Annotated in this window: 103 protein-coding genes and 7 pseudogenes (2 of these 110 running past the window's edge); 48 read left to right on the plus strand and 62 right to left on the minus strand. The window is 62.9% G+C overall.

Annotated elements, in window-relative coordinates; all coding sequences use genetic code 11:
* The 6 genes in view from mdcB to mdcA are tightly spaced (at most 10 nt apart) and all read right to left on the minus strand, a layout consistent with a single transcriptional unit that may run on beyond the window.
* On the minus strand, positions 1–242 hold the 5' end (the start) of the coding sequence (gene mdcB / locus AB7Z56_RS11490; protein WP_283017303.1) for a triphosphoribosyl-dephospho-CoA synthase MdcB. It extends 622 nt beyond the left edge of the window; only the first 242 of its 864 coding nucleotides appear in the window; it begins with the start codon at positions 240–242; the stop codon falls past the left edge of the window.
* Positions 239–886 (minus strand): malonate decarboxylase holo-[acyl-carrier-protein] synthase, encoded by a 648-nt coding sequence (gene mdcG, locus AB7Z56_RS11495; RefSeq protein WP_283017302.1) that lies wholly within the window; start codon positions 884–886, stop codon positions 239–241. Before mdcG ends, mdcB begins: the two co-directional genes overlap by 4 nt.
* Positions 879–1,619: a biotin-independent malonate decarboxylase subunit gamma gene (gene mdcE, locus AB7Z56_RS11500; RefSeq protein ID WP_283017301.1), complete on the minus strand. Its 741-nt coding sequence runs from the start codon at positions 1,617–1,619 to the stop codon at positions 879–881. The genes mdcG and mdcE overlap by 8 nt, the downstream gene beginning before the upstream one ends.
* Complete coding sequence (locus AB7Z56_RS11505) at positions 1,606–2,520, minus strand: biotin-independent malonate decarboxylase subunit beta (protein ID WP_283017300.1); 915 nt, start codon at positions 2,518–2,520, stop codon at positions 1,606–1,608. Before AB7Z56_RS11505 ends, mdcE begins: the two co-directional genes overlap by 14 nt.
* Positions 2,517–2,834: a malonate decarboxylase acyl carrier protein gene (gene mdcC / locus AB7Z56_RS11510; protein WP_071911406.1), complete on the minus strand. Its 318-nt coding sequence runs from the start codon at positions 2,832–2,834 to the stop codon at positions 2,517–2,519. Before mdcC ends, AB7Z56_RS11505 begins: the two co-directional genes overlap by 4 nt.
* 10 nt (positions 2,835–2,844) lie before the next feature.
* Positions 2,845–4,491, minus strand: a complete 1,647-nt coding sequence (gene mdcA, locus AB7Z56_RS11515; RefSeq protein ID WP_283017299.1) for a malonate decarboxylase subunit alpha — start codon at positions 4,489–4,491, stop codon at positions 2,845–2,847.
* A gap of 193 nt (positions 4,492–4,684) precedes the next feature.
* Between mdcA and madL the strand changes: the two genes are divergently transcribed.
* From madL to AB7Z56_RS11535, 4 genes are all read left to right on the plus strand, one after another.
* Complete coding sequence (gene madL / locus AB7Z56_RS11520) at positions 4,685–5,125, plus strand: malonate transporter subunit MadL (RefSeq protein WP_028149209.1); 441 nt, start codon at positions 4,685–4,687, stop codon at positions 5,123–5,125.
* Entirely contained in the window at positions 5,122–5,886 is a 765-nt protein-coding gene (gene madM / locus AB7Z56_RS11525; protein WP_063981840.1) for a malonate transporter subunit MadM, read from the plus strand. The genes madL and madM overlap by 4 nt, the downstream gene beginning before the upstream one ends.
* Positions 5,887–6,573, plus strand: coding sequence for a GntR family transcriptional regulator (locus AB7Z56_RS11530; RefSeq protein ID WP_085402438.1), 687 nt, complete (start codon positions 5,887–5,889; stop codon positions 6,571–6,573).
* 466 nt (positions 6,574–7,039) lie between these two features.
* Positions 7,040–8,188 (plus strand): ABC transporter substrate-binding protein, encoded by a 1,149-nt coding sequence (locus AB7Z56_RS11535; RefSeq protein WP_283017298.1) that lies wholly within the window; start codon positions 7,040–7,042, stop codon positions 8,186–8,188.
* A 92-nt stretch (positions 8,189–8,280) separates the two neighbouring features.
* On the opposite strand, the gene AB7Z56_RS11540 is transcribed toward AB7Z56_RS11535, so the two are convergent.
* Genes AB7Z56_RS11540 through AB7Z56_RS11560 form a run of 5 tightly spaced genes read right to left on the minus strand, consistent with a single transcriptional unit; the run spans position 8,281 to position 14,728 of the window.
* Positions 8,281–9,510 (minus strand): Gfo/Idh/MocA family protein, encoded by a 1,230-nt coding sequence (locus AB7Z56_RS11540; protein WP_028149204.1) that lies wholly within the window; start codon positions 9,508–9,510, stop codon positions 8,281–8,283.
* 33 nt (positions 9,511–9,543) lie between these two features.
* Positions 9,544–11,169, minus strand: coding sequence for a dipeptide ABC transporter ATP-binding protein (locus tag AB7Z56_RS11545; RefSeq protein ID WP_231142813.1), 1,626 nt, complete (start codon positions 11,167–11,169; stop codon positions 9,544–9,546).
* Positions 11,170–11,205: 36 nt separating this feature from the next.
* On the minus strand, positions 11,206–12,801 hold the full coding sequence (gene ggt / locus AB7Z56_RS11550; protein WP_283017297.1) for a gamma-glutamyltransferase: 1,596 nt from the start codon (positions 12,799–12,801) through the stop codon (positions 11,206–11,208).
* Entirely contained in the window at positions 12,798–13,574 is a 777-nt protein-coding gene (gene nagB / locus AB7Z56_RS11555; RefSeq protein ID WP_231142809.1) for a glucosamine-6-phosphate deaminase, read from the minus strand. The genes ggt and nagB overlap by 4 nt, the downstream gene beginning before the upstream one ends.
* Complete coding sequence (locus AB7Z56_RS11560; protein WP_441256238.1) at positions 13,571–14,728, minus strand: ROK family protein; 1,158 nt, start codon at positions 14,726–14,728, stop codon at positions 13,571–13,573. The genes nagB and AB7Z56_RS11560 overlap by 4 nt, the downstream gene beginning before the upstream one ends.
* A gap of 282 nt (positions 14,729–15,010) precedes the next feature.
* On the opposite strand from AB7Z56_RS11560, the gene AB7Z56_RS11565 reads away from it, so the two are divergent.
* The 6 genes from AB7Z56_RS11565 to AB7Z56_RS11590 all read left to right on the plus strand — a co-directional run bounded on the left by AB7Z56_RS11565 (position 15,011) and on the right by AB7Z56_RS11590 (position 21,496).
* Entirely contained in the window at positions 15,011–16,522 is a 1,512-nt protein-coding gene (locus AB7Z56_RS11565; protein ID WP_283017296.1) for an ABC transporter substrate-binding protein, read from the plus strand.
* Positions 16,523–16,579: 57 nt separating this feature from the next.
* Positions 16,580–17,521 carry an ABC transporter permease gene (locus tag AB7Z56_RS11570; protein ID WP_028149199.1) on the plus strand — a complete coding sequence of 314 codons (942 nt, stop codon included), beginning with the start codon at positions 16,580–16,582 and terminating at the stop codon, positions 17,519–17,521.
* A complete protein-coding gene (locus tag AB7Z56_RS11575) occupies positions 17,518–18,390 on the plus strand; it encodes an ABC transporter permease (RefSeq protein ID WP_028149198.1) in 873 nt (290 codons plus the stop codon). Before AB7Z56_RS11570 ends, AB7Z56_RS11575 begins: the two co-directional genes overlap by 4 nt.
* A 250-nt stretch (positions 18,391–18,640) precedes the next feature.
* Entirely contained in the window at positions 18,641–19,729 is a 1,089-nt protein-coding gene (locus AB7Z56_RS11580; protein ID WP_283017295.1) for an AI-2E family transporter, read from the plus strand.
* Between the two features lie 170 nt (positions 19,730–19,899).
* Positions 19,900–21,012 (plus strand): acetate kinase, encoded by a 1,113-nt coding sequence (locus AB7Z56_RS11585; protein ID WP_354096559.1) that lies wholly within the window; start codon positions 19,900–19,902, stop codon positions 21,010–21,012.
* Between the two features lie 40 nt (positions 21,013–21,052).
* Complete coding sequence (locus AB7Z56_RS11590; protein ID WP_441256239.1) at positions 21,053–21,496, plus strand: potassium channel family protein; 444 nt, start codon at positions 21,053–21,055, stop codon at positions 21,494–21,496.
* A 195-nt stretch (positions 21,497–21,691) separates the two neighbouring features.
* Here AB7Z56_RS11590 and AB7Z56_RS11595 read toward each other — a convergent pair whose 3' ends face one another.
* Positions 21,692–22,375 (minus strand): helix-turn-helix domain-containing protein, encoded by a 684-nt coding sequence (locus AB7Z56_RS11595; protein WP_166100662.1) that lies wholly within the window; start codon positions 22,373–22,375, stop codon positions 21,692–21,694.
* 221 nt (positions 22,376–22,596) lie between these two features.
* Between AB7Z56_RS11595 and AB7Z56_RS11600 the strand changes: the two genes are divergently transcribed.
* Positions 22,597–23,220 carry a response regulator transcription factor gene (locus AB7Z56_RS11600; RefSeq protein WP_135216474.1) on the plus strand — a complete coding sequence of 208 codons (624 nt, stop codon included), beginning with the start codon at positions 22,597–22,599 and terminating at the stop codon, positions 23,218–23,220.
* 150 nt (positions 23,221–23,370) lie between these two features.
* A complete protein-coding gene (locus AB7Z56_RS11605; RefSeq protein ID WP_283017294.1) occupies positions 23,371–23,772 on the plus strand; it encodes a response regulator transcription factor in 402 nt (133 codons plus the stop codon).
* A gap of 14 nt (positions 23,773–23,786) precedes the next feature.
* Here the strand turns inward: AB7Z56_RS11605 and AB7Z56_RS11610 are convergent, their stop codons facing one another.
* The 3 genes from AB7Z56_RS11610 to AB7Z56_RS11620 are packed head-to-tail and all read right to left on the minus strand — an operon-like array spanning position 23,787 to position 26,981.
* Positions 23,787–24,371 (minus strand): invasion associated locus B family protein, encoded by a 585-nt coding sequence (locus tag AB7Z56_RS11610; RefSeq protein WP_231142801.1) that lies wholly within the window; start codon positions 24,369–24,371, stop codon positions 23,787–23,789.
* Positions 24,372–24,393: 22 nt separating this feature from the next.
* Complete coding sequence (locus AB7Z56_RS11615) at positions 24,394–25,281, minus strand: alpha/beta hydrolase family protein (RefSeq protein WP_428841237.1); 888 nt, start codon at positions 25,279–25,281, stop codon at positions 24,394–24,396.
* An 11-nt stretch (positions 25,282–25,292) separates the two neighbouring features.
* Positions 25,293–26,981: an aspartate:alanine exchanger family transporter gene (locus AB7Z56_RS11620; RefSeq protein WP_231142799.1), complete on the minus strand. Its 1,689-nt coding sequence runs from the start codon at positions 26,979–26,981 to the stop codon at positions 25,293–25,295.
* A gap of 135 nt (positions 26,982–27,116) precedes the next feature.
* On the opposite strand from AB7Z56_RS11620, the gene AB7Z56_RS11625 reads away from it, so the two are divergent.
* The 5 genes from AB7Z56_RS11625 to AB7Z56_RS11645 all read left to right on the plus strand — a co-directional run bounded on the left by AB7Z56_RS11625 (position 27,117) and on the right by AB7Z56_RS11645 (position 34,602).
* Positions 27,117–27,791 (plus strand): YoaK family protein, encoded by a 675-nt coding sequence (locus tag AB7Z56_RS11625; RefSeq protein ID WP_231142798.1) that lies wholly within the window; start codon positions 27,117–27,119, stop codon positions 27,789–27,791.
* Entirely contained in the window at positions 27,788–29,485 is a 1,698-nt protein-coding gene (locus AB7Z56_RS11630) for a SulP family inorganic anion transporter (RefSeq protein WP_231142797.1), read from the plus strand. Before AB7Z56_RS11625 ends, AB7Z56_RS11630 begins: the two co-directional genes overlap by 4 nt.
* A gap of 183 nt (positions 29,486–29,668) precedes the next feature.
* Positions 29,669–32,422 (plus strand): decarboxylase, encoded by a 2,754-nt coding sequence (locus AB7Z56_RS11635; protein ID WP_283017293.1) that lies wholly within the window; start codon positions 29,669–29,671, stop codon positions 32,420–32,422.
* A 12-nt stretch (positions 32,423–32,434) separates the two neighbouring features.
* A complete protein-coding gene (locus AB7Z56_RS11640; RefSeq protein ID WP_063981861.1) occupies positions 32,435–34,132 on the plus strand; it encodes an aspartate:alanine exchanger family transporter in 1,698 nt (565 codons plus the stop codon).
* A 35-nt stretch (positions 34,133–34,167) separates the two neighbouring features.
* Positions 34,168–34,602: a hypothetical protein gene (locus tag AB7Z56_RS11645; RefSeq protein WP_063981862.1), complete on the plus strand. Its 435-nt coding sequence runs from the start codon at positions 34,168–34,170 to the stop codon at positions 34,600–34,602.
* Positions 34,603–34,657: 55 nt separating this feature from the next.
* Here AB7Z56_RS11645 and ppk2 read toward each other — a convergent pair whose 3' ends face one another.
* The gene (ppk2, locus tag AB7Z56_RS11650; protein ID WP_231142794.1) at positions 34,658–35,458 is read right to left on the minus strand and encodes a polyphosphate kinase 2; all 801 of its coding nucleotides are present in this window, start codon (positions 35,456–35,458) and stop codon (positions 34,658–34,660) included.
* A 2-nt stretch (positions 35,459–35,460) separates the two neighbouring features.
* Complete coding sequence (locus tag AB7Z56_RS11655; RefSeq protein WP_028149181.1) at positions 35,461–35,913, minus strand: hypothetical protein; 453 nt, start codon at positions 35,911–35,913, stop codon at positions 35,461–35,463.
* 174 nt (positions 35,914–36,087) lie between these two features.
* Here AB7Z56_RS11655 and AB7Z56_RS11660 point away from each other — a divergent pair, with 174 nt between their 5' ends.
* The 6 genes from AB7Z56_RS11660 (at position 36,088) to AB7Z56_RS11685 (ending at position 42,982) form a co-directional block, all read left to right on the plus strand.
* The gene (locus tag AB7Z56_RS11660) at positions 36,088–36,498 is read left to right on the plus strand and encodes a hypothetical protein (RefSeq protein WP_063981864.1); all 411 of its coding nucleotides are present in this window, start codon (positions 36,088–36,090) and stop codon (positions 36,496–36,498) included.
* A complete protein-coding gene (locus AB7Z56_RS11665; protein WP_283017292.1) occupies positions 36,491–37,723 on the plus strand; it encodes an HlyD family secretion protein in 1,233 nt (410 codons plus the stop codon). The genes AB7Z56_RS11660 and AB7Z56_RS11665 overlap by 8 nt, the downstream gene beginning before the upstream one ends.
* A gap of 143 nt (positions 37,724–37,866) precedes the next feature.
* Positions 37,867–39,756 carry a sensor histidine kinase gene (locus AB7Z56_RS11670; protein WP_283017291.1) on the plus strand — a complete coding sequence of 630 codons (1,890 nt, stop codon included), beginning with the start codon at positions 37,867–37,869 and terminating at the stop codon, positions 39,754–39,756.
* 136 nt (positions 39,757–39,892) lie between these two features.
* Positions 39,893–41,617, plus strand: coding sequence for a DUF3300 domain-containing protein (locus AB7Z56_RS11675; RefSeq protein WP_283018917.1), 1,725 nt, complete (start codon positions 39,893–39,895; stop codon positions 41,615–41,617).
* A complete protein-coding gene (locus tag AB7Z56_RS11680; RefSeq protein WP_283017290.1) occupies positions 41,614–42,534 on the plus strand; it encodes a DUF2950 domain-containing protein in 921 nt (306 codons plus the stop codon). The genes AB7Z56_RS11675 and AB7Z56_RS11680 overlap by 4 nt, the downstream gene beginning before the upstream one ends.
* Entirely contained in the window at positions 42,518–42,982 is a 465-nt protein-coding gene (locus tag AB7Z56_RS11685; protein ID WP_063981868.1) for a hypothetical protein, read from the plus strand. Before AB7Z56_RS11680 ends, AB7Z56_RS11685 begins: the two co-directional genes overlap by 17 nt.
* Positions 42,983–42,999: 17 nt before the next feature.
* On the opposite strand, the gene AB7Z56_RS11690 is transcribed toward AB7Z56_RS11685, so the two are convergent.
* Complete coding sequence (locus AB7Z56_RS11690) at positions 43,000–43,347, minus strand: RidA family protein (protein WP_039157651.1); 348 nt, start codon at positions 43,345–43,347, stop codon at positions 43,000–43,002.
* A 308-nt stretch (positions 43,348–43,655) separates the two neighbouring features.
* Here AB7Z56_RS11690 and AB7Z56_RS11695 point away from each other — a divergent pair, with 308 nt between their 5' ends.
* Entirely contained in the window at positions 43,656–45,977 is a 2,322-nt protein-coding gene (locus AB7Z56_RS11695; protein WP_354096541.1) for a molybdopterin guanine dinucleotide-containing S/N-oxide reductase, read from the plus strand.
* A gap of 391 nt (positions 45,978–46,368) precedes the next feature.
* Here AB7Z56_RS11695 and AB7Z56_RS11700 read toward each other — a convergent pair whose 3' ends face one another.
* Complete coding sequence (locus AB7Z56_RS11700; RefSeq protein WP_283017288.1) at positions 46,369–47,346, minus strand: helix-turn-helix domain-containing protein; 978 nt, start codon at positions 47,344–47,346, stop codon at positions 46,369–46,371.
* Between the two features lie 348 nt (positions 47,347–47,694).
* On the opposite strand from AB7Z56_RS11700, the gene AB7Z56_RS11705 reads away from it, so the two are divergent.
* The gene (locus AB7Z56_RS11705; RefSeq protein ID WP_283017287.1) at positions 47,695–50,577 is read left to right on the plus strand and encodes an ATP-binding protein; all 2,883 of its coding nucleotides are present in this window, start codon (positions 47,695–47,697) and stop codon (positions 50,575–50,577) included.
* A gap of 6 nt (positions 50,578–50,583) precedes the next feature.
* Here the strand turns inward: AB7Z56_RS11705 and AB7Z56_RS11710 are convergent, their stop codons facing one another.
* The 7 genes from AB7Z56_RS11710 to AB7Z56_RS11740 all read right to left on the minus strand — a co-directional run bounded on the left by AB7Z56_RS11710 (position 50,584) and on the right by AB7Z56_RS11740 (position 58,250).
* Positions 50,584–51,303, minus strand: coding sequence for a hypothetical protein (locus AB7Z56_RS11710; RefSeq protein ID WP_283017286.1), 720 nt, complete (start codon positions 51,301–51,303; stop codon positions 50,584–50,586).
* A gap of 105 nt (positions 51,304–51,408) precedes the next feature.
* Positions 51,409–52,452 (minus strand): alpha/beta fold hydrolase, encoded by a 1,044-nt coding sequence (locus AB7Z56_RS11715; RefSeq protein ID WP_283017285.1) that lies wholly within the window; start codon positions 52,450–52,452, stop codon positions 51,409–51,411.
* A 38-nt stretch (positions 52,453–52,490) separates the two neighbouring features.
* Positions 52,491–53,447 (minus strand): alpha/beta fold hydrolase, encoded by a 957-nt coding sequence (locus AB7Z56_RS11720; RefSeq protein WP_283017284.1) that lies wholly within the window; start codon positions 53,445–53,447, stop codon positions 52,491–52,493.
* 46 nt (positions 53,448–53,493) lie between these two features.
* Positions 53,494–53,655: a hypothetical protein gene (locus tag AB7Z56_RS11725; RefSeq protein WP_283017283.1), complete on the minus strand. Its 162-nt coding sequence runs from the start codon at positions 53,653–53,655 to the stop codon at positions 53,494–53,496.
* 30 nt (positions 53,656–53,685) lie between these two features.
* Complete coding sequence (locus AB7Z56_RS11730; RefSeq protein ID WP_283017282.1) at positions 53,686–54,384, minus strand: type 1 glutamine amidotransferase domain-containing protein; 699 nt, start codon at positions 54,382–54,384, stop codon at positions 53,686–53,688.
* 196 nt (positions 54,385–54,580) lie between these two features.
* Positions 54,581–55,288 (minus strand): hypothetical protein, encoded by a 708-nt coding sequence (locus tag AB7Z56_RS11735; protein WP_283017281.1) that lies wholly within the window; start codon positions 55,286–55,288, stop codon positions 54,581–54,583.
* A 118-nt stretch (positions 55,289–55,406) separates the two neighbouring features.
* Entirely contained in the window at positions 55,407–58,250 is a 2,844-nt protein-coding gene (locus AB7Z56_RS11740; protein ID WP_283017280.1) for an ATP-binding protein, read from the minus strand.
* 326 nt (positions 58,251–58,576) lie between these two features.
* Here AB7Z56_RS11740 and AB7Z56_RS11745 point away from each other — a divergent pair, with 326 nt between their 5' ends.
* The 7 genes from AB7Z56_RS11745 to msrA all read left to right on the plus strand — a co-directional run bounded on the left by AB7Z56_RS11745 (position 58,577) and on the right by msrA (position 64,024).
* On the plus strand, positions 58,577–59,245 hold the full coding sequence (locus AB7Z56_RS11745; protein WP_283017279.1) for a sensor histidine kinase: 669 nt from the start codon (positions 58,577–58,579) through the stop codon (positions 59,243–59,245).
* 33 nt (positions 59,246–59,278) lie between these two features.
* Positions 59,279–59,980 (plus strand): VOC family protein, encoded by a 702-nt coding sequence (locus AB7Z56_RS11750; protein WP_283017278.1) that lies wholly within the window; start codon positions 59,279–59,281, stop codon positions 59,978–59,980.
* A gap of 260 nt (positions 59,981–60,240) precedes the next feature.
* On the plus strand, positions 60,241–61,554 hold the full coding sequence (locus AB7Z56_RS11755) for an epoxide hydrolase family protein (protein WP_283017277.1): 1,314 nt from the start codon (positions 60,241–60,243) through the stop codon (positions 61,552–61,554).
* Positions 61,555–61,619: 65 nt separating this feature from the next.
* Positions 61,620–62,468, plus strand: coding sequence for an enoyl-CoA hydratase/isomerase family protein (locus AB7Z56_RS11760; RefSeq protein WP_283017276.1), 849 nt, complete (start codon positions 61,620–61,622; stop codon positions 62,466–62,468).
* Between the two features lie 120 nt (positions 62,469–62,588).
* On the plus strand, positions 62,589–63,011 hold the full coding sequence (locus tag AB7Z56_RS11765; protein ID WP_166343305.1) for an OsmC family protein: 423 nt from the start codon (positions 62,589–62,591) through the stop codon (positions 63,009–63,011).
* 21 nt (positions 63,012–63,032) lie between these two features.
* Complete coding sequence (locus AB7Z56_RS11770) at positions 63,033–63,479, plus strand: cupin domain-containing protein (RefSeq protein WP_354234449.1); 447 nt, start codon at positions 63,033–63,035, stop codon at positions 63,477–63,479.
* Positions 63,480–63,508: 29 nt separating this feature from the next.
* On the plus strand, positions 63,509–64,024 hold the full coding sequence (gene msrA, locus AB7Z56_RS11775) for a peptide-methionine (S)-S-oxide reductase MsrA (protein ID WP_283017274.1): 516 nt from the start codon (positions 63,509–63,511) through the stop codon (positions 64,022–64,024).
* Positions 64,025–64,118: 94 nt separating this feature from the next.
* On the opposite strand, the gene AB7Z56_RS11780 is transcribed toward msrA, so the two are convergent.
* Positions 64,119–64,760, minus strand: coding sequence for a TetR/AcrR family transcriptional regulator (locus AB7Z56_RS11780; RefSeq protein WP_283017273.1), 642 nt, complete (start codon positions 64,758–64,760; stop codon positions 64,119–64,121).
* Between the two features lie 139 nt (positions 64,761–64,899).
* Between AB7Z56_RS11780 and AB7Z56_RS11785 the strand changes: the two genes are divergently transcribed.
* The 3 genes from AB7Z56_RS11785 to AB7Z56_RS11795 all read left to right on the plus strand — a co-directional run bounded on the left by AB7Z56_RS11785 (position 64,900) and on the right by AB7Z56_RS11795 (position 68,553).
* Complete coding sequence (locus AB7Z56_RS11785) at positions 64,900–66,042, plus strand: HlyD family secretion protein (protein ID WP_283017272.1); 1,143 nt, start codon at positions 64,900–64,902, stop codon at positions 66,040–66,042.
* The gene (locus tag AB7Z56_RS11790) at positions 66,039–67,532 is read left to right on the plus strand and encodes an MDR family MFS transporter (protein WP_283017271.1); all 1,494 of its coding nucleotides are present in this window, start codon (positions 66,039–66,041) and stop codon (positions 67,530–67,532) included. Before AB7Z56_RS11785 ends, AB7Z56_RS11790 begins: the two co-directional genes overlap by 4 nt.
* 82 nt (positions 67,533–67,614) lie before the next feature.
* Positions 67,615–68,553 (plus strand): aldo/keto reductase, encoded by a 939-nt coding sequence (locus AB7Z56_RS11795; protein ID WP_283017270.1) that lies wholly within the window; start codon positions 67,615–67,617, stop codon positions 68,551–68,553.
* 45 nt (positions 68,554–68,598) lie between these two features.
* On the opposite strand, the gene AB7Z56_RS11800 is transcribed toward AB7Z56_RS11795, so the two are convergent.
* On the minus strand, positions 68,599–71,439 hold the full coding sequence (locus AB7Z56_RS11800; RefSeq protein ID WP_283017269.1) for an ATP-binding protein: 2,841 nt from the start codon (positions 71,437–71,439) through the stop codon (positions 68,599–68,601).
* A 298-nt stretch (positions 71,440–71,737) separates the two neighbouring features.
* Between AB7Z56_RS11800 and AB7Z56_RS11805 the strand changes: the two genes are divergently transcribed.
* Positions 71,738–72,727: a Bug family tripartite tricarboxylate transporter substrate binding protein gene (locus AB7Z56_RS11805; protein ID WP_283017268.1), complete on the plus strand. Its 990-nt coding sequence runs from the start codon at positions 71,738–71,740 to the stop codon at positions 72,725–72,727.
* A gap of 6 nt (positions 72,728–72,733) precedes the next feature.
* On the opposite strand, the gene AB7Z56_RS11810 is transcribed toward AB7Z56_RS11805, so the two are convergent.
* The 8 genes from AB7Z56_RS11810 to AB7Z56_RS11845 form a co-directional block, all read right to left on the minus strand.
* Entirely contained in the window at positions 72,734–73,894 is a 1,161-nt protein-coding gene (locus AB7Z56_RS11810; protein ID WP_283017267.1) for an MFS transporter, read from the minus strand.
* A gap of 1,285 nt (positions 73,895–75,179) precedes the next feature.
* Entirely contained in the window at positions 75,180–75,440 is a 261-nt protein-coding gene (locus AB7Z56_RS11815) for a hypothetical protein (RefSeq protein WP_080586859.1), read from the minus strand.
* 110 nt (positions 75,441–75,550) lie between these two features.
* Positions 75,551–75,814 carry a hypothetical protein gene (locus tag AB7Z56_RS11820; RefSeq protein WP_080586857.1) on the minus strand — a complete coding sequence of 88 codons (264 nt, stop codon included), beginning with the start codon at positions 75,812–75,814 and terminating at the stop codon, positions 75,551–75,553.
* Between the two features lie 272 nt (positions 75,815–76,086).
* Positions 76,087–76,464 (minus strand): hypothetical protein, encoded by a 378-nt coding sequence (locus AB7Z56_RS11825; RefSeq protein ID WP_155258276.1) that lies wholly within the window; start codon positions 76,462–76,464, stop codon positions 76,087–76,089.
* 8 nt (positions 76,465–76,472) lie between these two features.
* Positions 76,473–76,661: a hypothetical protein gene (locus tag AB7Z56_RS11830; RefSeq protein ID WP_283018500.1), complete on the minus strand. Its 189-nt coding sequence runs from the start codon at positions 76,659–76,661 to the stop codon at positions 76,473–76,475.
* Complete coding sequence (locus AB7Z56_RS11835; protein ID WP_441256240.1) at positions 76,658–76,864, minus strand: hypothetical protein; 207 nt, start codon at positions 76,862–76,864, stop codon at positions 76,658–76,660. Before AB7Z56_RS11835 ends, AB7Z56_RS11830 begins: the two co-directional genes overlap by 4 nt.
* Before the next feature lie 533 nt (positions 76,865–77,397).
* A complete protein-coding gene (locus tag AB7Z56_RS11840; protein WP_084795025.1) occupies positions 77,398–77,691 on the minus strand; it encodes an HdeA/HdeB family chaperone in 294 nt (97 codons plus the stop codon).
* Positions 77,692–77,716: 25 nt separating this feature from the next.
* Positions 77,717–78,001, minus strand: a complete 285-nt coding sequence (locus AB7Z56_RS11845; protein ID WP_223153946.1) for an HdeA/HdeB family chaperone — start codon at positions 77,999–78,001, stop codon at positions 77,717–77,719.
* 730 nt (positions 78,002–78,731) lie between these two features.
* Between AB7Z56_RS11845 and AB7Z56_RS11850 the strand changes: the two genes are divergently transcribed.
* Complete coding sequence (locus tag AB7Z56_RS11850; protein WP_157790253.1) at positions 78,732–79,121, plus strand: nuclear transport factor 2 family protein; 390 nt, start codon at positions 78,732–78,734, stop codon at positions 79,119–79,121.
* Positions 79,122–80,065: 944 nt separating this feature from the next.
* Here AB7Z56_RS11850 and AB7Z56_RS11855 read toward each other — a convergent pair.
* Positions 80,066–80,200, minus strand: coding sequence for a hypothetical protein (locus AB7Z56_RS11855; RefSeq protein ID WP_256376473.1), 135 nt, complete (start codon positions 80,198–80,200; stop codon positions 80,066–80,068).
* Positions 80,201–80,506: 306 nt separating this feature from the next.
* Between AB7Z56_RS11855 and AB7Z56_RS11860 the strand changes: the two genes are divergently transcribed.
* Complete coding sequence (locus tag AB7Z56_RS11860) at positions 80,507–80,764, plus strand: hypothetical protein (RefSeq protein WP_028154361.1); 258 nt, start codon at positions 80,507–80,509, stop codon at positions 80,762–80,764.
* 507 nt (positions 80,765–81,271) lie between these two features.
* Here AB7Z56_RS11860 and AB7Z56_RS11865 read toward each other — a convergent pair.
* Positions 81,272–82,444: a L,D-transpeptidase gene (locus AB7Z56_RS11865; protein WP_135217228.1), complete on the minus strand. Its 1,173-nt coding sequence runs from the start codon at positions 82,442–82,444 to the stop codon at positions 81,272–81,274.
* A 465-nt stretch (positions 82,445–82,909) separates the two neighbouring features.
* On the opposite strand from AB7Z56_RS11865, the gene AB7Z56_RS11870 reads away from it, so the two are divergent.
* The gene (locus tag AB7Z56_RS11870; protein ID WP_245328642.1) at positions 82,910–84,151 is read left to right on the plus strand and encodes a transglycosylase; all 1,242 of its coding nucleotides are present in this window, start codon (positions 82,910–82,912) and stop codon (positions 84,149–84,151) included.
* Positions 84,152–84,304: 153 nt separating this feature from the next.
* On the opposite strand, the gene tnpC is transcribed toward AB7Z56_RS11870, so the two are convergent.
* From tnpC to AB7Z56_RS11920, 10 genes and pseudogenes are all read right to left on the minus strand, one after another.
* The gene (gene tnpC, locus AB7Z56_RS11875; protein ID WP_283018506.1) at positions 84,305–85,834 is read right to left on the minus strand and encodes an IS66 family transposase; all 1,530 of its coding nucleotides are present in this window, start codon (positions 85,832–85,834) and stop codon (positions 84,305–84,307) included.
* A gap of 69 nt (positions 85,835–85,903) precedes the next feature.
* Positions 85,904–86,260, minus strand: a complete 357-nt coding sequence (gene tnpB / locus AB7Z56_RS11880) for an IS66 family insertion sequence element accessory protein TnpB (RefSeq protein ID WP_007606730.1) — start codon at positions 86,258–86,260, stop codon at positions 85,904–85,906.
* Positions 86,257–86,709 carry an IS66-like element accessory protein TnpA gene (gene tnpA, locus AB7Z56_RS11885; protein WP_144030647.1) on the minus strand — a complete coding sequence of 151 codons (453 nt, stop codon included), beginning with the start codon at positions 86,707–86,709 and terminating at the stop codon, positions 86,257–86,259. Before tnpA ends, tnpB begins: the two co-directional genes overlap by 4 nt.
* Before the next feature lie 132 nt (positions 86,710–86,841).
* Positions 86,842–87,182, minus strand: a pseudogene (locus AB7Z56_RS11890) (phosphate acetyltransferase); the annotation flags it as partial.
* A 472-nt stretch (positions 87,183–87,654) separates the two neighbouring features.
* Complete coding sequence (locus AB7Z56_RS11895; protein ID WP_135217227.1) at positions 87,655–88,113, minus strand: hypothetical protein; 459 nt, start codon at positions 88,111–88,113, stop codon at positions 87,655–87,657.
* Positions 88,114–88,498: 385 nt separating this feature from the next.
* The gene (locus AB7Z56_RS11900) at positions 88,499–88,762 is read right to left on the minus strand and encodes a hypothetical protein (protein ID WP_135217226.1); all 264 of its coding nucleotides are present in this window, start codon (positions 88,760–88,762) and stop codon (positions 88,499–88,501) included.
* Between the two features lie 229 nt (positions 88,763–88,991).
* Positions 88,992–89,192: an STAS/SEC14 domain-containing protein gene (locus AB7Z56_RS11905; RefSeq protein WP_085398422.1), complete on the minus strand. Its 201-nt coding sequence runs from the start codon at positions 89,190–89,192 to the stop codon at positions 88,992–88,994.
* 321 nt (positions 89,193–89,513) lie between these two features.
* Positions 89,514–90,278 (minus strand): outer membrane protein, encoded by a 765-nt coding sequence (locus AB7Z56_RS11910; RefSeq protein WP_038953383.1) that lies wholly within the window; start codon positions 90,276–90,278, stop codon positions 89,514–89,516.
* A 1,009-nt stretch (positions 90,279–91,287) separates the two neighbouring features.
* The gene (locus AB7Z56_RS11915) at positions 91,288–92,340 is read right to left on the minus strand and encodes a SphA family protein (RefSeq protein ID WP_166086967.1); all 1,053 of its coding nucleotides are present in this window, start codon (positions 92,338–92,340) and stop codon (positions 91,288–91,290) included.
* 800 nt (positions 92,341–93,140) lie between these two features.
* Positions 93,141–93,662 (minus strand): Spy/CpxP family protein refolding chaperone, encoded by a 522-nt coding sequence (locus AB7Z56_RS11920; RefSeq protein WP_038945733.1) that lies wholly within the window; start codon positions 93,660–93,662, stop codon positions 93,141–93,143.
* 479 nt (positions 93,663–94,141) lie between these two features.
* Here AB7Z56_RS11920 and AB7Z56_RS11925 point away from each other — a divergent pair, with 479 nt between their 5' ends.
* Together AB7Z56_RS11925 and AB7Z56_RS11930 are read left to right on the plus strand one after the other, a co-directional pair.
* Positions 94,142–94,597 (plus strand): hypothetical protein, encoded by a 456-nt coding sequence (locus AB7Z56_RS11925; protein WP_354076807.1) that lies wholly within the window; start codon positions 94,142–94,144, stop codon positions 94,595–94,597.
* 469 nt (positions 94,598–95,066) lie between these two features.
* Complete coding sequence (locus tag AB7Z56_RS11930; RefSeq protein WP_038945731.1) at positions 95,067–95,750, plus strand: helix-turn-helix domain-containing protein; 684 nt, start codon at positions 95,067–95,069, stop codon at positions 95,748–95,750.
* Between the two features lie 89 nt (positions 95,751–95,839).
* Here the strand turns inward: AB7Z56_RS11930 and AB7Z56_RS11935 are convergent.
* Positions 95,840–96,594 (minus strand): annotated as a pseudogene (locus AB7Z56_RS11935) (outer membrane protein).
* A gap of 147 nt (positions 96,595–96,741) precedes the next feature.
* Positions 96,742–97,008, minus strand: coding sequence for a hypothetical protein (locus AB7Z56_RS11940; RefSeq protein ID WP_135217305.1), 267 nt, complete (start codon positions 97,006–97,008; stop codon positions 96,742–96,744).
* A gap of 260 nt (positions 97,009–97,268) precedes the next feature.
* On the opposite strand from AB7Z56_RS11940, the gene AB7Z56_RS11945 reads away from it, so the two are divergent.
* The gene (locus AB7Z56_RS11945; RefSeq protein WP_085398219.1) at positions 97,269–97,532 is read left to right on the plus strand and encodes a hypothetical protein; all 264 of its coding nucleotides are present in this window, start codon (positions 97,269–97,271) and stop codon (positions 97,530–97,532) included.
* A gap of 740 nt (positions 97,533–98,272) precedes the next feature.
* Here AB7Z56_RS11945 and AB7Z56_RS11950 read toward each other — a convergent pair.
* A pseudogene (locus tag AB7Z56_RS11950) lies at positions 98,273–98,459 on the minus strand (hypothetical protein); the annotation flags it as partial.
* Between the two features lie 263 nt (positions 98,460–98,722).
* Between AB7Z56_RS11950 and AB7Z56_RS11955 the strand changes: the two are divergent.
* Positions 98,723–98,935, plus strand: a pseudogene (locus AB7Z56_RS11955) (SOS response-associated peptidase); the annotation flags it as partial.
* A gap of 116 nt (positions 98,936–99,051) precedes the next feature.
* Here AB7Z56_RS11955 and AB7Z56_RS11960 read toward each other — a convergent pair.
* The 4 genes and pseudogenes from AB7Z56_RS11960 to AB7Z56_RS11975 all read right to left on the minus strand — a co-directional run.
* On the minus strand, positions 99,052–99,273 hold the full coding sequence (locus AB7Z56_RS11960) for a hypothetical protein (protein ID WP_038946060.1): 222 nt from the start codon (positions 99,271–99,273) through the stop codon (positions 99,052–99,054).
* A gap of 289 nt (positions 99,274–99,562) precedes the next feature.
* Positions 99,563–99,892, minus strand: a complete 330-nt coding sequence (locus AB7Z56_RS11965) for a DUF3551 domain-containing protein (protein WP_346283407.1) — start codon at positions 99,890–99,892, stop codon at positions 99,563–99,565.
* A gap of 306 nt (positions 99,893–100,198) precedes the next feature.
* On the minus strand, positions 100,199–100,678 hold the full coding sequence (locus AB7Z56_RS11970; protein ID WP_231142771.1) for a PH domain-containing protein: 480 nt from the start codon (positions 100,676–100,678) through the stop codon (positions 100,199–100,201).
* Positions 100,679–102,031: 1,353 nt separating this feature from the next.
* A pseudogene (locus tag AB7Z56_RS11975) lies at positions 102,032–102,376 on the minus strand (outer membrane protein); the annotation flags it as partial.
* Between the two features lie 135 nt (positions 102,377–102,511).
* Here AB7Z56_RS11975 and AB7Z56_RS11980 point away from each other — a divergent pair.
* Both AB7Z56_RS11980 and AB7Z56_RS11985 read left to right on the plus strand, forming a co-directional pair.
* Positions 102,512–102,703, plus strand: coding sequence for a hypothetical protein (locus AB7Z56_RS11980; protein ID WP_080586686.1), 192 nt, complete (start codon positions 102,512–102,514; stop codon positions 102,701–102,703).
* 166 nt (positions 102,704–102,869) lie between these two features.
* Positions 102,870–103,490: a hypothetical protein gene (locus tag AB7Z56_RS11985; RefSeq protein ID WP_371498122.1), complete on the plus strand. Its 621-nt coding sequence runs from the start codon at positions 102,870–102,872 to the stop codon at positions 103,488–103,490.
* A gap of 400 nt (positions 103,491–103,890) precedes the next feature.
* On the opposite strand, the gene AB7Z56_RS11990 is transcribed toward AB7Z56_RS11985, so the two are convergent.
* Positions 103,891–104,487, minus strand: coding sequence for a GNAT family N-acetyltransferase (locus AB7Z56_RS11990; protein WP_354100670.1), 597 nt, complete (start codon positions 104,485–104,487; stop codon positions 103,891–103,893).
* Between the two features lie 161 nt (positions 104,488–104,648).
* On the opposite strand from AB7Z56_RS11990, the gene AB7Z56_RS11995 reads away from it, so the two are divergent.
* Positions 104,649–105,800, plus strand: a complete 1,152-nt coding sequence (locus AB7Z56_RS11995; RefSeq protein ID WP_084795347.1) for an AI-2E family transporter — start codon at positions 104,649–104,651, stop codon at positions 105,798–105,800.
* Positions 105,801–105,882: 82 nt separating this feature from the next.
* Here AB7Z56_RS11995 and AB7Z56_RS12000 read toward each other — a convergent pair whose 3' ends face one another.
* The 3 genes and pseudogenes from AB7Z56_RS12000 to AB7Z56_RS12010 form a co-directional block, all read right to left on the minus strand.
* Entirely contained in the window at positions 105,883–106,101 is a 219-nt protein-coding gene (locus tag AB7Z56_RS12000; protein WP_187387978.1) for a hypothetical protein, read from the minus strand.
* 30 nt (positions 106,102–106,131) lie between these two features.
* A pseudogene (locus AB7Z56_RS12005) lies at positions 106,132–106,450 on the minus strand (dienelactone hydrolase); the annotation flags it as partial.
* 115 nt (positions 106,451–106,565) lie between these two features.
* Positions 106,566–108,253: pseudogene (locus tag AB7Z56_RS12010) on the minus strand (aspartate:alanine exchanger family transporter).
* 629 nt (positions 108,254–108,882) lie between these two features.
* Between AB7Z56_RS12010 and AB7Z56_RS12015 the strand changes: the two are divergent.
* On the plus strand, positions 108,883–109,104 hold the full coding sequence (locus AB7Z56_RS12015; protein WP_085405589.1) for a hypothetical protein: 222 nt from the start codon (positions 108,883–108,885) through the stop codon (positions 109,102–109,104).
* 84 nt (positions 109,105–109,188) lie between these two features.
* Here the strand turns inward: AB7Z56_RS12015 and AB7Z56_RS12020 are convergent, their stop codons facing one another.
* The 3 genes from AB7Z56_RS12020 to AB7Z56_RS12030 all read right to left on the minus strand — a co-directional run bounded on the left by AB7Z56_RS12020 (position 109,189) and on the right by AB7Z56_RS12030 (position 111,094).
* Positions 109,189–109,563: a nuclear transport factor 2 family protein gene (locus AB7Z56_RS12020; RefSeq protein ID WP_063981897.1), complete on the minus strand. Its 375-nt coding sequence runs from the start codon at positions 109,561–109,563 to the stop codon at positions 109,189–109,191.
* A gap of 131 nt (positions 109,564–109,694) precedes the next feature.
* Positions 109,695–110,501, minus strand: coding sequence for a site-specific integrase (locus AB7Z56_RS12025; RefSeq protein ID WP_354098242.1), 807 nt, complete (start codon positions 110,499–110,501; stop codon positions 109,695–109,697).
* Positions 110,441–111,094 (minus strand): Arm DNA-binding domain-containing protein, encoded by a 654-nt coding sequence (locus tag AB7Z56_RS12030; protein ID WP_354098243.1) that lies wholly within the window; start codon positions 111,092–111,094, stop codon positions 110,441–110,443. Before AB7Z56_RS12030 ends, AB7Z56_RS12025 begins: the two co-directional genes overlap by 61 nt.
* A 557-nt stretch (positions 111,095–111,651) precedes the next feature.
* Between AB7Z56_RS12030 and AB7Z56_RS12035 the strand changes: the two genes are divergently transcribed.
* Positions 111,652–113,210 carry the 5' end (the start) of a hypothetical protein gene (locus AB7Z56_RS12035; RefSeq protein WP_441256241.1) on the plus strand. 2,764 nt of this gene lie beyond the right edge of the window, so only the first 1,559 of its 4,323 coding nucleotides appear in the window; the start codon lies at positions 111,652–111,654; its stop codon lies off the right edge, out of view.

Here is a 113,210-nt window from a genome sequence, read left to right on the forward strand (position 1 = left end):
ATGCCGGCGCCCTCGGCGCCCGCGGCTGCGAGGTCGTGGAAGAACGGAGCCAGCGTGTCGGCACTTCGGCACAGGAGCCCGGCGTCCATATCGCGATGCGCGCCGTTGTCGACGTGGCTGACGAGCCCCGGCTTCGGATAGGTCTCTACTTCGAGCTTCAGGCACAGCGATGCGAGATGACCGAGCTGCTCCGCGCGGAGCGCGCGTTGCGGCGGCGCTTGCCATCTCAGCGCGACATTCATGACGCGCCACCCGCGAGAAACGCCGCACGCGTGGTGACATGAACGCCGGCCGCGCCCTTGACGAGGACTTCGTCCTCGTTAGCGCCGGTCAGCTCGCGCCATTGCACGCCGCCGGCGTGATAGACGATCTCGCCGTCGAGCCGCATCGGCGCCGTCTCTGCGATCCGCGCGATGTCGGACGGTAGGGTGTTCGCGTGCCTCGCCGACGACAGCGGCCAGAGCAGGTCGAGGTCCGATCCATCGGACAGATAGGGCAGGCCGGTGAGATGCTGCCAGGCCAGACTGCCGAATGTGCGCGTCTCCGGCAGAAGGCGGACGAGCAGGTCGATGGTCTGGCGCCACGACGCGGGCGCCGATGTTGCCGCATCCGCCAGCAATGGCGGCGGAGCATGCGTGATGAGTTCGCCGGGGGCGAGCGCGACGGCGATACGCCGCTTGCCGTGGCTCGGCGGCAGCGGCATTCCGAGCGGAATCATGCCTGCGGGATCGTTGCAGGCCGGCCTGCGAACCACGAGCGGGCGGCCGGCGCGCGCCCAGCCCTTGATAATCGGCTCGCTGGCGAGCGCGGGATTTCGGCTCATCGCGGCGGCCCAGCCGGTGGCCGAGGCCGTCACCATCGTATGGCGCTGGAGGGCTTCAGCCATGTGGCGCCTCCTGATGCGCGGCTGCCGCGAGTGTGACAACCCGGTCGGCGATCTCGGCCGCCTTCCGCCGGCCGCCACGCTCGGCGCCGAGCCGCGCGCGATCGTCCTCTCCCTGCGGCCGTTGCAGCACGGCCGCAAGCTGCGGCGCCAAAGGCGCATTTTCATCCCAGACGGCGTGAATGCCGCCGGTCTGCACCATGTTGTCGAGGCCGGGCGCGAACACCGGCGTCGCTTCCGCCTTGGCCTTCAGCACATCGATCGGCAGCTTGGTGACCCGCGCCATCGACGGCAGGTCCATCACCGCGGGATGCGCACCGGGCAGCGCCACCAGCGTAGCGGTGGCGAGCGCGGTGGCGATGAACGCACCGGCCGCGCTGCCGCCATAGAGCAGGCCGACGGTACGATGTCCTTCGGCTTCCGCCAGCAGCAGGGCCTTGGCAAGATGCGACAGGTACTCGCTGAGCCCCAGCAGCTCGTCGCGCTTGCTCATGCGCTGGCTGGCGGAATCCACCAGGACCAGGATCGGCGCGCGATCGCCGGATTTGACGATCTCGATCACGCGCCCTGCGAGCACGATCGCCTCGTCGACGCCGAGCGGCTGACCCTGCGTGATGCCGAGCACGTGGATGGGACCTCCATCGGGCAGAATCGCCTGTCCCGCGATCATCGCGCCCGTGGTTGCGATCTTGCTGCCGTTTGGAAAGAGACTGGCCAGGATGTCATCGAGCGTCATCGGCGTTCTCCCTGTTGCTTGCCGCGCGAAGAAATGCGCCGGTCGGAAGTGCGGGGATCTGGGTCGGCTGGTCGATGCTAAGCGTCTGCCAGATCTCGACGGCGTCCTCGGCCTCGCCGAAACGCTGCAATCGCCGCTCGAGGCGCGTCTGCTCGGCTTCGAGCACCGCCACGTCGCATCGCCTGTTGGCTTTGAGCGCGTCGACCGCCGCCTGACGAAACGCCTGCGCCTCGTCGTCGACGAACGCATCAGCGCCGCCGATGAGGTAGCGATGCTTGCCACCCATCGTGCGCCACACCAGCGCGCGATCGCGCGAGTCGAATTCCTCGATACCCTTGTTGGTCTCGATCACTTCGGGGCCGCTGACGCTGATCCGCCCCTGTTCGGATACGATCAGGCGCGAGCAGGTGCCGGCGATCAGGCTACCGCCGCCGTAGCATCCGGCGCGTCCGCCGATCAGCCCGACGACGTTGACGCCGGCGCGCCGTGCCTCGATGATCTCGCGCATGATCTCGGCGATGGCGAGCTCGCCCGCATTGGCTTCCTGAAGCCGCACGCCGCCGGTGTCGAACAGGATCAGTACGTCGTGATGAAGCGCACGCGCGGCGCCCAAGAGGCCCGTGAGCTTGGCGCCATGGACCTCGCCGAAGGCACCGCCCATGAAGCGTCCCTCCTGCGCCGCGACGAGCACGGGCGCGCCGTCCAGGCGGCCGCGCCCGACGACGATGCCGTCGTCGAACTGTTCCGGCAGGTCGAAGATTGCCAGATGCGGGCTCATCTCGCGCAGCTCGGGGCCAATGAGTTCGGCAAAGCTGCCGGCGTCGACGAGCGTGTCGATGCGCTGGCGGGCGCTGGCCTCGTACCAGCTCAGCGAGGCATTGTCGGCTGTGGTCGCTGTCATCGTTCCGGCTCCTCGATCTTGCGGACGCCTTGCGCAAGGCGCAGCGCCACTGTGTCAGGCCTCGCGCCGCCGTCATTGATGGAGATGCGTAAGCCCCCGGCAGAGCGGCGCGCGACGAAGTCGCGGACCACGGCGTCCCAGACCATGCCGAAGCCATGAGCGGCCGTTGCGATGTCGATGGTGCAGACATCTGCCGGCGAGACGCGTTCCAGTAGGACTTCGAGATTGCCGGAGGCGACGACGCCGACGATCGCCTGGGTGCGGGTGCCGCCGGCGCATCTCGGGGCCGTCAGTCTGAAGCTGAGCTTTTCCATGCAAAACTCCTCACCAATTGCGGAAGCGGCTGGGCGGGCGGTAGAGACCGCCGGAGGCCAGCATGAGGTCCTTGATCGAGCGGGCCGCCAGCAGGCGCCGGTCGGCGTCGAGCGGATCGATGCCGAGATCCTCGGGGCGCTGGATCACGCCGCGCTGCCTGAGCTGTTCGACCAGCTTCGCATCACGCGCGCGTCCGATGTCGGTGTAGCCGGCAACGCCGCGGATCGCCTGCTCGCGCTCGTCCTTGCTACGGCACATCAAGAGGTTGGCGATGCCTTCCTCGGTGACGATGTGGGTGACGTCGTCCGAGTAGACCATGACCGGCGCGAGATCGAGCTTGAGCTCGCGTGCCAGATCGAGCGCATCGAGCCGCTCGACGAACAGCGGCGCATTGCGCTCGCCGAAGGTCTCGCCGATCTGCACCACCAGCTTGCGGCCGCGGCGCAGCGCCGCGTTGGAGTCGGGATCGGCTTCGGCGCCGGCCTTGAGCCAGGGTTCGCTCGGGTGGCGCCGGCCGCGCGGATCGGAGCCCATGTTGGGCGCGCCGCCGAAGCCGGCGATGCGGCTGGTCGTCACCGTCGAGCTGTGGCCCTCGAGGTCGATCTGGAGCGTCGATCCGATGAACATGTCGCAGGCATAGAGGCCCGCCGTCTGGCAGAAGGCGCGGTTCGATCGCAGCGAGCCGTCGGGCCCGGTGAAGAAGACGTCGGAACGCGCCGCGACGTAATCCTCCATGCCGACTTCCGAGCCGAAACAGTGGATCTGGTCGACCCAGCCGGATTCGATCGCCGGAATGATCGTGGGATGCGGATTGAGCGCGAAATGGGTGCAGATCTTGCCCTTGAGGCCGAGCCTCTCGCCATAAGTCGGCAGCAGCAGCTCGATCGCGGCGGTGTTGAAGCCGATGCCATGGTTGAGCCGGCGCACGCCGTAGGGTGCGTAGATGCCCTTGATCGCGAGCATTGCGGTCAGGATCTGGGTCTCGGTGATCGCAGCCGGGTCGCGGGTGAAGAGCGGCTCGACATAGAAGGGGCGGCCGGCCTCGACCACGAAATGCACGAGGTCGCCGGGAATATCGACGCGCGGCACCTTGTCGACGATTTCGGTGACCTGCGCCACGACGAGACCGTTCTTGTAGCTCGTCGCCTCGACCACCGTCGGCGTGTCTTCGGTGTTCGGCCCCGTATAGAGATTGCCGTCCTTGTCGGCGCTCACCGCCGCGATGAGTGCGACGTTCGGCGTGAGATCGATGAAATACCGGGCGAACAGCTCGAGGTATGTGTGCACGGCCCCGAGCTCGATCCTGCGGCCGAACAGCATGCGCGCGATGCGGGCCGATTGCGGGCCCGAATAGGAGAAGTCGAGGCGCCGCGCGATTCCCTTGTCGAAGATGTCGAGGTGGGCGGGCAGGACCACCCCCGACTGCACCATGTGCAGGTCATGGACATCCTGGGGGTCGAGGTTCGCGAGCGCCGAGGCGAGGATGTCGGCCTGCTTCTGATTATCGCCCTCCAGGCACACCCGGTCCCCTGACCGGATCACCGCCCTCAGGAATGCAGGCAGGTTGGCAATGGGCACCATCTTGCCCTTCGCGTGCTGGCCGCCGGCCGCCAGGCGCTCCGCCAGGGCGGCCTTTTGAATACCCCAATCGCTCATTTCGGCTCCTTGGCATGCGGGGTTGGCTTTCGATTGCCCCAATGTATGCGTATTGCCTACCTTTGTCAATTAATGTATACATTAACCCATAAGTGATGGATATTCGCATACACAGGAGGGAATTTGCGATGCGAATGCATGCAGATAGTCCACGTCCTGGGGATCGTGCCTTGCTCGCCGAGGGGAGGCGCCCGTGACCATTTCCGGCGTAGCGCTGCTCGCGATCTGCACCCTCTTAGGGGGCCTGCTGGGGGACCTGCTCGGCGTCGCCCTCGGCGTGAAGGCCAATGTCGGCGGCGTGGGCATCGCCATGATGTTCTTGATCGCGGCCCGGCTCTGGCTGGTGCGGCACGGCATACTCAGCCACGGGCTCAAGACCGGCGTCGAGTTCTGGGGCAGCTTCTACATTCCGATCGTGGTCGCCATGGCCGCGCAGCAGAATGTGGTCGCCGCGGCAAAAGGCGGTCCGATCGTCGTCATTGCGGGGATCGGCGCGGTCGCGGTGTGTTTCGCGATGGTGGCCCTGATCGGCCGGTTCAGCGGTCGTGTCGAGACCATGGACGAGATCGAGGCGCGAGAGGCCGAGGCGCTCGCTGCACCTGTGCCCCACTTCAAGTCCGGGAGGATCGGATGATCATGATGTCTCACATTCTCGCCGCCAATGCGCTGATCACTGCGTTCGCGGTCGTCGGAATCCTGATGTGGATCTCCGGAGCGATCTCGAAATATCTCACCTTCGGGCGCATTCACGCCTCGGCGATTGCGATCATGCTGGGCCTTGCGCTGGCCTTTTGGGGAGGCATCTCCACCGGCGGCGAGAAGGGCGTGGCCGACCTGCCGGCCCTGGCCGGGATCGGCCTGATGGGCGGAGCGATGCTGCGCGATTTCGCCATCGTCGCCACCGCCTTCGAGGTCGATGTCGTCCATGCGCGCAAGGCCGGGGTGATCGGTGCGGTCGCACTCGGACTGGGAACGGTGGTGCCGTTCATTCTCGGCGTGTTCGTCGCCGCGGCGTTTGGCTACACTGACGCGGAATCGTTGACGACGATCGGCGCCGGTGCGGTCACCTACATCGTGGGCCCGGTCACGGGTGCGGCGATCGGCGCATCCTCACCGGTTATTGCGCTCTCGATTGCGACCGGTGTATTCAAGGCAGTGATCGTCATGATCGGCACGCCCTTTGTGGCGAAGATGATCGGCCTGAACAATCCGCGTAGCGCGATGGTGTTTGGCGGCTTGATGGGAACGGTCAGCGGCGTGTCTGGAGGGTTGGCGGCGACGGACCGACGTCTGGTGCCCTACGGTGCGCTGACGGCGACATTCCACACCGGGCTCGGATGCCTGGTCGCGCCCTCGATCCTTTACTTCGCGGTGCGCGCGATCACGGGAGGCTGAATGGCAGAAGTATTGAAGGTCGCGGTCGACGCGGAGGACGATGGCGGGCTGCTCTCCGATCGCATCCGGAATGCGCTTACGGACGAGATTGCCTCAGGTGCGCTCGTCGCCGGTTCGGCCCTGGAAGAGCAGCAGCTTGCCGATCGTTTTGGAGCTTCCCGCACGCCGGTGCGGGAGGCGCTTCGCCAGCTCGTGGTCAGCGGCCTCGTCGAGGTGCGCGGCCGCCGCGGCCTCGTCGTTGCGCGCATGACGCCGGAGCGCATCATGGACATGTTCGAGACCAGCGCCGAGGTGGAAGCCATGTGCGTCAGGCTCGCGACCTACCGCATGACGCCGCTCGAGCGCAGCCATCTGATCGAGCTTCATGACGCCTCGCTCAAGATGGTCGAGGCCAACGATGTCGATGCCTATGACGCGTTCAACCGCGAATTCCACGAATGCATCTACCGCGCAACGCACAACTCATTTCTCGCCGAGCAGGCGCAGGACGTGCGTTCGCGGCTCAGCGCCTTCCGCCGCACCCAATTGCGGCAGGGCGATCGCATTCGCAAGTCCCGCGACGAGCATGACGCCATCATGCAGGCGATCGCGGAAGGTGACGGAGAGACCGCAGCCCGCCGAATGCGTGCGCATATGCTGAATGCCGCGTCCGCGCTCAGGCGCTACATCGATGATCGCCTCGGCTGAGTAGCCCGATCGCACGATCGGGCCGATAGTTTGACCGCATCCGGCGGCCGCAGGCATGGACTATTGGTAAGGTCGCATCCCCATTCTGCCTGATCGAGGCGCGCCGCGCTCGCATCGCGCCGAGCTGGCTTGAGCGCGGCGTCAAATATTTCTACATCCACTCAGATCCGTTCCTGCGTGCCGGTTTGGCAGGTATCAGGAAGCTGTTAGGCCAATAGTCCGAAGCAAAACATACGCAATGAACCGTACTCCTGCGGCTTGGGCCAGCGCCTGGCTTGATACGCGGGTCCTTGTCCCTAGGCATAGGGACAGACACAGCCCTGCGATCCGCTTAGGGTCGCTCGCCTGGTTGCTCGTAACCCCGGGACAGGGCTCGAACATCGGACGATCTCCTCCGGGTCCTTGATGCTGCCCCGCGGGTCCGATGCAACTGGCCGAAGCACCGGGGCGGACAGGGAGGAGCTACATGACTATCGGTTTTACGCGAGTTTGTCTTGTTGTGGCCTGCGTACTTTATGGATACGCGGCGCATGCGGAAATTAAAGTCGGAATTGTGATTTCGGCCACCGGCCCGGGATCTGCGTTGGGGCAACCCCAGCTCAAGACTGTCGCAGCTCTGCCAAAAGAGATCGGCGGAGAGAAGGTGACCTACATCATCCTGGACGACGAGTCTGATTCCACCAAAGGGATCCAGAACGCGCGCCGGCTCGTGATCCAGGACAAGGTCGACGTGCTGGTCGGGTCTTCTCTGACGCCGGTGACCATGCCGATGCTCGACGTCGCGCTGGAGTCGAAGACGCCGCTGCTATCGCTTGCGGCCGCCACCGCCATCGTTCAGCCGCTGGACGACAAACGGGCCTGGGCCTTCAAGGTCGTCCCCAACGATGACCTGATGGCGAGCGCCATTCTGAAATACATCGCGAAATCCGGCGCGAAGGCGCTTGGATTTATCGGTGTTTCGGATGGGTATGGCGAAGGTTACTATAAGGAGGTGAGCCGCCTTGCGCCGACCTTGGGTCTGACGGTGACCACACATGAAGTCTACGCGCGTGCGGATACCAGCGTCACCGGCCAGGCGTTGAAGGTGATGTCGACGAATCCTGACGCCGTCTTCATTGCTTCTGCTGGTACCCCGGCGGTCCTGCCGCAACAGGCGCTCCGTGAGCGCGGATACACCGGAAAGATCTTTCAGACGCATGGCGTGGCCAGCGAGGAGTTCATCAAGCTCGGAGGCGCGACCGTCGAAGGCGCTATTTTCGCCGGTGAGGCCTTTACCATTGCGGCCGATCTTCCGGCAGGAGATCCGTTCCGTCACGCCACGGAGCAGTTCGTGACCGCCTATGAGGCGGTGAACGGTCAGAAGCCCAATATGTTCGCGGCTCACCTCTGGGATGTCGTCGCGCTGATCGGGAAAGCTGCTCCGAACGCGCTGAAGACGACGAAGCCGGGCACGCCCGAGTTTCGTGCAGCTCTGCGGGACGAACTCGAGCGCGGGGAGAACGTCTATCTCAACAACGGGCTATCGAACATGAGCAAGACCGACCACAACGGCTATGATGAACGCTCAGCCTTTTTGATCAAGGTCGAGGGTGGGAAGTTCCGCTTGGCGAAATAGCAGCGCGCCATCCTCGGGAAGACACGATGTTGAAGCCGAGCTTCTCGTCGGTGATCTCGACTCCTCGGCCTGAAGGACAAGGCTTCATGCCGTCAGCGAGCCACGAGAGGAACATAGTGTTCGAGTTCGGGATCGGGGAAATGGATCGTCCGGCCAAGCTCCGCGGAGCGATAGAGCCCCATAAGCATTTCCATGACGCCGACCCCGTCATCGAAGGTTTCTGCCGGACTCATGCCTCGCCTGAATGCCTCCACCATATGGCGGTTCTCGTCGGTGTAGCCGTAGATGCCGGCTTCGTCCTCGACCACCGGCATCAGACCTTGCTCGGAATTCTGCTTCTCGACGAGATCCTCGCCCTCTGATCCGCTGATCGCGCGGGAGAGGAAGACCTTGAGGCCAGTCGAGAGCGAGGAGAACTCCATCGAATATTCGGGACCAAGCAATTCAAGCTGGATGCGCAAGCCGGCACCGACATATGCCCATGAGGTTGTCGCCTCGATCATCAATTGATGCCCGTCGGTATCTTCCATCGTAAGTATCCCGCGCGCAAAATCTTCGACCGGACGTTTGGTGAAATCGACACCCATTCGCCTCTTGAGGTCGGCAGCGTAGTGGGGGCGCGTCCATTTGAGATTGGCCGTCGTGGCGCTGGCGCTGACCAGCCGTAAGGAGTCGCGCTTTGCGCCGGGCGCGGTCAGCATGAAGCGTGCGACCTCGACTGAATGGCACATCATGTCGGAGAGCACGCCCCCTCCTTGCTTGTCGCCTTGCCAGAACCATGGCTCGTGCGGTCCTGAATGCTCCTCGGCGGCACGCGCGAGATAGGGGCGTCCACTTCCGGGTACGGCTCGGCGCCAGATGATGTCCTTGCCGCGCATCACCGCGGTCGAGAAAAGCTGGTTCTCCAGATAACCGTGAAGCAGGCCTGCATCTTCGACGAGCCTGCGCATTTCCCGTGCTTCGGCAAGCGTGCGGGCGAGCGGCTTTTCGCAAGCAATGGCGCGCAGGGGAGCCCCGGCCTTGGTCACGCGGTGGATCTCGCGCATGATGTCGAGACGGCTGTCGTTCGGCGTCAGCAGCCAAAGCGCATCGACCTCGCCGGACATTGCCATCGCCTCGATGCTGTCAAACACATGCGCCGGCCCAAGGCCAAGATTGCGCGCCTTGTCGGCAATGCGCGTCCGCCGTTCGGCGGAACGGCTGTAGACGCCGCCGACGCTGACGTTGCGCACGCCGAGCATGGACTGCAGATGGAACGCGGCAATGAAGCCGCTGCCGACAAGGCCGATGCGCAGCATTGGAAGTTCCGTGAGCTTCTGCATGTCAGAGACCTCCTTCAATGAAAATGTGGTGGTTCAGACCGACGTGGACGTTCTGCGTTGCCTGCCCGGGATCGCGGCCAGCAGTGCCTGCGTGTAGGGATGCTCCGGCCGTTCCAGCAGATCTACCGTCGGCCTGATCTCGACGATTTCTCCGAGGCGCATCACTGCGATCCTATCGCAGACCTGGGCCGCGACGTTGAGATCGTGGGTGATGAACAGCACTGCCAGCCGCAGCCGCGCCTTCAATGTCTCGAGCAAGGTGAGCACCTGCGCCTGGACAGAGACGTCGAGCGCTGACACCGGTTCGTCGGCCACCAGCACCTCCGGGTCGAGCGCCAGCGCGCGCGCAATTCCGATCCGCTGGCGTTGCCCTCCGGAGAATTCATGCGGAAAGCGTCGCGCGGCGCTCGGGTCGAGACCCACGAGCGCCAGCAGTTCCTCGGCACGCGCGAAGGCCTGCGCCGGCGGGACGCCGTGCGCGATCGGCCCGTCGGCGATAATTCGCCCGACGCGGCGGCGTGGATTGAGCGAGGCGAAGGGATCCTGGAACACCATTTGGACATGCTTGCGGGCGGCCCGCAGGCGGGCACCGCGAGCCTTGGAGAAATCGAGTTCGCCGATACGGACCACGCCCGCATCGGCGTCGGTGAGACGCATCACCAGCCGACCGATCGTGCTCTTGCCCGAGCCGGACTCTCCGACGAGGCCGAGCGTCTCGCCGCGCCGGATTTCGAAGGTCACATTCTTTACGGCTGCGACCTCGGTCTGCGAGCTGAACCAGTCGCTGCCACGATAGATCTTCGCAAGTCCGGTCGCGGCGCAGGCGATCGGTTCGTCCTGGACCCGGGCCCGGACCGGCGGGGTCCCGCCGGGCACCGCGGCGAGCAGCCGGCGCGTATAGGGATGCTGCGGGCGTTCGAGCACGTCCTCCACGGATCCCTGTTCGACGACGCGACCCTTCTCCATGACCGCGACGCGGTCCGCGATGTCGGCGACGACGCCGAAATCATGGGTGATGAACAGCACCGCCATGCCGCGCCGCTGCTGAATGTCCCGGATCAATCGAAGGATCTGTGCCTGTGTCGTGACGTCGAGTGCCGTGGTTGGTTCGTCCGCGACCAGGATCGATGGTTCGAGCGCAAGGGCCATTGCGATCATGGCACGCTGACGCTGGCCACCCGACAACTGATGCGGGTAGCTATGGATGATCCGCTCGAGGTCGCGCATGCCTACCTCTTCGAGGAGGGCGCGCAAGTGGGTTTGCCGCTCAGTTGGCGTGAATTGTCCGTGCGCCTCGAACGCTTCCATGATCTGGTCGCCGATCCTGATCACAGGATTGAGCGCTGTCATCGGTTCCTGGAAGATCATCGCAATGCGTCGCCCGCGCAACGTCCGCCATTCTGCTGCGGGGAGGTTCAGCAAATCGCGTCCCTCAAAGTGTATGGCCCCTGCAACCGGGCGAATAGCCCTGGGCAGCAGGCCCATTACGGCAGAGGCGCAGACCGATTTACCGGAGCCGGATTCACCGACGACGCAGAGGATTTGCCGCGGATACAGGGCAAGCGAAACGTCCTCGACGGCAGAGGCGCGATCTCCGCCGGCGGGCAGCGCCAGCGTCAGCCGCTCGATCGACAGGATCGCCTCCGTTGTCTCGCTCATGCTGCCCGATCCGACATCACGTCTTTCTCATCCTGGTCACGCCGCCAGTGCAATGCCGTCCTTGCGATGGTCCGACGCGCCGAGAATGACGCCCCTGGAAAGATCGACGTGCACGGCCTGACAGCCTCCGAGCGGTTCGTCCGCCCTGATCACGCGGTGACCGCGCGCAATCAATTCGTCGGCGACGGAGCCGGGAATCGTGGGTTCGAGGCTCAGCGTACCATCAAACGCAAAGCTGCGCGGCGCATCCGAGGACTGCTGAATGTCGAGCCCACGGTCGAGCACGCCGCTCAGGATCTGCACATGTCCCGCCGCCTGGTATTGTCCACCCATCACGCCAAAGGCCATGATCGGCTTGCCATGCTTCGCCAGCAGACCCGGAATGATGGTGTGAAAGGGACGTTTTCGCGGCGCAATCGCATTGGGATGTCCTTCGAGAAGGGAGAATCCCGAACCCCTGTTCTGTAATAGCACGCCAGCGCGCGGAGCGTAGATGCCGCTGCCGAACGCGAAGAAAAGCGAATTGATGAAAGATACCATGTTGCCGTCGCGGTCGGCGACCGCAACGTAAGCCGTGTCACGATGAACAGGCATGTCAAAATCTGCTGATGCGCCGGCACGCTTCCGGTCGATGGAGGAGCGCAATGCCGCGACTGACGACTCCGAGAGCAGCGAGTCGACATCGAGCGGACGGAATTCCGGATCGGCTACCAGCGCGTCGCGCTGCCGGTAGGCCGCCTTGGTTGCCTCGGCAAGGAGGTGAATGCGATCCGCCTCGCCGAGCGCCGGATTGGCCATGTCGAAGCCGGCAAGGATGCGGGCGATCAGCAGCGCCGCGACGCCCTGTCCGTTAGGCGGACATTGCAGGATTTGATGATCGCGGTAGTCGGCGCTGATCGGCTCGACGTACTCCGATCGGGCACTTGCGAGATCTTCAAGCTGCATCATTCCGCCCAGCGCCTTCAATGTCGCGACGATTTCTTCGGCGACGGCACCTTCGTAAAACGCGGCGCGCCCCTCGCGTGCGATCCGGCGCAGCGTCGCGCCGAGTGCGGGATGATTGAGCTTGCTACCGACGGCGGGCGCAGCGCCACCGGGCAGATAGACCGGTACGCCAGTCCGATGTCGTTCGATGCGATCGGCGTAGCGTGCCCAATCCAGCGCGGCGCGGGGCGTCACCACAAAGCCGGTCTCGGCCGCGCGGATCGCCGGCGCCAGAACCTCGTCCAGGCCTTTTGAACCATAGTCGCCAGAGAGGCGGCACCAGGCATCGACCGCACCCGGAACTGTGACTGCATGGGGTGAATCGTCCGGGATCGACGCCAGCCCGCGTTGCCGAAACCAGCCGAGTTCGGCCTTCGCCGGCGCTCGGCCCGAGCCGTTGACAGCGACGGGCTTGCCGGAGGCGGGAGCATAGATCGCAAAACAGTCGCCGCCGATGCCGGTCATATGCGGATCAATGACACCCTGGAGGGCGATCGCGGCAATGGCGGCATCGACCGCATTGCCGCCACTGCGCAGGATCTCGACCGCAGCGAGCGTGACGGCCGGATGAGAGGTCGCGGCCATGCCCCGGTCGCCCACCGCCAGTGAGCGCCCCGGCACCATGAAATCGCGCTGTCCCCAGCTCATGCCCTTCTCCGATTGTTGTTGTGGGGCCGCGTGGCGAGGGCTCCGGCAGCCGGTTCATCGCAAAGGATATCGACGTTGCCGTGCAGGCGGAGTGCCGAGGCAGGACAAGCTGCTGTGATCGGACCCTCGATCGCGGCTGCGAGTGCGGCTGCTTTCTCCGGCCCCTTGGCGATCAGGAGGATGCTCCGAGCCTCCAGGATTGTTGCTATGCCCATTGTGATCGCACGTTCGGGAACCGACGCAGGATCGGGAAAATTAATGGCATTCGCGATGCGGGTTGCTTCATCGAGTCTGACCTCGCGGGTACGTGAAGCGAAATCCGAACCTGGCTCATTGAAGCCGATATGGCCGTTGGCGCCGATGCCGAGGAGCAGGAGGTCGATGCCCCCGGCAGCCGCAATCTGCGCCTCATAGCGCGCGGCCTCGGCGGCGACGTCGTCGGCCGTGCCATCGGGGATCTTTGCCCGACCGGCTTCCATATCCACATGCCCGAACAAATGCTGCTGCATGTAGGCATGGAAGCTTCCGGCCGATTGGGGGGCGACGCCCACATATTCATCGAGGTTGAAACTCGACACCGTTCGGAATGAGATGAGGCCGGCGCGGGTCGCGGCGACAAGGCGGGCATAGAGCGGCGCCATTGTCGCTCCGGTCGCAAGACCGAGGGTAACCGGCCGTCGATCGTGCAGCCGCGCGATGACAAGCGCGGCTGCTCGTTCCGCGACGGCGGCGGCATTGCCGACAATCTCGATTCTCGGCGCCTGCTCTCTCATGCCGCGACATCTGCTGCCGTGAAAGGAAGAGCCAGTGGGCCCGCATCCTTGCCGATGCCAAACAGCGAGCGATGCACGAGGTCGATCGCGCTGCCGATCGCGCCGATCAGCGTGGCGCGATTGCCGAGCGCGCTGAGCTCGATACGAACAGGCTCGCGCATGCAGCGTCCCAGATGTTCATCGATCCGGACCTTCAACTCGGGCCGCGCGCCGATACTGCCGCCCATGATGATGATTTCCGAATCGAGGATGCTGTGCACCGCCAGGATCGCGGTCGTGAGGATCCGGCTGACTTCGTCGATCGTCACTCGTGCCGCCTCCTCGACCGCGAGCCGATCGAAGACATCGCGCACGGTACTGCCGGGCGCGCCGCCGAGCCCGATGTAGCGTTCGACAATGCCGGCGCTGCCGATCGCGGTTTCCAGGGTGCCGAACCGAAGGCCACGCGCATCGTAGGGATCGCCCCCAAGCGGCAGGTAGGCAATCTCGCCGGCCGCCCCGCGTGCACCACGCACGAGATAACCGTCCGAAAAGATGCCCATGCCAATGCCGGTGCCGACTGCGATGAAGGCGAAACTGCGCGCCTTGCGGCTGTTGCCGCGCCAATGCTCCCCGATTGCGGCGAGATTGACGTCATTTTCGATGGCGACGTCGATTCCGAGCCGTTCGCGCAGCGCGGCCCTCACGTCCAGGCTATCCAGTCCGGGGATATTGGGCGCGATGGCGATGCTGCCCGACGCGGGGTCGACCATCCCCGGACTTCCCATCACGCCGCCGCGCAAGCGTTGCGCCGATACGGACGCACGCTGAAGCAGGGCATCCTTCATGCGATCGATCTGTGCGACCACGGCAGCGCCGCCGTCGCAGGATGTCGGTTCGATGCTCTCGGCGACGATCTCACCGTGCAGATCGGCAAGTGCGACGTGCAGTTTTGTGCCGCCAAGGTCGATACCCAACACGAAGGCGGCGTCCGGCCGGAGCGCATAGGTGACGGCGCTTCTCCCCACGCTGCCCTGGATTTGACCGTCCTCATGGACCCAGCCGTCGCGCTCGAGATCACGCATCACTTCGGAGATGGTCTGCTTGGACAGGCCCGTGCTGCGGGCGATTTCGGCGCGCGATACCGAGCGATCACGCAGCAGGCGCTCAATCACAAGGCGCACGGATTGCTGTCGCGCAACGGGCGATGAGGGGGCGTCTGGCATGGGCCTCAATCCAATTAGTCAATATGCCGAACTAATACCTCGCCTGATCTGCCGTCAAGGGGCGTGGTGTAAGGATTTTTCGCCTCCAAGAGCGATGTGTTGTAATTTAGTTCCATATCCTAGGGTGATTTGTTCGAGATGTTTACAAATAGGTTCAGTCGTGCTTGTCTTGACCTTCAACAGCAGAGCCTTGGAAGCTTTGGGATAGGCGTGCGACGAAAGGAATTCCGTATGAAGCGGACGGGCACGGCGTTGGCGGCAATTCTGATGATCGCATCGGGCCTTGTTTCGGCGAGTGCCGCGACATTGCGGGTTGGCATCCAGGACGATCCCGATGCGCTCGACCCGGCACTCAGCGGCACATACTCCGGCCGCTTCGTGTTTGCGGCGCTGTGCGACAAGCTTGTCGATATCTCCCCCGACCTCAAGATCGTGCCGCAGCTGGCGGAGGCTTGGGAGTGGTCCGCGGACGGCAAGTCGATCACGTTTACGCTGCGCAAGAATGTCACGTTCCACGATGGCACCGCGTTCGATGCAGCGGCAGTCAAGTTCAATATCGAGCGCATGAAGTCGATGCCGGATTCCAAGCGCAAGGCGGAGCTGGCGCCGGTCGCGAGCGTCGAAGCGCTTGCCGCGGACAAGGTGAAGTTCAACCTGTCGGAGCCGTTCGTGCCGCTGCTTGCTAATCTCAGCGATCGTGCCGGCATGATGGTCTCGCCCAAGGCCGCCACGGAGAAAGCCGGGGAATTTGCAGCCGCGCCGGTCTGTGCCGGTCCGTATCAATTTGCCGAGCGCAAGTCGCGCGACCTCATTCGGGTCAAGAAATATCCCGGCTACTGGGACGCTGCACGGGTCGGCTATGACGAGGTCGTCTACTACTACGTTCCCGACTCGACCGTGCGGTTGTCGCGTGTCCGGGCGGGCGATCTCGATCTCGCGGAGCGTATCGCGCCGACCGATCTCAAGACCGTGCGCGACGATCCCAACCTCGCCCTGCATTCCGGCCAGGGACTTGCCGTCTCGCATCTGATGTTCAATGTCGGCGCGGGCGCGAAGGCCGATACGCCACTCGGCAAGAACTCGACGCTGCGTCAGGCCTTTGAGCTGGCGATCGATCGCAATGTCATCAACCGCGTCGCCTTCAACGGCGAGTTCCTGGCGGATAACCAGATGATCCCGCCGTCATCTCCGTTCTACGATAGCGCGCGCAAGGCGCCGGCTCGCGATGTTGCCAAGGCCAAGGCAATGATTGCCGCCGCCGGAATGACTCGCGTGCCGGTCGAGATCCAGTACGAGAATACGGCCGGCGATTCCCGGGTCGCACAGATCATACAGTCGATGGCGGGCGAGGCCGGTTTCGACGTCAAGCTGCTGCCCATGGAAACGACCACGGCCATCGAGCGCTACATGAACGGCAATTTCGAAGCCTATATCGGCAACTGGAGCGGCCGCGCTGACCCGGACCCGACACTGGTCGCCTTTTTCAGTTGCGCGGGCTCCCAGAACGTCAACAAGTACTGCAACAAGGATCTCGATGCGATCCTGAACCAGGCCCGGGGCGAGGCTGACGAAGCCAAGCGCAAGGCACTCTACGCCAAAGCGACGGACATTTACCTGACGGCGCTCTCGTCGATTCCGCTCCATCACCCGAACTGGTTCTTTGCGGCCCGCAAATCGGTCGGCGGCATCGTCATGGTGCCGGACGGTCTGTTGCGTCTGGTCGGTGTCAGGCCCGTGAATTGATGCGCAACGCCTCGCGCCCGCCGATGCGCTCGCCCTGGTGAGGACCAGTCTGGCCCGATGAAGAGTTTGCTTCTGCGCCGGCTTGCCGTCCTGCTGCCGACCCTGTTGTTGGTGTCGATGATGGTGTTCGGTCTGCAGAAACTGCTGCCCGGCGATCCTGCGCTGGCGCTCGCCGGAGAAGAGCGTAATCCCGAAGTCGTTGAGTATCTTCGGCAGAAGTATCGCTTCAATGATCCGATCCCGGTGCAATACGCCGTCTGGCTGAAAGCCCTGGTGCACGGTGACTTCGGCACGTCGGTACGCACCCGATTGCCGATCGGCACCATGCTGGCGGAAAAATTGCCGGTGACCGCTGAGCTCGCGATGCTGTCGATGCTGGTCGCGCTGCTCGTCGGGTTGCCGATCGGGATCTTCGCGGCGCTGGGGCGCGGGACGCCCTTCGACTACGGCGCCAGTCTGTTCGGGCTTGCCGGACTGTCGATCCCGCATTTCTGGCTGGGGATCATGCTGATCCTTCTGTTCTCGGTGAATCTCGGCTGGCTTCCGGCCGGAGGTTTCGTTCCGCCGTCCGAGAGCGTGGGAGGCAACCTGCTTTCGATGCTGATGCCCGCTTTGGTGCTCGGCACGGGCACCGCTGCGATCATGATGCGCCATGTCCGCGGCGCGATGATCGAGGCGATGAAGCAGGACTACGTGCGCACCGCCCGCGCGAAGGGCGTCCGCGAAAGCACCATCGTGCTGCGTCATGCGCTGCCGAACGCGCTGATTCCCGTGGTCACGCTGGGCACACTGCAATTTGGCGAACTGCTGGCCGGCGCGGTGTTGACGGAGCAGGTCTTTTCCATCCCGGGGTTCGGCAAGATGGTCGTCGACGGCGTGTTCAGCCGCGATTATGCCGTGGTTCAGGCGGTCGTGCTCTGCACAGCAGCCGTATTCCTCCTGATGAGCCTGATTGCCGACGTGGCGTATGTGCTGCTCAATCCGAGGCTCAGGTCATGAGCTCGATTGAGACGGTGCCGGTCGCAAGTCAGGCACGCGCCGCCGCTCCTTCGGAAATTCGTCGCCTGTTGCGCGAACCATCCGCCGTCATCGGGGCCACGATCATCCTGTTCTTCGTCGTGCTGGCGGTGTTTGCCTCGTGGATTGCGCCGTACGATCCAAACTCGCCGGACTGGATGGCGATTCGCGCGGCACCCGGTGCGGCACATTGGTTCGGCACCGACGATCTCGGTCGGGACGTGCTGTCGCGCGTGATCTTCGGCACGCAAGCCTCGCTTGCCGCCGGCATCGTCTCCGTGACGGTCGCGGTGCTGATCGGCCTTCCGTTTGGTCTCATGGCCGGCTATTTCGGCGGCCTCACCGACATGGTGATCTCGCGCTTCGCCGATGCGCTGCTCGCTTGCCCCTTTCTGGTGCTGGCGATTGCGCTCGCCGCGTTCCTGGGCCCCAGCCTGCAAAATGCGATGATTGCCATCGGCATTTCCGCGGTACCGGTTTTCGTTCGTGTTGCGCGTGCCGAGACGCTGGTTGTTTGCACCGAGGATTACATCGCCGCGGCCCGGTCCCAGGGCCTCGGCCATCTCGCCATCCTGACCGGACAGGTGCTGCCGAACGTGCTTGCGCCGACGATTGTGCAGGCGACGCTGACCATGGCGATCGCAGTTCTCGCCGAGGCGAGCCTGGCCTTTCTGGGGCTTGGCCAGCTTCCTCCGGCCCCCTCATGGGGCGCCATGCTTGACGTTGCCAGGCAATTTCTCGGCGAGGCGCCATGGATGGCCTTCTGGCCCGGGCTCGCGATCATTGCGCTCGTCATCGGCTTCAACCTGATGGGTGACGGCCTGAATGATGCCCTCAATCCCAGGCACTAGATGGAAGACGAGCCTGTTCCGCTGAAGACTCCGCGGCGTGGCCTAGGGCTGTTTGATTTCAGGCGGCAGAGCAAAGCCTGTCTTGTCCGAGCGCTGCAGCGCGCAGATCCGATGACACAGGTCGATGACGTGCCCGTCGTAGACTAGCGTGTATTGGCGCGAGCATTTGGCGCGCCATTGATCTGTATCAAGCCCGCCGTGGGATAGGGGCCGCTAGGCTTCCAGCAGGAGCGCTGCCCGGACACAGGCCTTGAACACTCTTCGCCAGCATCGGTCTATCGACGGAGTCATCCAGCTCGTGATCCGGCTCGGATTGCTGGCGCTGCTGATCCTGTGGACTTTCCTCATCATCCGCCCCTTCGTGCCAATCCTGGCCTGGAGTGCGGTGCTCGCGGTGGCGTTCTATCCAGTCTTCGGCTGGCTTGCCAAGCGCCTCGGGGGCCGCCCGCGCACCGCCGCGTCCATTCTCACGCTGGTTACGCTGGGCATCGTCATTGGTCCTGCGGCCTGGCTCGGCATGAGCGCAGTCGACGGGATCAAGGATCTCGCGGGCCAGATCAGCAGCGGCGATCTCACGCTTACGGAGGCGCCCGAACAGATCAAGAGCTGGCCGCTGATCGGCACCCAGCTCTACGATCTCTGGACCCAGGCCAACAGCAATATTCGCGCGGCGCTGAGCGAGGTGATGCCGTATCTGAAACCGCTTGCCGGGATGATGCTGTCGCTCGCCGGTGATGCCGGTGTCGGCACGCTCCAGTTCCTGCTGTCGGTATTCGTCGCCGGCTTCCTCTTTCCCTACGGTCCGCAGCTCGTCGACGCGGTGCGCGGCTTCCTGTTCCGGGTCGTACCGGAGCAGAGCGAGCATTTTCTGGAGCTCGCCGGCGCGACCATCCGCGCGGTGTCGCAGGGCATCATCGGTGTCGCAATCGTGCAGTCGCTACTGGCCGGAATCGGCTTCAAGCTCGCAGGCGCCCCGAGTGCCGGCCTGCTGGCATTCCTCGTCCTGTTGCTGTCGATCGTGCAGATCGGCCCCTTTCTCGTTCTCTTCCCCGTGGTCGTCTGGATCTGGATGGACAAGGACGTGACCACGGCGGTGCTCCTGACCGTCTTCCTCGGCGCCGTCGGCATCCTCGACAACATCCTGAAACCCATCGTCATGGGGCGCGGCCTGACCACGCCGACGATCGTGATCCTGATCGGGGTGATCGGCGGAACGCTCGCGCACGGAATCATCGGCCTCTTCATCGGGCCGATCATCCTGTCGGTCGCCTGGGAACTCTCGGCGGCTTGGATCCGGAACGACCGCGCCGCTGCGCCGAAAAGGCCGGAAGAGACCTGAATCTTCGCGCGCATCACCTTTGACCTAAGTCAATCCTCTCGACTCCCGGTGCGCCTTGATTGGGCGTAGGCAGATCTGACCTCAGGCATGTCGATGGCCCATCAAACGTCGCAGCGGGATTGCACATTCGGGCAAACGTCGCCGGCGATGACGGCCGTCGACTGATCGCCATGGATGCGATCCTTGCCATCGATGCGAAGGCAGGAGGCGTGAACTTCCAGCTCTTCTCCGTGCGAGGCGAGGGGAGGCTGGAACGGCAAATCAAGGGACGGCTTGACGGGCTCGGCCGCCATCCGCGCCTCAGGGCGAGCAGAGCGAACGGCGATCCGTTGGCGCACCGCACCTATCAGAACGACGACGTCGATGACATCCTGGCGGCATGCGCGGTTGTCGATAGCTGGCTGCGGGACGAATTGGGAATCCAGCCGTTGGCCGTGGGACATCGCGTCGCTCAGGGAGGACCGGATGACGCCCGGCCGGCCCTGATCGATGACGCCGTGATGGCGCGTCTGGAACGGCTGATTGCACTCGCGCCGCTGCTTCAACCGTATAATCTTGCGCCAATCCGTATCATGCAGGCCAATCATCCGGCGCTACCGCAAGTCGCCTGCTTCGATACTGCGTTCCATCTTGGCAAGGTCGTGGAGAACGGCAGCTATCCTATTGCGCATCAACTCTGCGCAGGTGACGCAAGGCGATACGGGGCTCACGGTCTTTGCTACGAGTCGATCGCACGAACTCTGGCGCTTGAGGCCCCCGAGATTGCCGCGCGCCGCGTGATCGTTGCGTGCCTCGACGACACCAGCTCGATGTGCGCGCTGAAGGAAGGCTGCAGCGTCGAAAGCACGAATGGATTCTATGCTTTTGGCGCATCGCCGTCGGACTATTCCGCAGGTGAAATCGATCCCGGCGACGCATTTCTGTTCACCAATCCGGGTGACGACGGTGCGGCGGCTCGTTTTCTGCGAGCAGAACAGGCCGTCGAGCACCTCGCCTACTGCGCCGGCCTCAACGCCGGCCTGCTCGCGGCCGCGCAGGAGGGGCTTGACGCCTTTGTTTTCACCGGCGCGATCGGCCAAGGCTCGACCGCGATCCGCGCGCGCATCGCCGAAAGGCTGAGCTGGCTCGGTGCCATACTGGATGCGAAGGCCAACGCCCATAACGCACGGCTGATCTCGCGCCGCGATAGTCGTATCCCTCTCTACGTGCTCCCGTCCGACGATGAATTGACCATCGCGCGGCACACGTTGGCGCTCTTGTTGAACGGGCCGTCGCCACGTTGAGGCAGCTTCCCGGAAAGCTGAAAAGGATTGGCGGCGCTCGATGCTTCTTCAATTCCTCGTCGGTACGCTGGTCAGCGTGATCAATATCGGAATCCATGCGCTGGTGACCATCGTCGCCGTCGGGATCGCCCGCGGCGCGGGCTTGCGGCAAACCAGGAGACCAAGAGCGCACCTGATGGGTGTCATGGTCGCGACAGCCGTGGTGTTGCAGGTCGCGCATACGCTGGAGGTTCTGGTGTGGGCTCTGATGTATGAAGTCGTTCAGGCCGCCGCACCGGGCAGTGATGCGCTCTATTTCGCCTTCGTCAACTACACCACGCTTGGCTACGGCGATATCACGCCGGTGCGCGAATGGCGCCTCATCGGCCCGTTGACGGCTATGAATGGTGTCCTGCTTTTCGGCTGGTCGGCCGCCATCCTGTTCGAGGTCTTGCGCAAGACTCTCGAGCACCTCGGTGTAACCCAGACGCCTGGCCTTAAATGATCCTGATACCGATGGAGGCTTCGGTCGGAGCCGAACTCACCCCATGAAAAGGATCATGGCCGTGAACGCCACCGGCAGCGTCCCGAACAAAACGACTGCGATCCGAAATGCGGTCTCGTTCCACATCGGAAGAGGCTAGCATCGGACGGTACCGGTGTGATGTGCAGTTTGTGCCATTCGCCGGTGTCGGCCCGCTCAAGGCTGCAGGTCGAGGCTTGCAAGCTGGTGCCGATCCAGCAGCACGATCTGACGCTGGGTGTTGCCGACGAAGCCGAGGGCGCCGAGCTCATGGAGCCGTGACAGCGCGCGGGATACCGTCTCCAGCGTCAGGCCGAGGTAATCGGCGATATCGCGCCGCGACATCGGCAGCGCCATGACGCCGGACGCCGTCAACCGCCCGTCCATCTCGAGCAGGAACGCCGCGACCCGCTCCAGCGAGGTCTTGCGTCCCAGCAGCAGCATGTGGTCCTCCGCATGCTGGAGGTTGTTCGTGGTCATGCTGAGGAGGTTTCTGGCGACCATCGCATCGCTTTCGGCCACCATTTCGAGGCTTTGCCGTCTGACCAGGCGCACCGTTGTGTCGACGATCGCTTCCGTGGTGAAGCGGTGCTCGTTGCCGTTCTCCAGGCCAAAAATGTCGCCGGCGAGGTGAAAGGCGCCAATCTGCCTGCGGCCGTCCGACAGCAGCTTGTAGCTTCGCACCGCACCGGACGTCACCTGATAGACATATTCGGCGGGCTCTCTCTCCCCGTAGATTTCGCTGCCTTTTTTATAGGTAAATTGGCTTAAACTGACGAGCGCATTTGAATCGCTGGTCATGCCGAGGTCACGAAGGGAGTTGGGACGCGGCGTCGAATCCGCTGTAATGCGAACGAACATAGGCCAACTCCTCAGCTCATCGCCGAATTGGTCTGTCAGACGAAAAGTCTCGCCGCTGGGAATGCGCCGCGCCGTCCCACTCCCGTCGAAGTTGATTTACGACTAAGGCGGCATTCTCATCCATTGTCCCAAGGTTCATTGTACCAAGGGACAGCGTGGACGCCTGTTGGGAGGTTGTTGCGCGGATTGAGAAGCTGTCGGAATTCAGCAAGAGGTGATGCGTGCCCGGCCTTGTTCACGTGGTGGACGACGACGATTCCTTCCGGACGGCGATCGCGCGCCGGTTGAAGCTCGCTGGCTACGACGTTGCGACCTACGCATCGGCGCAGGATTTACTGGATGCGGCGCCTGATGACGCGCAGCCGGGATGCATCCTGCTCGACGTGTGGATACCGGGGCTGAGCGGCCCCGACTTGCAGACCCGCTTGGTCGCGTCGGGCTCGACGCTGCCAATCATATTCCTGACCGGACACGCCGACACGCCAACCACGGTGCAGGCCATCAAGGCCGGCGCGGAGGATTTCCTGACCAAGCCGGTATCCTCCGAGCAGTTGATCGCTGCGATTGAGCGCGCGCTGGTGCGCCAGCACACCGCGCAGGCGCATCGCGGAAGGCTCGAGACCTTCCGCATTCACCTCGCCGCATTGACGCATCGCGAGCGTCAGGTGTTCGATCTCATCGTCCGCGGCAGGATCAACAAGCAGATCGCGCATGAGCTTGGAACCACCGAGCGCACCGTGAAGGCGCACCGTCACCAGGTGATGGAGAAGATGCAGGTTCGTTCGCTGGCGGAGCTCGTTTCGATCGCGGAGCGGCTTGGAATGCTCGATACGAGCGACGATTAGCTGATTTGTCGTCACGGCACAGTTCCCGCGGTGTGACTTCCCCAAGAGACAATATGAAATTCGTTGGTGTGGTGCTGCCATGTAGGGCGGCGAATGCGGCGGTTTGCCCGACACGCAATTAGACCAGGCGAATATGGCGCCGGCGCCGCCGTGATCAGTCATTCGTCTCGAAGGGGCACTTCCTTGCCAGAGCGTGACTCTGTTTTTGTCGTCGATGACGATCCCTCCATCCGGACCAGCGTGAACAGGCTGCTCCGCGAGCATGGCTTTGCCGCGACGCTCTTCGACTCTGCTGGAGCCTTGCTCCATCACGGCAGCTTCGACAAGGCGATTTGCATCGTTCTCGATATCGACCTGAACGGAAGGTCCGGCATCGACCTGCGCCGGCAACTGGCCGAGGAGGGTGTCACAGCACCGGTGATCTACATCACCGGAAATGACAGCTCGGCGAACCGCGCCGCCGCGGTCGCGTCCGGATGCATTGCCTATCTGGTCAAGCCGTTCACGGCGGAGTCCCTGATCGAGTCGGTGGCGCGTGCGTCGGCTGCGTAACGCAGCACGGCCGCTCATTCGTCGACATATTGCTCCAACGTCCTGGCCGGTGCGCCCTTGTGGACGGACGCGAACTGCGCCAGCGGCACCGAGGTCGTCAATGCCAGCAGGTTTGAATCGACGACCTCGAGGACAAGTGTCTTCCCTGACATCATCTCCTTGATGATCGCGGGAGGCGCGACGTCGGCCGCAATGCAGGCGTTGGTCAGGCACCAGCTGTAGGGGATGCGGAGGGGGCTGCCCTGGTCGACGGTCAGCTTCGCCGGCTGTTGCAGGTACATGCCGACGGGCACGAAGAGCTGCAGCCTTGCCGAAGGAGTGCCCTCGCGCTCGATGAGGTCCACGCGCACGGCCGTCTGGCCGGTTGGAAACTTGCCGGTGATTGACGTCCGGCACAGCGTCGGCGCACCGCCTGCCTTGAAGCAGAGCTTCTGCCAGTCTCCGTAGACGATGTCCTTTGCCTCGCGCTGGCCGCGCGTCGCGACCTCGGCGGGTTTATCGGCCTGCGCGGATTTCGGCGCGGCGATGCCGGCACATGTCGCGCTTCCGGCGACCGCGACGACCAGCAGGCCAGAGAGACAATTGCGGGGACTTGGCATGATGTGCCTCCGAACCTGAACTCTATTTCTGCGCGTCGAGGAACTTCGCCACCAGCGGCGACCACAGCGGGATCGCGTCCGGAGAGCCGATGAAGAAATGGCCCTCGTTGCCGAAGGGCGGCATCAGATGATATTCGGCGCGGCCGCCAGCCGCCGTGAATGCTGCATGCATGCGCTTCGACAGGGCCGGGCCGAAGAACGTATCGTTTTCGATATAGAACCACAGCATCGGCACCCGCGAGGTCCGGCCAAAATCCGCGGTCGCTTCGACCAGTCTGTCCGGCGCGCAGTTGTTGTTGGGCTTGCCGTCGACGCGTCCGCCGCGACCTGCCGCAAAGGTGATGATCGCCTTGACCTGCGGCGGGTTCACGCTCGAGAGCGCAATGGAAGCCCAGCCGCCGGCGGACTGTCCGATGACGACGACGTCCTCTGGCAGAACGCGTTTCTCGGCGATCATGTAGTCGATGATCCAGAGATCGGCCAGCGCCAACGCACGTCCGGCGTCACGGAAGTTCGGGTTGGTGCATTTGCCGACCTTGGCGAAGAACGGCCCGTAGAGACCGTGCTCGGGAATGTCGATGGCGGCTGCGCCATATCCGGTGCCGACCGGCGCCACGACGAAATAGCCGCGTTTGGCGAACCACTTCGCTGCATCGCGGAATTCCACCAGCGGAAAGAAGCCGCGATCGACCGGCTTGAGCGACACGCCGTGGTTCATGATCGCGAGCGGGAAGGGGCCGTCGCCGACGGGCCGCACCACATAGGCGAACATCGGAAGCGGCAGCGGCAGCGCCCAGATCTCCTCCTGGATGCGGACATTGTCCTCGGCGCGCACCGGCAGGACGAAGGCGGCGAGGGTAAGTAGAGCCATCACGAACGGTCGGATGATTGCGGCCAATTGCCTGCGCATCGTCGCCTCCGTCAGCCGGTGTAGGTGAGGGCCACGATAATCGGGCCGAGTACGGTCAGGACGACATTGCCGACGGCGTAGGGCACAGCGACGCCGAGCACCGGCGTCTGGCTCTCGGCGACGTCGCAGGCTCCGGTCACCGCAGCATCGACGGTCATGGCGCCCGCCAGCGCACCGCAGGTGATGACCGGATTCATGTGCACCACATAGCGCGCAAACAGCGTCGCGACGATTAGCGGCACCAGCGTGACGACCAGGCCCATTCCGACCAGCAACACCCCGTGGGCCTGGATCGCAGTCCAGGCCGCGGCTCCGTTGCCGAGACCGATGGCGGCGATGAAGCCGCCGAGCCCGAGATCGCTCAGCGTCTGCTGCGCGGCGGGCGGCAAAGCGCCGATAGTCGGCCGGCGCGACCGCAGCCAGCCGCAGACGAGGCCCGCGATCAGCGCGCCGCCGCCGCCGCCCAGGGTCAGCGGAATACCGCCGACCTTGAAGCTGATGAGGCCTGCGAGCAGGCCCGCCGCGATACCGGTTGCGAGAAAAGCGATGTCGGCGCGGTCGCCGGAGCGCAAGATCTGTCCGACTTTCGTGGCGGCGCGCTCGATGTTGCGGGTGCTGCCGACGAGCGTCATGACGTCGCCCACATAGACGCGGGTATCCGGGCCCAGGGGGACCTCGCGGCTCATCCGGGTCAGCGTGCGGAGATAGACGCCGCGTGCGTCGTTGCCGACGCGTTCGGCGATCTCCTTGATCGACCGGCCATGGAGATCGCGGCTGTCGACGAGGACGTTGATCACGTTGCCCGGAATAGCCTTCAGAATCTCGTCGGCATCGATCTCCTTGCCGATGACCGGCTTTGCAGCGACGAGGGACGCCGTTCGCCCGGCAATGACGATGTCGTCGCCCGATTCGAGAATGGTGTCGAGGCGCGGCTCAACGTCGGCTCCATCCCGCACGATTCGCTCGACGACAGTGCGGCTGCCGATTTCCTCTTCGATATCCTTGACCGTGCGTCCCGCGGCGGTCGAGACCCGATAGGCGCGCGCTTGGAACTTCCGATAATGGAGATTTTCGTTCTGTGGCGGATTGCCGCCGGAAAGCTCCGCCTCCAGCTTCGCCGCCTCCTCCTTCAAATCGACCCCCATCAGCTTCGGCGCGACAAACGGCACGTACAGGAGTGTGAGGATGTAGCCGAGGACGTAAGTGACGGCGTAGCCGGCGGCGATGTTCGCCTCCTGCTGCTTAAAGGCGTCGTTGGGCAGGCCGAGTTGCGCCAGCGCGCCAGAGGCGGTGCCGATGATGGAGGATTGTGTCAGCCCACCGGCGGCAAGTCCCGAGGCCGTGCCCGGATCGAGCTTGAACGTGAAGGCGAATATCAGGACGAGGATCAGACCCGTGCCGCCGAGCACGAGCGCCATGACGACCTGCGCCAGAGTGCGGATGCTGAGGGACGCGAAGAACTCTGGGCCGGACCGGTAGCCGATCGTGAACACGAACAGACTGAACAGAATCACGCGCAGCAGCGAGGGGAACGTAAAGGTCCCGAGCTGGCCGATGAGCACGGCGACGACCAGGATGCAGGCCGTCGTTCCGATCGAGAAGCCGCGAACCTTGACGCGACCAAGCACCGTACCAATCGCAATGGCGAGCAACAGGAAGATCTCCGGAGCCGTGGAGATGATCCACCTAACGGTGCCCATGGCGCATGCCCTCCAGCAATTTCCGCCGAATCTGGTTCATGGAACCAGGCGACGCTTGATCCAGATCAATCCTCCCCCAAGGCAAGCTGTCGCCTATGGACCCATGCAGGAGTTGGGAGAGCCGATGTTTCGGACATGAGCACGATGGATATCGCCGCTGCTTCGTCGATACGCCGCGACGAGACGGTGCAAATTGCGTTGTTGCTCGCCTTCGCCGGCGGCTATCTCGATGCCTACACCTGGATCATCCACGGCGTGATGGCCAACGCGCAGACGGCCAATCTGGTTCTGCTTTGGGTCTATGGTTCGATCGGCATCTGGCCGGAAGCGCTGCATTTTGTCCCACCGATCCTCGCTTTTGCGGTCGGTATCGTGGTCGCAGCGTGGCTTCGCCGCGCGACCGGAGACCGTGCCAGCCCCATCAGCACGTTGATCGAAATCCTGCTGCTGATTGCCATCGGCATCTTGCACAATCGCCTGCCGGACCTCGCCGGCACGCTGGGCATCTCGTTCGTCGCCGCCATGCAGACCGCGGTCTTCACCAGGGTCGAAGGTGTGGCCTACAGCTCGGTGATGATCACCGGAAACATGCGGCAGGCAATTGAAGGCGTATTCGCCGCGGTATCCGGAGGCGGTTCGTTTCGGCGCTCTGGTATTTTTGCCGCACTATGCGGCACTTTCGGCCTCGGGGCCGCCGTCGGTGCCTTCGCGACCAAGCAGATTCCAAATCTGGCGCTTGGTGTCCCCGTGATCGCTCTCCTGACCGTGCTCCTGGGCTGTGAAGCCCGCCGCGCCGAGGCCCGCATATGAACGCGTTCGGGCGGATATCGCGGTTCTTTCCGCCGGCGACCTGGCTCGCGGACTATCGCAGCGCCTGGCTGCGTCCGGATGCCATCGCCGGCATCACGCTCGCGGCCTACGCCATTCCGGTGTCGCTCGCCTACGCGACGCTGGCCGGATTGCCGCCGCAGATCGGCATCTATGGCTATATGCTTGGCGGGATCGGCTACGCGCTGCTCGGGTCGTCGCGCCAGCTTGCGGTCGGTCCGACCTCTGCGATCTCGCTGATGATTGCGGCCACGGTCGGGGCGCTGGCCGGCGGAGACGCGGCGAAATATGGCGAGATCGCGAGCCTTGCCGCCTGCGCGGTGGCGCTGTTGTGCCTGATCTCCTGGCTGTTCAAGCTCAGCGTTCTCGTTCGCCTGGTCAGCGACAGCATATTGGTCGGTTTCAAGGCCGGCGCCGGGCTCACCATCATCATGAGCCAGTTGCCGAGCTTGTTCGGCGTCGCCGGAGGCGGTCACAATTTCTTCGATCGCGCCATCAAGCTCAGTGGTCAGCTCGGCGACACGAAGCCGCTCGTTCTGGCGATCGGGGCGATCGCGCTGCTGCTCCTGCTGCTCGGAGAACGGCGTCTGCCGGGAAAGCCGGTCGGACTCACGATCATGGCGCTGTCGATCGTGTTTGCGACGCTGCTTGGCCTTGCGTCCCTCGGGGTGCCGGTCACCGGGACGATCCCCGAAGGGTTGCCGGCGATTGGAATACCCAGGTTTGGTCTGCTCGAGCCCGACGAACTTTTCCCGTTGGCCGCGGGATGCGTTCTGCTGGCCTATATAGAGGGTGTCTCTGCGGCTCGCAGCTTTGCCGCCAAGCACGGCTATGCTCTGGATGTCCGGCAGGAGTTTTTGGGGCTGGGGGCGGCGAACCTGGTCGCCGCCTTCGGCCACGGCTATCCCGTCGCCGGCGGCCTGTCGCAATCCGCCGTCAACGACAATGCGGGCGCGCGCACGCCGTTGGCGCTGGTGATCTGCTCGGCGACGCTCGCACTGTGCCTGCTGTTCTTCACGGGGCTGCTGACGAATCTGCCCAAGGCGGTGCTGGCGGCCATCGTCTTTGCCGCGGTCTACAGGCTGGTCGACGTCCGTGCGCTGCTGCGGATGTGGCATGTCAGCCGGATCGATTTCTATGCTGCGGCGATTGCCCTGGTGTCCGTCCTGCTCCTGGGAATCCTGCAAGGCGTCCTGCTGGCGGCCATCGCGTCGATCGTGCTGCTGCTGGCGCGCGCCTCACGTCCGAATGTGGCGTTCCTCGGCCGGCTCCCGGGTAGCGGCCGCTATTCCGACAATGCGCGGCATGAGGGTGTCGAGCCGCTCGTCGGCGTCATCGCGTTCCGGCCCGAAGCCTCGCTGCTCTACATCAATGCCGAAACGATCAGGGAGGCAGTTTTGGACGCCTTGCTCAGATCGGTCGATATCAAGCTGGTAATCTGCGACCTCTCCGCATCGCCCTACATCGATCTGGCCGGCGCGGGCATGTTACGCGACCTTTACGACGAGCTCGCCTCCCGGCATATCGCCTTCTGCATCGTCGGTGCGCATGCGCAGCTGCGCGATCTGTTGCGGGCGGAGGGGCTGGCGGAGAAGACCGACAGCGGCGACTGGCTGCGGTCGCTGGACAGCGTTCTTGGCGATGCTCAGCCCAACGATGCCCGAGGAACGGTCTGATCTCTCAGCTGCCCTCCAATCGGTCAGCGATGGCCTATTGCGTTGCAAAGAGGCGTCGCCGGCCATGCTCCCGGCCCCGGCATATCGCGCGACCGTTGACTTGGATCAATGGAGCAAGCGGCGCTGCACTCACGATCCGGCATCACTCATGCCCTACGGCTTGATATGGATCGGGAGTGAAACATGTCCAAAGACGCCAAGCCCGCGCAGAAGCGCATCGATCAGTTCCTGTCTGGCCCCGGTGGACGGGCGGACGACTGGCGCGATCTCGTGGAAGCCGCAAAGGTTTGGGCGCGCGGCGGCGATCGTGCGAAATACGATGCCGCGCTGGCCGATCTCTCCGTGACGGAAGAGTTTCACGGCTATCCCGGGCTGCAACTGATGGGGGCTCTGCGGGAAGCGGCCGCCACTGGCGATGCGGCAACGTCGCTCGCCCTTGCGACACGGCTGACGCAGGCCCTGACGACGAGGTCCTTCCGCCAGCATGCCGGCGACTGGAATGTGAATGACGAGGATAATGGTGACGCCTCCGATCTGGTGCCGCAGGTGTTCGGGCAGCACACCGCACATCGCCCCTACTTCGAAACCCTGATTGTCACCGGCCTCTCGTCCGGCAAATGGCCCGCGCTCGTCAATGAATGGCGCAAGCTGCGGCGTCCGGTCGATTCCTTCGTCTATGAGCCGGTCATCGTCGGCAGCCTCGAAGACGCATTCTGCGCCACGATGCTCAACCCCAACATCGCAGCCGTCGTCATCAACGAAGGCTTCACTCTGCGATCGCGACACGACGCGCCGATCTTGCGCACCATGACCGCCACCGCGGGCCTTAATGACGAATCGGATGCGTCCGCACTGCGGCTCGCGCATATCATCAAGCGGGTGCGTCCCGAGCTTGACCTCTATCTGATGTCCAATCGCGACGTCGAGGCGATGGCGGGGGACCCCGAAGCCAGTGTGGTCCGGCGGATATTCTATTCGATCGAGGAACTCCTGGAGCTCCATCTGTCTATCCTCGAAGGCATCCAGGACCGCTTCGACACACCGTTCTTCGACAATCTCAAGAAGTATGCGCAGCGTCCGATCGGGACGTTCCATGCGCTGCCGATCGCGCGCGGCAAATCGGTTTTCAAGTCGGACTGGATCCGCGATATGGGCGAGTTCTACGGCTTGAACCTGTTCCTGGCCGAGAGCAGCGCGACCACCGGCGGCCTCGACAGCCTGCTGGAGCCGACCGGCAACATCAAGAAGGCGCAGGACAAGGCGGCGCGTGCGCTCGGCGCGGATCGCGTGTTCTTCGTCACCAACGGTACCTCGACCTCGAACAAGATGGCGGTGCAGGCGCTGCTCGCGCCCGGCGACATCGCGATCGTCGATCGCAACTGCCACAAGTCGCACCATTACGGCATGGTGCTGGCCGGCGCCCAGCCGATCTATGTCGAAGCGTTCCCGATGACGGCATATTCGATGTATGGCGCGGTGCCGCTGAAGACGGTCAAGCAGGCCCTGCTGAATGCGAAGGCGGATGGCCGGCTCGACCGCGTCAAGATGCTCGACCTGACCAACTGCACTTTCGACGGTCACATCTACAACACCCGCCGGGTGATGGAGGAATGCCTCGCGATCAAGCCCGACCTGATCTTCCTCTGGGATGAAGCCTGGTTCGGCTTTGCACGCTTCTCGCCATACCTGCGGCGGCGGACCGCGATGGGTGCCGCCAATGAGATCGAGGCCTGGATGCACGACCCGAAATCGGTCACGGCCTACGAGAAGCAGCAGGCCGAGCTCGGCAAGAACCCGTCGAACGAGGTGCTGCTCAAGACCCGGCTGATTCCCGATCCGCGTCAGATCCGCCTGCGCGTCTACCAGACCAACTCGACCCACAAGTCGATGTCGGCGATCCGGCAGGGCTCGATGCTGTCGGTCAAGGACGTCGAATTCCATACGGTCGAGCAGCAGTTCAAGGAGGCGGTGTTCACGCACGCATCGACCAGCCCGAACCAGCAGCTCATCGCGAGCCTCGACGTGTCGCGGCGCCAGATGGAGCTCGAGGGCTATGGTCTCGTGGCCAATGCGATGGAGATCGCGTTCGCTATCCGTAATGCGGTCAACAACAATCCCCTGATCTCGAAATATTTCCGCATCCTTGGTGCGGACGCGATGGTACCCGCGCAATACCGCCAGAGCGGCTTCACCGACTATCTCGCGGCCGGCACGAACTGGGCGAACATCCTGAAGAGTCTGGACGACGACGAGTTCTGCCTCGATCCGACCCGGATGACGCTGGTGTGCGGCACCGCCGGTTACGACGGCACGCAGTTCAAGGGCATCCTGGCGAACGAGTACAACATCCAGATCAACAAGACCTCGCGCAACTCGGTGTTGTTCCAGTCCAACATCAACAACACCCGCAGCGACGTCGCGCATCTGGTGAGGGTGCTGGCCGAGATCGCGGGCGAGGTCGACCGCGGACTTGTCCAGGGTGGCGCCAATGCGAAGAAGACATTCGAGGCGCGGGTCAAGAGCCTGATGACCGACGTGCCCGACCTGCCGAACTTCTCGCATTTCCACGATAGTTTCCGCGGCGATGCCGGCACCAAGACCAACGAGGGCGATATCCGCAGCGGCTTCTACTCGGCCTATGACGCAGCCGGATGCGAATATATCCGGCTCGGCGATCCCGAGATCGACCGCCGCCTGAAGGCCGGCCCCGATCTCGTCTCGGCCAGTTTCGTGATCCCGTATCCGCCGGGCTTCCCGATCATGGTGCCGGGCCAGGTCATCACCCAGGAAACCATCGACTTCATGCGCAAGCTCGATGTGAAGGAAATCCACGGCTACGACGCCAAGGAAGGCTTGAAGCTCGTACGCACCGAAGCCTTGGCGAAGATCGGCCGGCCCAAGCCGGGCGCCACGCCGAAGCTGAAGGCCGCATCATAACAGGGGACGGTCATGCAAGGCTTTTTCACGTTCTTGCAGCAGAACCCGTTTCTGCTGCTGTTCTTCGTCGTTGGCCTTGCCGTCTGGATCGGCCGGGCCAGCATCAAGGGCTACGGCCTCGGCATGGTCGCCGGCGCCATCGTGGTCGGCGCCGGGCTGGCGGTGTGGGCCTCGACCTACGGCGTGAAGCTCGAGCTCAACAACTTTGCAAAGAGCTTGTTCTATTACCTCTTCATGTACGGCGTCGGCCTGCGCGTGGGGCCGTCCTTCATCAACAGCCTGAAGGGCGATGGCCTCAAGTTCTGCATCTTGGCGCTGGTGTCCAGCGTCCTTGGTCTGGCGCTCGTCGTCATCTGTTCAAGACTCTTCGCGCTTCCGATCGGCGCGGCTGGCGGCATGCTGGCGGGGTCGCAGACCATGTCGGCCGCAATCGGCTCGGCCGAGCAGGCGATCACCTCGGGCGTCGTCAAGCTTCCTGAAGGCATGAAGCCCGAGGATGCGTCGGGCATGATCGCGCTGTCCTACGGCATCACCTACATCTGGGGTACCGTCGGCATCATCCTGATCTGCAAGTACCTGCCGCGGTGGTGGGGCGTCGATGCCAAGGCGGCGGCCAGGCAGTACGAGAAGGAGTTTGGCGTCAAGGATCTCGAGGGCGGCGGCCTGACCGGTTATCGGCAGTTCGGTCTGCGTGCCTATCGGCTGGAAAATCCGACGCAGGTCGGCATGAGCATCGCCAAATTCCGCTCGATCCATCCGGAGTACCGGATCGTCAACGTGGCGCGCGGCGGCGAGCCGCAGGGAGCCGATCCTGCGTTCGTGCTGCAGAAGGGCGACGTCGTCGCGCTCGGCGGCTCGACGGAGCATCTCACCGACAAGATGGGCCTGATCGGCCCCGAGGTTGCCGACACCACGGCGCTGGGCATTCCCATGGATCAGGCCGACATCCTCGTCACCAACAAGGAGATGGTCGGACGCACCTTTGAATCCTTCCGCGACACGGCGATCGCCGGCCAGTTGCAGGTCACCAAGGTCGAGCGTGGTGGTGTACCACTTGCCGCCGGTCTCAAGACCGAGCTGCAGCGGATGGACATCGTCTCGGTAGTCGGCCTCAAGTCGGCCGTCAACGAACTCGGCGAGATGTGGGGACGCATCGCGCGGACCAATACGTCGACCGACCTGCTGACGCTGGCCGCGGGCATGATCCTCGGTTTCTTGATTGGCATGATCGAATTTCCGGCCTTCGGTGCCAAGATCGGTCTCGGCAATGCCGGCGGTCTGTTGCTGTCGGGCGTGATCGTGTCGTCGCTGGTCTCGCGGCTGCGCTTCTTCGGCAATACGCCGAACGCGGCGCGCAACGTGCTGGAGGACCTCGGTCTCGTGGTCTTCGTCGCCATCGTCGGTGTCAATGCCGGTGCCGGATTGCTGGCGCAGCTTACCGGTGCCGTTGCCTTGAAGATCTTCGTCGCCGGCTTCATCGCCTGCACGATCCCGCCGTTCATCGTCTGGGCGATCGGCTATCACGTCTTCAAGATCAACCCGGCCGTGCTGATGGGCGGCGTTGCCGGTGCGCGGTCGCACTCCGGCCCGTGCCGCGAGGCCGCGGTGGAGATCCAGAGCTCCGTGCCCTGGATCGGATTTCCGGTCGGCTACGCGGTGTCGGGCATCCTGCTCACCGTGTTCGGTTACTTTGCGATGATCCTGGCCTAATAGCTCGACGTCATAACAAGAGGAGAACGTGAGACATGAGAAAAGTCGCCATCTATGCCGCCTTGGCCGTCTCGCTCGCGGGCGTCGCCGGTTTCAGTACGTCATCGCGTGCCGACACCGGCCAGGTTGCCGTGGTCTTCACCAAGGGCGGGTTCATCGTCGGCGTCGGTGGCGGCGAGGGCGTTCTGCTGTACCGGGGCAAGAAATATCCCTTCACCGTCTCAGGCATGAGCGTCGGCTTCACAATCGGCGCCTCGACCACCAAGCTCGTCGGGCGCGCACTCAATCTGAGGGGGCCGGAGTCGATCGAAGGCTCCTACGCGGCGGGCGGCGCGGGCGGCGCGGTTGCCGCGGGCGCCGGAGCCGTTCAGTTGCAGAACGGCAATGGCGTCATCCTCCAGCTCAGCGGGCCGAAGGTCGGCGCGGAAGTATCGGCTGCGGTTGGCGGCGTCACGATCCGGCTGAAATAGGCCCGGGAGGGCGCTCAAGCTAAACGGGCTGCGTCATCGCAGCCCGTTTCGCGTTTCAGTAGCGTTCCTCGACGAACTTCAGGCCGCGCAGGCTTGCCTGGTCGTTGTAACGTCCCTTGTGGGACCGTGGCGGAAGCTTGACCTTCTCCCGCTTGACTTCCTTGTAAGGGATAGTTCTCAGGATGTGCGAGATAACGTTGAGCCGCGCTCGCCGCTTGTCGTCGGAGCGGATCAGTCGCCACGGTGCATGCTTCGTGTCGGTCGCCTCGAACATCATGTCACGCGCGCGCGAGTAATCGTACCAGCGCCCGAACGACTCGGTGTCCATCGGGCTCAGCTTCCACTGCCGCAGCGGATCCTCGATACGCGCCTTGAAGCGGAGCTCCTGCTCCTCCATCCCGACCTCGAGCCAGAGCTTGATCAGGACGATGCCGGCGTCCACGGCGAATTTCTCGACCAGCGGACACAATTCCAGGAAGCGCTTGTGTTCGGTCGGCGAGCAGAAGCCCATGACGTATTCAACGCCGGCGCGGTTGTACCAGCTGCGGTCGAAAATCACGATCTCACCGCCGGCCGGGAATTGCTCGATATAGCGCTGCAGGAACAGCTGGGATTTCTGCCGGTCGGAGGGCGCGGGCAGGGCGCAGACACGGAACACGCGCGGACTCACCTTTTCGGTCAGCGCCTTGATGGTCCCGCCCTTGCCGGCCGCGTCGCGCCCCTCGAAGATGATGATCACCTTCAGTTTCTGGGCTCTGACCCATTCCTGAAGGTGACACAACTCGACCTGGAGTTTTTCGAGCTCCTTCTCATAGTCCTTCCGCTTCATCCGCTCCACGGGCGCGTCCTTGGCCATGCTCAATCACCCCAGGAAATGGTCACGCCGATGTCGCCGGGAACACCGCCTGGAAAATCGATGATCTGATACGCGATGCGATAGCCGCGCGGTTTCAGGTAATCGCTCCAGAGCTGGAAGATTTCCTTCGGAATTCCGGTCAGGGTGTTCTCCCAGCCCGCTTCCATCTGATTGATAGCGCGGCCCTTGTCGGTGCACAGCGTGTTGGGGAAGCGATAGACCTGAACCTCGGTCAAGCCGTTCCGCACCGCACGCTGGATGATCGTCGAGGCGAGCTTGATCTTCTCGTCCTCGGTCTTGCCAGAAGGCTTGCTGAGGCGTTCAATGAGGGCGTGTTTCTCGGCTTCGGCGGCGGCGGCAAGGCGCGCATATTCGTCGGCCTTCGCTGCCTCCTTGAGGGCTGCTTCCTTGCGGATCTGCGTGGCGCTGGGGATGAGATCATCGATGCCGGGCATGGCAGGCGGCTCCTGTTGTTGCACGTCAACTTTCAGGCGAGGCTAGGTGGGGCCGTTCCAGGCCCGTTGATCCAAATCAAGCAATTGCGCCACCCGATACCGACACTGCATTCGACGCATTCAAGTGGAAACGCGCCTGTCGAGGAGAGAACGTTGAGCGAGCAACTTCATCCGATGGCCCCGCATCATCTGCCGTTCTATCTCGCGCCGGGAAGCGGGGTGGACCCGCTGATGGTGGTGATGGGGATCTTCCTGATCGGCACCGTGCTCTGGGTGGGCACGCTCTATTGGAAGCTGCACAGCCTGCCCGAGCGCATGGCGCACAAGTCGCAGAAGCTGCAATTCGAGATCGTGGCGGTGCTGGGCATCATCTCGCTCTTTACGCACTTGCACATTTTCTGGGTGGCAGGCCTGCTGCTCGCGATGATCGACCTGCCCGATTTCGGCACGCCGCTGCGCAGCATTGCCGGCTCCGTCGAGAGGATCGCTGACGCCGCTCCGGGCGACGGGCGCGAACCCGAGCAACCGAGCCCCCCACCGGCAGAGAAGTCAGTCCCCAAGGAGAAGGAGCGCAGCCATGTTTGAGCTCATGTTCTGCTCCCTTCTGACCATCCTGCCCGACTATCTCTACCGCCGCTATGCGCAGGGCAAGCGCTTCGGCAAGGAGATCACGTTCTTTTCCATCTGGTACGAGCTGCGATGGGGCATCACCGGCTGCCTGATGCTCACGGTGTCGCTCATCACCATGATCTTCTACTTTCACCCGTCAACGACCTCGGCGACGCTCTATTACCGTACCGTGCCGATCCTGCCCGAGGGCTCTGGCCGGGTCGCGGAAGTCAATATCGGCTACAGCGAGGCGGTGAAGAAGGGCGACGTGCTGTTCAGGCTGGACGGCTTGAAGCAACGCGCGGCTCTGGAAACCGCCAGGCGGAAGGTCGCCGAGGTTGATGCGTCCCTGACGACCGCGGAATCCGACGTGGTCAAGGCCGACGCGCAGATCGAGGAAGCCAAGGCCAACCTTCAGCAGGCCAAGGATGAACTCGACGTCAAGTCCGAGTTGCAGCGTCGCAATCCCGGCATCGTGCCGCAGCGCGACATCGAAAAGCTGCAGGTGCTCGTCAATCAGCGGCAGGCGGGGGTCGACGCGGCCACGGCTTCCAGGCAGTCGGCGGCCTTGCGCGTGTCGACGCTCCTGCCGGCCGAGAAGGCCAGTGCCGAAGCGGCGCTAGCCGAGGCGCAGGTGGATCTGGACAAGACTTTTGTCCGAGCCGGTGTTGACGGTCGCGTGGAGCAATTCCTGGTCCGCGTCGGCGACGTGGTCAATCAGTTGATGCGACCGGCGGGCGTGCTCGTGCCGGAGGGCGCCGGCCGGCGGGGTCTACAGGCGGGCTTTGGTCAGATCGAGGCTCAGGTTTTGCAAGTCGGCATGGTGGCGGAAGCGACCTGCATATCGAAGCCGTGGGTCATCATTCCGATGGTTATCACCAGTGTGCAGGACTACATCGCGGCCGGACAGTTCCGAAGCGGAGAGCTGCTCATCGAGGCGCAGAATGTCGCGCAACCTGGCACGATCCTGGCTTTCATGGAGCCACTCTATAAAGGTGGACTTGAAGGCGTGACGCCGGGCAGCAGCTGCATCGTCAACGCCTATACCAGCAATCACGAGGAGATCTCGGCGAAGGAGACCAGCACCGGCCGCGCCATTGCCTTGCATGTCGTCGACGGCGTCGGGCTGGTGCATGCGATGCTGCTGCGCATCCAGGCGCTGCTGCTGCCGATCAAGACGCTGGTGCTGAGCGGGCACTGAGGTCCCAGGTCGAATTGTTTCGCGAACGGACCGTCCTGCGTGCAGCTTGACCGCGTCCTCGGCACTGTCGAAGCGGCCCAGTTCTCGCTAGAATTGTGGTCCGGAGGCGCCGGAGCGCGGCCGAGGCGGAGGGGAGCGGGCGCATGACCAGGGCGTCGGTCAAGCAGTGGCTGGTTGCGACCACGCTGTTGGGTCTCGGCCTGTTGCTCGCCGCGTGCATGCTGTCTGGGCCCGCGCGAGCCGCTGAGCCCGGCTCGGCTGCGCGCAGCGAGCCAAAGCGCGTGCTGATCCTGCATTCCTTCGGGCGCGAGTTTCGCCCCTGGAGTGAATATGCGCGGAGCATCAAGGCCGAACTCGGGCGGCAATCGCCCTGGCCGCTCGACGTCCAGGAGCACACGCTGCTCAGCGCGCGCTTCAACAATCCGGGCCCGGAAGCGCCCTTCGTCGAATATCTCAGTTCGCTCTACCAGGGCAAGCCGCCCGACATCGTGCTGAGCATCGGCGCACCCGCGGCGCGGTTCGTGCAGAGATACCGTGCGAAGCTCTTTCCGGAAGCGCCGACGGTGCTGACCGTGGTCGAACAACGGCTGGTGAACCGCCCGGATCTCACCGAGAATGACGTGGTCGTGTCCGTCCGCAATGATTTCGTGGCGGCCTTCGAGAACATTCTCAAGCTCTTGCCCGATACCAAAACGGTTGCCATTGTGGTCGGTGCCTCGCCCCTCGAGAAATTCTGGATGGACGAGGTGAAGCGGGAGTTGAAACCGCTGGAAGGCCGGCTCGACCTCGTCTGGTACTCCGACCTGCCGTTTGAGGAGATCCTGAAGCGCGCATCGGCGCTTCCGCCTCATTCCGCGCTGTTCTGGGGGCTGATGTTGGTCGATGCCGCCGGCAATGTCCACGAGGGTGATATCGCCCTGCACAGGCTGCATGCTGTCGCGAACGCGCCGATCTTCTCGTATCAGGAGCCTTTCTTCGGCGACGCCAGCGTCGGCGGTCCCATGCACTCCGTCGCCGAAACCAGTTCGAAGACCGTCAGTGCCGCGATCCTCGTCCTCGGTGGCGAGAAGCCGACCCGCATCAAATACGAGCCGATCGGATTCGGGCCGCCGAAATATGATTGGCGGGAGTTGCAGCGCTGGGGGATCAGCGAGACCAGTCTGCCGCCGGGGAGCGAAATCCTGTTTCGTGAGTCGACCGTCTGGGATCGCTATCGCTGGCAGATGCTGCTGATCACGGCCGTGATTTTGATACAGGCCGGCTTCATCGGCGGGCTTCTGAACGAGCGCCATCGCCGTCAATTGGCCGAGATCGAGTCGCGACAGCGCCTGGCCGAACTCGCCCACGCCAACCGGTACTCGGCCGTCGGCGAGTTGACGACGTCGATTGCCCACGAGCTGAACCAGCCGCTCGGCTCCATTCTGACCAATGCCGAGACGGCGGAGCTCATGCTCAAAGCCACTTCACCCGACATCAACGAGATCCGCCAGATTCTAGCTGACATCAGGCGCGACGATCAGCGGGCGTCCGAGGTCATCCGCAGGCTTCGCAGCGTCCTGAAGAAGCGGCCGTTTGAAATCAAGGACACCGAACTGAACGACACGGTACGGGAAGCAATTGGCCTGGTGACGGCGCTCGCCGACGGGCGCCGGATCACGCTGGCTTACGCGCCAGCCGCCGCGGAGCTGCACGTCAAGGGCGATCCCGTACAGCTGCAGCAGGTCGTTCTCAACCTGATCATCAATGCGTTGGATGCGGTCTCCGAGGCGGACATGAAGAAGCGCGAGGTCAGCGTATCGACCGGGCGCGCCGGAAGCTACGCCGAGATCCGGATCGCCGATACCGGTTCGGGCATTGCGGTCGGCGACCTCGCGAACATCTTCACTCCATTCTTCACGACGAAGCCTCAGGGCATGGGTATGGGGCTTGCAATCGTCAAGACCATCGTCGAGGCCCATCACGGCACCATAGCCGCCGAGAACCAGCCGTCGGGCGGCGCGCTGTTCACGATCAGGCTCCCGATCATCCACTAGCGCAGACGTTTTGTGCTCGCGCGGCATTGCTCTCGCGCCGCAACACGGCGGCGAAGCAGCCCTTCGTTGATCTTGATCAATAAACGCCCATGCCGCGGCCCGATCTTGATGGCCGGAAAGTTCGATGGAGGAAGGTATGTTTCGTTGCGGCAAGATTCTGATGGCGCTTGCGTTGATGCTGACGATGCCGATCACCGCAACCGCGCAGACAGCTGACAAGCCGGCGGCGCCAAGCACGCAGGCACAGCCCGCAAGTCCGCCTCCGCCGAGCGCCGAACTCCTGAAACCCGAGCAGCTCGAGGCGCTGGTGGCGCCAATCGCGCTCTATCCCGACGAGCTGCTGGCCAATGTGCTGGCGGCATCGACCTATCCGCTGGAAGTCGTGCAAGCCGATCGCTGGCTGAAGGAGCGCAAGACGCTGAAGGGCGATGCGCTGAAGGCCGAGGTCGACAAGCAGGCCTGGGACGACAGCGTCAAGGCGCTGGCGAGCACCGCCGATGTGTTGTCGATGATGAGCGACAAGCTCGAATGGACCCAGAAGCTGGGCGACGCTTTTCTCGCCCAGCAACCCGATGTGATGGATGCGATCCAGCGCCTGCGCAACAAGGCCTATGACAACAAGAAGCTGGTCACGACCAAACAGCAGAAGGTCAGCGTTCAGAGCCAGGAAGGCAAGCAGGTGGTCGTCATCCAGCAGGCCGATCCCGCCGAGATGTACGTACCCTATTACGATCCGGCGACGGTCTACGGCGCCTGGCCCTACGCGGAGTATCCGCCCTATTATTGGGGCTATCCGTCCTATATCGGCGCCGGCGTGGTCGCAGCCGGTATCGCCTTCGGCACGGCCTGGGCGATCGGGCGCTGGGGCAATTACTGGGGCGGCGGCTGCAACTGGGGCAACCGCAACGTCTACGTCAATCATCGCACCACCAACATCGCCAACGGCTGGCAGCACAATCCGGCGCATCGCGGCGGCGTGCGCTACAACAACACCAACGCCCAGCAACGCTTCGGCAACAACAATGTGAGGGCGGGCGCGTCGGATCGGATGGATTTCCGCGGCCGTGACGGCAACCAGGTGCTGCGTCCGAGCCAGGGTGCGGGAGATCGAGCGGGAGATCGCGCCGGCGACCGTGCCGGTGATCGTGGCGGTCCGGGTGACCGTGCAGGAGATCGTGCCGGTGATCGCGGCGATCGTGCCGGCAATCGCGGCGACCGGCCCGGCGGCGGCGATCGCGCTGGCGCGGGAGATCGTGCCAAGGGTGGTGGAGATCGCGCCAAGAATGCAGGCAAGAATGCGGGTAAGGGCGGCGGCGATCGTGCAAAGGCTGCCAACCGTGCCGGCGGCGGCGCTGCCGCCAATCGTGGCGGTGACGGCAATCGCGGCGGCGCGATGAACGTCTCCTCCGGTCGGGCGGCGGCCGCAGCATCGGCGCGCGGACGCTCCAGCATGGCGAGCATGCCGCGCGGTGGTGGCGGCGGGGGCTATGCCGGGCGCGGCGGCGGTGGCGGAATGGCCATGCATGGTGGTGGTGGTGGCGGCTTCCGTGGTGGAGGCGGAGGAGGAGGCCGCGGCGGTGGCGGCGGTGGCCGGCGCTCCGACATCGCGCTGAAGCACGACATCACGCTGCTCGGCCATCTCTCTAACGGCCTCGGCTATTATCGCTTCAGCTACATCGGCAGCGACAAGGCCTATGTCGGCGTGATGGCGCAGGAGGTGGAGCAGGTGATGCCTGACGCCGTGACGCGCGGCAGCGATGGTTATCTGCGCGTCTATTATGACAAGCTTGGCCTGACATTCCGCACCTACCGCGATTGGCTAGCCGACGGCGCGAAGATCCCTGCGGAGGTGACGCCATGATCGGCCTGAAATCGCTCCATCGGGCGATCCTGGCGGGCGTGGTGGCGCTCGCCATGCTTGGCTCGGCGGCACAGGCACAGCAATCCTACAAGACACCGGAGGATGCGGCCGCCGCACTCGCGGCCGCAGTCAAAAGCGCGCCGGGCGACATTCTGAAGGTGCTCGGCAGGGCCGCCGAGGATATCGTCTCGTCCGGTGACGAGGTCGCCGACAACGACATCCGTCAACGCTTCACGTCGATGTACGACGCCAAGCACGGCATCAAGGCGGAGGGCAACAAGACCGCGACCTTGATACTGGGGCCGGACGATTTCCCGTTCCCGATTCCGCTGGTCAACACCAAGACAGGCTGGGCGTTCGACACCGACGAGGGGCGGATCGAGGTGCTTCGTCGCCGCATCGGCCGCAACGAGCTCGACGCGATCCAGACCGCGCTCGCCTATGTCGATGCCCAGAATGAATATGCCGACAAGGATCGCGGCGAGGGCGCGGGTGTCTACGCGCAACGCTTCCTTTCCACGCCCGGCAAGAAGGACGGCCTGTTCTGGCGTGACGACAGTGATCCGAGCCCGCTCGGCGCGCTGGTCGCGGAGGCCTCGGCCGAAGGCTACAAGCAAGGCACAGGCGAGGGACCGGCGCCTTATCACGGCTACTACTTCCGAATACTGAAAGGCCAGGGTTCCGACGCGGCCGGTGGCGCGCTCAACTACGTCGTCAAGGGCAAGATGATCGGGGGCTTCGGACTGATCGCTTGGCCCGCCGAATACGGCAATTCCGGCGTGATGACGTTTCTCGTCAATCATGCCGGCACCGTCTACCAGAAGGATCTCGGCAACCGCACGGCGGTCATCGCCGAGCGCACCACGCTGTTCGATCCCGACCAGACCTGGAAGAAGGTCGATGCCGCGAAGCCATAAACCGGAACGCATGCGGCGCGCGACCGCAATCGGCCTTGCCGCGCTCGCGCTCCTCCTGCTCGCGATGCCGGCCACGCCGTCGTTCGCGCAAGCGAGCGGCCATGTCCAGGTGAGGTTCGTCAAGGCTGGCCTGCTGGTCGGAGGCGGCACCGGCAGTGGCGTGCTGAACTACCGCGGTCGGAACTATCCCTTCAAGGTCTCCGGCTTGAGCGTCGGCATCACGGCCGGTGCGACCGTCGGCAGATTTGATGGCCGGGCATCAGGCATCCGCGATGTCGGCGACTTCGTCGGCACCTATAGCTCCGTCGGCGGCGGCTTCGCACTCGTCGGCGGCGTCAACGGCGCCCATCTGCGCAACGAAAAGGGCGTGACGATCGTATTGCAAGGCCCGAAGGCCGGACTTGAGCTCGCCTCCAACATCAGCGCGATCACGATCGCCTGGAAGTGAGCGCCTCGAGCCTGGGGTTACCGGGCCGCGATGGCCGTCATCTCGAGTTTGACGCCTGGACCGAGATCGGCCACGCCGATCGCAGCGCGCGCCGGCAGGTGAGCTTCCGCAAAGTGCGCCTTCCAGGCCGCATTGAACTCCGCCTTCTCCTTCAGGTTGGTCATGAAGATGGTCACCTGCAAGACGTTGGCGAGATCGGAGCCGAGCGTCTTCAACAGGCGCGCCAGTTGCCCGAGGACGTCGTTGGCCTGGCCCGACATATCGAGGCTGGTGTCCTCGGGGACGATCCCGCCGATGTAGAGCACGCCATTATGCTCGACCACCTCGTGGAGGAGTCCTTCGTAGGGCAAGACGCGCTGGATCATGATGAGACCGATGCAGCTGTGGGGATGGGCGGCATATCGCACATTTCCATGTCGATGTCGTTTGAAGAGATTTCGCGACCGGGGTGTCCCGAAGGTCATCCAACAAGATATTGAAAATAAAGAATAAATTGTCTGAAGAATCGCCGCTGGCCGCGCGGTCGGACGGTCATCAAGCTGTACTTGCGCGCGGGAGCCCGGCGTTTCCGACGGCCCTGATCCCGACGACATCGGGATGCGGATCGGTATACTGCCACCGGAATCGACGCGGCAGCGGCTGGGCCCGTGCCGCGCGGAACAAGGATCAGACGATGGACGATACGATTGGCTTTCCCGACCCTGGCCTCGACCTGTCTGACGGCTTCAAGCCCCACACCTCGCATTGGGGCGTGTTTTCCGCGCGTCAAAGCGAAGCCGGACTCGAGGTCAGGGCCTATGCGGGCGACCCCGATCCGAACGGCATCATCGGCAATTTTCCCGGTGCGCTGCGTCATCAGGCGCGCATCGCCCAGCCGGCGATCCGCCGCGGCTGGCTCGAGCGCGGACCCGGCCCGGACGATCGCCGCGGCCGCGATGAGTTCGTCTCCGTCAGCTGGGAGATGGCGCTCGATCTGCTCGGCGACGAGCTCGGCCGCATCCGCGACACGCGCGGGCCGGGCGCTGTGTTCGGCGGCTCCTACGGCTGGTCGAGCGCGGGCCGCTTCCATCATGCCCAGAGCCAGGTGCATCGCTTCCTCAACATCGCGATGGGCGGCTATGTGCGCTCGGTGAATACCTATTCCTCGGGCGCGTCCTCGGTGCTGCTGCCGCAGATCCTTGCGGGCTACGAGGACATCACCAAGCGCAACGTCACCTGGGAGCAGATTGCTGAGAACACCGACATCGTGCTGGCGTTCGGCGGCATGGCGCTGAAGAACTCCATGGTGGCCGGCGGCTCGATCAGCAAGCATGTCGAGCGCGGCGCCATGGAAGCCGCGCGCCGGCGCGGCTGCGCGTTCATCCTAGTCAGCCCGCTGCGCGACGATCTTCCCGTCGAGGCCGGCGCCGAATGGATGACGTGCCTGCCCGGCACCGACACCGCCCTGATGCTCGGCATCGTCCACACACTTGTGAGCGAAGGCCTGCACGACCAGGCCTTCCTCGATCGCTACACCGAAGGCTGGCCCGTGTTCCTGCGCTATCTCAATGGCGAGAGCGACGGGCAGGCCAAGCATGCCGAATGGGCCGCCGCAATTTGCGGCGTCGATGCGGACGCGATCCGAGAGCTCGCGCGCCGCGCCGCCGGAAAGCGTGCGCTGATCACCGTTTCGCATTCGCTCCAGCGCGCCGAGCATGGCGAGCAGCCGGTATGGATGGGCATGGTGCTCGCAGCAGCACTCGGCCAGATCGGCCTGCCTGGTGGCGGCTATGCTTATTCGCTCGGCGCGATCGGCTATTACGGCCGCCGCGTCAACGACGTGCCGGGACCGACGCTGGGGCAGGGCCGCAACGGCGTGCGCGATTTCATTCCGGTCGCGCGCATCGCCGACATGTTGCTCAATCCCGGCACGACCTATCGCTACAATGGCGAGACGCGTACCTATCCGGACATCCGCCTCGTCTACTGGGCCGGCGGCAATCCCTTCCATCACCATCAGGACATCAACCGCTTGCGCAAGGCTTTTGCGCAGCTCGATACGTTCGTCGTGCACGAGCTCGCCTGGACCGCGACGGCGCGGCACGCGGACATCGTGCTGCCCTCGACCATGACGCTGGAGCGCGAGGACATCGGCTATTCGACCAACGATCCCCTGATGGTCGCGATGCACCAGATCGCCGAGCCCTTCGGCCTTGCGCGTGACGATTACGACATCTTTGCCGATCTCGCCGAGCGCCTGGGTGCGCGCGAACCTTTCACCGAAGGGCGCACGTCGCGGCAGTGGCTCGAACATCTGTACGAGCCGACTCGCGCCTCGCTTCAAGCGCGTGGCCTCGAGGCGCCTGATTTCGACGAATTCTGGCGGCGCGGCAGCCTGGTCGTGCCGCAACAGCCCGACGACGGCGGCCGGCTGCGCAGCTTTCGCGAGGATCCGGCCAATCATCCGCTGCCGACGCCGAGCGGGCGCATCGAGATCTATTCAGCCAAGATCGCTGCGCACGGCGATGCCGATTGCCCCGGCCATCCGGTCTGGCTCGACAAGACCGACATGCCGAAACCCGGCGCGCCGTGCTTCCTCGTCGCCAACCAGCCGGTGACGCGCCTGCACAGCCAGCTCGACTTCGGCGGCCATTCGCTGGGCGCGAAGCATCGCGGCCGCGAGGTCGCGCGCATGAATCCACGCGATGCCGATGCACGCGGAATCAAGGACGGCGACATCATCCGCCTGTTCAACGAGCGCGGCGCGTGTCTTGCCGCCGTCCATGTCACCGACGGCATCGCAGCCGGCGTGGTGCAATTGCCGACCGGCGCGTGGTACGACCCGATGGACCCCGAGGACGAAGCGCCGCTCTGCGTTCACGGCAATCCCAACGTGCTCACCCGCGACATCGGCACCTCGTCCTTCGCGCAGGGCTGCACCGGCCAGCTCACGACGGTCGAGGTGGAGAAGTTCACCGGCAATCTGCCGCCGATCCGCGCGTTCGATCCGGTGTAGGCGCGTCGCCGGGACTGCTGCGCCGTAGTGCGAAGGCGCCGGATTACGCTGCGCTCCATCCGGTCTACGCGAAATGCACTCGCAACGACGACGTGGAGGGAGTGTGAGTCATACTGCGCTCTCGTGCCCGTGCCGTAGCGCGTCCAGGACACGAGAGACACAAAAGAAAGGGGGCCGCCCTGTGTGGGCGCAGGGACGGCCCCGAGTGGCTCGCAGACCCGGGAGGAAAAGGGCTCGAGCCGGCGCGAGTGGCAGGGCACTCACGCCAAAGAAATCGCAAACCGGTCGAAGTGCAGATGGCGTGATGCCAAGTGCCTTGATCTCAAGTCGCTTGATTCCAAGTCCCTCGATTCCAGTTCCCTCGATCCCAATTCGCCTGCCGCCGCACGAACTACGCGGCTGCGCCGACCATCCAGTCCATGTCCGCGGCAGGGCGCCGCCGCGAAAGCGCCTCCGTAGCAGGCAGCACGGCCCTGCTGGCCAGACGCCAGCGTGCCGGTGACTCGCCGCTGATGCGCTTGAACACGGTCGAAAAATGCGCCTGGGTGCTGAAGCCGACGGCAAGCGCGATCTCCGCCAGCGGCCGCTCGGTCGTCGTGAGCAAGGTCTTCGCATGCTCGACGCGATGATTGAGCAGATATTCGCGCGGACGGTAGCCGGTCGCGGCGCGGAACTGTGCCGCGAAATGCATCCTCGAGAGGCCTGCGACATTGGCGAGCTCTGACAGGCTGATGCAGCGATCAAAGTGATCGGCGATATATTGCTCGACGCGGCGTAGCCGCCATTTCGGCAAGGCATTGACTTTTGAGCGTGGCAGCTCGAGCCGGGTCAGATGCATCGCAAGGGTCTCGCCGATGCAGCGCGCGAACTGCTGGTCCGCGGTATCGCCATGCTCGGTCAGTGCCTTGGCGAGCTCGGCTGCGAGCGGGTCGCGCAGCAGGACGAGGTCGTTGAGGCCCTCGGTCGCCGGCCGCGCCGCCGAAAAATGATCGGTGGAGATGTGGAAGTGCAGGAAAGCGCAGGGCGACTGGAATTGCACGCCGAGAAGCTTCGATGGCGCACTGACGTACAGCGTGCCCGCGGGCATGGTGCCGTCGAAGATGATCTGACGGTCCCGCGTCAGCTTTACCCGAGCGGTCTTCAGCGCGATGGCGACGAAATAGCGGTCCGCCGGCGTCGTCGCTTCGTGCGACGAGATGGCCCGAGAATCCTCCCATCGCGAAATCGTGATATCCGCGTTCAGGCCGCGGTCGATGTTGCGCCATCCGTTTTCCTGCGCGATTGCTCGCATCCCGTGCGAAGCCTCGCGATCACACCGGCTGGCGGGAAATTCGATCCAGGCATGCGCTGCTTGCAAGTCATTGAACATCGCTCGTCCTCTCCTGGCCTCGTCGCCGCTTGCAGCGATCGGCCAACTCTCAGTGCTTTCCACGATCAGAGGATAGGCGTGAGCCAGGCAAGAAGCCCGTTAGTGATGATTAGGAGGTGTTAGATTTTGTGCGAGCGCATGAAGTGTGACAGCCCGCCGCAGGACGTTTGATTTTGTCCAGCATTTCAATTATTTGCGCAGATCGGTGCGGTGTGAGGACATTGCAGAACATCGCGTGGCGATCGATGTGCCGGTATGAGGCCGGCACGGTGCCTTGCTGGACCGCGCATCGACGGCGAGTATAGTCGCCGCGCATTTGAATGAAATGGCCGTCAAGATGAGTCAGAAGTGACCGAACCCCCGGCAGGACATGGCTCGCCCGGCAATGGCGCCGGGGCGAGCCTTGATTTCGACGCAGTCTCGTTCGGACCGTTTTCGCTGCGGTCGCGGTTGCTCGAGAGGGACGGAGCGCCGGTCAAGCTCGGCAGCCGCGCGATGGACATTCTGCGCCTGCTCCTCAGCCGTGCCGGCGAAGTGGTGCCGAAGAACGAGATTCTGAGCTACGCGTGGTCCGGCCTCGCGGTCGAGGAGATCAGCCTGCGCGTCCATGTCGCGGAGCTGCGCAAGGTGCTTGGCGACGGCAAGGACGGGGCCCGCTACATCACCAACGTCCCGAGCCGCGGCTATTGCTTCGTCGCGCCTGTGCAACGTGGCGAGCGCAACGCCGCTCCGGCACTCGCGCCGCGTGCACCTGAAAGAACGGCGGCGCCGGCGGCCTTGCCACACCGGCTGGACCGGATGATCGGTCGGGACGACGTGCTGCCCGAGTTGTCGGCGCGTCTGCTGAGCGACCGCTTCGTCACGCTGCGAGGACCGGGCGGCATCGGCAAGACCACGGTTGCGACCGCGCTCGCGCATGACATGTGGCAGGCATTCGAGGGCCACGTTCATTTCCTCGAATTCGGCCCACTGAAGGACGCCACGCTGGTCGCGAGCACGGTAGCCGCCGCTCTGGGCCTCGTCGTGCATCACGATGATCCCTCAGGCAGCATCGTCAATTTTCTGCGCGGACGGCGGCTGCTTCTCATCCTCGACAGCTGCGAGCACGTCATCGACGAGGTCGCTCGTTTGGCCGAAAACATCTATCGCGAGGCGCCGGACATCGCGATTCTCGCCACCAGCCGCGAGTCGCTGCTGGTGGAAGGCGAGCAGATCTTCGAGCTCGTTCCGCTGGCCGGCCCGCCGCAAGGGGCGCGCCTCAGCGCCGGCGAAGTGCTGGATTATCCGGCCGCGCAGCTGTTCATCGATCGTGCCGCGGCCGCAGGCCATCGCGGCGATATCACGGACGAGGATGCCGACGTCCTGGCCGAGATCTGCGGCAAGCTCGACGGCATCGCGCTCGCGATCGAGCTCGCCGCCGTGCGCGTCGGCGTCTACGGATTGCGGGAGATGGCCGCGCTGCTCGACTCCAGGCTCAAGCTCGAATGGCGCGGACGGCGAACGGCGCCGCCACGGCAGCAGACGCTCGGCGCGACGCTCGACTGGAGTTTTGGCCTGATCGGCGAGAGCGAGCGGACCGTGCTTCAGCGGCTCGCCATCTTCGCAGGCCCCTTCACGCTCAAGGGGGCGATCGCAGTCGCCGCGGAGGAGGGAACGCCGGGTGATCGTGTCGTCGATGCGCTGGAGCAGCTCGTGGCCAAGTCGCTGGTGTCGGCGCAGCCCGATGGTGCATCGCGACGCTATCGCCTGCTGGATGCCACGCGCGCCTATGCCATGCAGAAGCTGGTCGACGCAGGCGAAGCGGCAGCGATCGCGCGCCGTCACACGGCCTATGTTCAGCGCACGCTCGAAGCCGGCATGGCGGAGCAGGGCGGCGACGACCCGGCTTCGCGCCTGCAGGCGCGCGCGAGCCTGCTCGCAGATGCCCGTGCGGCGTTGGAATGGAGTTTTGCCAACCACGACGGTGCCGCCCTGCGCGTGCCGCTCGCCGGCAGCGCCGCAAGGCTGTTCGTCGAGCTCAACCTGCTGAACGAGGCGCGCATCTGGTCGGGCCGCGCGCTCGCGATGCTCGACGATGCCAACCAGGGCGGCAAATGGGAGCTCGAGCTGCAGTCGACGCTTGGCCACGCCTTCATGTTCACGGAGCGCAACAGCGAGCAGGCCGAGGCCGCACTCCGGCGCGGGCTGGAGATCGCCGAAGCGCTCGACGATCACGCCAATGCGTTCAGGCTGCTGTCGCGGTTGAACATGTTCTATCGCCGCACCGGCGACTACAGGCACCTCGTGCCGACCGCACGCCAGGCCGAGCGCATCGCCCGCCAGATCGGCGATACCGCGGGGATCGCAGGCAGCAAGGCGCTTCTCGGCGTGTCCTATCATCTCGCCGGCGACCAGGCTGAGGCGCTGGCCCATCTCGACGAAGGCGTGCGCGACGACGCCGCGCTGCGCGGGACGGAGCCCGGGCATTTCGCCTATTCGCGCACGCCGCAGATTCCGCTCGCGCGGGTGCTGTGGTTGCGCGGCTTCCCCGACCGCGCACTCGATTGCGTCCGCCCGCTCGTCGGCGCCGCCGCGCCGCGCGACGTGGTGATGCATTGCATTGCGCTGTGCTGGTCATCCTCGGTGTTCGGCTGGGTCGGCGACTGGGCCGCCGTCGAGACGATGACGGGGCGCCTCGCGACCCATGCGAATTTGCACGGACTCGCGCCGTACGAAGCCGTCGCGACCGGCTTTCGCGCGCAGACCATGATCGCCCGCGGCGAGCTGGCCGGCGGTGTCGATCTGCTGCGGAGCGCGCTGCCGCGCCTGCATGCGGATCGCTACGAGCTCTACGCATCCGCGTTCGCCGCGGATCTGTCGCAAGGACTGGCTGCGCTGGGACGGTTGACGGAAGGGCTGCAAGTCCTGCATGAGACGATCGCTCGCGTCGAGCTGGGCGGCGGAGGTTTCGACATGCCCGAGCTCCTGCGCCGGCGTGGCGACCTCGAGGCGCGCACCGGTGATCTCGGTGCCGCCGAAGCGAGCTTCGCCGCATCGCTCGCGCTGGCCGAGCAGCAGGGCGCGCTGTCCTGGCTATTGCGGACGGAGATGTCGCTTGCGGCGCTTCGGCTTCGGCAGGGCATCAAGAATCCGCTCGACGATCTCGCCGCGACCTATGCCCGGTTCTCGGAAGGATTCGAGACGGCCGATTTGAAGGCCGCACGGCTCGTGCTGGACGAGGCATCAGCCTGACAAGGCTCAGTCGAACCGGAAATCCGCGAGATCGATCGACACCATCAGCTCCTCACGCAGCGGCATCAGATCGTCGCCGCGCAGATAGATGCGCCGGCGGGTCGGGAGCTTGAAGCCGTCAACGGTGACGGGATCGGATACGTACTGAGCTGCCGGAAAGTTGCCGGCGATCTCGACCCGGTAATCATGCCGGCGGATCAGCATGTCGGGGCCAAAATAGAAATCCTGCTCGGCGCTGTGGCTTGCGATCACGGTTGGGAACGTCGCCCGCAATCCGCGCCAGACCTCTGCGCCCTCGCGCCAGGGTGCGATCTCCCGGACGTCGAACCCGTCCGCCGCCAGCAGGAACGGCGCAGTCATGTAGGTCCAGAGCGCATAGCCGTTGAAATAGGCGCGATGCAGCGGATCCCAATGCGTGCGCATATCGTGCCGCGCGAACGAGCCGCGCGGATTGTTGCGCTCCGCGACGATGCGGCCGTCCGCGGCCACGATGGCAATCCGCTCCGGGCTGAAGTCGGTGCGCTGGCCGGGCTTGCCGAACGGCTCCACGGAAGCCCGCTCACGATGCAGCTCGATCCGCATCGTGCGCGGCGCCTGGTCCTGATCGACGCCCTTCAATATCCAGAGGTCGCCGCCCGTCACGATCGTGGCGGTGAGTCGCTCGTGGGCATTCCATCGATCGAGCCCGCCATGGGCCTCGATCGCATTCGCCAGCAGCGGAATCATCCGGCCGTTTCCTCTCGCATCGGTGGTGTCGCCCCAATAGAGATACCCCCGTGCGTAGACGATCGCCCGTTAAGCGTTGTTAAGTGCCGTTGGCAGGTCCGGCGCCTAGGCTTCGGCCATGACGCCCAGCACCGCGTCAGCAAAGGCCTTCGGCGCTTCTTGCGGCAGATTGTGGCCGATACCGCCCTTGATGGTCCGGTGCGAATAGCGCCCGGAGAATTTCTTCGCGTAAGCGGACGGTTCCGGATGCGGTGCCCCGTTGGCGTCACCCTCCATGGTGATCGTAGGCACTGCGATCACGGGCGCCTGCGCCAATTTCGCCTCGTCGTCGGCGTATTTCGCTTCGCCTTCGGCGAGGCCCAGCCGCCAGCGATAATTGTGGATCACGATCGCCACATGGTCCGGATTGTCGAACGCCTTCGCGCTGCGATCGAAGGTGGAATCGTCGAAATGCCATTGGGGCGAAGCGAGCTGCCAGATCAGTTTCGAGAAATCGTGGCGGTACTTGTCGTAGCCCTCGCGGCCGCGCTCGGTGGCGAAATAGAACTGGTACCACCATTGCAGCTCGGCCTTCGGCGGCAGCGGCATCTTGCCGGCCTGCTGGCTGCCGATCAGGTAACCGCTCACCGAGGCCATCGCCTTGACCCGCTCCGGCCAGAGCGCAGCGATGATGTTGGCGGTGCGCGCACCCCAGTCGAAGCCAGCAATCGTCGCCTTGTCGATTCCGAGCGCGTCCATCAGGGCGACGATGTCGGCCGCGATCGCCGCCGGCTGCCCGTTCCGCATCGTCGCGTCGGAGAGGAAGCGCGTGCTGCCGTAGCCGCGCAGGTAAGGCACGATCACGCGACGCCCGGCTGCAGCGAGCAGCGGTGCGACGTCGACGAAGGCGTAGATGTCATAGGGCCAGCCATGCAGCAGGATCACGGGCGGGCCATCCGCGGGACCCGCCTCGGCATAGCCGACATTGAGGAGGCCGGCGTCGATCTGTTTCAGGGACGCGAACGCGGTGTTGGCGCCGGGCTTGACGACGGTGGCGGACTTCGCCGGCTTCGCCGTAGCCGTCGTGCTCAGCGCAAGCTGGGTCGCGGCGAGCGCCATGGCAGCCCTGCCGACGAAACGACGTCGTTCGTGGCTGATGTTGTCGGTCATGCGTGCCTCCTGTGGTCAGTGCATTGTGCAAGTCGCCGTCAGCCCTTGTGCCCGTCCAGACGCGCAAGGAAGTCGCGGACCAGCGTGGCGATCTCGTCGGTCGCCTCGTCGAGCGCGAAATGGCCGGCTTCGAGGATGTGGACCTCCGCATCCGGCACATCGTCGCGATAGGCCGAAGCGCCGGCGACGGCGAAGGACGGATCGTACTTGCCCCAGACCACCAGCGTCGGCGGCCGCGTCTTGCGCAGCCACGCCTGCCACTTCGGATAGGAGGCGACGTTGGTCCGGTAATCCAGGAACAGCGTGGTCTGGATCTCGGCCTCGCCGGGACGCGTCAGGAACGCGTATTCGTCGGTCCAGCTATCGGGGTCGTAACGCTCGGGGTGCGGGCTGGAGCCGAGGTGCCGCTGGCGCGTCGCGGCCAAGGATGTGAAGTTGGCCTTGAGCGCCTCGAGCTCATGCGCCGGATCGGCCCAATATCTGCGACGAGCTTCCCAGAGCGGGCTCAAGCCTTGCTCATGCGAAACGGCATTCTGGATCATGATGGCGCGGACGCGCTCGGGATGCGCCAGCGCCATGCGGAAACCGACCGGACCGCCATAGTCCTGCATGAACAGCACGTAGTTGGTCAGGCCGAGCTTGTTCGTCAGCTCGCCCATCACGCCGGCGATGTTGTCAAAAGTGTAGGTGAAGTCGGACGGCGACGGCGCGCTGCTGTTGCCGAAGCCGGGATAATCAGGCGCGATCAGGTGATATTTGTCGGCGAGCAGCGGCAGCAGGGGTTCCCACATCCGCGACGAGGAGGGAAAGCCGTGCAGCAGCAGCACGGTCGGCGCGTCGGCGGGCCCGGCCTCGCGGTAGAAGATATTGAGACCCCCGATATCGATGGTGTGATAGCTGATCGAGCGTCGGCTCGACCGCAGATCCTGTGCCGAGGCCTGCACGGTGGTGCAGGCGAGGGCGGCCGAGAGGGCGAGGGTGGCTGGAATGTTCATGTCATCGCTCCGATGTGGGCGTGTCGCGTCGAGAGGTGCCGGCGCGTCATGCGCCGGCAACCGCTCTGACGGGATTGACCGGCACGCTGCCACCGTGATCGCTGTTGTGCGCAGCAGCTTCCGCTCGCCGGATCACATTCGTAAGCTCCGGCGTAAAGCTTTCGTCATCGTCCTCGATGTGTCCGGTCAGTGCCAGGGCGGTGCTCATTGATGAGCACCGCTCCGATGCGAGCCTGACTTACGCGGCCGACTTCGCCTTCTTGGCCAGGGCGGCGAGCAGCGTCTGCGCGGCCGGGCCGGAGGAGTGCGGATTCTGTCCCGTGATGAGCTGGCCCGCGCTGACGACGTGTACGCCCCAGTTCGCCGTTTTCGAGAAGACCGCGCCGAGCTTCAACATCTCGTCCTCGACGAGGAACGGAACGACATGGGTCAGGCCCACGTCCTCTTCCTCGCCGTTGGTGAAGCCGGTCACTTCCTTGCCCTCGACCAAAGGCTTGCCATCGGGCGTCTTGACGTGGCGCAGCGCACCGGTCGAGTGACACACCACCGCGATGGTCTTGCCTGCGGCGAGGAACGATTCGATCAGCTTGACCGAGTCCTTGTCTTCGGCGAGGTCCCACATCGGGCCGTGACCGCCGGGATAGAACAGCGTGTCGAAGTCTTCTTGCTTGACGCTGTCGAGGCGCACGGTCTTGTCGAGCTGGGCTTCAGCGGCGGCGTCCGCCTCGAAGCGCAGCGTCAGGTCGGTGCGGAACTCGGGCTCGTTGCTCTTGGGATCGAGTGGCGGCCGGCCGCCCTTGGGCGAAGCCAGCGTGATCTCCGCGCCGGAATCCTTGAACACGTAGTAGGGGGCGGCGAGCTCCTCGAGCCAGAACCCGGTCTTGCGTCCGGTGTTGCCGAGCTGGTCGTGGGAGGTGATAACCATAAGAATCTTCATGACGATCTCCTTGAATGCGTTCGCTGCAATGACGCATTCCCTCGTGGTGGAGGTGCGCCGGCCTCGGTCTCGTCGAGCACGACACTTGTTCGTTGCTCGTGAGCCCAATGTTGCACCCAAGGCCGCGTGTTAGCTCGTTATGTATTGTTAGGCGTTGAGAGCAGTGAACGGTTCCAGCTCTCGCGCGTCGCCACCGCTACTCGAACACGGCGTCGAAGATCTCGACGTCCATCAGCACGGGCTTGGCGACCACGCTTCCATCAGGCCGCAGCGTCTGCACACGCCGCAATGTCGGCACGACGATGCCGCCGAAGCTGTCATGGGCCCAGGAATAATGTGCGACCTTGTTTCCGAACAGATCGTGATCCGTCCGCCGTTGCAGCGCGTTCTCGTCGAAGTAGAAGATCTGCTCGGGCGCGAGCGTGATCAGGTTCGGCGGGAACTGCGCGCGCAGCCGACGCCACGTGTCAGCGTTTTCGCGCCACGGCGGAAGCTCCTCCGTGACGACGTCGGGATGGGCGAGCAGAAATGGGGTGGTCAGATAATTCCAGATCGCAACGCCGCAGAAGAAGACGAGGTGCAATTCGTCCGCGAGCGCAGGAGAGCCGGTCTCGGGAAATGTAGGGCTCGGGTTATCCCAGGTGCGCAGGACCTCACCCTCGAGGCTCTCGATCGTGATCGCGTCGGGTTGAAAGCAGCCGGAGTGTTCACCCCCGGTGATGCCGGTGAAGCGGACCGACTGGGCGCGGGTCGAGCCCTCCGCCGTCACGTCCTTGAATTCGCTGGCATGTCCGGCGCTGGAGAACAACGAGCCGCCGACGGAAAGGTGGAGCGTGAATCGGGTCAAGCTATTCCAGCGGGCCATACCGCCGCTGGCATCAATTACATCGTCAAGAAGCGCCATATCCCGCCATATCCACCGTGAAGTGCCACCACCATGGCGGGGCGGATGCGGCTTGGCGTGTTAGAAGTTGTTAGGACTTGCGAGCAGGTGCTTGGACGGTATCCCGTTGAAGATACTGTCAATTCAGCGCGCTCAGGAGCTCCCTGGCGGCCACGAGATCGCGGGTCTGGAGGCCTTCTTGGTATCGCGCGACGAGCGGGGCGAGCAGAGCGCGTGCTTCGCCCGCTTGTCCGGTCTGGCGCCAGACCCGGCCGAGGCTGATCGCCCCCCGCAGCTCCCAGCCGAGCGCGCACTGCCGGCGCGACAGATCGAGCGATTTTCGGAAGCAGCGCTCGGCCTCCGCGGTGTTTCCCGACCGGACAAGGATGTCGCCCTTGACCCGGAGCATCTCCGGCATGTCGAAGGATTCGCCATGATCTGGAATCTGCGCAATGGCCTCATTGATCGTGCGCAGGGCCTCGTCCGGCTGGTTCTCCGCCACGAGGCCCTCCGCCAGCGCCGTCGCAAACACCGTCGTCATGATCCGGTGCCGCGTCGCGTACAGCGTGGCCTGGCTGCGGCGAAGATGCTCGATCCCGCCGGCGGTGTCGCCGCGGCGAAGCATGAGCTCGCCCTTCTGGCCGATGCCGACGGCGTGATAGGGACCGAGGAAGTGCCGCGCCGAATGGTCGATCAGCCGCTCGATCAGGATTTCGGCATTGGCCCAGTCGCCGACCCAGAGGAACACGTAGATCGTCCAGATCAGGGAGATGCCGAGGGTGAGGGGTTGTTCGAGCAGTTCGGCCTCGCGAACGGTGTATCTCGCCGCCTCGATCGCGCGATCGGGCCGGCCGGTGAGCCAGAGCCCGCGCGCCAGCGCGACCAGCGCGACGATGCGGTCATCATAACCGAGATGCCCGATGTTCAGCCGCTGCGAGCCGGGATTGTGCACCATCGCGCTCTCGCAGAACTGCACGGCCTTGTCCTGATTGCCGATCAGATGGTGCGCGACGCCCAGCATCCATTCCACATTCAGCGCGGCGGCAGGATCATTCAGCTTGCGCGCAACGCTCTCGCCCTGCTCGCCGGTGCCGAGCGCGCCGTGAAAATCCCCGACCCTGGTCAGGTAGATGTGCAATCCGCGCAGCAGCCAGAGCTGCCAGTGCAGATCCTCGAGATCCCGCGCAAGCTGAAGACTGCGCGTGAACGCCGACCGGACCGCTTCGGTATTGCCCTGCGTGAACATCACGGAGACGCCGAGCGCGGCCTGCAACGTCATCTCCTGGCGGTGGTCGACCGAATTCGTATCGAGAGAGACCAGCGCCTGCTTCGTCCAGCGATAGCACTCTGTCAGCAATGTCAGTTCGAGGAAAAACTGGGCCGCCGAAGCCGCCAGATCCACGCCGATCGTTCGGTTGGCGCTATCCGAAAAGCTCCAGGTCAGCGCGGCCCTGACATTGGGCAAATGGTCGGCATAGGGAAGGAAGCCGCCCGCGGTCTGCATGCCCGTGGATTTGAGCGCGATGTCGCGCAGGAAGTCGCGGAAATATTCGGCGTGAGCGCGCGCGACACGGGGCGCTTCGCCGTTCTCGACGAGCTTCGCGCCGACGAAGGCGCGGGTGGTGTCGAGCAGACGATAGCGCAGCCGCCGCTCCGCGGGTGAGGTTGCGATCAGCGATTTGGAGAGCAGGTTCGAGATCGCCTCGACCGCCTCGGGCTCGCTGATGCCTTGGCTGAAGGCAACGGCGAGCGCGGCCTCCATCGTGAATGGCCCGACGAACACCGACAAACCGCGCAGCGTCGCGCTTTCGGCTGCCGGCAACAGATCATAGCTCCAGGCGAGCGCCGCGCTCAGGGTCTGGTGCCGCGGGATCGCGGTACGGCGTCCCCGCCACAGCAGCGCGAAGCGGCTGTCGAGCAGCGAGGCGGTTCCGGCAATGCCATAGGCGTTCACGCGTCCGGCGGCGAGCTCGATCGCGAGCGCGATGCCGTCCAGTCGCCGGCAGATCTCGGCGACAAGCGGTGCATCCTCCTCGCTCAGTTCGAATTCGCCCAGGCTCTCGGCAATGCGTTCCACGAAGAGCTGGCTTGCGGGATAGGCAAGGATGTCGGAGATGCCGAGCCCGTCGCGCTGGGGCGGGCAGTCCAGCGGAAACAACCGGTGGACGCGTTCGCCTTCGGTACGAAAGGATTCGCGGCTGGTGGCGAGAATATGCAGCTCGGGCGCTTCCTGGACGATGTGCTCGGCCAGGGGCGCGAGTTCGTCGATGATGTGCTCACAGCTGTCGAAGATCAGCAGCATCCGACGGTTGCGCAGCACCGTCAGCAGGCCCGGCATCGGGTCCTCGGAATTGACGGTCAGGCCGAGCGTGGCGGCGATGGTGCTTGGAACGAGCCTGGCATCCGTCAGCGCGCCGAAATCAACGAAGTTGACCTGACCGTCGAAGGCCTCGAGCTCGCGATGCGCGACGGCGAGCGCGACGGAAGTCTTGCCAATCCCGCCGGGGCCGACAATTGTCACGAAGCGATGCTGCGCAAGCTCGGTGGAAATCCGCTCGACCGCGTCGTCTCGTCCGATCATCCTGGCAAGCGGCGGCGGGAGTATGTGAGGCGACGGGACGGCCGGGCCTGTCCGCGTCTCCGACGATTCGGACCGGACCAGCGGGCTCGCGAAGCAATAGCCACGGCCGGGCACGTTGACGACATAGCGGGAGCCTTCGCCGGCATCCCCCAAGGCCTTGCGTAGCGTCGTGATGTGGAAGCGCAGGCTGCCTTCATCGACCGTCACGTCGGCCCAGACGCGCTTGATCAACTCACGCTTGTCGATGACCTCGCCGGCGCGCTCGACGAGAAAAATGAGGATGTCGAGTGCGCGGCCGCCGAGGTGAAGCGGAGCGCCGTCCTTCTCGAGCAGGCGCGACCTTGCGTACAGCCGGAATGGCCCGAAGGAAATCGCCGCATCCTGGTCGTTAGTGTCCACCACGCGCCAATGAATCCAGTGAAGGGGCTGTTGTCCGCATCCTGATCTAGCAGAACGAGGTTATGAGTAAACTGGTCGAAAGTGGCGAAATCGCGCGGCAAGTCATTCGGCCGCACCGGGATGATGCGTGACAAATTTCGCTTAAACGCGAGCGGCTTGGGAAGCGATCGGGACGACCCGTCAGCGTGCTTGACCGTCGAGAGGACGGTCTGGCCGCCAACTTGTGCCGCCGATCATAACAAAATCTTGCAACGTCTAACGAGCAAAACGCGCGCGGTGCATCCAGTATAGGCTTCGAGTTAGGTCCTAGGTCCAATGGGGAGGCTATCATGTCCGCTATCGGCTTGGAGACGAGCGACCATTTCGCTCGATCTCAGCACATTGCCAGCCTTGATGATCAGTCGCGTGATTGGGAACTCGTGCTGCGGGAATCCCACCATCGGATGAAGAACACGCTGACGCTGCTGGGTGCGTCAGTCCGCCGCGACTTCTCGCGGCCGGGCACCAGGGACATGTCGGGCGCGGTGGACCGGTTCGAGCAGCGCATCGTCGCGTTCGGCAGGCTCTATCAGCTCTTGTCCGACATCGACAGTCTGTCCGCCGTCTCCGTCGAGACCTTCTTCGAAAACCTGTGCGAGGCGCTCTCCGAGGCAGTGCTGGAACCGGCCAGCATCCGCTGCGAGGCCGCGATCGAGAGCGGGGCGCTGCCGGCATCGCAGTGTCATCGGCTGGCGTTGATGCTGACGGAGCTGGTCACGAATGCCGCCAAACATGCCTTCCCGAACAGGAACGATGCGCTGATCCGGATCGAAATGGCCAACCGCGACGGCGCCTGGCTCTGCACGGTGGCTGACAACGGCATCGGCGCGACCGGTCCGCTTCAGGGCACCGGCAGCCGCATCCTTGAAGGGCTCGCACGCAGTATCGACGCGCGGTTGCAGGGCGAGGCGAGCCAGGGCGGCACACGCGTGACGATCGTGATGCCCACTGCCGCTTGAAGCTCGCTTCAATTTCAACTCAGGGAGTTCGACATGGCCGGCACCGAAATCGACCGCGACGCCGCGGCCGGGTCTCCGAACACATCTTCGACACCGCGTGGCGTTGATCTGAAGCTCGAGATCGTCGTCATTCCCGTGTCGGATGTCGACCGCGCCAAGGCGTTCTACACGCGCCTCGGCTGGCGATTGGACGCCGATTTTGCCTCAGGTGACGAATGGCGCGTGATCCAGTTCACGCCGCCGGGTTCGGCCTGTTCGGTGATCTTCGGCAAGAACGTCACACCGGCAGCGCCCGGTTCGGCGCGCGGGCTGTACCTGATCGTCTCCGATCTGGCGGCGGCGCGACAGGATCTGCTCGACCGTGGCATCGCGGTGAGCGCACCATTCCATGGTGCGGGCGACGTTCACGCCGGTCCGGACGAGCCGTATCTGTTCGGCAGCGTCCGGGTCAGCGGTGCTGACCCGAAGCGCGGCAGCTACAGCTCGTTTGCCTCGTTCAGCGATCCCGACGGTAATGGCTGGCTGTTCCAGGAGGTCACGACGCGACTGCCTGGACGCATCGCGGGTGACGGCACGACATTTGCCTCAACGGCCGATCTGGCCGCAACCCTGCGACGTGCCGCTGTCGCGCATGGTGAGCACGAGAAGCGCATCGGCGGACACGACGAGAACTGGGCGGATTGGTACGCCGACTACATCGTCCGCGAGCAGGCCGGTCAACCGCTGCCCTCCTGAGTTGTAATGAACATATCGCCTGAATTCACAGACAGGGCGCGCGCCGATTGAACTCGTCGCGCGCCGTGCCGCTTCTGCATCGCGCGCATCGTCATCGTCGCTCGCTCTCCTGCATCCCGCGGACTCGCAACGGCTAACGCGGCCTAACAACCGATAACGAGCTAATTGCCAGGACCTGCGCCAATCTCTCTTCAGGACGAACCGACGCGTCGATTTCGAAATTCGGTTGGCGTCACCGACCAAAGCAAGGGAGATCTGCCATGACAACGCAAGCACGAGCCGACATTCTCAATCCCGACCGTCGTCAGTTGCTGAGCCAGGCCGCAATGACCGCGGTCGCCGCCAGCGTGGCGAGCCTGCTGCCGCTGCATCCGGCAAAGGCCGCTGCAAGCGGCGCGATCCGCCCGTTCCGCGTCAGCGTGCCCGAGGAAGATCTGCTTGACCTCCGCCGCCGCCTCGCAGCGACACGCTGGCCCGATCGCGAGATCGTCGCCGACCAATCGCAGGGCGTGCAGCTCACGACGCTTCAGCAGCTCGTGCGGTACTGGCAGAACGACTACGACTGGCGGAAGATGGAAGCGCGGCTGAACGCCTTGCCGCAATTCGTCACCGAGATCGACGGCGTCGACATCCACTTCATTCACATCCGCTCCCGCCACGAGAACGCGCTGCCGATGGTCGTCACGCATGGCTGGCCGGGCTCGATCATCGAGCAGATGAAGATCGTCGGCCCGCTCACCGACCCCACCGCGCATGGCGCGAAGGCCGCGGATGCATTCGACCTGGTGATCCCCTCGCTTCCGGGCCACGGTTTCTCCGGCAAGCCGACGGAGCTCGGCTGGGATCCCCAGCGCATCGCGCGCGCCTGGATCGTGCTGATGAAGCGCCTCGGCTACAACCGCTACGTGGCGCAGGGCGGCGATTGGGGCAATGCCGTCACGGAGCAGATGGCGGTGATCGCGCCGCCGGAGCTGCTCGGCATTCACACCAACATGCCCGCCACCGTTCCCGACGACATCGCCAAGGCGCTTCAGCCCGGCGGGACGCGGCCACCGAACCTCTCGGCCGACGAGCGCATTGCCTACGACCAGCTCGATGATTTCTACAAGCATGGCCTCGGCTACGCCATCGAGATGTCGAACCGGCCGCAGACGCTCTATGGCCTCGTCGACTCGCCGGCCGGTCTTGCATCCTGGATGCTCGATCACGACGGACGCAGTGCTGCGATGATCGCGCGGGTGTTCGACGGCAAGACCGAAGGCCTGTCGCGGGACGACGTGATCGACAACATCACGCTCTACTGGCTCACCAACACCGCGGTCTCGTCGGCGCGGCTCTACTGGGAGAACAAGCTGGTGTTCTTCGCGCCCAAGCACATCAAGATCCCGGTCGCCGTCAGCGTGTTCCCTGACGAGATCTATGCCGCGCCGCGCAGCTGGGCCGATAAGGCCTATCCGAAGCTGATGCACTACAACCGCCTCGACAAGGGCGGCCACTTCGCAGCCTGGGAGCAGCCCGCGCTGTTCTCTGCGGAAATGCGCACCGCCTTCCGTCCGCTGCGCCAGTCGATCTGAACCGAGCAGCGGACGCGCGCTGCCGTGCGTCCCTTTTCCGAACACACATATCAGGAGTGCCAACAATGAACCGCCCCGTACAGATCTTCACCACCGAAGACATTCGCCTGGAGCGCCGCCTGCCGACATACTGGCGCGTCACCTTCGACATGCCGCCGGTGAACATCTTCGGCCCAAAGCACCTTCCGCTGCTCAACGACATCATCACCGCGATTGAGACCGATCCGGACGTGAAGGTCGTCGTATTCGACAGCGCCGTCGAACGCTTCTTCATCACGCATTACGACTTCCTGGCGCCGCTGGAGGACTCTCTCGGTGTTCCTCCGGGTCCGACCGGCCTGCAGGCGCTGCCCGACATGCTGGTGCGCCTCAGCCGCGCGCCGGTCGTCTCCATTGCCTCGATCCGGGGCCGTGCGACCGGGGTCGGCAGCGAGCTCGCGCTGGCGAGCGACATGCGCTTTGCCAGCCGCGAGAAGGCGATCCTGTCGCAATGGGAGGTCGGCGCGGGACTCGTGCCCGGCGGCGGGCCGATGGCCCGGTTGCCGCGGCTGATGGGCCGAGGCCGTGCGCTCGAAGTGTTGCTCGGCGCCGATGACATCCACGGCGATCTCGCCGAGCGTTACGGCTACGTGAACCGTTCGCTGCCGGATGCCGAGCTCGACGGCTTCGTCGAGGCGCTCGCCATGCGCATTGCGTCGTTCGACAAGGAGGCGATCGCAGAGACCAAGCGTCTCGTCGATGTTGCGAGCCTGCCGCCGGATGACGAGATCAAGCCGGAGTGGGACGCGTTCCTGGCCGCGCTCGGCCGTCCCGCCAGCCAGACCCGCATCAAGGCGCTGATGGCGCGCGGTTTCCACCGCACCGGCGACGTCGAGAACCGGCTGGGCTTCCATGTGGGTCAAATCAGCGGCTAACGGAACCGCTGTGGCGTTCGGCCGGTTGGAGGGGTGACAGGCGGTCGTGCCAATGTCGCTTTCCTCCGCTACCGAGCGCCGGTGCTAAAACCAACCTAAAAACCAGCAAGGAGAATTGAGATGATCCGCAAGGCAACAGCAGTCTGGAAGGGCACCGGTCGCGACGGCACCGGCAATCTCTCGAGCGAATCCGGCGTGCTCGCCGGCACACCCTATTCGTTCAAGACCCGCTTCGAGAACGAGAAGGGCACCAATCCCGAGGAGTTGATCGCCGCAGCCCATGCCGGTTGCTTTACCATGGCACTGGCCTTCGGCCTTCAACTCGCCGGCTTCACGCCGGACGAGCTGTCGACGGAAGCCGCCATCACGCTCGAGCCGGAAGGCAAAGGCTTCAAGATCAGCAAGTCGGCACTGACCCTCCGCGCCAAGGTGCCGAACCTTGACGACGCAGGTTTCGCCAAGATCGCCGGCGAGGCCGAGAAAAACTGTCCGGTGTCGAAGGTGCTCAACGCCGCGATCACGCTCGACGCCAAATTGACCTGATCCAACACAGGGAGCGGTGCCATGCCTCGTCAAGATCTGCCTCGCCAGCATCAGCCGGATGAAGACAGGTTCCGGGCGATCTTGCCCGAGGACATCGCTTGGCAACCGTTCCCTGCGTTCCCGCCGGGCGCGCGGCTGGCGGTGATGGTCGGCCATCCCAATGAACCCGGACCTTACGTGGTCCGGGTGAAGGTGCCCGGGGGCACGAAACTGATGCCGCACAAGCATCCGGAAGATCGCATCTACACGGTCATGTCGGGTGTGTTCTACATCGGCCTCGGCGAACGTTTTGATGGCAACCAGGTGAAAGCCTATCCGCCGGGCAGCGTCATCGTGCTGCCCGGCGAGACCTGGCATTTTCACTGGGCGAAGTCCGGCGAATACGTCACACAGGTCTCCGCCATCGGGCCGCTGGGCCTCGAATATCACGATGACCCGCGCTTGCATCCGGCAGCGGACAAGTGCTGACTATCTCGACGAAATCAATGGAGCATCAGATGACGACAGAGCGCGCAGTTTTGGCCGGAGGCTGTTTCTGGGGCATGCAGGATCTGGTCCGCAGGCAACCGGGGGTGATCTCCACCCGTGTTGGTTACACTGGCGGGCATGTGAAGAACGCCACCTACCGCAATCACGAGGGCCACGCCGAGGCGATCGAGATCATCTTCAATCCCGCCAAGACGAGCTTCCGGACCATGCTGGAGTTCTTCTTCCAGATCCACGATCCCACCACGCTCAACCGCCAGGGCAATGATCTGGGCACGAGCTACCGCTCGGCAATCTTCTATACGAGTGACGAGCAGAAGAGAGTCGCGGAAGACACCATCGCCGATGTCGAGGCGTCAGGTCTTTGGCCCGGCAAGGTGGTGACCGAGGTTGCGCCCGCAGCGGAGTTCTGGGAAGCCGAGCCCGAGCATCAGGATTATCTCGAGCGCTATCCCGATGGCTACACCTGCCACTTCATCCGGCCCGACTGGAAGCTGCCAAGGCGCGCGGCCGCCGTGGGAGGCTAGCCGGATTGTCGCGCACGGCCGCCGAGGGCCTTTTGACGAGGAGTGCAAATGTGCGAACTCCCCTCATCGTACGATCACGAGAATGCCTCGCGGCTCAACGCGTCTCCGGTCGGCGTCGGCAGATCACAGCCACCGCCTTGCGGGCAATCTCCCTCAGATCGGCGCGGCGTGCGCCGGCGCGGGCGCGGATGGCGATGGTCTGCATCGTGGCGGCGGCAAGGATCGCGAGTGCAGCCGGATCGGCCTCGCGATCCAGCTCGCCCTTGTCCTGCGCCAGGCGGAAGCGGGCCTCGAAATCGGCATCGATCGCCCGCAGTCCCGTCGCAACGCTGCTCCGGATCGCCGCATCCTCGGCGACTTCGGTCACCGCGGTACCGACCACGAAGCAGCCACGCGCTGATCCCTTGCCGGAAAAGTAGATCGACAGCGCCGCGTCATAGGCCAGCATCAGCGCTTCGTCCAAGGGATGGTCCCCTGCGAGAGCCTCGCGCGTTGCCGCGAGGCTGATCTCCCAATAGCGCGCCAACGCCTCGAGATAGAGCGCGTGCTTGTTGCCGAACACCGCGTAGAGGCTCGGTGGACTCATGCCGGTCGCGGCCGCGACCTTGTCCAGGGACGTGCCGGAATAGCCCGTCCTCCAGAACGTTTCCGTTGCCCGCTTGAGGGCCGTCTCAGTGTCGTAGGCGGGTGGCCGTCCCCGGCGCGCCGGTCCCGTCTCGCTCTTTTTCCGTGCCATGTCGTCCGAACCTGGTTGCCATGCTCCACACGTATATTTGTATGGATCGTTATAAAAATCAATGGCCGCGCGGCTTGATCGCCGCATCGGGGTACAATATTTGTAACGAACGTTAGTAAATGAGATAAGGACGAGGACGATGGGTTTGAACTTTGCGCCAATCGCCGGCTGGCTGGGCGATCGCAGCTTCCGCGGGAGCGAGGCGGCGGCGCCGTTGTTCGGAGCGGATCTTGCCAGGCGGCTGCGCCGGCCCCTGATGCTCGTGGTGCCCGCCGCGGCTGCCGTGTTCGGCGCCTTCATGTATCTGGCGCAGGAACAATATGTCTCGACCGACGATGCGTTCGTGCGCGCCGCGAAAGTCACCATCAACGCGCGGGTGCCGGGCCAGGCGGTCGAGATCGCCGTGCGCGACAATGAGCGTGTCCGGCAGGGCCAGGTCCTGTTTCGAATTGACCCGGAGCCCTACCAGATCGCCGTCGATCAGGCCGAGGCCCGGCTCGGCAGCGCGCGGCTCCAGATCGACTCCCTCAAGGCGACCTACCGCCAGCAGCAGGCGGAGCTGCAATCGGCGAAGGACTCGGCCTCTTTCGACGAGCGCGAGTTCGACCGCAAAAGGATGCTGGTCGCCTCCGACTTCACGCCGCGTGCGGTCTACGAGCGGGCCGAGACCGATCTCAAGGTCGCGCGCCATCGGATGGCATCGATCGAACAGCAGATCGCCAATACGGTCGTCGCGCTCAACGGTGACCCCGACATCGATGTCGACCGCCATCCGACAGTCCGCGCGGCCAGGGCGCAGCTCGATCGCGCGCGGCTCGATCTCTCCTACGCCACGGTGAAGGCGCCCGACGACGGTATCGTGACCAAGGTCGACGATCTGCAAATCGGCGGTTTCGTCAACGCAGGCGCGCCCACGTTCTCACTGATGTCGAGCCGGGACGTCTGGATCGAGGCGAATTTTCGTGAGACGGGCCTGACCCACATGCGGCCGGGCCAGGAGGCGACGATCGACGTCGACGCCTATCCGGATCGAAAATTCAAGGCGCGTATCGTCAGCATGAGCCCCGGAACCGGGTCGGACTTCTCGATCCTGCCACCGGAGAATGCGACCGGGAACTGGGTCAAGGTCGTGCAGCGGCTGCCGGTGCGCCTCGAGCTCGACGATCCCGATCCGACCCGGCCACTGTTCTCCGGCATCAGCGTGACGGCGCGGGTCGACACCGGCCATCGTCGCAACTGGTTGCATCTGCTCCAGCCTGCGCTTGCGACGGAGGTCAAATGAGTACGCCCCTCCCATCGACCGCGACCGGCGGTCATCATGCAATCTCGGCGGCCGCCCTGATGGCGACCTATATGCAGGCCGTCAACATTTCAATACCGAACGCCGCGCTGCCGCACATCCAGGCCACGCTCTCGATGGCCAATGACGAGGTCGGCTGGGTGTTCTCCTCGTATATCGCTGCAAGCGCCGTGACCATGTCGATCGCGCAATGGCTCGCGGGACGCTACGGCCGCAAGGCGGTCTATCAGGCAGCCCTTGCCGTCTTCACGCTTGGTCTTGTCCTCGACACGCTGGCGACGACGTCGATCCAGTTCGTGCTGGCGCGGATTCTCCAGGGCGCGGCGAGCGGACCACTTGCGCCGCTCTCATTGGCGATTCTGCTCGAGGCGACGCCGGCGGCGCGGCAAGCGCGCATGGGCCTGGCATTGACGGTCTGCTCGCTGCTCGGCATCAGCACCGGTCCCGCTCTTGGTGGCTGGCTCAGCGAATATTACGGCTGGCCGTCGATCTTCTATGTCAGCCTGCCCATGACGGCCTTCATCGCCCTGACGATGGCCCTGTTCCTGGGCGAGAAGCGGGCAGAGCGGAGCCAGCCCTTCGACGTCTTCGGCCTGACGACCTTCTCCGCCGGCATGATCGGGCTGCAGATGCTGCTGGATCGCGGCGAGCGCCTCGAATGGTTCGCCTCGACGGAGATCTGGGTCGAAGCGATCGCCTCGGTCCTGGGGTTCTATCTCTTCATCGTGCACGTTCTGACGAAGAAGGAACATTTTCTCCGCACGGCGCTGTTCAGGGATCGCAATCTCGTCCTCTCGACGGTGATCTCCTTTGCGCTCGGCTTCGTCCTGCTGCCGACATTGGCGTTGACGTCCCCGATGCTGGAGGAGTTGCTCAACTACCCTGTCGACACCACCGGCTACATGAGCATTCCACGCGGCGTGGCGCTGGTGGGAGCGCTGGTGCTGACGAGCCTGGTTCCGGGACAGGTCGACTACCGGCCGTTCCTCATGGGGGGCATGGCGCTGGTGGTCTATGCCAACTGGCTGATGCTCGGCTATTCGCCGGCGATGGATTGGCGGCCGGTCGTCGAAGCAGGTTTCCTCCAGGGCGCAGGTCTCGGCATGTTGTTGCCGGCGCTGGTGAGGGCCGCTTTCGGAACGCTCGATCCGAAGCTTCGCCCTGAAGGCAGTGCGCTGATCAACCTGTCGCGCCTTTATGGCAGCACCATCGGCATCGCGGTGGTCCAGCTCTTCTTCTATGCCAACACCCAGGCCGTGCATATCGCGCTCGCCAAGCATCTCATGCCTTATCGTGTCGCGGCGAATGTCACGGGCCCGATCGGGAAGTCAGGTCTCGCCGCCCTCAACGGCATGGTCACGCGCCAGGCGGCCACGGTTGCGGTCATCGATCAGTTTGAGATCCTGATGTTCGCCATGCTCGTCGTGATCCCGCTGGTGTTCTTTCTTCGTAAGCCGCGTCCCGCCGGCTAACGCCGGAGAGTCGTGAAATGTGTCGGCAATCTCGATCGCTTCCTCCGCATCGCGCGGCCAGCAGTCAACAAGGAGTATCACCATGACGACCTCGGATTCACTTCGTTACACGAGAATTCCCACGCATGAGGCCGTGACGATTCCCGCAGTCGGATTTGGCACGCTCATTCCGGATCCGCTCGTGACGAGGCAGGCCACCAGGGCTGCATTGGAGGCCGGATTTCGACATCTCGATTGTGCCGAGCGCTATCGCAACGAAGCGGCCGTCGGCGATGCGCTACAGGATGCGTTCAGGGCGGGCGCGCTTCAGCGCCAGGACCTGTTCGTTACGACGAAGCTGTGGAACACCAATCATCGGCCGGAGCGGGTCAGGCCCGCCTTCGACGCCAGTCGCCGGCGGCTGCAACTCGACGAGATCGATTGCTACATCATCCATACCCCCTTCGCCTTTCAACCCGGTGACGAGCAGGACCCGAGGGACGCGAGTGGCCATGTGATCTATGATTCAGGCGTGACGTTGGCGGAGACATGGGGGGCGCTAGAGCGCCTCGTCGACGAGGGGCACTGCAAGTCGATCGGGCTGTCGGACATCACCTTGGAGAAGCTGCGCGAGATCGTCGAGGTCGCGCGGATCAGGCCTGCCATGGTGCAGGTCGAATCGCATCCGTACCTGCCCGAATGGGACCTGCTCGACTTCTGTCGGGAGCATGGAATTGTGCTGCAGGCGTTTGCCGCGCTGGGACACGCCATGAAGCCGAACCTCCTCGCTGACCCCGTGATCACCGCCATCGCGGAGCGCCTGCACAAGACGCCGGCTCAAGTCGCCCTGGCCTGGGCCGTCCAGCGCGGCACGGCTTTCCTGATGACCTCAACCAATCCTCGGCGGATCGAGGAAAACTTCGATATTTCGACGCTGCCTGAAGACGCCATGCGGGAGATGCGGGACCACATCACGACGAATGTCCGCTTCAACACAGTGGTCGAGACCGGCGTGCCCGGATTCATTCCGCGGGCAGGATGAAGCGAGCGGTGTGGTACGAAGACCGAAGGCCTTCGGCCGGCCTCGTCAAATCCGGAGTTGCGCGATCAAATCGCGTGCGCTGCGGATATCGGCGATGCCGGCGCCCTCGCTGAACGCCCCGCATGCACGTTCGAGAATTGCCAGGGCCTCTGCACTCTGGCCGGCTCCGATCATGAACCGCGCAAGGCTGATCGCGCCGCGCAGCTCCCAGAATCGCGCGCCCTGCTGGTTGGCAATGTCCATGGCCTCGCGAAAGCGCGCCTCGGCGTCCCCCGCATGCCGCGGGCTCTTGAGCAACAACTCGCCCTTGATGCGGATCAGTTCCGGCAGATACCACAGCTCCTGCCGGTCGTTGCAGCGGGTCAGGACGTCCTCGATCACGTCGAGGCCACGGTCGACCTGGTGGGCCTCGCCGGAACATGCGGCGAGTTCGCCGAGCAGCGGAAGAAAGCGCGGCAGGAAACGCGCATCGCCGGCGCGATTGAGCTCTTCGCGCAGCAGCGGCAGGCCGGTCGCGACGTCGCCACGCCTTACGACGACCGCCGCGTTGAAGGCCCGTGCCCACAGGCCCCACAGCCGGATGGCGTGGCGCTCGGTGTGTTCGAGCAGCTCGGCGCCGTGGCGCTCCGCGGCCTCGAAATCGCCGGACCAGAAGGCGATCGGGCAGGCGGCTTGCCCCAGCACGCTGCAGAAAGTCAGCGCGTGGCCGTTGGCGCGACCTTCCTCGATGTTTCGGGCGGCGAGCGCCTGGGCCTGATCGGCGAGGCCCTGAAGCCACAGGATGCGGGCCCGGAAATATTGCGTCGATATCCTGAGGTCGAGCGGGAAGATCTTCGGCTTCTCCGCCAGCACGTGCAGCGACGCGTTCACGCGCTCGATGCGGAGCCGTGCGTCGTTCTGATCGCCGAGATAGTGCAGCGCCACCGCCATTAGCCGGTCGCCCAGCATGAGATCGGTCCTGTCCGACGAGTTCGCCGCTGCATTCGCAAACCGGTCGGCGAGCGCACGGGCCTTGCCGAACTGTCCGTTGTTGAACTGGTCGATGCACAAGCCCCAGAGCGCGCGCAGCCGGAAGTCTTTGTCGTCGAGCCTGTCAGCCAGCTCCAGGGTCGTCTCGAGGATCGGACGCGCCTCGCGGGCGCGGCCCTCGCCATACATCAGCGACCAGCCGAGCGCCGACAGGAGTTGCATGCGAATGCGATCATCGCCGCCGCTGTCGCCGAGCGCGGTGAGCGCCGTCTTGGCGCGCTCGCGGCATTCGGCGAACAGGGACAGGCGGACCCACAGCGTGACGGCAGCCGCCGTCAGCGCGATCCCGAGTGCGGCGTCGCCGTCGGGCCCGAAGGCCCAGTTCAATGCGGCGCGCACATTGTCCAGCTCCGCGCCATAGATGCTCAGCCATTCCGGCAGCGGCGTCGATGTATCGGCCTCCGCGCGCTCGAAGAAGTCGCGAAAATGCTCTCCATGACGGCGCGCGAACTGACTGGTCTCGCCGAGCTCGTTCAGCTTTCCATGCGCATAGGTGCGTGTGGTGTCGAGCAGGCGATAGCGCAGCGTTCGCGAGCCGGATGGCGAGATCAGCGATTTGGTGACGAGGCTGTCGATCGCCTCCAGCGTTTCGGACGCGCCGAGGCCGTCGCCGGCGGCCACAGCGGCAGCCGCCTCCGGCGCGAAGGCCCCGGCAAAGACCGACAGGCGTCGCAGCGTGGCACTCTCGGCGGGAGGTAGCAGATCGTAGCTCCAGTCGAGCGCCGCGGCGAGCGTCTGGTGTCGTGGCACGGCGGTGCGCCGACCCCGCCACTGCAACGAGAAGCGGCTGTCGAGCAGCGACGCCGTGCCGGCAATGCCGTACGCATTGACACGGCCGGCCGCGAGCTCGATTGCGAGCGCAATGCCATCGAGGCGCCGGCAAATGCTCGCGACGAGCGGCGCTTCTTCCGCACTGAGCTGGAACGGACCCGAGCTCTGCGCAATGCGCTCGACGAAGAGCTGGGCCGCGGGGTAAGCGAGGACCTCGGCGACACCCAGGTCCTCGCGCTCTGGCGGGCAATCCAGCGGGAACAGGCGGAAAATCCTTTCGCCGTCGCTCCGGAACGACTCGCGGCTGGTTGCGAGAACGCGAAGCTGCGGTGCGTCGCGAACGATGCGCTCGACGAGCGGCGCCAACGCATCCAGCACATGCTCGCAGCTGTCGAAGATCAGCAGGGCTGGGCCGGTCTTCAGGAATGTCAGCAGGGCCGGCGTCGGATCCTCCGCGCTGATGGTCAGTCCCAGTGCGGAGGCGATGGTGGTCGCGATGTGGCTGGCATCCCTCAGTGGACCGAAGTCGACGAAGAATACGCGCCCGCCGAAATCCGCCGATCTGCGATGCCCGACGGTGACGGCGACGGCGGTCTTGCCGATGCCGCCGGGGCCGACCACCGTCATGAAGCGATGCAACGAAAGCCCGTTCGATATCTTCTCGACGATCTCCTCCCGTCCGACCATTTTCGAGAGCGGCGAGGGAAGGGAACGGGGAGGTGCGATATTCACGGCGGGCTGAGCGGCCGGCGGGGCCGCGTGAGCGAGCGAGGCGACAAAGCAGTAGCCGCGGCCGGGCACATTGACGACATAACGGGCCGACTTGCCGGTATCGCCCAGCGCCTTGCGCAGTGCCGCGACGTGGAAGCGCAGGCTGCCCTCGTCGACATTGACGTCGGCCCAGATGCGCTTGACCAGCTCTCTCTTGTCGATGACTTCGCCGGGGCGCTCGGCGAGGAAGATCAGAATATCGAGCGCGCGGCCGCCGACGTGAAGCGGCGAGCCCTCCTTCTCCAAGAGCCGCGACTTCGGAAATAGTCGAAATGGCCCAAAAGAAATGGCCGAGTCTTCGGTACGATCTGGCACGCGCCATTGCCCCCGCAACGGGAGTCAAAATGTATTACTTTTTGGTCTATCAGAACGAGGCGTACAGTAAACTGGCCGAAAGCAGTGGGCAGAGCTGGTAGCCCTGCGCGCATGGCTTCGATCGGTCGGTCCGCCGAAATAACCCTTAAGAAGTAAAGGGTTATGGTGACATGACAGGGCGATGACACCGGTGCTCTCACCCGGATGGCGAATTGACGGCGGTAGCAGATTGCTGAGACTGGATGGTTCGGGAGCCGGTCCCGCCTCGACAGTGACCACCGACTTCCGGAATTCGAACATGGCTTCCTTCTCGCGGCGACGATTCGTCCATGCGCTATCGGGCGCAGCGGCGCTGGCGGCGATCCCGCGCAGCGGACAAACCGCTGATTATCCGTCTCGTCCCATTCGCCTCGTGCTTCCGTATGGAGCCGGCGGAGCGGGGGACCAGATCGGGCGTCCCTGGGTGGACAAGATGTCATCGCTGCTTGGGCCGACCTTCGTGGAATATATCGGCGGTGCGGGCGGCGCGATCGGGGCTGCGACGGTCGCGCGCGAGGAGCCCGACGGCTATTCGCTGCTGCTCGGCAATGGCAGCACGCAGGTCATCATTCCCCTGACCTCGAAAAATCCCGGCTATTCGGTCGACGATTTTCGCGCCATCTATCGCTTGATCAGCACCGCGCTGGTTTTCGCGGTCCATCCGTCGGTGCCTGCCGCGGATCTGCGTGAGCTGATTGCCTACGCTAGGGATAATCCGGGAAAACTGTCCTACGGGACACCAGGCATCGGCACTGGCAACCATCTGGTCGGCGAATCCTTCAAGCAGCAGGCCGGCGCGCTGGACATCGTCCACGTGCCGTATCGGGGCATTTCGCAGGCGACCAACGACCTCGCCGGTGGCCAGATATCGCTCGTCATCGGCGTCATGTCCGACCAGTTGAAGCAACTGGGCGAGGCCGGGAAGGTCAGGCTGCTGGCGGTCAGCAGCGAAAAGCGGTTGAGCGGCGCGCCGGAGATTCCGACCGCGGTCGAATCCGGCATGCCGGATCTCCGCTATGAGGGCTGGTTCGGCATCTTCGCACCCAGGCACACCGACGATGCGATCATCGACCGGATCGCACAGGCGACGCTGGTCGCGATGGCCGATCCGGCGATGCAGGCAAACTACCGTGCCCAGGGCATCGAGCCCGACATCGATTCGAGTCCCGACAAATTCCAGCGCATCATCGACGTGACAACGGCAAGCCTGGCGCCCGTGATCAAGTCGATCGGGCTGAGCAATTTGTGAGGCCGCTCAGGCCTCCACGCGCGACGTCTGCCGGCCCTCCGCCGTGACCATGCGCGCCGACAGCGCGACGAGACACATCAGCGCGGCCAGCAGCCAGAACGCTGTCGGCAATCCGCCAAGCCGTGCGACGAAGCCGACACCGGCGGGACCGATGAGGATGCCCGCGTAGCCTGCGGTCGTGATGGCGGCGACGGCGAGCCCCGTGGGCATCACGGTCTGCCTGGCCGCCCGGCGGAACAGCACCGGCACGAGGTTCGATGCACCGAGGCCGATCAGCAGGAAGCCGCCGATGGCGACCGCCGCTACGGGCGCCCTGAGCAGGACTACGAAGCCCGCGATCGAAATGATGCTGCCCCAGAACAATGTCGCGCGATCCCCGATGCGTGCGACGACGGCGTCGCCGCCGAGCCGCCCCGCGGTCATCGCGATCGAGAACACGATGTAGCCGATCCCGCCTTGCGTCTCCGAGACGAGGCCGGCGCCGATGACGAGCAGCGCGCCCCAATCGAGCATCGCGCCCTCGACGAGGAAAGTGATGGCGGCGAGCAGCGCCAGCAGGAGCACGGAGCCATGCGGCAGCACGAAGAGCGGTCCGTCCTGCACCTGCACCGAACGAAGCAGGCGCGGCCAGGCCGCCAGCATCGCGACCAGCATCAGCACGGAGCAGATCAGCGTGCAGGCGAGCGCGCCGAGTTGCAACGAGAGCAGCGCAGTCATCAAGGCGGATCCCGCGAAGCCGCCGATGCTGAACAGCGCGTGGAAGCCGGACATCAGCGGGCGGCCCGCGTCGCGCTCCACCTCGACCGCATGAATGTTCATGGCGACGTCGATGGAGCCGAGCGCGGCGCCGAAGGCGAACAGGGCCAGCGCCAGCGTTGCCGGCGAGCTTGCGATCGCCAGCAGGGGCAGCACCAGCGCCAGACCGAGCCCGCCCGCAATGATGATCGGCTTGCTGCCGTAGCGCGCGCTCATGACTCCGGTCAGAAGCATCGCGACGACCGAGCCGATGCCGAGGCTGAGCAGGAGCAATCCAAGAACGCCGTCATCGACGCCGAGCCGCGTCTTTGCGAACGGCACCAGCGGCGCCCAGCACGCGATGCCGAAGCCCGCGACGAGAAAGGCGAGCCGCGTCGCGAGGCGCGTTGCCGGCCGGTCGGCAGAATGCATGGGAACTCCGGGGAAGCAGGGCGGGGCGGATCGACAAGCCCTGAGATTGCCGCGCCTTTATGTCCGAGGCGTGCTCGAATTGTCGCAGATAGTGCTCAAGAACGGCGCGACGTCAACCTGGGTTCCGAAGCGTGTTGCGTTCGGGACGATATTCGTAATCACGCCGCCGGCCGCGGCCGTAGGGCAAAACACCGGGTCATTCCGAGCTGCGCCGGTGTCAAGCCGCGCTTGCAAGAATATTCCACTTTACCGAAATTCGGAAATGGCGTATGTGTCGTCCATCCCGGCTCACCAAGAGGGGCGATCTTGTGTCGTCACTGTCGCGAGCCGGGCTTGCGGTGGACGCGACAGCGTCGGGCGCGAGAGGTTAAGGGCGGGGCGGATTGCTCTCCGTGAGCCCAAAACTTCGTGCTGGATGAGCGGCGCTGTCAGGTTCGTCTCGTCTGTAAGTTTCCGGCTCCGTCGACAGGGCTGGAAAAACTGCGGCGACATGGCGGGCCGTGCGTACGGCAAAACCGTGTGGTCCTTTCCGCAAGCGCTGTTTTCGGCCGGTTAAAAGCGGTGAAAGTACCTGAAACTAAAGGTATATTTCGGTTTTAGTCGCACTAACGAAAGGCCCGCCCGAACCTGCCGGGCCCTATTAGGCCCTAGTTTCACATCCTGCCGTTGGGCGCGAGTTGGAGTTCGGGAAGCTTAAGCCGCTCGAACGGCCTGAGGATCGCGGCGCGCCCCATGCGGTGGCCCTGCGATCCGCGCGCGCTGTACGGCCTTCCCGGGCCTGCGCTGCGGCCCGGTTGCCGTGGTTGGCCCTAATGAACGGACTACTTTTTCTGCTCGGTGGTGGTTGTAGTGGTCGGGGTGCCGTCGCGCGCGTCCCGTCGCTCGTCGCGTCCTGTGCGCCGGTCTTGACGCCGTTCTGTGCGTCCGGTCCGGCGTTCCTGGCGCCTTTCTGTTCGCCCGCTTCGCCGCTCCTGACGGCGCTCTGTCCCAGACATCGGCGCGTCTGCGGGCGGCGTCGTGGGCGTGGCGGGCGCCGTGGTGGTCTGAGCTTCCGCCTCTGACACCGCCAAAATTGCGGGCGAGGCCATAAGCCCAAACACGGCCGCGTATCCAAGGAAAGTGAGTGCGTTGCGACGACAGACCTGTTTCGGCTCCGAACGTTCACTCATCGTCAGGCTCCCGGTTGCTGTTGCCCCAGAGCATGGCACCTGAGGTCGAGAGCCGGCGCTTGATCTAGATCAAATAGGCGCAGTTGCACCCGGCAGCGTGCCAACGTCGTCTAAGATTACTTTTTGGTCGGCCCGCTGCTCTCATTTACTTGGTCAGCTTCAAGCCACGCTGGAATTTCCGGCGACGGGATTGACGTTCTCGGCAGGTGGGGGATCATGGTCCCCGCGGTGACGACCAATCCCTCGTTGAATTTGGTTCGCGCAAAATCCTTCGCTTCTGCTTCGGTTTCAAACGTCTTGGTTAAGCGCGGATGTCGCCGTCTTAACAGCGTGCCATCCGGCGGCACTTCAAAAGTGACGTACCAAGTGTGTTTCATGCCGTGATGCCGCATCGGTCGCCTGCGCCCGCGCCGGGGGCGATAAAAAAGCCGCCACCGGGACGAAGCGGTGACGGCTTCTTTCTCGCTCGTGACCGCGAAACAAGTCTTTACCGCCCCGCCCCAACGCGATTGACGCCGCCATTTGCATTGCCACCGGCGTTATGACGGACCGCAGCGCGCGCCACCGGACGAGGCCTCAGCACGACGCCTGCCCGGGCAACGCAACCCACTGGATATTCAACGTACTGGCAGTACACGACCGCCTGGGCTGGCGCTGGATTGAGCGTGACACCTGCAAGCCCCAACAGGGCGCTAGCAGCAATCCCGGCAACAGTCGCTGACTTGATCGAAAGACGCTTCTCCGGATGCATGTTGGACCTCCCTCTTCGCGCTTGCGTCACTGAAAGGTGACGGGAGCCGCCTCAGGTGCGGCTGAACATGGCATGAGCGCTAAAGGATCGCTGACGTTGACCTAGATCAACGGAGGGTCTGTGCGCTGTTGCCCCTCCCGGTGTCCGCCCTATGGCCCGGCGCTGGCGGCGCGCTGTACGGCCTTCTGCCGGGCCTTGGCGGTGCCGTAGGCCGCCTGTCGCCGTTGCGGTGACGTGCTGCCGCGCTCGACGGGTGATGAGGCGACGCCGCGCTAAGGGTTCTCCTCGCTGTGTTCTTCGAGCAGCTTCCGGGTAGCCCTGATGCGGGCGGAGACGTTCTGAAGCGTTGCGTCCGAACTGATACCTTGCGAATGCAGGAGCATCCACAGGGCTTCGGCAAGGATGACTTGATTTTCTAAAATGGCGCGTTGGATTTTATCCATCATCATCCATGCTCCGTTGGTTGCCGTCCGCTGTCGGTCGCCTGTCCGCGCCGTGATGCTGGCGCGGTCGAGCGCGCGGCTTCGATCAAGTTGCAGATTTTGCGCTTTTGTCCCAAGAACAGAACTGCGCTTGCGTTGCGCGGCGGCTGGCGATGGTGACGCGGTGGCGCTGCCGGTGCGAGCCGCTGCCCGTGTGAACCAAGGCACTGAGGGCGTTACGCCCGCTTCGCCGTCTTGGAAGCTTCGATCATCGCAAGCTCAACATGATCGGCAAGGCTGGTCAGATGCAGGGCCAACATATCGAACATTTCCCGCTTGGTCGGGACAGTGGCAAGATCGCGGAGTAGCGCGGCCTCAGCAGCATCCTTCCGAAGCTTTTCAAGAGCCGCTTGATAATCCCTCATGGAGCTGCTTTGGGCGGCCGCTGGGCGGTTGACCCTAAGCTTTCGTTCAGCCAGTCCGCCGTATCGGCCCCGGACGCCTTGCGGAGCAGTTTGTCTTTTTCTGCCCCGGGGGGAAGAAGCGCCGCAACTTCGCGCGCCGTCTTGGCGAATGACGCAAGACGATCTTGCAGCGGCACTTGTTGCTTGAAACGACGCCGTTTCATGGCGCGCTCCTTTCTTCAAGAGGAAGGCGGGAAGCGCAACCGGCGTTCACATCACCGATAAGAGCCTATGACCGGGCGGTGATGCAGGACCAACACTCTTCGAGCAAGTCTGTTCCGGGCCCGCTCAGTCAAAGAGGACCGGGGCCATGACCAATCGGTCGTCAGGGTCCTGTGGAGGGCGCGAGTTCCTGCGGGGACCGCGCGACGGCCCCGCGCAAGCGTATTTGCAATCGCGCAATCCCGGCTTTATTTGTGCGAATTGGTACACAAATTCCGTGTGCGCCGATTGGCCATAAGCAGGCCGCAAACTGCGAATGTTTAATGCCCGCTTCAGCCGCGTGAGCGGACATTATCAGCCAAGTCTGTCGAGTCCGAAAGGGGCCAACAAAAGGAGACGTACTGAAGCACGCGCGGTTATGCGCGCAACAATGAGGCGGTTGCGCAGTTCCAGTGGCCCGTTCAACTCTCGGTCGAGGAGTGGCAATGTGGCCGGCCAAGACTCCGGCCGCGACGCCGCCGTCGGGGCCCACAACCTAGCTGGCGCTTTTTTGAATGGCGGTTGGCAGCGTTTCGGATTTGTGCTTTTTGCAATAGGCGACAACTTTTTCGGAATTCTTTTGCAGGCGGTCGTAGTCCAAAACATTATTATTTGCAGCCGCGTTATAGTAGCCGCTCATGAAATACCTTACGAAATCTCGGTCTGCTGAACCGTATCCTAGCCAATTTCCGCAAGTGATCTTGTTCATGTCCAGCTTGATCTGAGCCGCGGCTGGCGCTGATGCCGCGCCTATCAAAATCACAGAAACGACAAGAGCCCTGCATTTCATAGCGATCCTCCAAAGTCCCGAGCCGTCAATTTTTGCCTACCGATTGTTGCAAGCCATACATAACGCTTTCCGCCGGATGGTATTGGCACCATGCCTTTACGTTGGCGATATTTTGTTGATGCAAAGCAAGGTCCACAAAGGTCCTGTTGTTCTGATAACTGAACCAACCGCTCATCCAGGCAGAAAACTTATCTGACTGTGACTGCGGCATAGCAAGATATTGGCTACATATGATCTTGCCCATATCAATGGTTACCTGCGCATTCGCAACGATTGGAATTAAAGAGACAGCAAACGTCAGACTGATCAATCTACATCTCATCGAGGTTGTCCTTGATGCTGATCTACAGGGATCTGGAGAGGGCTGCCACTACAAGGACGCAAGAAAACGAAGTCTCGCGCCGCTCATGTTGATCTAAATCAACAGAAGTCCGCTTGGGGTCATTCGCGTCGTTTTGACCCTGCGCTGACTACTTCCGGTTTCCATCCAACACCGGACATATCGTTGCACTAGGTCGCGGTCACTTGCCCTGCTGCTTGATCGCCCACAGCCGATAGGCTTCGGCCTCGTAGGCGTCCCGCTCTGTCGGCGGCGGGATCAGCTTCGCGCCTTCGCTGCGGAAGTGATCGAGGCCGCGCCCGAGCGCCTTGCGAAGATCTCGGCGCGCGCGCCAAGCTTACAGCCCATCGTGTGCCTCATCGCCGCTCCGCCGTCGCCGCTCTTTGCGCCTGCCACGTTCGGATTGAACGGAGTTGCGCGAGGTCGTCCGGGTCCTGTGAGGCGTCTAGAAAACGCGGGGACCGCGCGACGCCGGGAGGTCTGGATATTTGCTGCGAGAAAAACCGTTGTTGCAGTTGCAGGCGAAGGCGAACGTCCGCCTTGGTCTGACAGCGACGAACTTTCGCTCCGTATGAAAATGACGCTGGGCCCAAGAGGAGACATTTCGAGGCGACCGATTGGTTGCTATATTCGGGCTTTGTACTTCACCGTGACTACGATTAGTCCCGTAGGAGTGCTAACCCTTTTAGGGGAGACAACAATGGGCGATTTGAATTCGGTGATTATCCGCAAGGCCTACGAAGACTTTGCGATAGGAAGCATCCCCTCGGTTTTCGCGGTTTTCGACGCCGGCATCACATGGCACGTTCCCGGTCATAGTCCCCTATCAGGCGACTATACCGGTCACGATCAGGTCGGAGGCTTCTTTCAACGCACGATGGAGCTTTCGGGAGGCGCGTTCAGCATGGATGTGCACAATGTGCTGGCTGAAGACGATCTCGTTGTCGCCTTGGTTACCGTGAACGCAGAACGAAACGGGCTGTCCGCGTCGTTTCCGGAGATCCACGTCTGGCAGATGAAGAACGGAAAGGCGACCGACTTCCGCGAGTATCAAGGCGATGAGCAGCGGGAGGACCAATTCTGGTCTTGAGACGCCGTCATTTCCTCAAGCGATAGACGGCACAATGAGGGCGACGCTAAGATCGACGATCCTTCAAAAGCGGCGCGGCGCAACAGGAATGGCTGATGTCCGAGACCGTCACCGTTGATTGCCCTCATCGCCAAAGGGCTACGACCGTCAGCGCGTCGGGCCAATGACGCTGCACCTCGATTGCAGCCGGGCCTACATCGGCAAGGCGGCAAGGTGACGGCTTCCCGCTAGATCAGAGCCGCGTGGCTTACTTGCGATACCTGCGGCGGGAGCGGCGGCAATCGTCGCGCAGTGAAGCCGATGCTGCGCACGTCGCGGCAATGAAAGCGTGTTTTCGAGAACGCTGCAATCTCCTCTTGCTGTTGCCGAAAGGCAACTGATTTATTGTTCTTCGTTGAACTGTTCCATTTTGCGTTTACGCCGCAACAAACAGTTCTAGATTTGCGGTCTCCGGGCTGGGGCGTGTTTTACAACAGCGAATTTTCGAACCCGGAGGCTTTTCGAAATGATTTTGGAATTTCTCGCAATTCTTTCTCTCGTTCAGTTCGCCAACATGATTTCGCGACTGATCGGTCGGCGGCATGACGTACTCTCCTACGTTTCAAGATCAGGTCCTCACCGGTAAGCGTGGCTAAAGCGTCACAAAAGCGAAAGCGGGATGGCCGCTCCGCCCGTGGCACAGTCTGGCTCTGATCGTCTGCTACTTGAAGAGTTTGAGCTGCCTTGTGTCGGGGGCCTCCTTGAGGGGCGCGGTGGTGGCGTGAGTGTTCTGGTCGTCTCTCGAATGAGCTACTCGCTCGTTCTGGTAGAACCCAAGGGGACATATCCCCAGCTTCCGGACTGAGGCTCAAGCCACCAATGCTGACCTGCATTTGAATACCGACGCAATTCGAGATCGGTCAGTTGCAGAAGCCGCCATGGTAAGATCGCTCGTCACTTCCCGCTCACTGGGACCAATCCATATAGAGCGTGATGCCGATCATGATCAGCGAGCCGATCGCGACCGCCACCGGGCAGATAAACGGCAACTCCTCCAGAACGCCGACAACGACCGCCCGAACGCGGAGACTTCTCTTCATGTGCGCAAAGCGCGAGCCTGCCGCACCCATCGGACATCCCCGTTTGGCCCCCAGCAGCAGCGGTCTCACTCTTCAGCATCAAGTGATCTTCGGCTATCGCCCATTCGGATGTATCCGTGAGTGAAGGTGAAGGAACTCTTGCTAGTCCGTTGGTGACGTGTGTTGCCGAGGCGGGCTCAGGAGGGAATGAGCGAGCAGATTGCGCCCGTTGACCAGCCACGCAGGTTTGATTGAACATCGCGCACACCGTGGCCGTTGATGGCATCCCTGATGGTACGCCGTTCGAACGACTGGGAATATCGCACCATGTGGAACTGGATGATGCTAGGGCTAGAAAGCAATCGCGTGATCGGACTTCGGATCGCGAAGCTGATGCGCGGCGGCAAAGCGGCTCAACGAGAAGCCCAGCGCATGGTGAGTGAAAAGGTCTTGGCGGCGGCGAAGGCCGGTACAAGCCTGATGGCTGGCGCATCTGGAAACAAGATTGTTGAGCAGTATCGAAGAAAGGTGGCGGCAAACGCCAAACGGCTCAGCAGCAAACGGATACGGCGCAGACGAAAATGACGCGGGCCTCTCGGACACTTGCTCTGCTGCTTGATCGCCCACAGCCGGTAGGCTTCGTCCTCGTAAGGATCGTCGCGGTCGGTGGCGGGATCAACCTCGCGCCTTCCTTGCGGAAGTGTTCGAGACCGCGGCCCAGCTTCTCCCGGCGAGTGTGTGTTGATCGTTGGCCCGGTCGGGATCGTCGGCGCGTAGTCCTCAAGCAAGGATCGAAGCCGATGGCGGCAGCGAAGTGGTAGCCCGCGCGGGACTTCGGCGCGCACGCCATCATGCGGATCGCGATGCCCCACCATCAGGCGGGCTTCGCCGATCGATAGCGCTCCCTCGACTTGCGCCAATGCCGTCGCGACGAAGGGGGCGACGTGCGGCGCGGGCAATGGTTGTCAATCGGCCTGTAAATATTGCAGGCCGAATGACAGCGGAGGTCAAGAATCTTGCACCAGATTTGCGGTCGAACAATTCCAGCGGGTTGCGCAGCGGCATCGTATGTCGGTGGGTTGCGCCGCCGCATCAATGCGTTACAACGATGAAATCCGTGTCTTTTCCCGTCTCGTGGCTAAATCCGTCGTCGGAAATAATCAATGAAGAGGCCGGCGTCAGAAGTTTAGAGATCCTCTCAACGGTATCCCGCGGTATTTCGATGCGGTTGAGGACAGCGTTGGCTTTATCGGGAGACGGTACCGATAGGGCGGTTTGCTTCACGGGCGCTTCGCGTTCTTTTGTGGCATCCTCGATGCGAGGAAATTCGTCCGGAATCGACACGACGGTCCAGCGAATAGCCGCTCCCTCGCTCTGGAATTCCATTGCAGTAAACACGTGCGTTCCAAGGGGCTCCTCCGGATTTTCGATCTTGACCGCAACATCAAACAACGGCGAGAAGCCCTGACGCACGAAGAGCTTGCTCAACTTACGACTCACGAAGACGGAGATCGGGGCCATCTTTCTGGGTGTGCCTTCAGCGGCAGCCGAGTTTGGAACCTGGAGACTAGTGGCTTCTGGAGTCTCGGTCTTGGACACCGGTGATCCATGCGTTGCCGCGGCTGTGCTAACGCTCTTACCCACGACTGTGGCAGCCTGAAATTCCGGCGAACCGGACACTGCTTTCGGCTTAAAGAGGTGCGGACTGGTTATCTCGACCGGCTGGACATCGTGGTGCGCAATGATCACGCGCGTGCCGCGCTTCGTGAGATGCCAGAGTCGAATGGCAAAGTCATTTTTCAAACGGATGCAGCCGTGTGACGCCGGATGCCCAGGCACGACACCGGCATGCAACGCAATCCCTGACCAGGTGATGCGCTGCATGTAGGGCATGGGGGCAGAGCTATAAATATTTGAGCGGTGCCATCGTTGTTTGCTGATCACGCTGAATACGCCCAGGGGTGTAGGATGCCCCTGAGTTCCCGTGGACACCGTCGAGCGTGCGATCAGTGCCCCGTTGTCAAAAAGCGAGACCCGTTGGTCAGCGATCGAGATGATGATCTGGAGCGGGCCCTTCGGAGGGGCCTCAGGCCGAGCGTTCTTCGCAGATCCAGAGTTTGTCTGCCGGTGATAGTGCTTGTGTTTGAACGGAGCGTAGTGGCCTGGCCAGAACCTGTCCTGCGGCCAAAACGGAAACTGAGCGTGTGCGATCCCTGTAGAGAGCATGAAAGCGGCGAAAGCTATTATTGGAGTCTGCCTCCTCATTCAGTGCCTCATGCAGTGAAGTTGCATGCGAGGTCCAACGCAAGAAGCGTGGCGTTACCGACCATAGCCTCGTCTTCAAATCTGGTCGCAGTGGGTCGAAAATTGGACCAATTCCAATGACGAGGCCAATCTGCCGGAAGAAGACAATCGGCAATAGCCGTCGCGCTGATCGCCGGGCCGATCAATGTACGGTGTGAGGGCCGTTGCGACGGACGCTTTGATCTTGGGCAATGGGTTCGGTTCGCTCAGATGATCCCATAAATCGTCAACGACAGACCGCTCGAAGGGACGGCATCCCCGACTACGGCCACTCAAGCGCACCTGTTGGTCCGACATTCACCATGACCGGCTCGCCGCGAACTAGCCGCATGCGTCGCATGGGTCCGAAACTTCCCAACACGCTTACGTCGCAGAACAATTGCTTGCCGCCGGCGCGTTGCATGCGGGCAACACTTCGTGGAAAAGATGATGAACCGCGGTTTGCGCCATTGCGCGGCCATGTCTCGACCCGAAAATTCACCCGTCGCGTGCTTGGCTGTGCAGCATTGCTCGGGTGGGGCCTTTGGAAGCGACGGGATGATGAACCCGCGGCGATTTACGGCAGTGGTGCCGACGTTTTGCGGAACGGTCGTTCTCGCGGGGGGGATCGTTGGCTGGCTGGCTGGCTTCGGTTCGGCCGGCACCGAGAACATCGGCGCAGTGCCAATCGAGGATCGCGCAGCATCGCTCGCCGCCAACGCCAGGCTCGCGGATGAACCGCAGGCAATCGCAATGGACAACGCCGTTGTCGCTAACACCGTTGTCGCGAACGCTGCTGTGGCTGGCGCCGAAGTGGCGACGGCCGCCGAACCCGCGGCGGGGACGGCCACCGACACGACGGCGGCTTCGGATAAGCCGGAATCGATCGTCGTGGCTGCGTTGCCCGATCCGTCGCAGATGCTGTCGGCCGATTTACCGCCCGTGCAGGAATCGGTGGACTTGGGCCACCATGATGTCGCCCAACCGGGGCCGACAACGCGCAATGCCTCCAACTCGGCGCCGGTGACGCAGGATTTTCGCTATCTCATCTATTACGTCTGGTCCGAACTGCCTCCTGCCGAGAAACCGGCGGAGATCGTCTTAAAGTCACTCAAGGACATCCCGGTCGGAACGCCGGTCGAGGAGATCAAGCGCGCTTCCGACGCTTTCGGTCTGGACTTCCATTTCATGAAAGCGGTTGCCAAGATCGAGTCCGGTTTCGACCCCAAGCAGCGCACGGGGTCGTATATCGGCCTGTTTCAACTGAGCAAGTACGAGTTCAACAAATTCGGCTCCGGGCAGATTCTTGATCCCCGCGACAATGCCATTGCGGCAGCCTACAAGGTCATTACCGAAGGCATTCTGTTCGAGTGGGTGACGCAGAAGAAGCCGACCTTGAGTGATCTTTACTTGATCCATCAACAAGGCTGGGAAGGCGCCGCCGAGCACATCAGCCAACCCGATCGCATCGCTTGGAAATCCATGTGTGCCACCAGCGAAGGGAGGGAGAAACGCGAAAAATGGTGCAAACGCGCGATCTGGCGGAATACCCTTCCGGCCGTCAAAGCCGAGTGGAAATCGGTGGATAAGCTGACATCGGGGGCGTTCGTCGGAATGTGGCGCGAGCGGGTTGCGCATTTCCAATCGAAATACATGGCTACCGCCGACGCCGAACGGGCGAACCAGTAGATTTCCGTTGAGTGGTTGGTAGGAGTTGCCGCACGCGCGGGCCGAGCGGGGGCCTCACCGCCGCCGCGAGACGTGGTGTCGCTCAGTGGTCGCGCAGGACGCGCTTTACGTTTTCAACGACTCGCTCGGACCATTCCTACGTAAGCGATGTTCTCAGGCCACGCGCCAGCGTTCTTGGGTAGCGAGATAGGCCCAGGGTAGCAGTTCGTCGATCTGGCTGTTCGGGTGGTCGTTGACGATGCGGGTGATGACGTCGGCGAGATAGGCGTGGGGTTCGACGCCGATGAGCTTGCAGGTTTCGATCAGTGAGGCGATGACGGCCCAGTGTTCGCCGCCGCCGTCCGAGCCAGCGAACAGGGCGTTCTTGCGGTTGAGCGCGATTGGGCGGATAGCGCGCTCGACGACGTTGGAATCGATCTCGACGCGGCCGTCGGCAATGAAGCGCGTCAGCCCGTCCCAACGCGACAGCGCATATCGGACGGCCTCCGCGAGTTTGGTCTTCTGGCTAATCAGACCAAGCTTGGCGCGCAGCCAGGGTTCGAACTCGTCGGCGATCGGCCGGCTCTTCTCTTGGCGGACGGCGCGACGCTCGTCGGCGGTGCGGCCGCGGATCTCGGCTTCGATGACGTAGAGCCCGGCGATACGTTCGAGTGCCTCGCTGGCGATCGGTGCGGGACCGGCCGCGGCGAGTTCGTAGAAGCGCCGGCGCACATGGGACCAGCAGAACGCCAGTTCTACGTCACCGCGCTCGGCCAGGACCCGATAGCCGGCATAGCCGTCGACCTGGAGGATGCCGGCAAAACCCGCGAGGTGGACGATCGGCCGTTCGGCCTTGCGATCGGGAGCGTAGACATAGGCGACGGCGGGCGGGTCCGTGCCGCCCCAGGGCCGGTCGTCGCGGGCATAGGCCCAGAGCTGGCCGGTCTTGGTGCGGCCGCGTCCGGGATCGAGCACCGGGGCGGTGGTCTCGTCGGCAAACAGTTTTGGCGACTGCTTCAGCCTCGCGAGCAGTCGCTCATGCACCGGCCGCAACAGGAAGGCTGCCCGCCCGACCCAATCGGCCAGGGTCGAGCGATCCAGCTCGAGGCCCTGGCGGGCGTAAATTTGAGCCTGCCGATACAGCGGCAGATGGTCGGCATATTTGGCGACGAGTACCTGCGCCACGGTGGCTTCGGTCGGTAGCCCGCCCTCGATCAGCCGCGCTGGCGCCGGTGCCTGTACCATGGTCTCGCAGGCCCGGCAGGCATACTTCGGCCGCCTTACGACTAGGACCCGGAACTGGGCCGGGACGATATCCAGTCGTTCGCTCACATCCTCGCCGATCCGGTGCAGCGCCTGCTGACAGCACGGGCAGGCGTGATCGTCGAGGTCGACCAGCATCTCGACCCGCGGCAGATGCGCCGGCAACGCTCCTCTGTTCCTGCGGCGCCGTGCGGCTCGGCTCGATCGCTCGGCAGCATTGGCTGCATCGGTCGCCGCATCACTGCTCGCCTCGACCTGCTCGACCTCCTCCAGGCCGAGCAGCAACTGGTCCTCCGGCAGCGTCTCGGCCCGGCGGCCGAAGCGATGACGCTGCAACTCCTTGATGATCTGCTCGAGCCGCGCGGCGCGCGCCCGTTCGGCCAGCAGCATCGCCTTGAGCGTGCCGGGATCGTCCGGAAGCGTGTCGGCCGTCGTCGCCATGATGCGATTACACCATGCGTCGCGGCATCCCGCGAGCGCGACATGCATACTGATTCACTGTGCCGCAGTTCAACTCGCTTGGATCGGCGACGGTGTCTCGCGCGCGGCGTGGACGCGCTTCCAGTCTAGTCCTTCGAGCAAGGCTGACAGCTGCGCCGCGGTCAGGCGAATGACGCCGTCCTGCACGTTGGGCCAGCAGAACGAACCGGTCTCAAGCCGCTTGGCGAACAGGCACACACCCGTGCCGTCCCAATAGATCAGCTTTACCCGGTCGGCGCGCTTGGCGCGGAACACATACACGGCGCCGGAGAACGGATCGGCCTGGATGCTCTCACGCACCAGGGCCGCGAGCCCTTCGGCACCCTTGCGGAAGTCGACCGGCCTGGTCGCCACCATCACCCGCACCGCGCCCGTCGGACCGATCACGTGCAGGTCTTCAGCGCATGGATCACGGCCGCAATCGTCGCGGCATCCGCGCCGCGGCCGACCCGGACCGCGACGCCGTTGATCTCGAGCTCGATGATGCTGCTGTTCTCGGCGCCCTCGAGCGCCTTCCGGAGGCGTCGGCGCTGCCGCGGTGAGCGCTCCGGCGGCGTGGACGATGGGGTAACGACAGCGGGCACGAACGTCTGCGGCTCGGGAGCCACAGGGATCGCAACCGGCTGTCGCATTTGCCGGCGCCACGTAAACAGCTGTTGCGGCGACAATCCGTGCCGCCGCGCGACCTCCGATACCACGGCTCCCGGGGCCAGCGTCTCCTCGACGAACCGCGCCTTGTCGTCGGCCGAGAACTGCCGGCGTCGGCCGCTCTCCGTGATGACCTCGACCAGACGAACCGAGGTCCTGGGCTCAAGCATATGTTCAAGCTTAGACACAAGCCGATCTCCAATCAGAGATCGATCATTCCTCGCTCGACGCCTTCAATGGAAGGTGGGACCGAAACAGCGCTTACATTCCTACTGCGCGCTAACGAGGTGATCGATCAGATGCCGATGTCTGGTTGTGGCCCGGTCCATGCGTAGACCGCCGGCCTTGGCCGTGATGCTACACATCAGCTCGTCGGTGTGCAGACTGCCTTTCATCAGCATCTCGCCGTGGGCAGCGTGGATCAGTTCGACGGCCTTAGCGGCGGCCGCCTCGCTGTGCGGCGCATCGACGATTTCGATTCTCGCGATGTCGAGCCCGTGAGTGTCGGCCGTGTCTCTGATCTTTCCCTCCGGACCCACCAGGATCGGTCGGATGATGCCCGCGCTGGCGCTGTCGAGGACGCCGCAGCGCAGGGAGGTCTCGTCGCAGGGGTGCACCACGACGGTCTGAACGGGATCGATCGAGCGGGCGCTGCGATCAGAGTATCGTACTTGCTCGGAGTGCTCGTGTGGGCGTTTGCGGTAGCCTGGTCGACGGACTCATCGCTGGCGTTTCATTCACGCCTTTCAGGGCTACTGGGCGGTTTTTGACCTCAAGGGCCTAGTTGAATCCGCAGTGGGCCGGATAGGCTTGAACCATTACCACCTTATACCGTGAGATTTACGGACAACTCTCACGACGACCCAGGCAAAAACGTACCTGAGCCTAAGCCATGCGCAGAGGAGGCCCGGCGGTTCGCGCAGCAATATGCCGACGTTGGGAAGTTACGAGGTCGCTCGAATTGAGGAAGTCTCTGCCCCGCAGACCCTCGCCTGAATCCTTGTCCTCCTCATTGCATGATCGAATGAAGTTCGCTGCCGGCGGCACAATACCCATTCAGGGTGCACAGTGGTTCGTCGCCAATATGTTAACGCCTCGCGCGGAACGGCTGGGTTAGACCAGCATCTGATCAACTACGAGCGCAGGAAAACCGCAGCGTCTAGATAGCAAGGAGGAAATATCGCCTTAAGCCTCGCGCCGCGCAGGAAGATTGTGTGACGAGACAAACCACCACGCGTTGCGATCCAATTCCGAACCGGAGCCGGGTACATTGAATACATTATTCGTGTGGCTTCTGGATTTGTAATTTGGCGTCCGCCAGCCCCCAGGTCCCAGGCTGCGTGGAAGGCAAGATTTGCCCTTTCAGTTACGCAGATTCTTTCCGAAGGGATCTTAGCTAGGACGATCGTACAGGCCGAGGCGCAGAGGCCATCGATGATCACAGTCTGGCCCGTGTTCTTCAAGTTTTCGTACCGATCGAAGTAACGTTGGATCAACCCACCCCGATCGTTGGTAATCCTCACCACGGCATCGCTTGGGCCCGCGTATCCCAGTGAAAATGCTGTAGCGAGCAATGCCGTCAGGAATTTCATGTTTGTGCCTCTCAACATTGCATTTACCCCGGTACTACGTTCGAATGTGTTGCGCAGGAACGACGTCACTGGGCGTTCGGGTAGCGGGTAGCAGGACTCGGCAGCCTGCCTCCGGAATGAACCCTTCGTAGGTTTGGAGCGGCAATCTGAGGCGATCGTGGGACACCCGCAGTTATCGGACGGCTATGCGCTTACATTTCTTGCGACCGCCGAATGGTTTCTGACAGTTTGCCGTACCCGGCGGCCGCGTCTGACTTCCAAGCTGAATACGAGGGTTCGATTCCCTTCCCCCGTCCAAACTTGTCGAAGAACTAGCCTGCGAACGATTGTTGCTTTCGACAAGGACTTCCCGTCTGGCGCGCGGCGCGGTCGTGGTTCACTGCCTCTACTTCGGTACGCATTCGACGTTGAAGGCAATGATGATCTGCGCTGGGTCAGCCTGACCCAGGCTCTTCAAGTCTTCCAAACCGCTTCTCATCCTGGCTCCCGCCTCCTTCAAGCGCTCCTCCAGTTTGGACTTCGCTGCCAGGCAGCGCTCTTCACTGGAAAATTCCTGGAATACCACGGTCGGAAGGACCCTCCATTCCGCTCTGTCATTTGTGGCGGCCGGACTAACTGAATACGAGAAGACGTACATCAGGACCCACATCGGAAGGCTCCATCTGTGACGCGACGGCAGTGAAAGCCTGCGCCCTCAAGGCCATCGTCGATAAGAGGGGCACGTCTCGCCTGCGTCGGTGCTTGCCACAGGCCGTGTTAGTGCAGCGCTGCTTAACAAAGGGAGGTTGATCTGGATCAAACAGAAGCCCGATACTTCCATCCTATGAGCCGGGGCTTGTCCTGGCGGGCGCACTATGGGCGGATCACGCCGATATGGATCATTGCGCTTCCAGCCACGCCAGCGTCTCCGCTTTTTGATCGGACGAAAATCGACGAACTTGCGCCGAGACAAAGTGCTTCGCCATCCGCGGTATGGCCTTGAAGAGCTCGCTGTCAGTCACGACGACCACGCGCTTCACCTGTCGATGATAGCCTCCGACGAGCTTGAGCTGTCCCAGCCCGGAAAGGCCTTTGCGAATATCATTAGGCCGGCCAGCTCTCCATTCGCCGCGACAAAGGGATCGATTTCCTGGGCGAGCCGCTCAAAGTTAGCTTTCTCGCGAGCGCCCCTACCGGCGAGAGAGTGAGGATGCGTCGGTCTCGCAGCAACTCCGGCCTGAGAAGTTCGAGGCCGCTCAACTATCGTCGGCTTATTGGGCTGACCGAAAGCAGCCGCAACATCTGTAAACCGGCGCTCTCACCCACCTCAGACATTGCAAAGATGCAGCAACCGCTAGCCATACATAGCCCGCAAAAAAGCCCCGGCGAGCCGGGGCTTTGGTTTGCGCAGACTGGAGCGATCAGTATCTCGCCGCGACAGGAGCTTTTCCATACCCGCCGAAGCGATAGTTGAAGCGCACAGTGACCATATCCACGTCTTGGCTGATCCGGTCGTTGAGTACGGCCGCAAGCCGCGGATCGGCCACGGAGAAGGAGTTGTTCGCATGTCCCATCCACAGATGATCGTATTCAACACCGACCGACCAGTTTTGTGCGAAGCCATACTCCCAGCCGACACCCAGCGCGCCGCCCCAGCGCGTGTTATCTGCCGAGACCAGACCGATCCCGGTGGTGTTGTCGAATATTGTCAGGCGATTGCTGGTTACGGCCGCGCCGCCCTTCACGTAGAGCAGTGACGCGTTCCACGCCCAACCGAGTTGGCCCGTGAAGAGACCGATGGCGTCGGTCTTAACTGTGGTTGAAAGCGTCGGGTTGAACAGGCTGACGCGTGTGTTGCTGAGGTCGGCCCAATCGCCCTGCGCTTCCAATCCGAACACAAATTGATTGGATTGCCAGCGATACCCGACCTGCCCGCCGACAACGCCACCCGACCGATCCCGGCAACCGCTTGCAACTGTGCCTGCGAGCGTGACGAAATCCACGCAATTGTGGCTTTGGCCCCATCCGCCGTTGGCGCCGATGTAGAAACCGGTCCAGTCATAGATCGGAGCGACCACCGGCGGCGGCGCCTTGGTGTAGGGGCGTGCCGCCATATCAGCCGCCGACGCGGGGGCCGCCATGCTCACTGCCAGCAAGGCCACGCCACTTAACAAAATCTTCCTCATTATTCTCGCTCCATCCACGTTTCACCCGAACGATGCCGGTTCTTTTTTGGATGTCCGGCGTTCCAGCTCGAACCTAGCTGAGCCGACTAGCATTCGATGTGCCTAAGCGGCAACAGTCGGGAAAATTTGGAAATGTGCGCGCGCTCTAGTTGAGTAAGCGCTATTGACCAATCAACGAAGGAATTTGCGTCTTAGAATTTGCGGCAGCGGCGGTTTGTTGGCCCCTTAGCCGAAGGTCGATTGAGCGCGTGTCATGTCGGCTGTCAGGGGCAAACCGGACGCCGATCCAACTTGGCGTCCACCGCTGCTTTTGACCCAATTGAGACATGAGCATTCCATGATTTGTGCAGCGCGCATGAACGCAGTGCACCATTCCCCTCGACGCCTTTTCCTGCTGGCCTGAGTATCTGGAGCAGTCATGTGCAAAGCTTTGGCGAAAACTATGTCGCTCGATGCGCTGCACATATTCATTGACATCTGGTGACAGTGGCCGACATTGACGGCCATGGTAGATAATAGGAGTAGGTGCAATGAGGGCTTACTCAATTGTCGGGCTGCTGTTTGCGGCAGTGGTGTTGGCGACGATTCCAGTCTCGCCGCAGGTTACATCGCGTGGCGTCGTGGAGTTAAGCGTTGATCAAGCGCAGGCCTACACGTATCGGCGCGCCCGCGTGACTGCGCGTCGTGTCGACCGTCGCGATTACCGCCATACGCGTCGTGCCGTGCGGCGTGGTGTCTACTAACGGAGCGCGATGCGCGCCGACAAGGTACGAGACGGTGATCAAAGTGCTCGATCACTCGCCCGCGCCGACGATTGATTGAGTAAATCACTGCGGTTCGTGCATGTCGTTTGCTGCGGCGATGAGTCCAGGTCTGGCCCATCAGCGAAGTGGTGACACGCCTCATTGAGGTCCGTTCAACGAGGCCGACGTGCTTACGTTGAGTCCTTCGCATTTTGACCCATTTGAGACATCGGCCGATCGCAGCCGACGTCCGGTTGGCACGAGGTTTATTTCACAACCAGATGCTTCGTGCGCGCTATGGCGGCAGGCGCGGACGGGGAAATGGTGAACGTCAGCCAGGTATTCCATCCTGACGGACGGTTGGCTGCACCGAATTCGCCGTATCCCCTCAGGCTAAGGGAGCCCTGCATGTCTGCGACCGGGAAGCCGTACCCGATTTGCGGACCGACACCGAAAACGCGTGACCTGAAGCCACCGAGGATCGGGTTCTGGCCGGAATCGTCGGTGATTTGCTGGTAGGCATATCCGACAATGCCGAGGAAAAGCTGCTTGGTGAGGTAGTGCGATGCGCCCCAGTCGAAGTGGAAATCGATGCCGCTCCGGTACAGGGTATCAGGATTCCTGAAATTGTAGGTAAGGCCGGCGACGCCCGAGATTTCGTTTCCTGCCGCCGGGTCGAAATAGGTATAGGCGCCTCCAATGTCGATCGCGCCGTGCCCGAGCCCGATGTTGGGAATCCGCGTCGGATCATAGTCGCCGACGGGAATATTGCCCGTGACGTAAGCCATGTAATTGTCGACGCCATGGCTCCATAGCAGTTGCGCGAATGGCGCGAGGTCGCCGTAGGAGGTAAGTGAGCCTTCGAGCATTCCGGTGCGCGTCATCACAATCGGTCCGGCTATCGCTGTCAGTGTTCCGGCGATACTGGTGGCGGCTCTGCCGTACTGGCCGGACATGCCTACGACCAACTGCCCGCCAAGCACCGCCGTCGTGAAAGTATACGATGGCGCAAGGGCGATCAGGTCGGCCCGCCCGCTCAGACTCAGATTTAGATTAACGTTGACGTTCGCGGGGATTTTGCCGGCCAGGATCTCTTTGGCCGCAGCAGCGCCCCCGGTTGCGGCGACGCCGGAATGGTAATCGATGACACTGAGCGCCCAGCCCGGTGTCTGCTGCATGGCCACGAGGCTCGCAAACTGACCCGGAAACCAGAACGAGCTACCGCCCTGGTCGGCATGCGAAACATCAGCGCAAAGCACGAGAGCAGCAACCGCTGCCGCATAGTTGATGACGCGGCTTCCCGGTTTGTTTGATCTCATTGCAAACCTCTGGGCGGCATTTGCAACCAGTGGCGGCTACTGCAAAGCGCTCCGCGAACCGCGGGGCCCCAAGTTAGACGGCATTCAATACTAGGGCACAAGCAGCGTCGAAATCCGTGACAGAATGGTAACAGCGGGGGATATTTGTATTACGGCGATGACGCAGTCTCGGCTCGACCAAGAGTTGCTTGCGCTGGAGATATTCGGTTTTCTTTGCCGGAGCGAGGTCTTTTCCTGGGTCATCGCGACAAGTGTGGGAGGTCTTGCTGAGGTCTGCTGTTGGCGGCAGAGCCGACTTGATTTTGCTCACCGCAAGTATTGCGGCTCGTGACCCTGGCTGTGTGGAAACGCTGCTGCTTTGCCATGATTCTCTCGTGATTCTGCGGGGGAAGCAGAGAGGCGCTTCGTTGAGCAGGCGGATCGTGGGCAATGGACACTATTGCCTGAATGCCTGAACCCGCTCGCTATGCGCCAACGTCGCGAGACAGTCGAGCATCCGTTCGGCACGATGAATGCACGCATGGGAGGGACCCACTTCCTCACTAGAACGCTCCCAAAAGTAGCCGCCGAGATGGCACTCTCGGTTCTGGCCTGACACGGGTCATCAACATCGTCGGGATCAAGCCGCTGATCTATGTGATCGCGGCCTGAGGCCGAGCCGGTCTTGGCTTGCTATCGGCTAATCTACAAAAGTGTGCTTCTACAGCCAAGACCCTTAGCAAACATCGTCTAGGCATACAGTCAGTTAGCTGCGTATGCTCCGACCATTATGCATTAGGTTCGAATTGAACTGCTTTGGCTCAGTCCTCGTCCTCGGACAGCGCACGGCGCCGGTCTACGGCATCACTCATATCGTGGAGTACCAGAATCGCGATGGCCGCCATGCGCTGCCTCTGTTCGGGATTAAGCGTTTTGTAGAGTGGCTGCCACGCCTCGGCGAGTTTATCCAAATCGGCTGATCGTTGAGCCAATGCTTCCGAGCGCCGCTGCAAGAAGGTGATAGGGTCACGATTGCGCAGGGCTTCGACACGGTTTTCGTCGGCCCGTCTACCCACTGTTTCTCCGATTTTTGCAAGGCGGGCTTTCCGGTCCTCCGCCCTGGCACGAATGGCGCTCTCTACAGCGGGCCAGTATTTCTCCTGGTCAGGTGTCAGCTGCAACGCGGCCTTTACCAGATCAATCCTCATGTCCGTCAGCGTATTCCGGTCGGCTGCATTTAACCGTTCCGGAGTCGCAGAAGAGGTTTGCGAGGTTTGCGCGTTGGCAATCGGGGATGCAGCAAGGAAGAGTGCGGTTGTTCCGGCAACTACTATTTTCAACATCGGCCATCTCCTAGGCGAGTTGCCCCACTCCACAATGGTGACGCACTGCGCGGTTACGTTGATCTAAATCAGGGAACCAGCGCCGCCCAGTGTTCGTCCTTTTACATCTCAGAAATCAATCTCGTATCGAGGGCCGACGGCGAGGCCGGGCACGTTCAGACCTTTGTGGGGTTTGGCCCCTCCAAGGAAGAGGCAGAGAAGAGCGCCCTGGGATGGTGCTCGCATATCAGGTTCGATCTTGAGACCTGCTTGAATTCGGATCGCCTGACCGCTCGCAACTATCGGTCAGACGGAGGTGACGCCGCACTTGATCTCAAGTACATGAAGGCAGTTGCGCGCATTACCGGCTGCAGTTAGAGCGCGTTCGCGAGCGATCGAACGCGCTTGATCTATATCAAGCAGCTCGTGGCCATCTTGCTGCAGGTAACAGACGACGTAGAGCCCAGGTCAATGTTTCGGGGCGCACCGGAGCGACCGGCATGCCACTGGCGGCATATTTCTGGAAGGTCGGAGCAGTGTTGCTCGCACTGCTCTTTGTTGCAGATTATTGGCTGCCGAGGGCCCCGACCGTCGATCAGGCGGCTACGGACCGGCCGGCCATACTTATCCACTCAGATCGCAAATGGCCCGAGCGTATTGTCTTCGATACCCAGTCGCCGGTGATCGTCGCCGCTGCGCCCGTGGCCGAGGCGACCGAGGTCGCAACTTCATCGGATGTGGCCGAACCGCCCGTTACCGTCCCACTGAGCCCGGCGGTGGCGAATTCTTTCGCGATGCTGCCGAAACAGGATACACGCCCGCCTGAAACCGTCGATCGCAAGCGACAACGCAAGATGTTGCATGTTGCGGCTCGACCGAGGCGAAACGTCCAGCCGCAGATGCTTCTGGCGGCACGACAAGGACAGTTCGGCTGGTTCGGCTTCAGAACCTGGTGATCGGCGTCCGGATAAGATCCAAACGCCGAGTCTCGCGGCTCCTATTCGTACATCGCACAGACATTTCCCTGCCAACGGAGACACCTGCGCACTGCACGCCGGGTTTGGCGGATCGTCGTCCTTGCAACGCAGACGCCGTTGATCCGCGTTCTGCCCACTCCGCAGGCGGCCGCGACCGGCGTGTTCAGGCTCTCGGATTGGGGAAGCGTCGGGGAGCAAATTGAACACGTCCACCAACAATCACCGTAGCGCCGGTCTTAAGCTGCAGACCGATGGCAGATTTCTGCGCCGCAGCGCCGCAACCAAACAGATCCAAATTCGGGCATTGTTGTTCTTTGGTGCAATGAACTTTAGGACAATACCGAGAATGCACTATCCCTGAAAATCTTGTCACCATGCACGCCCCTAACCCGGCACCGGAATTGCACGGTTACCAGGCCCATCATCACAAGATTAAGGAATGGGTCCAATGCTGATGCATATCACCTCAGTGTCGGTGCCTCATCCGCACTCCCTTTGCGAACTGGGGATACCGACCGAAACCAATCCGATCGTCAGCCTGAGCCAACTTACCTATCGGAAGTGCAACAAGATCTACGGCGAAAAGGAACCCGCCGATTATGTCTATCAGGTCAAGTCAGGCGCGGTACGAAGCTACAAGCTGCTTCGTGATGGCCGCCGGCAAATCGGCGCCTTTTACGTTTCCGGCGATATCTTCGGACTGGAGAATGGAAGCCTGCACCGTTCTACGGCAGAAGCCGTCGTGGACACGACGGTTCGCCTCATTCGGCGACAGAATCTCGATGTAATTTCCGGCAGTGATGGCGCGCTGGCCAAGCATCTGCTCCGCATGACCACCAGCAATCTGAAGCATGCGGAAGACCATATGCTGCTCCTTGGACGCAAAACTTCGATCGAGCGCGTCGCGGCCTTCATCCTTGAGATGGACGAGCGGCTCACCGACGCCGGCATTTTGGCACTGCCAATGTCACGGCGTGATATCGCGGACTACCTTGGACTCAAGCTGGAAACCGTTTCGCGGGCGTTATCGCATCTGCGCAAGCTTGGCATCCTCGGCTTCATCGGTGCCACCCACCGCCAGATCGTACTGTTGGACCGGCAGCAACTCGCCGGCTTCGATCGTCAGAATTGACAGCCGGGTCGAAGCGAAGACCCTTTGCCGTTCCTAATTGAGCGGCCCCGGTGCCATGCCGGGACCTCTAATCTGCGCGGAAGTACGGTTCAATAGCGAGCGGTGACCGGTGCCGAATAACCGCCGAAACGATAGTTCAACCGAAGTGTGACCATGTCCACATCCTGACTGACCCCGTTGCCGAGAAGGGTGATGCCCCCTGGCGTGACCACGCCCGCGAAGGACGTGTTGTCACGCCCCATCCAGAGATGGTCGTATTCGATGCCGAACGACCAATTCGGCGAGAAACCGTATTCCCAGCCGACACCGAGGGCACCGCCCCAGCGCGTGTGACCTGCGGAGTCAGGCCGACTCCGGTGAGGTTGTTGAAGACATCAAAGCGATTGCGCGTCACCGCAGCGCCACCCTTCACATAGAACAGCGACGCTTTCCATGCCCATCCGAATTGAGCCGTGAACAGCCCAATGCCATCAATCTTGCCTGTGGTTGAGATCAATGGATCGATCAAGCTGACGCGTGTGTTCTTGATCTCGGCCCAGTCGCCCTGCGCCTCCAAGCCGAGCACAGACTGGTTCGTTTGCCAGCGGTACCCGATCTGCCCGCCAACAAGGCCGCCCGAACGATCAGCGCAACCACCTGCGACTGTCCCGGCGGGCGTCAGGAAATCCACGCAACCATGGCTCTGCCCCCAGCCTCCGTTGGCGCCAATGTAGAATCCGCTCCAGTTGTAGATCGCCACCACCGGTGCCAGCGGCGCCGCCTTGACGGCCATATCGGCGGCCATGGCAGGCGCCGTCATGCTCAGCGCTGCGAGACTGAGCGGAGTCATCGAAAGCCTTTTCATCGTCCATATCCCCATGCTCAGAGCTCTTTCGTTCAGAGAACGCGAGCTCTTATGAAGTGCCCGACGTCCACAAGTCTAAAGCGATGAGACCTAAGCCCGTAATAAAATGGCAACACTTGAGAGCGGTGTATGTGCACGGGAACGTGCTTATTCCGCGTCGGGACCTGGATCTCGCTCAGCGTTCCATTGTTCATCGACAAGCCAAGCTTGGATGCGGGGCGACGGAATGAGTTGCCTGGGGACGTGCGGATTGATCGTGCCCGCAAATACAACGAGACCTTCGTCGAGCTTTGCACGAACGAATGCCTTGGCCTCTGCTTCCGTAGCGAAGGTCCTTGTTTCCCGAGGGCTCCGCTGCTTCGGCAGCGTGCCGCGTTTACGAACCTCGAAGGTGACATACCAAGTCGGCGTCATCGCACGCACCAACTAACTGCCCTAGCCCAGTCGGTCTCTTGTTTTGGTGCGGGTATCATGAAGCTGGTTGATCTGAATCAAGATCGCGGTTGGTGCTGTCAGTAAACCAGGCGACGGGCGGTAGGGAACAAGGAGGATGTTCGACGGAGTTAACGCATAGCCCAGTTCACCCTTGATGTACGTCAATGTCGCTCATGTGTCCGGGCACACGCTATCGTAAGCCGTAGGAATGCGGCTTCTGCTACCCTTAGGAGGACATCATGAAGGCTAAGATGCGACTTTCGATCAAGTCAGTGACGGTTACAGGAATCGCTGCCAGCGCACTTCTGGGACTTGCAGGGGCCACGCTTGCTCCATCACCGGCCCGCGCGATCGTGTATTGCCAGTACGTCGACTATCCGGTGGGTTGCGTTGCCCGGGCTGGCGTTGCCCTCCGGCCACGGCCCGTTGCGCGCGCTGCAGTCCGTCATAACGTCGGCGGTAATGCCAATGGCGGCGTTAATCGCGTCGGAGTGCGTCGATAGAGGATTTGCCGGCGGGCCCCTAGCCTTGGTGCATAAACCAACATCGTGGCCCGCGGTAGCATTCAACACAACTTTTCGGCCATGGAGCGTCTTCGTTTCGAGGGACTTCTCGGCTTCAGGAGCAGGCCACCAAATTGCTGTCATCTATTTTCCAATGCGTGATGAAGCCGTCTGGTTGAATCGCCGCACGTGGCATCACCTGCATCGATATCGCGATGGACAGCCAATAACCTGATCACCGTCACCCTCCGTTGGTGCCCTTTGAAAGGAAAGATCAATCCGCGTGCAGAATCAGAAAGAGTTTGATCAGGAGGCAGCCGTTTGGACCGCCTCCTAGTCGTCTCCTTGCTGACTCGGTGTGCCGGGCGTGCGATCAATTCCGCTAGTCTGCAGCAGATCAGGGTGCCATAACGTCGCTGGTATGCTGACGCGCCGAAGTCGATGCCCGCTTCACCGGCTTTCGCGTGTGTTTTACGGGCAGCGGAACGGCAAACCGTTGGTGCCTGCGACCAAAGTCCCCGATGTGCAGGCCATGCCGGTAGGAGTTATGTACCAGCCATTGCTGGAGCTGGCCGTGGACGCCGCATAGTAGGCGTTGGCTGCCCGAGCTCCGCCTGTGTAGTAAGGGCCGCCTCCCCATCCCCAGTTGGGCGATGTAGCCGCCACAGCAGCAGCGCCGCCGACGGCGGCCGCGCCGGCGACGCCAGCGCCGACTACCTCGGCTCCATACCGGTACGCAGCCCGTCGGTCTTGCAGGCGAGCAACACCTGCAACGCTCATTGGGGTCAGTGGTCGACCGACCCGTGCTTGGGCACTCTCGACTGACATAGAGACACCGCGTTGTTCAGACCAGCTAAACGAGAACAGTGCCGCGCATGCGACAGTTGAGCCCGCAATTGCAAGTTTTGTTAGATGCATCTTTTTCATGAATTTGCTCCATTACTGGCTTGCCCCATGCTGAAAGAATTCTGCCTCACCGCCGGGTGGGCATTGCGCTAGAAGTAGCGAGCGTCAGCGAGGACATTAAGCTCGCCGTTCAGAGACAGGGTTACTACATGCGCAAGCTAACGGACTTTAAGAAGCGGTAGTCCGCAAAGCGCACGTGAAACCTCTACAGCATCACAACCAACCAAGCCGCGATCATCGCGCTGTTTCGCGTCGTCAACCGCTATGCCGGCAACCTCGCACCGATGCCGGTCGTGTTTCCGGGTTACCCGGCAACACTGACACCGGCCGCGAGCTGGCCATGATGCGCTGGGGCATGCCGCCGCCACCAAAGTTCGGCGGGCCACCGGTCACCAACATCCGCAATGCCGTCACCGCACTGGCCAGGCTGCCTGAAGCCGGAGAACCGCCGCCTTGTCCCGGCTAACAGCTTCTCCGAGCAACGTCCGCTGCCGGATGACGCGCTGAGGATCGTGGCGCGTGGCGCCGAAGGAGAACTAAGGCCGTCAAGTGAAAGTTGCCGTCGATCGACCTTACCGATCCCCAAGAGCTGCCCGCAAGAGTCTTGAGATCGCTACGCAGTCCAGCTCGGCAAGCGCGCGGCATCGCCGATTAATTTCTTGAAAGCCGAGCATTTCAGGCGCTCTAGGTCCCGTTCTCCGTCCGCCGCACGCGCCAGAAGATGTTCAGCAATTTCAAGCGCCGAAGCCGACTTCCGCTGATGGAAACGGGCGTCAAGCAGCACCTCGTCCAACGCGCGGCGCAATGTGGCTATCGTGGATGGATCGTAGCTCATGTCGGTCGTGTAGCCGACGCTGACAACAGTGAGATGACTGCCAAAGGACGCTGGGTCCGTTTGGCCTCTTTACGGCCGCGGTCACACTGAAGATCAAGAATTGTCCGGATTTCATACCCGTGCAGTCGTTTGGTTGTCGCAGATCGATGCACCTACAGCGCCGCAGGCCTCCAATCAGCGGATTTTCGCTTCAGCGCCAGCGTATGCGGCTCGTGCGAGATCGGATCGAGGGGCGGGCTCTCCAGAGGCGTCAGCCATCTCAACCCGAGTCGTCGCGCCCCTGTCCGATCTAGTAGGCGCGACGAGGCTGCCGATAGGCTGGTTCCCGTGGCACTTGTGCGTTTGCAAAATATGGATTGGTAACGCACATGGCGGAGAGGCCCGATGCATTGGCGTGGCACTGCGCCATCGAGCTATAGCCGCAGTAGAAAGTTTCGCCTCCGCCCCAGTACCAACGTTGTAGGCAGATCGGAGCATTCCCGCCATATGTTTGGGCCTGAGTTGGCGCGGCCGCCAAAACCGAGATCGTTGCCCAAATCGCCAAAGTTGGAATGCGCATCAGAATTTCCTTACGGATCGACTCCATCGCATCAGCGTATCGAAGCCAGACAAAGCCCATTGCTTCAGATCAATTCACATTCGCGCGAGTGGCTGGGGCTACGGCTGTGGTGGTTCAACGCTGCAGCGGGCGCCACCTCGGGCTTGCTCGCCAAATGAGGGGCGAAGATGGGTTTCCGCGCGGAAAGCTGACGATGATTGATGGGCGGCAGCGCGAACGCCACGAGTTGATCTTTGGGGCAGGGTAATCCGGTCAAGCCAGAGCCGCAGCGCCACCGGATCCCCCGCGAGCGCCGCCGCAAAATCGCCAGCGCGGGGGGGCTCCGGGGGCGTTGTTGGGGCGGCGGCTGTCAAACCATGCCGCGATTTACGTGCCAACCGGTCTTGTCGTGATGGCGCTGCGAAACGCGAGAGGCGAACTAACGGTGGAAATGGTTTGCGTACCCTCGCCGACGCCCTGAATGGTGAGGTCGCCATAGTTCAAAAGGCGGCCAAGAACGCTTTGATTGACATCGACGCTCTCAACCTTGTCGAGGCGCATCTCAAAGGTCCGCCTCTTAATGAAACCGGCCTTGTGGACGACCCGCATGTTGGTAACGTCGGTCTCGGTGGTCCAGCGGTGGAACCAAGCCGTCGCCGTCCAGTACAAGGCCGCAAGCCCAGCGACCGCCGCCAATACCAAGTAAACCAACGTCAGCGCGTCGACGGCGACCAAGCGCCACAGCACCAGAAATGCGACCGCCGCGATCCACGCCCCGATTGCAGGCAGAAAGTACACCCAGTGTTCGTTGGTCGAATACAGCACCCTTTCGCCAGGCTGTAGGATTTCGTCGATATAGCGCCCCATACGCCTACCCGGAGTTTACCTATCACCGCGGTAATATGCGCCATTTTAAACGGAGAAAGACCTTGATCTATCTCAAGCCTTCCAACGGCCAGCGCCGGAAGCTCGCATGCTTTCACACGAGAGCCGGACCCATCCCCTGCCGTGAGAGGTCGGGATGTTTGGACGGTTAAGGGAGGTGCAGAATGATCAGGTTGATTGCTATTGCCGGCTTCGCCTTATCGGTCGCAGTATCGGCGCAAGCCATGACACCTGCGCCGATTACTCCTCCGCCCAACGGCATGATCACTGAAGTCGCTGCTGCCTGCGGCGCGGGTAGGACACGAGTTAACGGTGTGTGCGTCGCAAGAACCACCGTCCGCCATACCCGTCGAGCCGTCCGCAGATGTGCGACCGGAATGACTTGCTAGCGCGCCGATGGCTTAAGCGGTGCAACCACGAAGGCTGAGACGACCCGAAACTGTCACTAGCGGCATTCTGCAATCAAGGTTGCCCGAAGCCGCTGATGGAGCGGCTGCTGGGTGTGATGGTCGCCGCACATGATCCAGATCAACGCTGTCGCTCGACTGCCGAAAAAATTGGCGCATGGCAAGACGGCTTTCCATTATCGAAGTGGGGGCGATTGCGATTATCGTTCTCAGCGTGGCTGTACTCGCCTTCGTCGGGTTTTCCATTTGGGCAGAATTATGAAGGCCGGGGTGCGCCGAGACTAACGCCATCCTCCACGCGCTCCCGGCGCACCGCCTCGCTCGCCGAGTTCTTCGACTTGAGCCACGTCTTCGATAGTCCGCCGTCCGCTTCGACACGATCCCTTCCAGCCCCATCTGGCAGAAGTGCTTGAAGATCGTCGGGCCGCCGCCGGTCAGGTGTTCGTTGAAGCGGATGGCGCGCGACTGTTGAGCGCGAGCCACACCACGTCCTTTTTCTTGGTCTGTGGGTTCGTAGAGTTGGCACGTCGCGTCATTTCGCTGTGCTAGGCATCCGTCGCCACGACGACACAGAACAGGCGTCAAGGGTGAGGCCATTAGAAGGCCCTACAGCGCGCCGCCAGCGCCGGGCTACCGGACACCGGCAAGCCGCACCAGTTTTCCAGCCACTGGCTTAGTCGTGAACGGTCGGGGCCAACTCCAGACCATAGCGGCTTCGGCCTGCTTTCTCTCATCCGCGGAGTTGCGTGGCAAGAACACTCCAAGAAACCCGTGTGAGACATGCCGGGGCGGTCTGACTATGTCCGTTCACAGGGGTAGACTGGAAGAGAACGGCACGCGGCCACCGCAAGGTAGCAAAGGCCAGAAAATTCATAACTACAAAAAAGCCCCGGCGAGCCTGGGCTTTGGTTTGCGAAGGTGGGTGAGATCAGTATCTGGCCGCGACCGGTGCGCCGTATCCACCGAAGCGATAATTCAACCGAAGCGATAATTCAACCGAAGCGTGACCATGTCAACATCTTGGCTGACCCCGCTGCCGGTGAGGATGAACCCTCCGGGAGTAACCACGCCTGCGAAGCTGGCATTATGACGCCCCATCCAGAGATGGTCGTATTCGATACCGAGCGACCAGTTGGGCGTGAAGCCGTACTCCCAGCCGACACCGAGGGCGCCGCCCCAGCGTGTGTGGCCTGCCGATGCCAGGCCGACCCCGGTGATGTTGTTGAATATATCGAATCGATTTGCGCGTCACGGCGGCGCCGCCCTTCACGTAGAGTGCCCCTTCTGCAACATTCGCCAAAAAAGGGATCGCGCGACTGTCCGCACCGGCATCTATTTGTTGTGTGGGTAGAGCGTCCGGCTAGGGTCAGATTCGGTAAGGGGTAGTGGGCAACTTCAGGGGAGATTGATGCTGAAATTCGTAATTGCGGGTGCTGCGTCTTTGGCTTTGGTGGGAGCGGCAGTTGCCGCGGATCTGCCTCGTCCGCAGCCCGTCGTCCAGACCGCGCCGGTTGGTAAATATCCCGTCGGCAAAACTCCAGTCGGCAAATACCCGATCGGCAAGGCTCCGGCGCCAGCTCCGTTAGTCACCAAGGGCTAATCCCGAAGATTGAAGCGCCTTCGGCCCGTCGGGGCCGGAGGCGTTCACCTCCAGTAATGTTTAGCTTGGGCTGTGTTGGGCCCAAGAAGGGTTGAACGTGGCAAGGGTGATCTGGGAATACCGCGATCTGCGATTTATTGTCGGAGTCGCAATCTTTGCGGCTTCCGTGGGAAGCGCTAGTGCACAGCAACTCGCGGCGCGTGCTGATGTTCAGCAGCGACCGGACACTTCCCCCAAGACCTCAATCAACTCCGCTACGAAAACGGCCGCAGCTGCGCCAGGCAGCCCGCCAGCCACGTCGGATGCAAAGCCGGCCCGGGTATCTTCAGTTAAAGGACCCTACTACGTTGATTTTCGTGCCCGCACTGCTGCATCCTACGGACACGCATTTGTCTGGTACGGCAAGACGAGCCAAAGGGCGGTCGAAGTTGCCGGCCTGCATCCAGCAGGCGACACACTGCCGTACGTATTGGGACATCTCATGTTTGTGCCTTCTGAAACGGGCGCGAGCTACGGCGACCTCGATGAGCAATATTTGACAGCCAGCTATCGAGTCTACTTGAATGAGGCTGACGCCAAAAAGGTATTTGCTTACATCAAACGTCTTCAGGCGACCTCGCCGGTGTGGAACGCGGGAACAACCAACTGCACCAATTTCATCGGTCGCATAGCGAGTTTTATGGGTTTGAAGGCTCCATTCCATTTGTTGAAGCCTGAAGAATACATAAACAAACTCAGAGCGCTAAACGGTGGACGTCAAACGGTGCAATTGGTTGCCGACCGGTAGACCCCGGGAAATGGCGGGCCAAACTCGAGGTGCCATCCGAGCTTGCGTGATGGCGTATCAACGAGCCGGACGGGATGAGCGCGTCGCGTAACGTGTATCGCGATGGCGGCATACACACGGGGCCGCACTGCTCGGCCAGTCTCGCCTAACCGAAAAGGCCGCCAACTGAGGCGGCCGCGGAGGAGCAATGTCCAAGTGGCGGCCTAATCTTTATCTGTCCAGCATTCCAAGGAAACTCTACTGGTCGCGCCCGTGAAGCGGTTTCTGTGTTCGAAGCCTTGCCCGATTGGCTCGTAGCGGAACATCCAGCCGCCAACCAATACGGCGAACACAGTGGCAAATGAAGGCCAGCGGCGCTGGCCCGTCTGCCATTGCAAAGGCCCTCAAGATAGGCCACGCGTCAGTTTATCGCGCGCTTGCGGAGTGATCGGTTGCGCGCGCGTCCCTGCAACGGAAACTTGGTGCGGCCTCGGGGGAGGGCAAAATCCCATGGAAAGCATGCTACCAGGACTGTCTGTGGATCTCGCCGCGCAGCCGACCTGAACCCGAACCTGCCGAAGAACTTCAACATTGATGTGTTCTCGGGCAGGACTTCCGCCGTCAATTCCTTCAGTCCCGTTTCCCTCGCGATGTCGACGAGGTGCCGCATTAGCATCGAGCCAACGCCGCGCCCCTGCCATGCATCGACCACCATGAAAGCCATCTCGGCCCGGCCGGGCTCGGAGACAATATATCGGCGGCCGCCAACCACAGCCTTCCGGCCTGCTTCCTCCGCGCGCGCAACCAAGGCGATTTGATTCTTAAAATCGACGTCCATGAAGAAGGCGCGCTCCTTGTCGGAGAAATGGCGCTTCATCGCAAAAAATCGGCGCTGCAACGACTGCGGGCTCGCTTGGTCTAGTGCGGCGAGCATGTCGGCCTCGTCCTCCGGCCGAAGCGCGCGAACTTCGACCGGACTGCCGTCGCGCAAGTGCTCTCGTGCACTGGTGACCGACATGCGGACTCCGGTGTCGAGAGGCCGGGCGACGCACTTGCCCGATCCCGCCCAAGGGCCTCCCGGCCGGTCGTGGTCGCTTGATCTGGATCAAGACCTCCGCGCGAGAGGGGGAACTAGCTCACTCACCCGCAACATGCGTGGCCAAGGCTGAAGGCGCGTCCGTGAGAACACTCCGCCAGATCATCTTCGGAGACGAGGTCATCCAGCTTGTGATCCGGCTGGGGTTGCTCGCGGTCCTGATCGTCTGGACACTGCTCCTGATCCGTCCGTTCGTGCCAATCCTGGCCTGGAGTGTCGTGCTCGCCGTCGCGCTTAATCCGGTGTTTCAGCGCCTTGCCAAAATCCTCGGCGACCGGCCGAAACTTGCGGCAGCGATCCTAACCCTTATCAGTCTCGCCGTTGTTATTGGGCCCGCGACGTGGCTCGGCATGGGCGCAGTCGACGGGATCAGGGATCTTGCCGGCCAAATGACCGCCGGCGAGGTGTTGGTTCCGTCGCCACCTCAATCGATCAAGGATTGGCCACTCGTCGGGCCTCGGCTCTTCGATCTCTGGGATCAGGCCTCGACCAATCTGCGTTCGCTTCTGCGCGAAGTGGTGCCGTATCTCAAGCCCTTCGCGACGACCTTGCTCGGATTTGCCGGCAATGCCGGTGTGGGGACCGTGAAGTTCCTGCTGTCCGTGGTCGTGGCTGGCGTCGTGTTTCCATATGGCCCGCAACTCGTGGCCGCGGGTCGTGACTTTCTGTCACAGATCGTGCCCGACCAGAGCGAGCACTTTCTGGACCTCGCGGGTACCACCATCCGTGCGGTCGCGCAGGGTGTGATCGGCGTCGCGATCGTCCAATCCTTGCTCGCCGGCATTGGGTTCAAGCTGGCCGGTATCGCCAGCGCGGGACTACTGGCGTTCGTGGTGCTATTGCTGTCGATCGTGCAGATCGGCGGAACGATCGTCATCCTGCCGGTCATTATCTGGATCTGGACTGACAAGGAATTCCCGATCGCGCTTCTGCTGACGGTGTTTCTCGCGATCGTATCTGTGCTCGACAACATCCTAAAGCCGCTCGTCATGGGGCGAGGCCTGACCACACCCGCGCTCGTCATCCTGATCGGGGTGATCGGGGGAACCCTCGTCCACGGCATCATCGGCCTCTTCATCGGACCGATCATTCTGTCGGTGGCTTGGGAGCTGACGGTTGCCTGGATCCGTACCGAACGCGCTCCGCAGCGGGGAGATGTTGGCTATGGGCCGCCGCGCTCTCTTGATCTGCATCAAGGCGTCTCATCATCCCCTTCGCCGGATAACAATCGCTGACCGACGAAACCAGGAGCATGGCCGAGTCCGCCATGGGAGCACGCGATGGCAGTCCAGTTCCTCGGCACCGTCATCAGCGTGATCAACAGTGATCAACATAGAGCTTCTGCCAGTCTCCGAAGGTGATGTCTTTGGCTCCGCGCTGCCCGCGAGGGGCGATCTCGGCGGGCTTCGCCTCAGAGGCCTGCTTTTGCGCCGCGGCGTTCTGGACCGAAGCTGGTCCGGCAATGGCCGCTGCGAACAAAATCAACAGGAAGGTGCGAGCGTGCCCGGGCCATGGCGTTGAAGGGGCGTTGATCATGGTTGCGTCTCCAGGCGCCACCCTCCGTAACTATTTATGCGCGTTGAGGGATTTTTCGACGAGCGGTGACCACATCGGAATTGTGTCGGTCGAGCCGACGAAGAAATGCCCCTCATTGCCGAAGGGCGGCATCAGATGATATCGGCCCTGCCGCCGGCCGCAGTGAAAGCCTCATGCATGCGCTTCAACAACGCCGGGCCAAAGAACGTCTCGATATAGAACCACAGCATGGCACCCGCGAGGTAGGGCCGAAATCCGCGGTCGCTTCGACCAGTCTGTCCGGCGCGCAGTTGTTGTTGGGCTTGCCGTCGACGCGACCGCCGCGACCTGCTGCAAAGGTGATGATCGCTGGAGACGGACATTGTCTTCGGCGAGGGCCGGCAAGCCGAAGGCGGCAAGGAGAACCAAAGCCGTCAAGAGCGGTCGGAAGATTGCGGCCAACTGCGTACGCATCGTCGCCTCCGTCAGCCGGTATAAGTGAGCGCCACGATGATCGGGCCGAGCACAGTCAGGACGACGTTGCCGATGGCGTAGGGCACTGCGACGCCGAGTACTGGGGTCTGACTCTCGGCGACTTCGCAGGCTCCGGTCACCGCAGCACGACGGTCATGGCGCCGGCCAGCGCCCCGCAGGTGATGACCGGATTCATGTGCAACACATAGCGCGCAAACAGTGTCGCGACGATCAGCGGCACCAGCGTGACGACCAGGCCCATGCCCACCAGCAACGCCCCGTGCGCCTGTATCGCAGCCCAGGCCGCGGCTCCGTTGCCGAGCCCGATGGCTGCGATGAAGCCACCGAGCCCGAGATCGCTCAGTGTCTGCTGTGCCGCGCGTGGTAACGCTCCGATGGTCGGCCGGCGCGACCGCATCCAGCCGCAGACGAGGCCAGCGATCAGCGCGCCGCCGCCGCCGCCCAAGGTCAGCGGGATGCCGCCGACCCTGAGGCTGACGAGACCCGCGAGGAGGCCCGCGGCGATGCCGGTTGCGAGAAAGGCGATGTCGGCGCGGTCGCCGGAGCGCAGGATCTGCCCGACCTTCGTGGCGGCACGCTCGATGTTGCGAGTGCTGCCGACGAGCGTCATGACGTCCCCGACATAGACGCGGGTGTCCGGGCCCAACGGGACCTCGCGGCCCATCCGGGTCAGCGTGCGGAGATAGACGCCGCGTGCGTCGTTGCCGACGCGTTCAGCGATCTCCTTGATCGATCGGCCATGGAGATGGCGGCTGTCGACGAGGACGTCGATCACATTGCCCGGAATTGCCTTCAGGATTTCGTCGGCATCGATTTCCTTGCCGATGATCGGCTTTGCCGCGACGAGGGCAGCGGTTCGCCCGGCGACGACGATGTCGTCGCCGGGTTCGAGGATGCTGTCGAGGCGCGGCTCGATATCGGCTCCCTGCCGCACGATTCGCTCGACGACAGTGCGGCTGCCGATTTCCTCTTCGACGTCCTTGACCGTGCGTCCCGCGGCGGCCGATACCCGGTAGGCGCGCGCCTGGAATTTGCGATAGTGCAGATTTTCACTCTGTGGCGGGTTGCCGCCGGCAAGCTCCGCCTCCAGCTTCGCCGCCTCCGCCTTCAAATCGATCCGCATCAGTTTCGGTGCGACAAACGGCACGTAAAGGAGCGTGAGAATATAGCCGAGGACATAGGTGACGGCGTATCCAGCTGCGATGTTTGCTTCTTGCTGCTTCAAAGCATCACCGGACAAGCCGACTTGCGCGAGCGCTCCGGACGCCGTGCCGATGATGGAAGATTGCGTCAGCCCACCGGCGGCAAGTCCCGAGGCCGTGCCCGGATCGAGCTTGAACGCGAATGCAAATATCAAAACGAGGATGAGACCCGTGCCGCCGAGCACGAGCGCCATGGCGACCTGCGCCAGGGTGCGGATGCTCAAGGAGGCGAAGAATTCGGGGCCGGACCGGTAGCCGATCGTGAACACGAACAGGCTGAACAGAAGCACGCGCAGCAGCGACGGGAATGTAAAGGTTCCGAGCTGACCGATAAGAACGGCCACCACCAGTATGCAGGCTGTCGTTCCGATTGAGAAACCACGAATCTTGGCTCGGCCCAGCACCGTGCCGATGGCGATGGAAAGCAGCAGGAAGATTTCCGGAGCGGTGGAGATCATCCACCTGACGGTATCCATGGCGCATGCCCTCCAGCCATTTGCGCCGAATCTGAATCGTGAAACCCGGCGACGCTTGATCTAGATCAATCCTCGCCGACGGCACGCCTTCGCCTTTTGAGCCGTGCAGGATTCGGGACAGTCGACGTCTCGGACATGAGCACGATGGACATCGTCACTGCTTCGTCGGCGCACCGCGACGATCGGGTACCAGTCGTGTTCTGCTTTGGGTCTACCGGCTTGGTCTGCATGGACGGAGCTTGGTATCGCTGTGATCGCTCCCTTAACCCTGCTGCCTGGCCGCGAAGCCGACCTCAACGAGGCCCGTTTATGAACGCGCCGTCCGATCGCTCGACAGCGTGCTCGGAGAGGGCAACGCGGGGCAACCGTCTGATCCAAAGGAAGGGCATCCGACCGCATCGTCAGCCGGGCGGCCATGACGTGAACCGTTTCATCGCACGCCGGTCGGCCGCCAGCTGCCTCGGACATCAGACGAATCAAGTTCGCCTGACCTACTCACCCTACAAGAGATTCGCGCGCCACGCGGAGTCCGGGGGAAACACCCCGCAGTTATTCGACCTATTCACAGCGTCTTGACTCCGTGCGAATCGATTCGGCCCCCTTTGATGTGATAGCAAAGCTGTTTTGTGATGATGCTGCTGCTGGTCGGAGTGGGCGCGGTGCAAGCCCAGCAGTCGTGCATGCCCTGCTCGCTGCGCACACCCGGCTTGCTGTACGAATGCGTCGATAAGAACGGAAAGCTGCAGCCTGCTGGACCAACGGCAGCGCGGCAGACAAAACACTTCGACCAGTGCATGGCGCGCGGCGGCTCAGGTTACAAGTGTCTCGATGAAGCAGCGAAGGTGAAGTGAAGCAGCGGAGTGTCTGCCGAAGGGCTGATGACTGCTCGATAGAGCTACAATCGCCGCAACTCTGCGGCCGCGCGGACCGTTATCTCAGTTGACGGAGCTTCGGGCGGCCGCCCGAGCCATGGGTGCGCAGCTTGTGTAGATGATCTTGTTTGAGACACCGAACCGAAAATAAACGCGAGCCGGCTTGCCTTCGTAATTTTGATAGTCGATTTGAACGCCGTGGCCCGTCAGGCTCACGTCGTCCAGCGAAAATGAGAGTACTCGCTTCGTTTCGAGCTTAGGTGACCGGTAGGCAGCGATTGCTTCTCGCCCAGTCAGGCTGACGCCTTCGCAGGCGCATTCAAGCACCGCTCGCTCATCATACAGATCGAGCAGCGCGTTGACGTCTCCACGCCGGCAGGCGTCGAGCCAGTCTACAACTGTGGCAACGGGGTCAAAGTCATCCCTCGAAATAGGCATGGAGGTTCCATCATCAGCCGCGCCGCTCCCGGCGCGGGACTTAGATGGACTGTGATGAATGCTGCTTGAACGCACTCCCGCAGAACTACTGATTGAAGCCCGCCTGATCGAAGCTCAGGCGGGGCGATAGATCAGGCCGCAACGTCGATATTGGCGTCCTTTCTCGATGTCCGCCCGCCGACGATCCGCCGCAGCTCGGCCGCGACGCCGTCCAGCACCGCGCGCTTTTCCTTCATCCGCTTGGAGTGATTGTACACTTTGCCGGTGACCGTCGGCACGATCTGCTCGGCCTTCTTGCTCGCGGCGTGGTCGAGGCACTTCGCAATCCATGCGTCGTCGAAGCCGAGGTCGCCGGCCAGGGTCGCTGCCGTCCGGCGCAGGTCATGGGGCGTGAACGGCTTGAGACCGAGCAGCTCGCAGAGGCCAGCGGTTTTGGTTTTGTCCTTGTTCGTCTCGTGCTTGGTGCCGCGCAGGGCGTCGGCCATCACTTTCCGGTGGATCGGCTGGCCCTTGTACATGGGACTCTCGAAGACAAACTGCTGACCATCCGAGGCGAGCGCCTCCTTGATGATCTCGACCGCCAGATCGGATAACGGCTGCTGGATCACCCGCCGCTTCTTGACCCGCTTGAGCGGCACGTCGAAGCGCGGATGCTCGCCGTCGAGGTCAAACAGCTCATCCCGATGCGCGCCGAGCAGTTCGCGCGAGCGCAGCATGGTGACCAGTTCGAACTTGAGTGCGAGCCGGGTCCGGCGGTCATAGGGAAGGTCGTTGCGGTCCAGTCCGTGCCAGAACGTCTTGATCTCGTCTTCGGAGAGGACCCGGGTGCGGGGATGTTCGGGATCGAGTTTTGGCAGGTTGACGCAGGGGCTGGCGGTCACATAGTCGCGGCCTGCCTCCGCCGCCCAGGTGAACAGGCCCGAGGCCGCCTTGCGCATATGGCGCGCGTTGCTGACCGAGGGCTTGCCGAACTTGCCGCGACGATGTCGTTCGAGAGTGTGGCGATGTCGTGCTTGGTGACCTCCATGGCCAGCTTCTTGCCGAGGCGTGGGCGGATGAGGCGGTCGAGGTGGCTCGCGGTGTTTTGCCAGCTTTCGAGCCGGGGGCGCATCTCGCCATCGGGCTTCTTGACCAACGTCTTCATCCACGCGATGCGCTCGTCGATGATCTCGGCGACGGTCTTGCCGCGCTTCGCCTTCGCAGCTTTCTGGTCGCGGAAGGTCTCGGCAAGCGCCTCGCCACCCCTGGCCCTGAGGCCGTAGACCTTGCTACGGGCGTCCTCGACCGTGAAGGTCTCAGCATTGTAGACGCCAAGCCAGCCGGTGCGTTGCTTGCCGGTCTCCCGGTCGGTGAACTTGAACGAGAAGGTTGCCACCCCGGTCGTGGTGATGCTTACGTACAGACCAGGGCACTTACGGTCGTAGAGCTTGGTCCGTTTGGCAACGCGTTTCTCGCACATGCGGTCGGTCAGAATGACGCTGCTGTTGCGGCCCCGCTTGCCGGCGGGGGAGGGGGCAATGCTACTATCCATGTGGTTTCGGCTCCTAAGGCTTGAGACCAAAGGGCTCGGCATTGGGGCTTTCAGTTTGTCGTGCGGACGCTGAAAGGCTTAGGGCCGGGCCCTTATTTTGGTGAAGCCCGCTGAAACAGCCCGCATCAGGCTAGTTGAAAAAGCCTAATTTTAAAGGGTTAGTTTCGGCGTGTTTCACCGAATGCCAAAGTATAGACGTGTGGTCCTGGCCGTCGTCGCTACGGTCAAGCCTTTGCGGATGCGGCAGTCGCGTCAACCGGCGCGGTGCTGGTGACTTTCGCGAGGACGAGGGAGGCCAGAAGGAATTCGGCTCCCGGGAGAGCACGGCATAAGCCGTCCAACCACTGCGCAGGGAACGTGCCGGCGTAAAAAAGTTAGATAAATCAATTCGATGCTGGCGCAGTGTCTTCAGTTGTGTCCCGAAGAGCATCTGCACCTAGACCGTAGTCTTACGGAGAAAGAGTGCGACAATCGCCTAGATTGCGGTCATCGCGGCTGTCCACAGGCAATGGCAGGTGCGATGTCGGGCAGCCCTCCCGTTCTGGTAGATTCGGGCCATGGGCAAAGCTTCAAATGACTTCATCCAGCTAGAACGGTCGTTCCACGAACTCGCCAAGTATGCGCGCGAAAGCGATAGTTTCCAGCTCAACCAAGCCTTTTTCGTTGGCCCGCGTTTGCATTGGGCCGACCTCCTCAAGGGCTATCGAACGATCATTTTGTCCGAAGCAGGCACTGGCAAGACAGAGGAGATACGACAGGCGGCCAAGGGCCTCCGTGCCGAAGAGAAAAAGGCGTTCTTCATGCGCCTCGAACATATTCCCGACGATTTTGAAGAAGCATTCGAGGTCGGCACTTTCGAAGAATTCACAGAGTGGCTCGCTTCAACCGATGAAGGTTGGCTGCTACTCGACTCCGTAGACGAGGCGCGGCTCCGCAATCCCGGTGATTTCGAACGAGCCATCCGCAAACTTGGCCGCCGCATCCAGGCGGCGACCGACCGCGTGCACATCGTTCTCACTGGTCGTACGAGTGCTTGGCGCGCTAGGACTGATCTCGAACTGTGTCAGCGCCATCTCCCATTCGCTCCGGACACTACCAGGCTCGCCCCGCCCGAACTTCCGGAAGAGGATTCGCTAGAAGACGCTCTCGACCCTGAGTCGTTCGAAACCGAGCGTTCAGAGGAAAAAGAGACGCCATCAGCTTTCCGAATTGTCACTCTCGATGACCTCTCTAGATCAAAAATAGAAGTGTTCTCGCAGGCGCGGGGCGTGACGAATACAGGAGCATTTCTCGAAGAGATCGAACGGGCGGATGCCGAAACGTTCACGACCAGGCCGCAAGACTTGGAAGAGCTTGTTGATTTTTGGAGCAAGGAAAACCGCATCGGTACGCGGCTCGAACTGATGCAGAACAGCGTTCAACGCCGCCTGGAGGAGCGCGATCAAAATCATCGCGAGGCACAGCCACTTCCGGCCCAACGTGCTCGGGAAGGCGCACGGTTGCTCGCAGCGGCATCAATCTTGGGGAAGGAGCCGACCATCCAAGTGCCGGATGGCTCCCATAATAACAAGGGTATTCCCGTGCGGATGGTCCTGTCCGACTGGAACGATCGCGACCAGCAGACGCTCCTTTCTCGCCCGATATTTGATGAGGCCATCTACGGCACCGTCAGGTTCCATCATCGGTCAGTTCGCGAATTCTTAGCTGCGGAATGGCTGGCTCAACTACTTGAGCGATCATCGTCACGAAGGGAGGTCGAAGCTCTTCTTTTCCGTGTTCAGTACGGGGTCGAAGTCGTCGTACCTACTATGCGTCCGGTACTCCCGTGGCTTGCTATTCTTGACGACCGCATCTGCGGCCGAATTCTTCGAATAGCGCCTGAGGTGCTGTTTGAAGGTGGCGACCCCAGCGCCCTGCCGCTCGCGACGCGCAAAACAACGCTAGCTGAGGTTTGCCAGGAGCTCGCATCCGGAAAGTCCGGCCAGAGTGCACTGGACTATGCCGCGGTGCAACGCTTCGCCAACCCAGACTTGGCGGACGACATCCGCGCCATGCTCAAGGCGTATGCATCAAATGCGGAGCTGGTCAGCTTCCTCATGAGGATGGTTTGGTTGGG

This window comes from Bradyrhizobium sp. 482_C4_N1_8, from assembly GCF_052075965.1.
Classification (GTDB): domain Bacteria; phylum Pseudomonadota; class Alphaproteobacteria; order Rhizobiales; family Xanthobacteraceae; genus Bradyrhizobium; species Bradyrhizobium barranii.

Bases quoted from the DNA above. Each gene is read 5' to 3' on its own strand.
- mdcG (WP_283017302.1), bottom strand. From the start codon at position 886: ATGGCTGAAGCCCTCCAGCGCCATACGATGGTGACGGCCTCGGCCACC.
- mdcE (WP_283017301.1), bottom strand. From the start codon at position 1,619: ATGACGCTCGATGACATCCTGGCCAGTCTCTTTCCAAACGGCAGCAAG.
- AB7Z56_RS11505 (WP_283017300.1), bottom strand. From the start codon at position 2,520: ATGACAGCGACCACAGCCGACAATGCCTCGCTGAGCTGGTACGAGGCC.
- mdcC (WP_071911406.1), bottom strand. From the start codon at position 2,834: ATGGAAAAGCTCAGCTTCAGACTGACGGCCCCGAGATGCGCCGGCGGC.
- mdcA (WP_283017299.1), bottom strand. From the start codon at position 4,491: ATGAGCGATTGGGGTATTCAAAAGGCCGCCCTGGCGGAGCGCCTGGCG.
- madM (WP_063981840.1), top strand. From the start codon at position 5,122: ATGATCATGATGTCTCACATTCTCGCCGCCAATGCGCTGATCACTGCG.
- AB7Z56_RS11530 (WP_085402438.1), top strand. From the start codon at position 5,887: ATGGCAGAAGTATTGAAGGTCGCGGTCGACGCGGAGGACGATGGCGGG.
- AB7Z56_RS11535 (WP_283017298.1), top strand. From the start codon at position 7,040: ATGACTATCGGTTTTACGCGAGTTTGTCTTGTTGTGGCCTGCGTACTT.
- AB7Z56_RS11540 (WP_028149204.1), bottom strand. From the start codon at position 9,510: ATGCAGAAGCTCACGGAACTTCCAATGCTGCGCATCGGCCTTGTCGGC.
- AB7Z56_RS11545 (WP_231142813.1), bottom strand. From the start codon at position 11,169: ATGAGCGAGACAACGGAGGCGATCCTGTCGATCGAGCGGCTGACGCTG.
- ggt (WP_283017297.1), bottom strand. From the start codon at position 12,801: ATGAGCTGGGGACAGCGCGATTTCATGGTGCCGGGGCGCTCACTGGCG.
- nagB (WP_231142809.1), bottom strand. From the start codon at position 13,574: ATGAGAGAGCAGGCGCCGAGAATCGAGATTGTCGGCAATGCCGCCGCC.
- AB7Z56_RS11565 (WP_283017296.1), top strand. From the start codon at position 15,011: ATGAAGCGGACGGGCACGGCGTTGGCGGCAATTCTGATGATCGCATCG.
- AB7Z56_RS11570 (WP_028149199.1), top strand. From the start codon at position 16,580: ATGAAGAGTTTGCTTCTGCGCCGGCTTGCCGTCCTGCTGCCGACCCTG.
- AB7Z56_RS11575 (WP_028149198.1), top strand. From the start codon at position 17,518: ATGAGCTCGATTGAGACGGTGCCGGTCGCAAGTCAGGCACGCGCCGCC.
- AB7Z56_RS11585 (WP_354096559.1), top strand. From the start codon at position 19,900: ATGGATGCGATCCTTGCCATCGATGCGAAGGCAGGAGGCGTGAACTTC.
- AB7Z56_RS11590 (WP_441256239.1), top strand. From the start codon at position 21,053: ATGCTTCTTCAATTCCTCGTCGGTACGCTGGTCAGCGTGATCAATATC.
- AB7Z56_RS11595 (WP_166100662.1), bottom strand. From the start codon at position 22,375: ATGTTCGTTCGCATTACAGCGGATTCGACGCCGCGTCCCAACTCCCTT.
- AB7Z56_RS11610 (WP_231142801.1), bottom strand. From the start codon at position 24,371: ATGCCAAGTCCCCGCAATTGTCTCTCTGGCCTGCTGGTCGTCGCGGTC.
- AB7Z56_RS11615 (WP_428841237.1), bottom strand. From the start codon at position 25,281: ATGCGCAGGCAATTGGCCGCAATCATCCGACCGTTCGTGATGGCTCTA.
- AB7Z56_RS11620 (WP_231142799.1), bottom strand. From the start codon at position 26,981: ATGGGCACCGTTAGGTGGATCATCTCCACGGCTCCGGAGATCTTCCTG.
- AB7Z56_RS11625 (WP_231142798.1), top strand. From the start codon at position 27,117: ATGAGCACGATGGATATCGCCGCTGCTTCGTCGATACGCCGCGACGAG.
- AB7Z56_RS11630 (WP_231142797.1), top strand. From the start codon at position 27,788: ATGAACGCGTTCGGGCGGATATCGCGGTTCTTTCCGCCGGCGACCTGG.
- AB7Z56_RS11635 (WP_283017293.1), top strand. From the start codon at position 29,669: ATGTCCAAAGACGCCAAGCCCGCGCAGAAGCGCATCGATCAGTTCCTG.
- AB7Z56_RS11640 (WP_063981861.1), top strand. From the start codon at position 32,435: ATGCAAGGCTTTTTCACGTTCTTGCAGCAGAACCCGTTTCTGCTGCTG.
- AB7Z56_RS11645 (WP_063981862.1), top strand. From the start codon at position 34,168: ATGAGAAAAGTCGCCATCTATGCCGCCTTGGCCGTCTCGCTCGCGGGC.
- ppk2 (WP_231142794.1), bottom strand. From the start codon at position 35,458: ATGGCCAAGGACGCGCCCGTGGAGCGGATGAAGCGGAAGGACTATGAG.
- AB7Z56_RS11655 (WP_028149181.1), bottom strand. From the start codon at position 35,913: ATGCCCGGCATCGATGATCTCATCCCCAGCGCCACGCAGATCCGCAAG.
- AB7Z56_RS11660 (WP_063981864.1), top strand. From the start codon at position 36,088: ATGGCCCCGCATCATCTGCCGTTCTATCTCGCGCCGGGAAGCGGGGTG.
- AB7Z56_RS11665 (WP_283017292.1), top strand. From the start codon at position 36,491: ATGTTTGAGCTCATGTTCTGCTCCCTTCTGACCATCCTGCCCGACTAT.
- AB7Z56_RS11670 (WP_283017291.1), top strand. From the start codon at position 37,867: ATGACCAGGGCGTCGGTCAAGCAGTGGCTGGTTGCGACCACGCTGTTG.
- AB7Z56_RS11675 (WP_283018917.1), top strand. From the start codon at position 39,893: ATGTTTCGTTGCGGCAAGATTCTGATGGCGCTTGCGTTGATGCTGACG.
- AB7Z56_RS11680 (WP_283017290.1), top strand. From the start codon at position 41,614: ATGATCGGCCTGAAATCGCTCCATCGGGCGATCCTGGCGGGCGTGGTG.
- AB7Z56_RS11685 (WP_063981868.1), top strand. From the start codon at position 42,518: ATGCCGCGAAGCCATAAACCGGAACGCATGCGGCGCGCGACCGCAATC.
- AB7Z56_RS11690 (WP_039157651.1), bottom strand. From the start codon at position 43,347: ATGATCCAGCGCGTCTTGCCCTACGAAGGACTCCTCCACGAGGTGGTC.
- AB7Z56_RS11695 (WP_354096541.1), top strand. From the start codon at position 43,656: ATGGACGATACGATTGGCTTTCCCGACCCTGGCCTCGACCTGTCTGAC.
- AB7Z56_RS11700 (WP_283017288.1), bottom strand. From the start codon at position 47,346: ATGTTCAATGACTTGCAAGCAGCGCATGCCTGGATCGAATTTCCCGCC.
- AB7Z56_RS11710 (WP_283017286.1), bottom strand. From the start codon at position 51,303: ATGATTCCGCTGCTGGCGAATGCGATCGAGGCCCATGGCGGGCTCGAT.
- AB7Z56_RS11715 (WP_283017285.1), bottom strand. From the start codon at position 52,452: ATGACCGACAACATCAGCCACGAACGACGTCGTTTCGTCGGCAGGGCT.
- AB7Z56_RS11720 (WP_283017284.1), bottom strand. From the start codon at position 53,447: ATGAACATTCCAGCCACCCTCGCCCTCTCGGCCGCCCTCGCCTGCACC.
- AB7Z56_RS11725 (WP_283017283.1), bottom strand. From the start codon at position 53,655: ATGAGCACCGCCCTGGCACTGACCGGACACATCGAGGACGATGACGAA.
- AB7Z56_RS11730 (WP_283017282.1), bottom strand. From the start codon at position 54,384: ATGAAGATTCTTATGGTTATCACCTCCCACGACCAGCTCGGCAACACC.
- AB7Z56_RS11735 (WP_283017281.1), bottom strand. From the start codon at position 55,288: ATGGCGCTTCTTGACGATGTAATTGATGCCAGCGGCGGTATGGCCCGC.
- AB7Z56_RS11745 (WP_283017279.1), top strand. From the start codon at position 58,577: ATGTCCGCTATCGGCTTGGAGACGAGCGACCATTTCGCTCGATCTCAG.
- AB7Z56_RS11750 (WP_283017278.1), top strand. From the start codon at position 59,279: ATGGCCGGCACCGAAATCGACCGCGACGCCGCGGCCGGGTCTCCGAAC.
- AB7Z56_RS11755 (WP_283017277.1), top strand. From the start codon at position 60,241: ATGACAACGCAAGCACGAGCCGACATTCTCAATCCCGACCGTCGTCAG.
- AB7Z56_RS11760 (WP_283017276.1), top strand. From the start codon at position 61,620: ATGAACCGCCCCGTACAGATCTTCACCACCGAAGACATTCGCCTGGAG.
- AB7Z56_RS11765 (WP_166343305.1), top strand. From the start codon at position 62,589: ATGATCCGCAAGGCAACAGCAGTCTGGAAGGGCACCGGTCGCGACGGC.
- AB7Z56_RS11770 (WP_354234449.1), top strand. From the start codon at position 63,033: ATGCCTCGTCAAGATCTGCCTCGCCAGCATCAGCCGGATGAAGACAGG.
- msrA (WP_283017274.1), top strand. From the start codon at position 63,509: ATGACGACAGAGCGCGCAGTTTTGGCCGGAGGCTGTTTCTGGGGCATG.
- AB7Z56_RS11780 (WP_283017273.1), bottom strand. From the start codon at position 64,760: ATGGCACGGAAAAAGAGCGAGACGGGACCGGCGCGCCGGGGACGGCCA.
- AB7Z56_RS11785 (WP_283017272.1), top strand. From the start codon at position 64,900: ATGGGTTTGAACTTTGCGCCAATCGCCGGCTGGCTGGGCGATCGCAGC.
- AB7Z56_RS11790 (WP_283017271.1), top strand. From the start codon at position 66,039: ATGAGTACGCCCCTCCCATCGACCGCGACCGGCGGTCATCATGCAATC.
- AB7Z56_RS11795 (WP_283017270.1), top strand. From the start codon at position 67,615: ATGACGACCTCGGATTCACTTCGTTACACGAGAATTCCCACGCATGAG.
- AB7Z56_RS11805 (WP_283017268.1), top strand. From the start codon at position 71,738: ATGGCTTCCTTCTCGCGGCGACGATTCGTCCATGCGCTATCGGGCGCA.
- AB7Z56_RS11810 (WP_283017267.1), bottom strand. From the start codon at position 73,894: ATGCATTCTGCCGACCGGCCGGCAACGCGCCTCGCGACGCGGCTCGCC.
- AB7Z56_RS11815 (WP_080586859.1), bottom strand. From the start codon at position 75,440: ATGAAACACACTTGGTACGTCACTTTTGAAGTGCCGCCGGATGGCACG.
- AB7Z56_RS11820 (WP_080586857.1), bottom strand. From the start codon at position 75,814: ATGCATCCGGAGAAGCGTCTTTCGATCAAGTCAGCGACTGTTGCCGGG.
- AB7Z56_RS11830 (WP_283018500.1), bottom strand. From the start codon at position 76,661: ATGAGGGATTATCAAGCGGCTCTTGAAAAGCTTCGGAAGGATGCTGCT.
- AB7Z56_RS11835 (WP_441256240.1), bottom strand. From the start codon at position 76,864: ATGAAACGGCGTCGTTTCAAGCAACAAGTGCCGCTGCAAGATCGTCTT.
- AB7Z56_RS11840 (WP_084795025.1), bottom strand. From the start codon at position 77,691: ATGAAATGCAGGGCTCTTGTCGTTTCTGTGATTTTGATAGGCGCGGCA.
- AB7Z56_RS11850 (WP_157790253.1), top strand. From the start codon at position 78,732: ATGGGCGATTTGAATTCGGTGATTATCCGCAAGGCCTACGAAGACTTT.
- AB7Z56_RS11855 (WP_256376473.1), bottom strand. From the start codon at position 80,200: ATGAAGAGAAGTCTCCGCGTTCGGGCGGTCGTTGTCGGCGTTCTGGAG.
- AB7Z56_RS11860 (WP_028154361.1), top strand. From the start codon at position 80,507: ATGTGGAACTGGATGATGCTAGGGCTAGAAAGCAATCGCGTGATCGGA.
- AB7Z56_RS11865 (WP_135217228.1), bottom strand. From the start codon at position 82,444: ATGAGGAGGCAGACTCCAATAATAGCTTTCGCCGCTTTCATGCTCTCT.
- AB7Z56_RS11870 (WP_245328642.1), top strand. From the start codon at position 82,910: ATGATGAACCGCGGTTTGCGCCATTGCGCGGCCATGTCTCGACCCGAA.
- tnpC (WP_283018506.1), bottom strand. From the start codon at position 85,834: ATGGCGACGACGGCCGACACGCTTCCGGACGATCCCGGCACGCTCAAG.
- AB7Z56_RS11895 (WP_135217227.1), bottom strand. From the start codon at position 88,113: ATGAAATTCCTGACGGCATTGCTCGCTACAGCATTTTCACTGGGATAC.
- AB7Z56_RS11900 (WP_135217226.1), bottom strand. From the start codon at position 88,762: ATGTGGGTCCTGATGTACGTCTTCTCGTATTCAGTTAGTCCGGCCGCC.
- AB7Z56_RS11910 (WP_038953383.1), bottom strand. From the start codon at position 90,278: ATGAGGAAGATTTTGTTAAGTGGCGTGGCCTTGCTGGCAGTGAGCATG.
- AB7Z56_RS11915 (WP_166086967.1), bottom strand. From the start codon at position 92,340: ATGAGATCAAACAAACCGGGAAGCCGCGTCATCAACTATGCGGCAGCG.
- AB7Z56_RS11920 (WP_038945733.1), bottom strand. From the start codon at position 93,662: ATGTTGAAAATAGTAGTTGCCGGAACAACCGCACTCTTCCTTGCTGCA.
- AB7Z56_RS11925 (WP_354076807.1), top strand. From the start codon at position 94,142: ATGCCACTGGCGGCATATTTCTGGAAGGTCGGAGCAGTGTTGCTCGCA.
- AB7Z56_RS11930 (WP_038945731.1), top strand. From the start codon at position 95,067: ATGCTGATGCATATCACCTCAGTGTCGGTGCCTCATCCGCACTCCCTT.
- AB7Z56_RS11940 (WP_135217305.1), bottom strand. From the start codon at position 97,008: ATGACGCCGACTTGGTATGTCACCTTCGAGGTTCGTAAACGCGGCACG.
- AB7Z56_RS11945 (WP_085398219.1), top strand. From the start codon at position 97,269: ATGAAGGCTAAGATGCGACTTTCGATCAAGTCAGTGACGGTTACAGGA.
- AB7Z56_RS11960 (WP_038946060.1), bottom strand. From the start codon at position 99,273: ATGAGCTACGATCCATCCACGATAGCCACATTGCGCCGCGCGTTGGAC.
- AB7Z56_RS11965 (WP_346283407.1), bottom strand. From the start codon at position 99,892: ATGGGCTTTGTCTGGCTTCGATACGCTGATGCGATGGAGTCGATCCGT.
- AB7Z56_RS11970 (WP_231142771.1), bottom strand. From the start codon at position 100,678: ATGGGGCGCTATATCGACGAAATCCTACAGCCTGGCGAAAGGGTGCTG.
- AB7Z56_RS11980 (WP_080586686.1), top strand. From the start codon at position 102,512: ATGCTGAAATTCGTAATTGCGGGTGCTGCGTCTTTGGCTTTGGTGGGA.
- AB7Z56_RS11990 (WP_354100670.1), bottom strand. From the start codon at position 104,487: ATGTCGGTCACCAGTGCACGAGAGCACTTGCGCGACGGCAGTCCGGTC.
- AB7Z56_RS12000 (WP_187387978.1), bottom strand. From the start codon at position 106,101: ATGATCAACGCCCCTTCAACGCCATGGCCCGGGCACGCTCGCACCTTC.
- AB7Z56_RS12015 (WP_085405589.1), top strand. From the start codon at position 108,883: ATGATGCTGCTGCTGGTCGGAGTGGGCGCGGTGCAAGCCCAGCAGTCG.
- AB7Z56_RS12020 (WP_063981897.1), bottom strand. From the start codon at position 109,563: ATGCCTATTTCGAGGGATGACTTTGACCCCGTTGCCACAGTTGTAGAC.
- AB7Z56_RS12025 (WP_354098242.1), bottom strand. From the start codon at position 110,501: ATGCGCAAGGCGGCCTCGGGCCTGTTCACCTGGGCGGCGGAGGCAGGC.
- AB7Z56_RS12030 (WP_354098243.1), bottom strand. From the start codon at position 111,094: ATGGATAGTAGCATTGCCCCCTCCCCCGCCGGCAAGCGGGGCCGCAAC.